General features: G+C 46.6%; 91 protein-coding genes, 5 tRNA genes, 3 rRNA genes and 2 pseudogenes (2 of these 101 only partly in view). 50 read left to right on the top strand and 51 right to left on the bottom strand.

Annotated features, from left to right (window positions below; all coding sequences use genetic code 11):
- The 4 genes from C6W44_RS04235 to rsmH form a co-directional block, all read right to left on the bottom strand.
- Nucleotides 1–121, bottom strand: the 5' portion of a protein-coding gene (locus C6W44_RS04235; protein ID WP_105244355.1) for a UDP-N-acetylmuramoyl-L-alanyl-D-glutamate--2,6-diaminopimelate ligase. 1,544 nt of this gene lie to the left of the window's left edge; the window shows 121 of its 1,665 coding nt (coding positions 1–121); its start codon is at nucleotides 119–121; its stop codon lies off the left edge, out of view.
- 86 nt (nucleotides 122–207) lie between these two features.
- On the bottom strand, nucleotides 208–2,325 hold the full coding sequence (locus C6W44_RS04240) for a peptidoglycan D,D-transpeptidase FtsI family protein (protein WP_105244356.1): 2,118 nt from the start codon (nucleotides 2,323–2,325) through the stop codon (nucleotides 208–210).
- Nucleotides 2,322–2,834 (bottom strand): cell division protein FtsL, encoded by a 513-nt coding sequence (locus tag C6W44_RS04245; protein WP_105244357.1) that lies wholly within the window; start codon nucleotides 2,832–2,834, stop codon nucleotides 2,322–2,324. The genes C6W44_RS04240 and C6W44_RS04245 overlap by 4 nt, the downstream gene beginning before the upstream one ends.
- A gap of 277 nt (nucleotides 2,835–3,111) precedes the next feature.
- A complete protein-coding gene (rsmH, locus tag C6W44_RS04255) occupies nucleotides 3,112–4,143 on the bottom strand; it encodes a 16S rRNA (cytosine(1402)-N(4))-methyltransferase RsmH (RefSeq protein WP_199774505.1) in 1,032 nt (343 codons plus the stop codon).
- A gap of 427 nt (nucleotides 4,144–4,570) precedes the next feature.
- Between rsmH and gltX the strand changes: the two genes are divergently transcribed.
- The 4 genes from gltX to C6W44_RS04280 all read left to right on the top strand — a co-directional run bounded on the left by gltX (nucleotide 4,571) and on the right by C6W44_RS04280 (nucleotide 7,494).
- Complete coding sequence (gene gltX, locus C6W44_RS04265; RefSeq protein ID WP_105244359.1) at nucleotides 4,571–6,109, top strand: glutamate--tRNA ligase; 1,539 nt, start codon at nucleotides 4,571–4,573, stop codon at nucleotides 6,107–6,109.
- Between the two features lie 227 nt (nucleotides 6,110–6,336).
- Nucleotides 6,337–6,412 (top strand) — tRNA-Ala (locus C6W44_RS04270).
- Nucleotides 6,413–6,541: 129 nt separating this feature from the next.
- Nucleotides 6,542–6,617, top strand: a tRNA-Glu gene (locus C6W44_RS04275).
- A 223-nt stretch (nucleotides 6,618–6,840) separates the two neighbouring features.
- Nucleotides 6,841–7,494: a LysE family translocator gene (locus tag C6W44_RS04280; protein ID WP_105244360.1), complete on the top strand. Its 654-nt coding sequence runs from the start codon at nucleotides 6,841–6,843 to the stop codon at nucleotides 7,492–7,494.
- A 117-nt stretch (nucleotides 7,495–7,611) separates the two neighbouring features.
- Here the strand turns inward: C6W44_RS04280 and acnA are convergent, their stop codons facing one another.
- Together acnA and C6W44_RS04290 are read right to left on the bottom strand one after the other, a co-directional pair.
- Nucleotides 7,612–10,452 (bottom strand): aconitate hydratase AcnA, encoded by a 2,841-nt coding sequence (gene acnA, locus C6W44_RS04285; protein WP_105244361.1) that lies wholly within the window; start codon nucleotides 10,450–10,452, stop codon nucleotides 7,612–7,614.
- Nucleotides 10,453–10,804: 352 nt separating this feature from the next.
- A complete protein-coding gene (locus C6W44_RS04290; protein ID WP_105244362.1) occupies nucleotides 10,805–11,878 on the bottom strand; it encodes a DUF3025 domain-containing protein in 1,074 nt (357 codons plus the stop codon).
- Nucleotides 11,879–11,992: 114 nt separating this feature from the next.
- Here C6W44_RS04290 and C6W44_RS04295 point away from each other — a divergent pair, with 114 nt between their 5' ends.
- Both C6W44_RS04295 and C6W44_RS04300 read left to right on the top strand, forming a co-directional pair.
- Nucleotides 11,993–12,709, top strand: coding sequence for a metal-dependent hydrolase (locus C6W44_RS04295; protein WP_105244363.1), 717 nt, complete (start codon nucleotides 11,993–11,995; stop codon nucleotides 12,707–12,709).
- Nucleotides 12,710–12,753: 44 nt separating this feature from the next.
- Nucleotides 12,754–13,311 carry a YchJ family protein gene (locus C6W44_RS04300; protein ID WP_105244364.1) on the top strand — a complete coding sequence of 186 codons (558 nt, stop codon included), beginning with the start codon at nucleotides 12,754–12,756 and terminating at the stop codon, nucleotides 13,309–13,311.
- 33 nt (nucleotides 13,312–13,344) lie between these two features.
- Here the strand turns inward: C6W44_RS04300 and C6W44_RS04305 are convergent, their stop codons facing one another.
- From C6W44_RS04305 to C6W44_RS04315, 3 genes are read right to left on the bottom strand one after another with little or no spacing between them, the layout of a single operon-like run.
- The gene (locus C6W44_RS04305; RefSeq protein WP_105244365.1) at nucleotides 13,345–14,253 is read right to left on the bottom strand and encodes a class II glutamine amidotransferase; all 909 of its coding nucleotides are present in this window, start codon (nucleotides 14,251–14,253) and stop codon (nucleotides 13,345–13,347) included.
- A complete protein-coding gene (locus tag C6W44_RS04310; RefSeq protein WP_227526354.1) occupies nucleotides 14,254–14,577 on the bottom strand; it encodes a hypothetical protein in 324 nt (107 codons plus the stop codon).
- Between the two features lie 50 nt (nucleotides 14,578–14,627).
- Nucleotides 14,628–15,797, bottom strand: coding sequence for a homoserine kinase (locus C6W44_RS04315; RefSeq protein WP_105244366.1), 1,170 nt, complete (start codon nucleotides 15,795–15,797; stop codon nucleotides 14,628–14,630).
- A gap of 188 nt (nucleotides 15,798–15,985) precedes the next feature.
- Here C6W44_RS04315 and hisF point away from each other — a divergent pair, with 188 nt between their 5' ends.
- The 7 genes from hisF to glmS all read left to right on the top strand — a co-directional run bounded on the left by hisF (nucleotide 15,986) and on the right by glmS (nucleotide 23,783).
- Entirely contained in the window at nucleotides 15,986–16,768 is a 783-nt protein-coding gene (gene hisF / locus C6W44_RS04320; protein ID WP_105244367.1) for an imidazole glycerol phosphate synthase subunit HisF, read from the top strand.
- A 116-nt stretch (nucleotides 16,769–16,884) separates the two neighbouring features.
- On the top strand, nucleotides 16,885–17,415 hold the full coding sequence (ribE, locus tag C6W44_RS04325; RefSeq protein ID WP_105244368.1) for a 6,7-dimethyl-8-ribityllumazine synthase: 531 nt from the start codon (nucleotides 16,885–16,887) through the stop codon (nucleotides 17,413–17,415).
- A gap of 295 nt (nucleotides 17,416–17,710) precedes the next feature.
- On the top strand, nucleotides 17,711–18,637 hold the full coding sequence (gene nusB / locus C6W44_RS04330; protein ID WP_105244369.1) for a transcription antitermination factor NusB: 927 nt from the start codon (nucleotides 17,711–17,713) through the stop codon (nucleotides 18,635–18,637).
- Nucleotides 18,638–18,639: 2 nt separating this feature from the next.
- A complete protein-coding gene (gene thiL / locus C6W44_RS04335) occupies nucleotides 18,640–19,668 on the top strand; it encodes a thiamine-phosphate kinase (RefSeq protein ID WP_105244370.1) in 1,029 nt (342 codons plus the stop codon).
- 3 nt (nucleotides 19,669–19,671) lie between these two features.
- A complete protein-coding gene (locus C6W44_RS04340; protein WP_105244371.1) occupies nucleotides 19,672–20,262 on the top strand; it encodes a phosphatidylglycerophosphatase A in 591 nt (196 codons plus the stop codon).
- A 134-nt stretch (nucleotides 20,263–20,396) separates the two neighbouring features.
- On the top strand, nucleotides 20,397–21,773 hold the full coding sequence (gene glmU, locus C6W44_RS04345; protein WP_105244372.1) for a bifunctional UDP-N-acetylglucosamine diphosphorylase/glucosamine-1-phosphate N-acetyltransferase GlmU: 1,377 nt from the start codon (nucleotides 20,397–20,399) through the stop codon (nucleotides 21,771–21,773).
- A gap of 165 nt (nucleotides 21,774–21,938) precedes the next feature.
- Complete coding sequence (gene glmS / locus C6W44_RS04350; protein WP_105244373.1) at nucleotides 21,939–23,783, top strand: glutamine--fructose-6-phosphate transaminase (isomerizing); 1,845 nt, start codon at nucleotides 21,939–21,941, stop codon at nucleotides 23,781–23,783.
- 178 nt (nucleotides 23,784–23,961) lie between these two features.
- Here glmS and C6W44_RS04355 read toward each other — a convergent pair whose 3' ends face one another.
- The 8 genes from C6W44_RS04355 to C6W44_RS04390 form a co-directional block, all read right to left on the bottom strand.
- The gene (locus C6W44_RS04355) at nucleotides 23,962–24,780 is read right to left on the bottom strand and encodes a sulfite exporter TauE/SafE family protein (RefSeq protein ID WP_105244374.1); all 819 of its coding nucleotides are present in this window, start codon (nucleotides 24,778–24,780) and stop codon (nucleotides 23,962–23,964) included.
- Between the two features lie 66 nt (nucleotides 24,781–24,846).
- A complete protein-coding gene (locus C6W44_RS04360; protein WP_192995414.1) occupies nucleotides 24,847–25,350 on the bottom strand; it encodes a flavin reductase in 504 nt (167 codons plus the stop codon).
- Between the two features lie 103 nt (nucleotides 25,351–25,453).
- Nucleotides 25,454–26,482, bottom strand: coding sequence for a methionine synthase (locus C6W44_RS04365; RefSeq protein WP_105244376.1), 1,029 nt, complete (start codon nucleotides 26,480–26,482; stop codon nucleotides 25,454–25,456).
- Nucleotides 26,483–26,527: 45 nt separating this feature from the next.
- Nucleotides 26,528–27,532 (bottom strand): DUF1852 domain-containing protein, encoded by a 1,005-nt coding sequence (locus C6W44_RS04370; RefSeq protein WP_105244377.1) that lies wholly within the window; start codon nucleotides 27,530–27,532, stop codon nucleotides 26,528–26,530.
- A gap of 369 nt (nucleotides 27,533–27,901) precedes the next feature.
- On the bottom strand, nucleotides 27,902–31,000 hold the full coding sequence (locus tag C6W44_RS04375) for an efflux RND transporter permease subunit (protein WP_105244378.1): 3,099 nt from the start codon (nucleotides 30,998–31,000) through the stop codon (nucleotides 27,902–27,904).
- Nucleotides 30,997–32,298 (bottom strand): efflux RND transporter periplasmic adaptor subunit, encoded by a 1,302-nt coding sequence (locus C6W44_RS04380; protein WP_105244379.1) that lies wholly within the window; start codon nucleotides 32,296–32,298, stop codon nucleotides 30,997–30,999. The genes C6W44_RS04375 and C6W44_RS04380 overlap by 4 nt, the downstream gene beginning before the upstream one ends.
- Nucleotides 32,299–32,508: 210 nt before the next feature.
- The gene (recG, locus tag C6W44_RS04385) at nucleotides 32,509–34,824 is read right to left on the bottom strand and encodes an ATP-dependent DNA helicase RecG (protein ID WP_413772314.1); all 2,316 of its coding nucleotides are present in this window, start codon (nucleotides 34,822–34,824) and stop codon (nucleotides 32,509–32,511) included.
- A 426-nt stretch (nucleotides 34,825–35,250) separates the two neighbouring features.
- Nucleotides 35,251–35,838 carry a hypothetical protein gene (locus C6W44_RS04390; RefSeq protein ID WP_105244380.1) on the bottom strand — a complete coding sequence of 196 codons (588 nt, stop codon included), beginning with the start codon at nucleotides 35,836–35,838 and terminating at the stop codon, nucleotides 35,251–35,253.
- A gap of 511 nt (nucleotides 35,839–36,349) precedes the next feature.
- On the opposite strand from C6W44_RS04390, the gene argA reads away from it, so the two are divergent.
- Complete coding sequence (gene argA, locus C6W44_RS04395; RefSeq protein WP_075102463.1) at nucleotides 36,350–37,672, top strand: amino-acid N-acetyltransferase; 1,323 nt, start codon at nucleotides 36,350–36,352, stop codon at nucleotides 37,670–37,672.
- A 254-nt stretch (nucleotides 37,673–37,926) separates the two neighbouring features.
- Here the strand turns inward: argA and C6W44_RS04400 are convergent, their stop codons facing one another.
- On the bottom strand, nucleotides 37,927–38,658 hold the full coding sequence (locus tag C6W44_RS04400) for an FKBP-type peptidyl-prolyl cis-trans isomerase (RefSeq protein WP_105244381.1): 732 nt from the start codon (nucleotides 38,656–38,658) through the stop codon (nucleotides 37,927–37,929).
- Nucleotides 38,659–39,118: 460 nt separating this feature from the next.
- On the opposite strand from C6W44_RS04400, the gene C6W44_RS04405 reads away from it, so the two are divergent.
- Nucleotides 39,119–40,837 carry a mechanosensitive ion channel gene (locus C6W44_RS04405; protein ID WP_105244382.1) on the top strand — a complete coding sequence of 573 codons (1,719 nt, stop codon included), beginning with the start codon at nucleotides 39,119–39,121 and terminating at the stop codon, nucleotides 40,835–40,837.
- A 135-nt stretch (nucleotides 40,838–40,972) separates the two neighbouring features.
- On the opposite strand, the gene C6W44_RS04410 is transcribed toward C6W44_RS04405, so the two are convergent.
- The gene (locus C6W44_RS04410) at nucleotides 40,973–42,472 is read right to left on the bottom strand and encodes a hypothetical protein (RefSeq protein ID WP_105244383.1); all 1,500 of its coding nucleotides are present in this window, start codon (nucleotides 42,470–42,472) and stop codon (nucleotides 40,973–40,975) included.
- 297 nt (nucleotides 42,473–42,769) lie between these two features.
- On the opposite strand from C6W44_RS04410, the gene C6W44_RS04415 reads away from it, so the two are divergent.
- On the top strand, nucleotides 42,770–43,552 hold the full coding sequence (locus tag C6W44_RS04415) for an SDR family NAD(P)-dependent oxidoreductase (protein WP_075102459.1): 783 nt from the start codon (nucleotides 42,770–42,772) through the stop codon (nucleotides 43,550–43,552).
- A 171-nt stretch (nucleotides 43,553–43,723) separates the two neighbouring features.
- Here C6W44_RS04415 and C6W44_RS04420 read toward each other — a convergent pair whose 3' ends face one another.
- The 3 genes from C6W44_RS04420 to C6W44_RS04430 form a co-directional block, all read right to left on the bottom strand.
- Nucleotides 43,724–44,419, bottom strand: a complete 696-nt coding sequence (locus C6W44_RS04420) for a lysophospholipid acyltransferase family protein (RefSeq protein WP_105244384.1) — start codon at nucleotides 44,417–44,419, stop codon at nucleotides 43,724–43,726.
- 129 nt (nucleotides 44,420–44,548) lie between these two features.
- Nucleotides 44,549–46,435 (bottom strand): DNA topoisomerase IV subunit B, encoded by a 1,887-nt coding sequence (parE, locus tag C6W44_RS04425; RefSeq protein WP_105244385.1) that lies wholly within the window; start codon nucleotides 46,433–46,435, stop codon nucleotides 44,549–44,551.
- Between the two features lie 110 nt (nucleotides 46,436–46,545).
- Nucleotides 46,546–47,211: a YqiA/YcfP family alpha/beta fold hydrolase gene (locus C6W44_RS04430; protein ID WP_105244386.1), complete on the bottom strand. Its 666-nt coding sequence runs from the start codon at nucleotides 47,209–47,211 to the stop codon at nucleotides 46,546–46,548.
- 190 nt (nucleotides 47,212–47,401) lie between these two features.
- Here C6W44_RS04430 and C6W44_RS04435 point away from each other — a divergent pair, with 190 nt between their 5' ends.
- A complete protein-coding gene (locus tag C6W44_RS04435; RefSeq protein WP_105244387.1) occupies nucleotides 47,402–47,662 on the top strand; it encodes a DUF1289 domain-containing protein in 261 nt (86 codons plus the stop codon).
- Nucleotides 47,663–47,794: 132 nt separating this feature from the next.
- A complete protein-coding gene (locus C6W44_RS04440) occupies nucleotides 47,795–48,688 on the top strand; it encodes a pirin family protein (RefSeq protein WP_105244388.1) in 894 nt (297 codons plus the stop codon).
- Between the two features lie 306 nt (nucleotides 48,689–48,994).
- Here the strand turns inward: C6W44_RS04440 and C6W44_RS04445 are convergent, their stop codons facing one another.
- The 6 genes from C6W44_RS04445 to C6W44_RS04470 form a co-directional block, all read right to left on the bottom strand.
- Entirely contained in the window at nucleotides 48,995–49,525 is a 531-nt protein-coding gene (locus C6W44_RS04445; RefSeq protein ID WP_105244389.1) for a shikimate kinase, read from the bottom strand.
- 118 nt (nucleotides 49,526–49,643) lie between these two features.
- A 5S ribosomal RNA gene (rrf, locus tag C6W44_RS04450) occupies nucleotides 49,644–49,758 on the bottom strand.
- Between the two features lie 123 nt (nucleotides 49,759–49,881).
- Nucleotides 49,882–52,738: ribosomal RNA gene (locus tag C6W44_RS04455) — 23S ribosomal RNA — on the bottom strand.
- Nucleotides 52,739–53,065: 327 nt separating this feature from the next.
- A tRNA-Ala gene (locus C6W44_RS04460) sits at nucleotides 53,066–53,141 on the bottom strand.
- Nucleotides 53,142–53,149: 8 nt separating this feature from the next.
- A tRNA-Ile gene (locus C6W44_RS04465) sits at nucleotides 53,150–53,226 on the bottom strand.
- Nucleotides 53,227–53,299: 73 nt separating this feature from the next.
- A 16S ribosomal RNA gene (locus C6W44_RS04470) occupies nucleotides 53,300–54,839 on the bottom strand.
- Together the 16S, 23S and 5S rRNA genes with 2 tRNA genes alongside form the textbook arrangement of a ribosomal RNA operon.
- A gap of 1,069 nt (nucleotides 54,840–55,908) precedes the next feature.
- Between C6W44_RS04470 and thrS the strand changes: the two genes are divergently transcribed.
- The 4 genes from thrS to rnr all read left to right on the top strand — a co-directional run bounded on the left by thrS (nucleotide 55,909) and on the right by rnr (nucleotide 62,669).
- Nucleotides 55,909–57,843, top strand: coding sequence for a threonine--tRNA ligase (gene thrS, locus C6W44_RS04475; RefSeq protein WP_105244390.1), 1,935 nt, complete (start codon nucleotides 55,909–55,911; stop codon nucleotides 57,841–57,843).
- Between the two features lie 23 nt (nucleotides 57,844–57,866).
- Nucleotides 57,867–58,370 (top strand): translation initiation factor IF-3, encoded by a 504-nt coding sequence (gene infC / locus C6W44_RS04480; protein WP_105244391.1) that lies wholly within the window; start codon nucleotides 57,867–57,869, stop codon nucleotides 58,368–58,370.
- A gap of 636 nt (nucleotides 58,371–59,006) precedes the next feature.
- Nucleotides 59,007–60,251, top strand: coding sequence for a toxic anion resistance protein (locus tag C6W44_RS04485; protein ID WP_105244392.1), 1,245 nt, complete (start codon nucleotides 59,007–59,009; stop codon nucleotides 60,249–60,251).
- A gap of 141 nt (nucleotides 60,252–60,392) precedes the next feature.
- Nucleotides 60,393–62,669, top strand: a complete 2,277-nt coding sequence (gene rnr, locus C6W44_RS04490; protein WP_105244393.1) for a ribonuclease R — start codon at nucleotides 60,393–60,395, stop codon at nucleotides 62,667–62,669.
- 90 nt (nucleotides 62,670–62,759) lie between these two features.
- On the opposite strand, the gene C6W44_RS04495 is transcribed toward rnr, so the two are convergent.
- The 3 genes from C6W44_RS04495 to hisA all read right to left on the bottom strand — a co-directional run bounded on the left by C6W44_RS04495 (nucleotide 62,760) and on the right by hisA (nucleotide 65,973).
- Complete coding sequence (locus tag C6W44_RS04495; protein WP_105244394.1) at nucleotides 62,760–63,047, bottom strand: hypothetical protein; 288 nt, start codon at nucleotides 63,045–63,047, stop codon at nucleotides 62,760–62,762.
- A gap of 258 nt (nucleotides 63,048–63,305) precedes the next feature.
- Nucleotides 63,306–64,961 (bottom strand): mechanosensitive ion channel family protein, encoded by a 1,656-nt coding sequence (locus C6W44_RS04500; protein WP_105244395.1) that lies wholly within the window; start codon nucleotides 64,959–64,961, stop codon nucleotides 63,306–63,308.
- 274 nt (nucleotides 64,962–65,235) lie between these two features.
- A complete protein-coding gene (gene hisA, locus C6W44_RS04505) occupies nucleotides 65,236–65,973 on the bottom strand; it encodes a 1-(5-phosphoribosyl)-5-[(5-phosphoribosylamino)methylideneamino]imidazole-4-carboxamide isomerase (protein ID WP_105244396.1) in 738 nt (245 codons plus the stop codon).
- Between the two features lie 1,076 nt (nucleotides 65,974–67,049).
- Between hisA and C6W44_RS04510 the strand changes: the two genes are divergently transcribed.
- From C6W44_RS04510 to C6W44_RS04585, 15 genes are all read left to right on the top strand, one after another.
- A complete protein-coding gene (locus C6W44_RS04510) occupies nucleotides 67,050–68,402 on the top strand; it encodes a Na(+)-translocating NADH-quinone reductase subunit A (RefSeq protein WP_105244397.1) in 1,353 nt (450 codons plus the stop codon).
- A gap of 5 nt (nucleotides 68,403–68,407) precedes the next feature.
- The gene (locus C6W44_RS04515) at nucleotides 68,408–69,643 is read left to right on the top strand and encodes an NADH:ubiquinone reductase (Na(+)-transporting) subunit B (RefSeq protein ID WP_105244398.1); all 1,236 of its coding nucleotides are present in this window, start codon (nucleotides 68,408–68,410) and stop codon (nucleotides 69,641–69,643) included.
- The gene (locus C6W44_RS04520; RefSeq protein ID WP_105244399.1) at nucleotides 69,624–70,520 is read left to right on the top strand and encodes a Na(+)-translocating NADH-quinone reductase subunit C; all 897 of its coding nucleotides are present in this window, start codon (nucleotides 69,624–69,626) and stop codon (nucleotides 70,518–70,520) included. Before C6W44_RS04515 ends, C6W44_RS04520 begins: the two co-directional genes overlap by 20 nt.
- 1 nt (nucleotide 70,521) lies before the next feature.
- A complete protein-coding gene (locus tag C6W44_RS04525; RefSeq protein ID WP_105244400.1) occupies nucleotides 70,522–71,193 on the top strand; it encodes an NADH:ubiquinone reductase (Na(+)-transporting) subunit D in 672 nt (223 codons plus the stop codon).
- Entirely contained in the window at nucleotides 71,193–71,801 is a 609-nt protein-coding gene (gene nqrE / locus C6W44_RS04530; RefSeq protein WP_075101261.1) for an NADH:ubiquinone reductase (Na(+)-transporting) subunit E, read from the top strand. The genes C6W44_RS04525 and nqrE overlap by 1 nt, the downstream gene beginning before the upstream one ends.
- Nucleotides 71,802–71,922: 121 nt before the next feature.
- Nucleotides 71,923–73,158 carry an NADH:ubiquinone reductase (Na(+)-transporting) subunit F gene (gene nqrF, locus C6W44_RS04535; protein ID WP_105244401.1) on the top strand — a complete coding sequence of 412 codons (1,236 nt, stop codon included), beginning with the start codon at nucleotides 71,923–71,925 and terminating at the stop codon, nucleotides 73,156–73,158.
- Between the two features lie 289 nt (nucleotides 73,159–73,447).
- Entirely contained in the window at nucleotides 73,448–74,533 is a 1,086-nt protein-coding gene (locus C6W44_RS04545; RefSeq protein ID WP_227526466.1) for an FAD:protein FMN transferase, read from the top strand.
- Nucleotides 74,534–74,654: 121 nt separating this feature from the next.
- Nucleotides 74,655–74,900, top strand: coding sequence for a (Na+)-NQR maturation NqrM (gene nqrM, locus C6W44_RS04550; RefSeq protein WP_075101264.1), 246 nt, complete (start codon nucleotides 74,655–74,657; stop codon nucleotides 74,898–74,900).
- 377 nt (nucleotides 74,901–75,277) lie between these two features.
- Nucleotides 75,278–76,528 (top strand): MFS transporter, encoded by a 1,251-nt coding sequence (locus C6W44_RS04555; RefSeq protein WP_105246453.1) that lies wholly within the window; start codon nucleotides 75,278–75,280, stop codon nucleotides 76,526–76,528.
- A 96-nt stretch (nucleotides 76,529–76,624) separates the two neighbouring features.
- Entirely contained in the window at nucleotides 76,625–77,413 is a 789-nt protein-coding gene (locus C6W44_RS04560) for an arylesterase (RefSeq protein WP_413772334.1), read from the top strand.
- Between the two features lie 67 nt (nucleotides 77,414–77,480).
- Nucleotides 77,481–78,182: an ABC transporter ATP-binding protein gene (locus C6W44_RS04565; RefSeq protein ID WP_105244405.1), complete on the top strand. Its 702-nt coding sequence runs from the start codon at nucleotides 77,481–77,483 to the stop codon at nucleotides 78,180–78,182.
- Nucleotides 78,172–80,793, top strand: a complete 2,622-nt coding sequence (locus C6W44_RS04570) for an ABC transporter permease (RefSeq protein WP_105246455.1) — start codon at nucleotides 78,172–78,174, stop codon at nucleotides 80,791–80,793. Before C6W44_RS04565 ends, C6W44_RS04570 begins: the two co-directional genes overlap by 11 nt.
- Before the next feature lie 248 nt (nucleotides 80,794–81,041).
- Nucleotides 81,042–82,367 carry a valine--pyruvate transaminase gene (locus C6W44_RS04575; RefSeq protein WP_105244406.1) on the top strand — a complete coding sequence of 442 codons (1,326 nt, stop codon included), beginning with the start codon at nucleotides 81,042–81,044 and terminating at the stop codon, nucleotides 82,365–82,367.
- Between the two features lie 100 nt (nucleotides 82,368–82,467).
- On the top strand, nucleotides 82,468–83,889 hold the full coding sequence (locus C6W44_RS04580) for an AAA family ATPase (protein ID WP_105244407.1): 1,422 nt from the start codon (nucleotides 82,468–82,470) through the stop codon (nucleotides 83,887–83,889).
- Nucleotides 83,886–84,455 carry a hypothetical protein gene (locus C6W44_RS04585; protein WP_105244408.1) on the top strand — a complete coding sequence of 190 codons (570 nt, stop codon included), beginning with the start codon at nucleotides 83,886–83,888 and terminating at the stop codon, nucleotides 84,453–84,455. Before C6W44_RS04580 ends, C6W44_RS04585 begins: the two co-directional genes overlap by 4 nt.
- A gap of 83 nt (nucleotides 84,456–84,538) precedes the next feature.
- On the opposite strand, the gene C6W44_RS04590 is transcribed toward C6W44_RS04585, so the two are convergent.
- From C6W44_RS04590 to hisB, 4 genes are all read right to left on the bottom strand, one after another.
- The gene (locus C6W44_RS04590; RefSeq protein WP_105244409.1) at nucleotides 84,539–85,468 is read right to left on the bottom strand and encodes a DJ-1/PfpI family protein; all 930 of its coding nucleotides are present in this window, start codon (nucleotides 85,466–85,468) and stop codon (nucleotides 84,539–84,541) included.
- A gap of 281 nt (nucleotides 85,469–85,749) precedes the next feature.
- The gene (locus C6W44_RS04595; protein ID WP_105244410.1) at nucleotides 85,750–86,139 is read right to left on the bottom strand and encodes a hypothetical protein; all 390 of its coding nucleotides are present in this window, start codon (nucleotides 86,137–86,139) and stop codon (nucleotides 85,750–85,752) included.
- A 127-nt stretch (nucleotides 86,140–86,266) separates the two neighbouring features.
- Entirely contained in the window at nucleotides 86,267–86,902 is a 636-nt protein-coding gene (gene hisH / locus C6W44_RS04600) for an imidazole glycerol phosphate synthase subunit HisH (RefSeq protein ID WP_105244411.1), read from the bottom strand.
- 145 nt (nucleotides 86,903–87,047) lie between these two features.
- Nucleotides 87,048–87,707, bottom strand: coding sequence for an imidazoleglycerol-phosphate dehydratase HisB (hisB, locus tag C6W44_RS04605; RefSeq protein WP_227526355.1), 660 nt, complete (start codon nucleotides 87,705–87,707; stop codon nucleotides 87,048–87,050).
- A 400-nt stretch (nucleotides 87,708–88,107) separates the two neighbouring features.
- On the opposite strand from hisB, the gene C6W44_RS04610 reads away from it, so the two are divergent.
- Together C6W44_RS04610 and C6W44_RS04615 are read left to right on the top strand one after the other, a co-directional pair.
- Complete coding sequence (locus C6W44_RS04610; RefSeq protein WP_105244412.1) at nucleotides 88,108–88,530, top strand: hypothetical protein; 423 nt, start codon at nucleotides 88,108–88,110, stop codon at nucleotides 88,528–88,530.
- A gap of 147 nt (nucleotides 88,531–88,677) precedes the next feature.
- A tRNA-Phe gene (locus C6W44_RS04615) sits at nucleotides 88,678–88,753 on the top strand.
- Between the two features lie 83 nt (nucleotides 88,754–88,836).
- Here C6W44_RS04615 and C6W44_RS04620 read toward each other — a convergent pair.
- Nucleotides 88,837–89,193, bottom strand: a complete 357-nt coding sequence (locus C6W44_RS04620; RefSeq protein WP_105244413.1) for a hypothetical protein — start codon at nucleotides 89,191–89,193, stop codon at nucleotides 88,837–88,839.
- 190 nt (nucleotides 89,194–89,383) lie between these two features.
- On the opposite strand from C6W44_RS04620, the gene C6W44_RS04625 reads away from it, so the two are divergent.
- Both C6W44_RS04625 and C6W44_RS04630 read left to right on the top strand, forming a co-directional pair.
- On the top strand, nucleotides 89,384–89,884 hold the full coding sequence (locus C6W44_RS04625) for a DUF4385 domain-containing protein (protein ID WP_105244414.1): 501 nt from the start codon (nucleotides 89,384–89,386) through the stop codon (nucleotides 89,882–89,884).
- Between the two features lie 230 nt (nucleotides 89,885–90,114).
- On the top strand, nucleotides 90,115–90,798 hold the full coding sequence (locus tag C6W44_RS04630; protein WP_105244415.1) for a phosphoglycolate phosphatase: 684 nt from the start codon (nucleotides 90,115–90,117) through the stop codon (nucleotides 90,796–90,798).
- A 51-nt stretch (nucleotides 90,799–90,849) separates the two neighbouring features.
- On the opposite strand, the pseudogene C6W44_RS04635 reads toward C6W44_RS04630, so the two are convergent.
- A pseudogene (locus C6W44_RS04635) lies at nucleotides 90,850–91,521 on the bottom strand (ATP-binding protein); the annotation flags it as partial.
- 112 nt (nucleotides 91,522–91,633) lie between these two features.
- Between C6W44_RS04635 and C6W44_RS04640 the strand changes: the two are divergent.
- From C6W44_RS04640 to C6W44_RS13370, 5 genes are read left to right on the top strand one after another with little or no spacing between them, the layout of a single operon-like run.
- Nucleotides 91,634–92,284 (top strand): TnsA endonuclease N-terminal domain-containing protein, encoded by a 651-nt coding sequence (locus C6W44_RS04640; protein ID WP_105244416.1) that lies wholly within the window; start codon nucleotides 91,634–91,636, stop codon nucleotides 92,282–92,284.
- 28 nt (nucleotides 92,285–92,312) lie between these two features.
- Nucleotides 92,313–94,292, top strand: a complete 1,980-nt coding sequence (locus tag C6W44_RS04645) for a Mu transposase C-terminal domain-containing protein (RefSeq protein WP_158676694.1) — start codon at nucleotides 92,313–92,315, stop codon at nucleotides 94,290–94,292.
- On the top strand, nucleotides 94,292–95,185 hold the full coding sequence (locus C6W44_RS04650) for a TniB family NTP-binding protein (protein WP_105244418.1): 894 nt from the start codon (nucleotides 94,292–94,294) through the stop codon (nucleotides 95,183–95,185). Before C6W44_RS04645 ends, C6W44_RS04650 begins: the two co-directional genes overlap by 1 nt.
- On the top strand, nucleotides 95,143–96,300 hold the full coding sequence (locus C6W44_RS04655) for a TniQ family protein (RefSeq protein ID WP_105244419.1): 1,158 nt from the start codon (nucleotides 95,143–95,145) through the stop codon (nucleotides 96,298–96,300). The genes C6W44_RS04650 and C6W44_RS04655 overlap by 43 nt, the downstream gene beginning before the upstream one ends.
- Nucleotides 96,278–97,702, top strand: a complete 1,425-nt coding sequence (locus tag C6W44_RS13370) for a hypothetical protein (protein WP_158676695.1) — start codon at nucleotides 96,278–96,280, stop codon at nucleotides 97,700–97,702. The genes C6W44_RS04655 and C6W44_RS13370 overlap by 23 nt, the downstream gene beginning before the upstream one ends.
- A gap of 214 nt (nucleotides 97,703–97,916) precedes the next feature.
- Here C6W44_RS13370 and C6W44_RS04670 read toward each other — a convergent pair whose 3' ends face one another.
- The 3 genes from C6W44_RS04670 to C6W44_RS04680 form a co-directional block, all read right to left on the bottom strand.
- Nucleotides 97,917–98,285, bottom strand: a complete 369-nt coding sequence (locus C6W44_RS04670) for a hypothetical protein (protein WP_105244422.1) — start codon at nucleotides 98,283–98,285, stop codon at nucleotides 97,917–97,919.
- A gap of 116 nt (nucleotides 98,286–98,401) precedes the next feature.
- Nucleotides 98,402–98,650, bottom strand: coding sequence for an antitoxin VbhA family protein (locus C6W44_RS04675; protein WP_105244423.1), 249 nt, complete (start codon nucleotides 98,648–98,650; stop codon nucleotides 98,402–98,404).
- 128 nt (nucleotides 98,651–98,778) lie between these two features.
- The gene (locus C6W44_RS04680) at nucleotides 98,779–100,071 is read right to left on the bottom strand and encodes a hypothetical protein (protein WP_105244424.1); all 1,293 of its coding nucleotides are present in this window, start codon (nucleotides 100,069–100,071) and stop codon (nucleotides 98,779–98,781) included.
- An 84-nt stretch (nucleotides 100,072–100,155) separates the two neighbouring features.
- On the opposite strand from C6W44_RS04680, the gene C6W44_RS04685 reads away from it, so the two are divergent.
- A complete protein-coding gene (locus C6W44_RS04685) occupies nucleotides 100,156–100,371 on the top strand; it encodes a helix-turn-helix domain-containing protein (protein WP_105244425.1) in 216 nt (71 codons plus the stop codon).
- A 474-nt stretch (nucleotides 100,372–100,845) separates the two neighbouring features.
- Here the strand turns inward: C6W44_RS04685 and C6W44_RS04690 are convergent, their stop codons facing one another.
- The 9 genes and pseudogenes from C6W44_RS04690 to C6W44_RS04730 all read right to left on the bottom strand — a co-directional run bounded on the left by C6W44_RS04690 (nucleotide 100,846) and on the right by C6W44_RS04730 (nucleotide 110,351).
- Nucleotides 100,846–101,040, bottom strand: coding sequence for a DUF3817 domain-containing protein (locus tag C6W44_RS04690; RefSeq protein WP_227526356.1), 195 nt, complete (start codon nucleotides 101,038–101,040; stop codon nucleotides 100,846–100,848).
- A 24-nt stretch (nucleotides 101,041–101,064) separates the two neighbouring features.
- Nucleotides 101,065–102,152 (bottom strand): IS3 family transposase gene (locus C6W44_RS04695; protein ID WP_199774457.1). Its coding sequence is split into 2 segments (ribosomal slippage): nucleotides 101,065–101,900 and nucleotides 101,900–102,152, totalling 1,089 coding nucleotides; the frame shifts between segments, so codons are not numbered across the junction.
- A 76-nt stretch (nucleotides 102,153–102,228) separates the two neighbouring features.
- A pseudogene (locus C6W44_RS04700) lies at nucleotides 102,229–102,382 on the bottom strand (DUF3817 domain-containing protein); the annotation flags it as partial.
- A gap of 275 nt (nucleotides 102,383–102,657) precedes the next feature.
- Nucleotides 102,658–103,365: a signal peptidase II gene (gene lspA / locus C6W44_RS04705; RefSeq protein ID WP_007394842.1), complete on the bottom strand. Its 708-nt coding sequence runs from the start codon at nucleotides 103,363–103,365 to the stop codon at nucleotides 102,658–102,660.
- A gap of 141 nt (nucleotides 103,366–103,506) precedes the next feature.
- Nucleotides 103,507–104,787, bottom strand: a complete 1,281-nt coding sequence (ccmI, locus tag C6W44_RS04710; RefSeq protein WP_105244427.1) for a c-type cytochrome biogenesis protein CcmI — start codon at nucleotides 104,785–104,787, stop codon at nucleotides 103,507–103,509.
- Nucleotides 104,784–105,335 carry a cytochrome c-type biogenesis protein gene (locus C6W44_RS04715; RefSeq protein ID WP_077448188.1) on the bottom strand — a complete coding sequence of 184 codons (552 nt, stop codon included), beginning with the start codon at nucleotides 105,333–105,335 and terminating at the stop codon, nucleotides 104,784–104,786. The genes ccmI and C6W44_RS04715 overlap by 4 nt, the downstream gene beginning before the upstream one ends.
- Nucleotides 105,332–105,982 carry a DsbE family thiol:disulfide interchange protein gene (locus C6W44_RS04720; RefSeq protein WP_105244428.1) on the bottom strand — a complete coding sequence of 217 codons (651 nt, stop codon included), beginning with the start codon at nucleotides 105,980–105,982 and terminating at the stop codon, nucleotides 105,332–105,334. The genes C6W44_RS04715 and C6W44_RS04720 overlap by 4 nt, the downstream gene beginning before the upstream one ends.
- The gene (locus C6W44_RS04725) at nucleotides 105,975–108,029 is read right to left on the bottom strand and encodes a heme lyase CcmF/NrfE family subunit (RefSeq protein WP_105244429.1); all 2,055 of its coding nucleotides are present in this window, start codon (nucleotides 108,027–108,029) and stop codon (nucleotides 105,975–105,977) included. The genes C6W44_RS04720 and C6W44_RS04725 overlap by 8 nt, the downstream gene beginning before the upstream one ends.
- Nucleotides 108,030–108,149: 120 nt before the next feature.
- Nucleotides 108,150–110,351, bottom strand: coding sequence for a heavy metal translocating P-type ATPase (locus C6W44_RS04730; protein ID WP_007394844.1), 2,202 nt, complete (start codon nucleotides 110,349–110,351; stop codon nucleotides 108,150–108,152).
- Between the two features lie 142 nt (nucleotides 110,352–110,493).
- On the opposite strand from C6W44_RS04730, the gene cadR reads away from it, so the two are divergent.
- The 3 genes from cadR to C6W44_RS04745 all read left to right on the top strand — a co-directional run bounded on the left by cadR (nucleotide 110,494) and on the right by C6W44_RS04745 (nucleotide 113,296).
- The gene (gene cadR / locus C6W44_RS04735) at nucleotides 110,494–110,904 is read left to right on the top strand and encodes a Cd(II)/Pb(II)-responsive transcriptional regulator (RefSeq protein ID WP_007394845.1); all 411 of its coding nucleotides are present in this window, start codon (nucleotides 110,494–110,496) and stop codon (nucleotides 110,902–110,904) included.
- A 192-nt stretch (nucleotides 110,905–111,096) separates the two neighbouring features.
- Nucleotides 111,097–111,849: an IS5 family transposase gene (locus C6W44_RS04740; RefSeq protein WP_105244430.1), complete on the top strand. Its 753-nt coding sequence runs from the start codon at nucleotides 111,097–111,099 to the stop codon at nucleotides 111,847–111,849.
- Nucleotides 111,850–112,114: 265 nt separating this feature from the next.
- Entirely contained in the window at nucleotides 112,115–113,296 is a 1,182-nt protein-coding gene (locus C6W44_RS04745) for a cation diffusion facilitator family transporter (RefSeq protein ID WP_105244431.1), read from the top strand.
- A gap of 116 nt (nucleotides 113,297–113,412) precedes the next feature.
- On the opposite strand, the gene C6W44_RS04750 is transcribed toward C6W44_RS04745, so the two are convergent.
- Nucleotides 113,413–114,135, bottom strand: a complete 723-nt coding sequence (locus C6W44_RS04750) for a CHAP domain-containing protein (RefSeq protein ID WP_068405068.1) — start codon at nucleotides 114,133–114,135, stop codon at nucleotides 113,413–113,415.
- A gap of 796 nt (nucleotides 114,136–114,931) precedes the next feature.
- Nucleotides 114,932–115,343, bottom strand: partial view of a DUF411 domain-containing protein gene (locus tag C6W44_RS04755; protein WP_007394850.1) — the 3' portion only. The gene runs 233 nt beyond the window's last position; 412 of the gene's 645 nt are visible here — the last part of the coding sequence; the start codon falls outside the window, past its right edge; it ends in the stop codon at nucleotides 114,932–114,934.

Here is a 115,343-nt window from a genome sequence, read left to right on the forward strand (position 1 = left end):
CCGCAGCAGCGAGCAGCGCGGTGAGCGATGACTGTAGCAAAGAATGCTGACGATCGCCGCTCTCTAAAAGCTGCTGCAAGGTAACCAAGTGGGTACTGGGCGATGAGGTAAGCGTGGTCATGGGCAAATCCTAAACGGTAAACACAAATCAGCGGCTGGCGCTGGATACTGACCGACATCTGTCGTCGTGTTTGTGTGGCAAGATACTTATGGCTCTTCGGTTTTCAGCGGTTTATCTAAAGGCACATTATACAAACGCAGCGCCTCTTTCATGACATTATGAAAGACAGGAGCGACAGTCAGACCCGCATAAATCTGCGCGCGCGGGTCTTCGATGAGCATCACGCCCACCAGCCTTGGGTTTGATGCTGGTGCCATACCCGCAAAGACGTTGCGATACTGGTCAGTATAGTAGCCACCTTTGGGGTTGATACGGCGCGACGTTCCTGTTTTACCCGCCACACGGTAGCCATCAATGGCCGCGCCTTGCGCGGTACCACCCGGCTCGGTGACGCTCTCCATCATCTGCACGATAGACATCGCCTGCTCGTGCGCCATAATGCGTTTGCTTGGCTGCGGTGTGTCGTCTTTGATCAATGTCAGCGGATGCATGACACCACCTGCGGCCAGCGCCGAATAGGCCTGTGCGACCTGCGCAAGTGTCACCTGCAGACCATAACCATAACTGACGGTGGCTCGGCGCGAGGTTTCTTTTTCTTTTGGCGTGACCACCAGGCCACTACCCTCACCAGGGAACTGTAATGGGGTTTTTTCACCAAAGCCAAACTGCTTTTGCATATTGGTAATGGCATCAGGCGGCAGGGATAAGGCAATCTTGGTCGAGGCAACGTTACTCGATTTTTGTAGTAGCGTGCCCATGTTGATCATGCCGAGATTACGGTGATCGCGAATGGTATAACCACGGACACGGATGGAGCCTGGATTGGTATCAATCAATGATGTCGCGGTATATTTACCCGAGTCTAACGCCGCAGCCACAGTAAATGGCTTCATCACTGAGCCTGGCTCAAAGACATCTAACAGCGCACGGTTTCGCTGGTTTTCACCGGTCATCTCATTGAGGTTATTGGAATTAAATGACGGCCAGGTCGAGAGGGCGAGCACCTCGCCTGTCTGTACATCGACGACCATACCTGTCGACCAGCGCGCCCGCTGTAGGCGTCCTGCTTTTTCTAACTCTTTATAAAGCAGATATTGCAGGCGCGAGTCAATCGTCAGTGCCAAATCTTTGCCCGGTATCTCAGGCTCGACTTGCTTGATTTCTTTTAGGCTGTTTTGTTTGGCATCTTTTAGCACCAGTACCTTGCCATCTTTGCCCGCCAGCTCCTTTTCGTACTGACGTTCTATACCCGCACGCCCTTCATAGCCGCCCTCAGGGTCATTGGCATTTTGTCCCATAAAGCCGAGCAATTGCGAGTTGGGCTGAGGCTGCGGGTAATAACGCTGAAAGAAGTTTTTTTCATATACCCCAGGGAAATCTAAAGAGCTGATACTTTGGGCAATCTCTGGCGTGACTTTATTAAGAAGCGGTAGGTAGTGCGAGCCTGCGCCTGATGGCAACGCTGCTTTTACTGCTTCCTCGTCGGTGACATCGATGCTGTCATCGATCGCGGTGACTCGTCTTAGCTCATTGACTGAGATATTGGCGGCAGCGGCCAAGGTCGTCAAGTCCATAGCATCCAAGCGTTTTTGCATGCGCGCTCGTAGCTGCGGACTGTCAGGATTGGTCAAAATGATGCGTTTTAGCTCATAGTATTCACGCGCATAATCATGCGGACTAAAGGACACTGTCGCCAGCGGCGCACTCACTGCCAGTGGTAGTTTGTTGCGATCGGTAATCATACCGCGATAAGATGTTTGCGTGCGTACGCTGGTGATCAGCTCATTGCCCTTATCTTGATAAAACTGGGCATTGGCGACTTGAATGTAGTAAGCACGGCCTATCAGCGCGACCAATATGGCAAGCGCCAACCCCCAAACCGTCCAAAATCGCGCTTTGTCTTGCTCAAAACCGCCCCGTGAGGACGCCCCTGATGCTTTATTTAAAAACGCGGTTTTACGGTTTTTGACACTGGTATAAGCGCCTTGATTGTCATTCTTTTTTAGTCGCCCAAACAGCTTGGCCTTACGGCTATCTGCCGCACTACTATCAGTTTTTTTATTATCAGTTTTTTTATTTTTTTGTCCTGATTTGGCCGCACTGACACGGCGCAGCGGCTTGGTGACTTTGCCGCTGGTGGGTTTTTTGCTGTTGTTTTCTGCTGTTGACTTACCGGTCTTGGCTTTGGATTTTTTTTCACTCATCGCCCAGCCTCCGCCGCATTGGTATTAATTGATGTAGCTCTAGGCGGTGCAGCGGGCGACAAATCGGTACTGGCAACCTCTTGCATGACATCACTATCATTGGCGGTGATATCTGTCTCGCTAGAGGCGGCTGGCGCCAGCGCCGTAGGAGCGCCTGGTTGAATAATCAACTTGTCTTTGAGGGTTGGAGAGTACATGCCAAGCTCGGCCACAGCGCGGCTGGCAATTTGCGGCGTGGCGCTAAAGGTTTGCTGCTCGATAAGCAATCGCTGATGCTCTACTTGTAGCTTGCGCTGTTGTTTTTTCATGTCTTGCAAGGTCTTATAGTCCTGATGGTATTGCTGGACGCCTTCAGCGGTCTTGATACCGCTCCAGATGATTGCCGCCGCCAGCAATAATAAAATCGCCACATAAATGCTGACCACATTAAACCGGCGCACAAACAGCTCGCCGATATCGACATTAGGAGGGGTGCCGGTGCGGCGAGTAGGTTTGTCAGATATTGCCATGACGCTCTCAAAAAGTGGACTTCAAATATAAAATCGGCGACGGTTTTAAATGGTTTTTATGCGCAAATGTCTTTACCAGATATTGAGGCCGCATCAGTGACATAAAGCCAAATATCACTGTCATGCGCGCTACAAACAAAAAGCCAACTGCTGAGCCTAGCAGGTAATATTTACAGCTTTTTAACACTAGCGTAGCCATTCGCACATTTTTATCTTATTTAGACAAACAACAGCAAAGCGATATGACTATTCTTAAACCGCTTCACTGACAATGCGATTACTCTTGGCTTGCCGCCTGTTGGTACTCAACATCGCTGCGCGTGGCCAGTCGTAACCATGCACTGCGCGCGCGCGGGTTGCCGCTGACCTCGCTCTTGCTAGGCCCCACCCGTTTTGGTTTACCAAAATAGCGCGGGCGTTTGGGCGGCATCGGCAGATTGTCATCCTCTGGATATTGTCCTTTGCTATGGCGCTGCAAAAACTGTTTGATTCGGCGGTCCTCTAAGGAGTGAAAGCTAATCACTGCCAGCTGACCACCTGCTTTTAAAATCGGAATACTTTGCGCTAAAAAGTCATCGACATCGCCAAGCTCGTTATTGATAAAAATACGCATGGCCTGAAAGCTTTGGGTCGCTGGATGCTTGCCGCGCTGCCAGTTGGGGTGCGCCGTTTTGATCACCTCTGCCAGCTCAAGCGTGGACTCATAGCTGTCCATCTGCTTGATGGCGCGCGCGATACGGCGACTGTGGCGCTCTTCGCCGAACTCGTAAAGCACATTGGCCAAGGTTTCGTCATCGACCTGATCGAGCCATTCGGCCACCGACTGGCCACGACTGGTATCCATACGCATATCGACCGCGCCATCACGCATAAAACTAAAACCGCGGCTACCATCATCAATCTGCGGCGATGAAATGCCCAAATCTGCCATCAAGCCATCCACCTGATCGATGCCCAGCGCCGCTAGGCTGTCCGTTAAGGTTGCAAAACTATCATGCACCACTTTGACACGGCTGTCACTAGCTGCCAGCTCTTGCGCCACAGCAATTGCTGTCGGGTCTTTATCAAACACCACCAGCGTCGCGTCGTCGCTCAGATGACTCAATAATAGACGGCTATGACCGCCACGGCCAAAGGTAGCATCGACGTAGATGCCGCTCATTTGCAAGCTGGGTTGTGGGGCGTCATCTGTGCATTTGGGAAGAGATTTTACGCCCAGTACCGCCGCCACCGTCTCTTGCAATAGCACGGCATCATGGACAAAGCGCTGCTCGCTGGACGCCGCGCACGCAGACGCTCCCTCACGGATGGGCTGCGCGGTATCAGAGGTTACAGCAGATAAATCAGCCGCCGACTTGGCAGGGTCAGTGGCCAAAGAAGGGCTTTGTTTGCAAGTGGACGTACTGTTTTGCTTATTATTTGGCTTATCATTCAATGTGGACACAAACGACTCAGTAGATGACGGCCATATCGGCCGGTAATAGTAAAAAATCAGATGAAAATAAACAAGTTATGTCTTGCTTGACATTATTATCGCAAGGATACACGGTGAGTCAAGCACTAGACAGGCTTTTCATTAAAAATATCGCAGCTGTCTGTTATACTAGCGCTATATTTTACGCTATTTTTTGCTATTGACGGCCACTCTTTCATTGCTATTTTAGTCATATTTTTTCTTCAGCTATTTTGTGGCTATTATTGCTATTTATCGCCCACGACATTTTGAGATTTTTATTATGCAAACATCGACCCACGCTCCCTCCGACACGAGCAACGCCCGCCCTATTCGCACGCGTATTGCACCCTCGCCGACTGGCTTTCCGCATGTTGGTACCGCTTATATTGCGCTTTTTAATTTGGCTTTTGCCAAAGCCCACGGCGGCGAGTTTATTTTGCGTATTGAGGACACCGATCAAACGCGTTCGACGGCCCAATCCGAGCATATGATTTTGGACGCGCTACGCTGGGTCGGACTTGACTGGAGCGAGGGGCCAGACGTTGGTGGCCCGCATGCGCCTTATCGTCAGAGCGAGCGTAGCGATATTTATAAAAAACACGCCGAGCAGCTGATAGCAAGCGACCATGCGTTTCGCTGTTTTTGTACTACAGAAGAGCTAGACGCCATGCGCGCTGAGCAAATGGCCAATGGCGAGACCCCACGCTATGACGGCCGCTGTGCCCACCTAGCTCCAGAAAAAACTGCTCAATTGGTAAGCGAGGGCACCCCGCATGTGATCCGTATGCGTGTACCCACCGACGGCGTTTGCCAAGTACATGACATGCTGCGCGGCACTGTCGAGATTCCTTGGGCGCAAGTCGATATGCAGGTGCTGCTAAAAACTGACGGCATGCCAACTTACCATCTTGCCAACGTCGTCGATGACCACTTGATGGAAATCACTCACGTCATGCGCGGCGAAGAGTGGCTAAACTCTGCCCCCAAGCATCAGCTGCTTTATGACTATTTTGGTTGGGAGATGCCAACACTCTGCCACATGCCGCTACTGCGTAACCCTGACAAATCAAAGCTGTCGAAGCGTAAAAACCCAACCTCAATCACCTACTACCGTGATGCCGGCGTACTGCCTGAGGCGCTACTCAACTACCTAGGCCGTATGGGCTACTCAATGCCTGACGATACCGAAAAATTCACCTTGGATGAAATGATTGCCAGCTTTGATATCCAGCGCGTGTCTCTTGGTGGCCCTATCTTCGATACCGAAAAACTCAATTGGCTAAACAGCGAATGGCTACGTGCACTTACACCTGAAGAGCTAAAAAACAAGATTCTCGATTGGGCCAGTGACAGCGATAAACTCACCGCTATCGCCGCTGCGATTCAGCCACGCATCGAGCTGTTGTCTGACGCGGTCAACTGGGGCGGCTTTTATTTCCAAAACCTGCCAGACATCACCGCTGAGAGCTTCACCCATAAATCGCTTGAGTCTGAGCAAATCATCGAGCTGCTACAACTGGCGCTTTGGCAGCTTGAGACCCTGCCGACGTGGTCGGAGGAAAACATCTATACCACGCTAAAAGGCCTCGCCGCTCACCTCGATATCAAGATGCGCGATTTTATGGCGCCGTTCTTTATCGCGATTGCTGGTAGCACCTCATCGACGCCCGTTATGAACTCGATGGCGATTATCGGTGCGGATATGACCTTGACGCGCTTGCGCCATGCGGTTGATGTCCTAGGCGGCCTCGGTAAAAAGAAACTGAAAAAGCTTGAGAAAAAAGCGGCGGATCTGCCTAATTTTTTGGCTGATGCATAGTTTGGCAGCAGGGTATCCTTGTACTTGCCAATAAAGAGTAGAATGGATAAATAATAAAAAAGAGTCAGCTCGATACTGGCTCTTTTTTATGTAACCTCCATACTCAAACGCCCATAATCAGCCATTTAAATACTTTTAATGACTTTTTTTGCATTATTTTGCATTTTTTTTAAAATAGCGGTTGACAATACTGCTGGTCTTACCTAAAATACGCACACTCTTAGCGAGGGGCTATAGCTCAGTTGGTAGAGCACTTGCATGGCATGCAAGGGGTCAACGGTTCGACTCCGTTTAGCTCCACCATACTATTTATCGCTCAACGGATAAATATTGCTTTGAGAACAATGTCAGCACCTAGGCAAGGCTTATTGATAAATAAGCGCTCTGATATTGTGAAGTACCGTTATAACCATAGGTTATGATACTCTATGCGTCCCCATCGTCTAGAGGCCTAGGACACCGCCCTTTCACGGCGGTAACGGGGGTTCGAATCCCCCTGGGGACGCCACTATTCGGCGTCACTTATTAGCACTTTTGCTTAGCATCAGGTTAGACTAATAAGCGAACACTAAAAAATCCCAATCATCATCCGGTGACTGGGATTTTTTTCGTTTGTCGTTTATAAAAACCATCGATATTAGCTGCTCATGACGACCGATACCAGGTAAACTACGAAATAAACGATAAATAAAACACTCCCCTATTATTGCTAACATAAGGAAGTATGAGCCATGTTCGGTATCGAAAACTATCTGGGCTTTGTCTTGGCGGCGATTTTGCTAAACCTCACTCCAGGTATCGATACGATGTATATCATCACCCGCAGCGTTTCGCATGGCAGCGCAGCAGGGTTTTATTCTGTCCTCGGTATCATCTCAGGCATCTTGGTACACACGGTATTCGCCGCATTGGGTCTATCGATCATTTTGATCAACTCGCCTCTGGCCTTTACGATTGTAAAATATATCGGTGCCAGCTACTTGTGCTATCTGGGTATAAAAATGCTGATGAGCAAGCAGCCTTCTTTACTGGCAAATCATTTACCAAAAAGCAGCCCATCGGCACCTGCCAACTCTATAGCACACTGGCAAATATACAAACAGGGCGTATTAACCAATGTCTTTAACCCAAAAGTCGCGCTATTCTTCCTCGCATTTTTTCCGCAGTTTATCGATCCTAGCTATGCTCATAGCGCCTTGTCATTTCTGATCTTAGGATTGAGTTTTGCGCTGACGGGATTTGTATGGTGTTCGTGCCTTGCCTTACTGGCCTCAAAATTTAGTGCCAACTTAAGAAAAAACCCAGCTATCGAAGTTCTTTTAAATAAAATAAGCGGCGTGGTGTTTATTGGTTTGGGGGTTAAGCTGCTGACTGAGAAGGGGTAAAAAAACTACAAATAACGATCAAATAAGCTGATTTGTATAAAATCTAACTACCCATAAAAAAGCCCAGTCCCCTACATTAAGGAGACTGGGCTTTTTCGTTGTAAGTCTAACGAACCACTAAGCAGCGTTTTTACTATCAGCCGCTAGCTGACGTAATACATAGTGCAGTACGCCGCCATGACGTACGTATTCGCGCTCTTTTGGTGTCTGTAGACCGACATTGACCTCAAAGGTTTCAGTCGAGCCATCGGCGCGGGTGGCAGTGACTTGAGCGGTTTTGCTCTCGCCATTGTTTAGGCCAGTGATGCTCAGCACTTCAGAGCCATCGAGCTTGTAGGTTTGAGCGTCTTCGCCATCTTTGAAAGTCAATGGCAGCACGCCCATACCGACGAGGTTTGAGCGGTGAATACGCTCGAATGAGGTAGTCAGTACCGCTTTGACACCAAGCAAAATCGTACCCTTGGCAGCCCAGTCACGGCTAGAGCCTGAGCCATACTCCGCCCCGCCGAGGACGACGAGTGGACGCTTATCTTCTTTATACTTCATCGCCGCATCATAGATGGCCATCTCTTCACCATCTTGTAGCGTCGACTTGTCATCTTTGAAGTAATAGGTATAACCGCCTTCTTTGCCGCCCATCATTTGGTTTTTGATACGGATATTGGCAAAGGTACCACGAGTCATGACTGCATCATTACCACGGCGTGAGCCATAACTGTTAAAGTCCGCTTCCATAACGCCGCGCTCTTGCAGATACTTACCTGCTGGCGAGTTTGGATCAATATTACCCGCAGGCGAGATATGGTCGGTGGTGATTGAGTCACCGAATAGACCTAAGATACGCGCGCCTTCGATATCAGGGATACCCTCTGGCTCCATGGTCATACCATCGAAGAACGGTGGGTTTTTGATGTACGTTGAGCCTTCATCCCATGGATATAGCTGACTATCGGCTGAGCTAATCGCGTTCCATTCTTTACTACCGTCGAACACTTCACCATAGTTTTTACGGAACATATCGGCATCGATGTTATCAGCAATCAGCTCGTTGATTTCATCTGACGTTGGCCAAATGTCTTTTAGATAGACATCATTGCCGTCTTGATCTTGACCGAGCGGATGGGTGGTTAAGTCAATATCGACTGTACCTGCTAAGGCATAAGCGACAACCAATGGCGGCGATGCTAGGTAGCTGGCCTTGACGTGTGAGTGAATACGACCTTCGAAGTTACGGTTACCCGAGAGTACTGCAGCTGCCACTAAATCATTCTCTTCGATGCCTTTTTCGATCACATCAGGAAGCGGACCTGAATTACCGATACAGGTGGTACAACCGTAACCGACCAAATAAAAACCTGTTTTTTCTAGCTCATCCATCAGCTTGGTTTTTTCTAAGTAATCCGTCACTACTTTTGAGCCGGGCGCCAATGAGGTCTTGACCCAAGGCTTGGCTTTGAGGCCTTTGGCAGCGGCCTTTTTAGCGACCAATCCAGCACCAATCATAACGGCTGGATTTGAGGTGTTGGTACAAGAGGTAATAGCGGCGATCACGACTGAACCATCGCGCAATTTGTGCTCTTTTTCGTCAATATTAACGCTTGAGAACACGTTATTGGCTGGCTGGTAGCCTTTGCTATCGTCAGTTTCGGTATCAACGTCGATGTTGGGTTCAGCTGCCAATTGTTCCGCTTGCTCTTGCTCGCCGCCTTCTTGGTCAAAGCGTACTTTGCCTTCGATTTCTGACTTGCGATCTTTGGTCATTTTTTCTAGCGTTTCGCCGAATTTTTCGTGCATATCAGATAAGTTAATACGCTGCTGCGGTAAGTTAGGGCCTGCCAGTGCTGGCTGGACAGAAGACAGATCAAGCTCTAGCTTACTTGAGTAAGTCGCCGCTGGCGTATCGGCATCATGCCATAATCCTTGCGCCTTGGCATATTTTTCGACCAACTCAATTTGACTCTCTTCGCGGCCTGATAGACGCAGATAATCAATCGCCATTTGGTCAATCGGGAAGATACCACAAGTCGCACCATACTCAGGCGACATATTGGCAATCGTTGCCCGATCCGCAAGCGGCATTTGATGTAAGCCTTCACCGTAGAATTCGACAAACTTACCGACCACGCCATGTGCTCGTAGCATCTCGACCACACGCAATACCAAATCCGTCGCGGTGACGCCTTCACTGAGTTTGCCTGTCAGCTCAAAGCCAACCACTTGCGGAATCAGCATCGAAGACGGCTGACCGAGCATCGCCGCTTCAGCTTCGATACCGCCAACACCCCAACCAAGCACACCGATACCATTAATCATCGTCGTGTGACTGTCGGTACCAAATACCGTATCTGGATACGCCATCAGCTCGCCATCAACATCCGCTGCCATCACGACGCGCGCTAAATACTCAAGGTTGACCTGATGCACAATACCGGTCGCGGGCGGGACAACGACAAAGTTCTCAAAGGCATTTCGGCCCCAATGGAGAAACTCATAACGCTCATTATTACGCTTAAATTCAATCTTTTCGTTGAGATCCAGCGCATCTTTGCGACCATAAGCATCCACTTGTACCGAGTGGTCAACGACCAGCTCACTGGGAATAAATGGGTTAATCTGCTCCGCTTTGCCGCCCAGCTCAACGACAGCATCACGCATCGCTGCTAAATCAACGACTGAGGGCACGCCGGTGAAATCTTGCAGCACCACGCGTGCTGGCATAAAGGCAATCTCTTTGGACGCCTCAGCGCCAGCGTCCCAGTTGGCCACTGCTTCGATGTGGTTTTTGCCGACAGACTGACCATCATCTTCGTTACGCAGTAGGTTCTCAAGCACAACTTTCATACAGTATGGTAGCGTATTGATATTGTCGTAAGTCTCGGCAAGTTTGGGCAAACTATAATAGGCATGCTCCTTGCCATCGACCGAGATGGTGTCTTTTACATTAAAGATATCACTCATAGTAGCTTCCTTATCGTTGTTATAAATCCTAAACATAAATGGCCAATTACAAGTTAGCATTTATGTGGATATTGGTGGCTCAATAAATGGTGGTTTATTAAAGAAATACTGTGTCAAAGTAGGCACTAAAAACATTCATTATTACAAAACCATGTAAGACAAAATCCTAAGATATATGTTTTCATCAACCCAAGCTGTATAAGTGCTTGTAAGACCTGACATCAGCTTGTTTTTACCATAACAAATATATAGTGCTTTGTTAACGTCTGGACGTAGTCAAATCGTGGCACAATCGTAACTGTAACAATGTGTTAGCGAGTTATTAATGAGAGGCTAGCCAAATCCATTTTTATTATTTTTTACGGCGACCACTACGAAACACAAATGCATCATCATAAAAATGAGAATCTTCATTCTCGGCCCAAAAATGCGGCACACCTAAAATGGGCAATGGCGATAAATGACGCGGTGTGACTGCGTCCTTTGATAGTAATCCATTCATATAATCAGCCAATTTATCATCCAAAAAGGCGATGCGCTGCTGCGTTGACAAGGCAAAGAAATCTTGGCCGACGCTGATGACCACACTATGCGCGCACAAGGGCTTACGCGGCGCTATCAATTGCTCAAGGAGGGCATGACCAAAAATATAAACCACCGCTTGCGCGTTTGGACTAGGACTTGTAGGGTCATCCCACTGCGTGCGCGGCTGTACCAAACTGCCCTGCCAGTCAAAGCCAATCAACGCCTCGCCAATACTAGGATTGGCGGTAACCAATACCGCGCCGTTTTCATCAAACACAGTGATGGTATCGCGCACCCGCCCTCGACTGGCACCGACCCCTTGCTGCTCAATCTCAAGCATATGATAGTGGTTTAGCAGGGCTTTGGTCTTAGGAAAAGTCAGCCAAATACTGCCGTTAAATAAGTCGTGTAAGTTATCACGCGTCGGGATATTGCCCGTACTGCCGATGAAGCTCTCGTAAGCCTCGCCCTCTGGCAGCGCGTCTTGCGAGACAAACTGTAAAGTCTGCGCCTTATGGTTATATGCAGGCTTGGTGTGCGGTAGTTGCTGCTGCAAGGCTGCTGCCTGCTGATGCAATGCGGTATTTAATACTTTCGCGATGATGTCTGGCGTGTCTTGGGTGCGGCTGATATCAAGGACTTGAGTCTCAGGAGCAGAGCTTTGAGTATCAGCGCGCTCCATGCTCCAGTTACTCGCCGCACTAAGCCGAGTGATGGCTTGACTAATGGCATCTAACTGCTGCACATGCCCAAGCCACGGCGCACGCCAGTCAATCTGGGCAAAGCTATCATCAAGTCTACTTGCCGCTACGGTTGACGCCTGTATAGACGAATCGTTTGGCAAAGGCTTGTCAAAACGCGCATCTAAACGATGCAAAGGAGGCAGGTTACTGGCAGTCATATCAAACTATCTCTCATGGGCGATGGGCGGCTTATGGTATCATGGTGCGCTTTTTTACGGCTAGACGGCCAGCTCGAAACGCTGTGTTCGCGCGCTATTTATTAATGAGTTTTTATGGCAAATTTTAATACCCACTTAAATGTCGCTTTTATGGTCAGCGGCACCCTGAGTTTGACGGTTTATAAAGCTGGATTGATTGATGATTCAGGGTTTTTAGTATGCGTGGCGCTTGGTACCATTGGTGGATTGCTACCAGATTTGGATTCAGATAATTCAACACCGATTAAGCTGGGTTTTAATATTACCTCGTTTGTCTTTGCCTTTGGCTTGGTCATGCATTGGCGTAGTGATTTGAGCTTGCTCGCATTGATCGCATTATGGCTGGCGGGTTATGGTTTTATGCGTTATGTGATCTTTCATATCTTTACCACCATGACCGTACATCGCGGCGTTATCCATTCTGTGCCTTATATGGCGATACTTGGACTGGGGTTAACCTGTCTAAGCTATTATGGTCTGCATCTACCGCTGACAACCAGTTGGTTTTATGGTCTGTTTTTATTTGGCGGTGCGATGGTGCATTTGGCTCTAGATGAGTTGTATAGCGTCAATTTGTCCAATATGAAAATGAAGCGCTCGTCGGGTACGGCGATGAAGTTTTATCAGCATAAAGACAAATGGTGGTATTTGCTGCTATACGTTATTTTGGCGTTATTGTTATATATAGCGCCGCCGTTTGACACCTTTTGGCAGCAGGTCAGTGATCCTGCAGCTTGGGCAAAGCTTAAGCTCGGTCTATGGCCAGAATTGATAAAAGGCTGGCTAAGTTAAGGCCGCCTCTACCAGCAAAAAATGATAAATAATGAGAGTACACTATGTCGACTTCTGCCGCCCTCCAAACCTGCCCTTGCCAAATCAACCCCGCGTCAGAAACCACCACCGCGCCCCTACTTTATAAAGACTGCTGTCAGCCTTATCATGACAGCGTTTTAAATAAAGAAGCGGATAAAACTGACGGCGTACAGGCAGAAACGGCGGAGCGTCTGATGCGCACGCGTTATAGTGCTTTTGTGCTTATCAAGCCAGAATACATCGTCAAAACCACACTACCCGCGCAGCAAAGCTTACTTGATGTGACAGCAATTGAGGAATGGGCCACTAAGACCGATTGGGCAGGATTAGAGGTTGTAGAACACAGAGCAAAGCTTGGCAAACGGCACGCGCAGGTTGAATTTAAAGCTTATTTTAGAACGCCTAATGGCTTGCAAGCGCATCACGAGTTGTCGGCCTTTATAAAGGTAGTAAATAAAGCCCATCATGATGCGCGTTGGTATTTTCTCGACCCGACCGTTCTTATGACTGTCACACAGAAACAGCCGTGTATTTGTGGCTCAGGTGAGAAGTTTAAGCGTTGTTGTGGATTATATAGTTAATTCACTGTAAAACCGATACAGTGCCTGCCAGCGCTATACACTGGCCCCAACCGCCCGTGCTACTGCAATCCCTTCGTCAATGGTCAAAAACTTACGCTGGCTTGGGCTGTCTTTATAAATAATCTCACCCTCAGAGAATATCAGACATTCATTGACCGCCAACTGTTGCCAGTTTTCATTTTCAGTCAATGGCACGGTCACCAAAATCGTCACCTTATCGGTATCGGTGGTGACATCGCTAAAGTTAATCGCCAAGTCATCGTCCGCCAGTTTCGCTTCGCCAAATGGCGCTTGACGGGTGAGATAAAACAATAAGCTACCGGCATACGCCAATTGCCAGCGGCCGTTGGAGATTAGACAATTAAACAAACCGTTGGCCGACAAATAACGGCACTGCGTGGTCAAAAAGTTAAACAGCGTCTGGTCATCAGGACGGGTTTTAAAAGTGCTTTTTAAGCGATTGACCAGATAACAAAACGCCATTTCAGAGTCGGTGCTGCCGACAGGTTGGCAGTGCGAGGCGTTGCCATTGTCTTGCAGACGCTGACAGCGCTTGATAAATTCACTATTCATCTGCCCGTTGTGGGCAAATACCCACTGCTCGCCCCAGACCTCACGCACGAAAGGATGGGTATTTGCCAGACAGTTTTGTCCCTGCGTGGCTTTACGAATGTGGGCGATGACATTCATGGCTTTGATCGGGTAATTGTTGACCAAATCTGCCACTGGCGACAGATGGCTTGGGCGATTGTCATGAAACAAGCGTAGTCCCGTTGAGTCGTTTGCCATCTCGCCATTATTGGTGCAGTCGCTACGTTCAAAAAAAGCAATACCAAAACCATCCTCATGGCTGTCCGTCATGCCGCCGCGACGACGAAACCCTGCAAAGCTAAACCCAATATCGGTTGGGGTATTACAGTTCATTCCTAAGAGCTGGCACATTTATAGATCACCATCATGATTGTCGTTATGGTCGTCGTTTTTTGTAGGATGTACAGTCGCGCTTGCGCCATTTTCTGCTCCTTCATCAAACATCTCATAGGGCGTCGCGCCTTCGGTATCGATACTGTCCAAGATACGTTTGGCATGCGCAAGCTCGGTATCTTGTATCCACAGTACGATACCTGAGTTCATCCCTGGCATCGCGCTTAGCGGCTGCAAGGACACCGTGATGCCATTATTACGCAGTAGATTGGCATGCAGCTCACCTTGCATATTGGTGTCATAGCGTGCCAGTTTATGCCAGTTATCAACTTGATCGGTCATAGGGTCGCCTCTGTGGTTTGGATGCAAAAAATGGTATTGAGCAAAAAAACTTACGCCAATTGATCGAGCGTATATTCTTTGATGCTCAACTCACGACTATTACTTAAAGTAGCACGCGCTTGCTCAGCGTGGGTAATATCACTAAATATACCTATGAGTTGATTGTCGCGCTTATCATTTGATAAGACAAATACCGTCTTTTGCGCTTTTTCGACATGCGCCCAGTGATAAGCGGCCAAACGCTTCATAAGGTCAGGATTTTTCACCATGATATTGTCACCCGTCCGACCTTCGGTACGGTTATAATGAATGACATTAAGACGTAAAAGCCAGAAAATCACCGCCGCTTTGGCAAGCATAACAGGTAACGCACGTTTTTCATCGCGGTTTAGCGCGCGTTTTGACTCATATCCTTCTAAAAACGCTGCCATCTTACGACGATCAAAATGTACCAGCTCGCCTTGCTCAGCATCGCCCCACGTGGTACAAAAATCATTGATGGTAATGGCGATATCCATCACATAGTGCTCGACACTGACCTCAGTAAAATCTAATAGACCTGTTAGCTTTTCCTGCCCTTTAGTCAAGTCCCATAGCGTATTGTCAGCGAACATATCAAGATGACACAAGCCTTTTGGTAAGTCGGTCAGAGGTAGATTTGAATAAGCTTGCCAAATATCGCGCATGAGCTTGGCTTCATCGCCGGGCATAAACTGCATTTCACGGTCGCGCACCTCGCTCCACGGATAGAGGGGCACGCCGTAGTCTTGTGCCGGTTGTAGCGCTTGCAGGGTTTCATGCAGCATCGCTAACGCCGCGCCAATCTCATGACACATCGCAGGCGTGGTCTCTTGCGGATGCGCGCCAGACAAGCACGGCACCAAGGTGATCGCCTTGTCTTCATAATGAATGACATAGCGTTTTTCCGTATCAGTATTATCATCAGCATCTAATTCTACCAATGCCAACGGGGCAGCGACCGGCAGCTTGCCATCTAGTTGATTTAATATCACTGCCATTTTTTCGATGTCTTCTGGCGGGCGCTCTTCAAACAAAGTAAACACATAAGCATGCGCGCCATCGACATCGTCCGTCGTTTGAATAAACCAGTTAGAGTTTTTGATGCCTTGGGTAATTGGAATGGCGCGGGCAAATGACACGCCAAAACGCTGGCAAAAGGCGGCAAATTGATCATCAGTTAACTGGGTATAGACGGACATGACATCTCACTTTGGCAATTGGATAAGAAGATAAATAGAATAAATCTGGACGCTAATGACAATAATCGTCCCGCGTATCAGCAAACCATCATAAATAGCATAATAATCTTGTGAAAACCTGCCTGATATGGCAGCGATTTTGCTAGACTAGCGCTTATGGTTGAATTGATTATAAGGTGAAAGACCCTATGTTAGCAAAGCGTATCATTCCTTGTTTGGACGTGGACAATGGCCGCGTGGTCAAAGGCGTACAGTTTGTCGATATCAAAGACGCGGGCGACCCTGTCGAAGTAGCACAGCGCTACAACGAACAAGGCGCTGATGAGATTACTTTTTTGGACATTACGGCGACCAGCGATGAGCGTGATACCACTTACCATACCGTCGAGCGTATGGCAGAGACGGTGTTTGTGCCGCTCACAGTTGGCGGCGGCGTGCGTAAAATTAGCGATATTCGTAACCTGCTCAATGCTGGCGCGGACAAGGTGGCGATTAATTCAGCCGCGGTTTTTACACCTGAATTCGTCGGTGAAGCTGCGCAGAAATTTGGTAATCAATGTATTGTCGTCGCCATCGATGCCAAGCGCGTTGCCGATATCGACATCAATGGCATAAAAGTGCCACGCTGGGAGATTTTCACTCATGGTGGCCGCAAGCCTACCGGGATCGATGCCGTCGCTTGGGCACGTAAAATGGCAGAGCTTGGCGCAGGCGAGCTATTGGTCACCTCGATGGATGGTGATGGTACCAAAAAAGGCTATGACTTAGCGCTAATGAAGCATATTACCGATCAGGTCAACATTCCGGTTATCGCTTCAGGCGGTGTCGGTAATCTACAGCACTTAGTCGATGGCGTACTTGAAGGCGGCGTCGATGCGGTACTCGCAGCCAGCATCTTTCACTTCGGTGAGTATAGCGTACAAGAGGCCAAGCAATACATGGCAGCGCGCGGGATTGAAATGCGTTTATAATAAGCGCTTAAGTCAACCATGAGCGCAAAAAAATGCTATCATAGTCAACAACTTATTTTAGCCTTTTTCATTGTTCAATCACTATTTAACAATTAATAAAATCAAAGGATATTTTTATGTCAAATTTACAGCAGCAGCGCAATGATATTACCCACATCGATGGTAACTTGCATCAAAACGAAGCGGCGCGTATCGGTATCGTCGTTGGCCGTTTTAATGGGTTTGTCGTTGAGTCATTAGTCGACGGTGCTATCGACGCCCTATTACGTCATGGCGTATTGGGCAGCAACATCACTGTGATTCGTGTGCCAGGTGCCTTTGAGCTACCACTCGTTGCCCAGCGTGCCGCTGAGTCAGATCGTTTTGATGCCATCATTGCGCTCGGCGCGATCATCCGTGGTAGCACGCCACATTTTGACTTTGTCGCTAGCGAGTCTGCCAAAGGTCTGAGCAGCGTTGCGATTGATTATAATATCCCTGTCGCCAACGGTGTCATCACCACCGACAGCATCGAGCAGGCGATTGAGCGCTCAGGCACCAAAGCGGGTAACAAAGGCTCGGAAGCGGCGATGGTCGTCCTTGAGATGCTAGCGGTACTCTCGCAGCTAGACGTTGATGATGACTATGATACTAGTGATGATGCTTAGGTTTAAAAGATAAAGCATTATCATACAGCTCTTTACGTAGAGCTTTTTATGATTAGGTTGACATGGCAAAGACTGCCTCGAATGCGGGTTTTAAACGCTCATGCTAAACCAAGAATAACGTTTCAAGTTTTCAATAAGTACTTTTACAAACACTTTTAATAGGCGCTATGGTCAAAAGTCATGGCGCTTAAGCGCCACAACGGACTGGCAAAGTTGCCAATCGACTACTATTTAACATTTTATTGGCTATTTATTCACTTAGTTAAACTTTTTGTTTAAACCTTAGGTATTTTTCATGACTGACCAACTCAAACGCGCTATCCATGAAGCAAAGACGGCAAAAACTACTAGCAATCCTACTGATAAAGCGGGTGCTAGCAGTGAGGAACAAAACTTCGATATGAGTGAGTCGACTTATAAGACGACCCATACTGCCGTACGTAAGGCGCGCCGCTTTGCGATGCAAGGCTTGTATGAGTGGCTAGTGACCGATCGCCGTTTTGAGACCACAGATAAGCTTGGCTGGAAAGACAACGCCCCTCACGATATCGCCGCGCGTACCCGTGCCACGAACGCTATGCATACCGTACACATTGGCTACTATCACGAAATGATGCGCGATATCCCAGAGCAAATCGAAACGCTGGACGCTTTAATTGAGCAACACCTTGACCGCAAAGTCGAACAGCTCGATACTGTTGAGCACGCGATTTTGTTGATTGGTGCTTATGAGCTGCAAAACCGTCTTGAGATTCCCTATAAAGTGGTGCTTGATGAAGCAATGAAGCTCAACAATCACTTTGGCGCCACTGACGCGCACAAGTTAATCAACGCGGTGCTCGATAAAATGGCCATAGATCTGCGTGACCTCGAAGTACAGGCCGATATCAAGGCCAACCGCCGCAGCTCACAAAAAGCCGCTGGACCCGCCGCACAGCCGCAGCCGCAAACTACTGATGAAACCAAGGCTGTCACTAACGCTGACGACACCAGCGAGACGCCGGCCACAACTGGCAAACCTCGTATCAGTGCCAATAAAGCCATTAAACGGCCACGTGCTAACAAGGCTCAAGCAAATATCAGTGATTATAGAGCCAGCAAAAAAGCCAGTGCGCAAGGACATAATGAGGCAGCCGCCACGCCTACCCCTGAGAGCACTGCCGCCGATGTTGGGCTACATGATTCAAACCTTGTCAATTCAGACGAAAAAAGTAAAGAATAACCATGAATGAATTTGAGCTGATCGAGCGCATCTTTGCACAGATGCAAATATCGCCAGCACGCACGGCAACGGACGTCGAAAAAGGCATCGGTGATGACGCGGCGGTGATGAACGTACCTACAGGCGCGCGCTTGGTCAGCTGCATTGATACTCTCGTTCAAGGGCGGCATTTTAGCGCCGATTGGGATGAAGTAAATCAATTAGCCTTTCAAATTGGCTATAAAGCAGTCGCGGTCAATGTCTCAGATATCGCTGCGATGGGCGCGGCGGCGCACAGTATTTTGCTGGCGCTGGCATTGCCTGAGCGCTTGGCGACTGAGGCTTGGCTCACTGAATTTGCCAAGGGTTTGTTTCATGCCTGCCAGCTCTTTGGCGTGACCCTGATAGGCGGTGATACCACGCGCAGCGATAACTTAGTGTTAAGCGTTAGCGCGCAAGGGTTTTTAGCCGCTGATACACCAGCCGTCTATCGCTCAGGCGCGCAAGTCGGTGATAAAGTCTATGTATCAGGCACGCTTGGGGATGCCGCATATGCGCTGCAGCATCCTGATAGCAGCCAAGGCATAGCGCTGGCGCATCGCTTGCACATGCCGACGCCGCGTATCACCTTAGGGGCCGCGCTGGCCAAAGTGGGCGCCACAGCGATGATCGATATCTCTGATGGTCTGTATCAAGACCTTGGGCATATCTGCGAGCAAAGTGGCGTTGGCATACGTCTTGATTTAGAGCAGCTACCAACCAGCCAAGCGTTAGCGAGCGTGGATATATCTGAGCGCTTACTATGCCAGCTGGCAGGTGGCGACGACTATGAGCTGGCTTTTACTTTACCTGCTGATATCGAGCCACCCGTCAACGATATCAGTGACACGCCAGTGACTTGTATTGGCGAGGTGATAGCATTGGCCAAGGCAGATACGGCAACCAACGTGCATGCTGAGCTGTATTATCAAGGACAGCGGGTAACACCGACGCACCCTGCCCCTTTTGCCACATGGCCCACGCTGACGGGTTACCAACACTTTGCAGGTTAATCCATGACCGATCATGATCTATCTAAGCCTGATATCCGGCAAGTCAATGACTGCCCACCTCTACCTGCCACGGCCAGCACGCTCGATCGTGCGGTTTATTGGCTCGGTATTGGTCTCGGTAGTGGCCTGCCGCGCCGTGCCCCTGGCACATGGGGGACAGTGGGCGGGCTACTCGTCGCGATACCGCTTATGAGTTTCGGCTTTTTGCCGTTTTTGATAATCACTATATTGTCTTGTGTCGTTGGTAACTCAATATGCGGCAGAACCTCCACTCTGATGGGCGGTCACGACAACCCGCATATCGTCTGGGATGAATGGGCGGGTATGTGGCTCACCTTGCTACCGATGTCTTATATGGGCGTTGCCGATAGCAGTTTTTGGCAAAATATCAGCCAAACTTCTTCTCTCATCGCGCTTCTTATCGCCTTTATCCTGTTTCGTTTTTTTGACATCATCAAGCCACCACCGATCGGCTGGGCAGATAAAAAAGTCGCCGGTGGCTTAGGTATCATGCTCGATGACATTATCGCAGGCATCATGGCGGCAATTGTTTGGATTGTTCTTTATAGTAGCGTATTATCACTTGCTAACTGATGCTGCTATGAGTCGTTAGCACATTTCGTGACGCTGCAAATAAGACGTTACAAAGATGTCACGACTTAGCAGTTTGGTTGGTTACGCATTTACGTTATAATTCAAATCACATCTTGTTACATTTGTAGGCCATTATGACTTCTCCTCTTTCGGTAATTATCCTAGCAGCGGGTAAAGGCACACGTATGCAGTCGGCCAAACCCAAAGTCCTGCAGACACTGGCTGGCAAGTCTTTACTCGCTCACGTTTTAGACACCTGTCACCAGCTGACGGCCGATGAGACCATCATCGTGCATGGTTTTGGCGGCGAGCAAGTCAAAGCTGAAATCACCACCCAGTATGCCCAGTCAGCCTTTACTTGGGTGGCGCAAACTGAGCAGCTAGGGACCGGGCATGCGGTCAAGGTCACGCTGTCTGATTTGCCAAAAGACGGTCAAAGTCTGATTCTTTATGGTGATGTACCATTGGTCAGTTGCCAGACGTTAACCGCATTAAAGTCGGCCAACACCGATGGCATGTCGATGCTGACGCTAACGGTAGATAACCCGTTTGGGCTAGGTCGCATCAAACGTGACAACAACGGTAATATCGAAGCCATCGTTGAGCAAAAAGATGCCAGCGCTGATGAGCAAGCCATCAAAGAGATCAATAGCGGCATTTACTGCGTCGATAATGCCCTGCTTCATAAATACTTGCCGAAACTATCAAACGACAATGCCCAACAAGAATACTATCTGACAGATATCGTCAAGATGGCCGTGGCCGATGGTATCGCCATCGCTGCGATCGAGCCTGAGCATACCTTTGAGATTGAAGGCGTCAATAACCGTCAGCAGCTCGCCAGCTTAGAGCGGACGTGGCAAGGAAAGTTAGTCGCCGACTTACAAGAAGCCGGCGTGCAGTTTGCCGATCCTAGTCGTGTCGATATTCGAGGAACCCTAAGCGCCGGTCAAGATGTGTTTGTCGATGTTGGCGTGGTGTTTGAGGGTGATTGTACCTTAGGCGACAATGTCTATATCGAGGCAGGATGCGTCATCAAAAACGCTCATATCGGCAATGCTTGTCATATCAAACCCTACTGCGTCATTGATCATGCCAAGATTGGCGCTGGTGTCGATGTCGGGCCTTTTGCGCATTTGCGTCCTGAAAGCGTACTAGCAGACCAGAGCAAGGTCGGTAATTTTGTCGAAATCAAAAAATCCACCATCGGTCAGGGCAGCAAAGTCAATCACTTAAGCTACGTGGGCGACTCGACTGTCGGAACAGGCGTCAATATCGGTGCAGGTGTCATTACCTGTAATTATGATGGTGCCAATAAGTCACAAACCATCATCGAGGACAACGCCTTTATCGGCTCCAATGCCAGCTTGGTGGCGCCGGTTACCATCGGTGATACAGCGACTGTAGCGGCAGGCTCGGTGATTACCAAGGATGTCGATGCTAGTGCCTTAGCGTTTGGCCGCGCTCGGCAAACGCAAAAAGAGAACTTTCAGCGTCCAACTAAAAAATAAAGACGGCGGTGATCGTCAACTCGATAAAAACGATAGTAAGACCACTAAGGCAGTACGACAATAATTTGTGGTGCTGCTTATTTATATTGACAGATTAATGATTATCCATGTATTGGCATCTTTTCAAATCACATGGTATGAGAACATAAAATTTAAGGAATAATTATGTGCGGAATCGTTGGAGCAGTGGCTGAGCGTAATATCGCCAATATCTTACTTGAAGGACTAAAACGTTTAGAATACCGCGGCTACGACTCCGCTGGCCTAACGGTCATTCGTGATGGCGAGCTGCATCGCGAACGCCAAGTGGGCAAGGTACAAGCCTTAGTCGATGCCGTCGCCGTCAATCCTGAATTTTTTGATGGTCATATCGGTATTGCCCACACCCGCTGGGCGACACATGGCGAGCCTGCCCAGCGCAACGCCCATCCGCATATCTCTGGTAAGATCGCGGTGGTGCATAATGGTATTGTGGAAAACTATGCCGAGCTTAAAGAAACGCTGGTAGCAAAAGGCTACGAGTTTACCTCACAGACCGATACCGAGGTCGTTGCGCACTTAATCAATGATATCTATAAAACCACATCTGACTTATTAGACGCGGTGCGTGCGGTCATTCCTATGTTGCACGGCGCTTTTGCTCTTGGCATTGTGCATATCGATTGCCCAGACGAGCTGATTACCGTGCGTCTAGGCTCGCCATTGGTCATCGGTGTGGGGATCGGCGAGAATTTTATCGCGTCCGATCAGCTAGCACTTCTGCCCGTGACCAACCGCTTTATGTATCTAGAAGAAGGCGATATCGCCAAGCTGACACGCGACAGTATTGACGTATATGCAGATGGTGTAAAAGTAAAACGTCAAATACATGAGATTGACGCCGCCCAGCATAATGCCGATAAAGGCGAGTTCAGACATTATATGCTCAAAGAAATCTACGAGCAGCCAGATGCAGTTGCTCGTACCATTGAGATGGCAGTAGATAGCGATGCACCATCTAAGCTGCGTGATGATTTTTTACAGCGCCATGAAGCACTGTTAAAAGGCATTAAACAGGTCCAAGTCATCGCTTGTGGTACCAGTTATCACGCAGGTTTGGTGGCAAAGTACTGGTTTGAAAGTCTAACTCGTGTGCCGTGCTCAGTCGAAGTGGCTAGTGAGTTCCGCTACCGCAATCCGGTCGTCGTCGATAACACACTGGTCATTTGCATCTCGCAGTCTGGTGAGACAGCCGATACCTTATCGGCGCTACGCGATATTCAAAAACACACCCCAGCCGGTCTTGTGAGCTTGGCACTGTGCAACGTACCGACGTCGTCTTTGGTGCGCGAGACCGATATCTTTTTGCCGACGCTGGCGGGCCCTGAGATTGGTGTCGCTTCCACCAAAGCTTTTACCACTCAGCTGGCCGCCTTGATGCTGCTGGTGTTAAAGGTAGGCGCCGTCCAAGCGCGCATGACAGACGAGAAACTGAGCACGCTGCTAGAGAAATTACAAGCGCTGCGTGGCCAACTGCATGCCAGCTTACACCTCGATGCGCCGATCAAAGTCATGAGCGAGCATTTTGAATATAAGAAAAGCTGCTTGTTTTTAGGTCGCGGTTTACAATTTCCTATTGCACTAGAAGGCGCATTGAAGCTAAAAGAGATCTCTTATATCCACGCTGAAGGCTATGCCGCCGGCGAGCTAAAACACGGCCCATTAGCCTTGGTGGATAAAGACATGCCAATCGTGGTGCTCGCGCCAAAAGACAGTATGTTTGATAAACTCAAAGCCAACATGCAAGAGGTGCATGCGCGCCATGGCGAGCTGTTTGTCTTCGCCAGTGAAGAGAGCAAGATGGTTGCAGAAGATAGAATGCACGTGGTCTATGTGCCTGAGGTTTGCGAGACACTGGCCCCCATTGTCTATAGCATACCTGTGCAGCTGCTGTCCTACCATGTGGCCGTGATGCGCGGCACAGATGTCGACCAGCCTCGTAACCTCGCAAAATCAGTGACGGTTGAATGATACAACTTATTGATTTTAAATGTTTTTTATGAATTAAACCATTATATAACACTAAATACTTTGCTGTCTAGCATTACTAGGTCGCAAAGGGTTTAGCGAACGTTGTTAGCCAAAATAATATGAATAGGGCGTGTTCTCATTCTAAAGAGAACACGCCCTATTATACAAATATCATTCTCTAAACCAACCCTTTATAAAGAAAATAAAGTCCCACTACGAATAACAATACCGAAAAGCACTTCTTTAACAGTGGCGGTGAGAGCATATGAGCGACTTTTGCCCCAACTTTAGCGGTAAAAAAGCTCATACTCGCAATGCCCAAAAAGGCATAAATATGCACAAAGCCAATGGTATTGGGTACATCAACTTGCTGCTGCATACCAAAGAACATAAAGCCGAGCGCACCAGCAATGGCAATAGGCAAACCACACGCCGCCGACGTGCCTACCGCCTTTTGCATGACCACATTATAACGGGTGAGATACGGCACCGTTAAGCTGCCACCGCCAATACCAAAAATGGCCGAAGCCACACCAATAACACCACCTGCCGCAAGTTGCTTGGGTTTAGACGGTAATGCCACAGGCGTATGACTCGCATCACTCATATGTGTACGTCTTTTACCAGCGGTAAACATTCTATAAGCGACCCACAGTAAAAACACCCCGACAATCAGCTGCAGATATAACCCTGATATTTGCCCTGCTATCCCTGCTCCCAAAAAACACCCTAGCGCCAAACCAGGTGCTAGATTTTTAAAGACTGGCCACATGACGCCGCCCTTTTTATTATGCGCCATCAGCGAGCTGATCGAAGTGACGATAATGGTCGCAAGCGACGTCCCCAAAGCCAGATGCATAATGGTATCGGCATCGTAGCCCATTTGGGTAAAGACGATAAATAACAGCGGTACGATAATGGTGCCACCGCCCACGCCGAAAAGCCCGGCCGCAAAACCTGCTAGTGCACCTATGATTAAAAAAATGATTAGTTCCACGGGATAGTGTCTTCTTATATAGATTTATTTTCTGAGCAAGTGCTCTATATTAATGCCAGTTATGACTTATACAAGCTCAACTTGACCGACGTAATGATAAGCACGGTTAAAATACACTAAACTCTCATCTTGCCCGCTTGGGGATTCTGGAGGTTTGATAGCGACCACTCGGCACATCAGCACACTATGCGTACCCACTTCTTGAATGTGCTCAATCTCACAATCAAAGCTCACTAGCGCATCTTTCAGGATAGGCGCGCCTGTCACAAGCTCAGTCCAAACTCCTTGCTCGAAGCGCTCATCTGAGCTTAGTTTAGAAGCAAAAGCATTGGATAAGTGTTCATGCTGGGCACCAAGCACATTGACGCTCAAAACTTTATTATCTACAAAATGCCCATGCGAGCGCGCCGCTTGATTCATACACACCAGCAGTGTCGGCGGTGTATCAGTGACGCTACATACCGCCGAGGCAGTAAACCCATGAGTGCCTGACGAACCATTGGTGGTGATCACATTGACCGCCGTGGGCAATAGCGCCATGGCATCTCTAAAATCAGTGGCTTCAATCATATCTTTTATCATTACTACAATCCTGAGAAACGTTAAATCTATAAGTACCTTGTTAACTGAGGCCACTCATAAGCTTAAACAAGCCAAAACTTGTTAAGTTTTGCTAAACGCTCAGCTCTTGCCGCACGATTGCCGCACCAGCGCTCAGCGCATGTAGCTTGCCGCGTGCGACCTCACGAGACAACGGCGCCATACCGCAGTTGGTCGAGGGATACAGCTTGTCCGCATCGACAAACTGTAAGGCCTTGCGTAGCGTATCGGCTACCTCCTCAGGAGTTTCAATATCATTAGTGGCGACATCGATTGCACCAACCATCACTTTTTTACCGCGGATGAGCTCTATCAAATCCATGGGCACATGCGAGTTTTGACATTCTAATGAGACGATATCGATATTAGATTGCTGCAATTTAGGAAACGCTTGCTCATACTGACGCCACTCTGAGCCCAGCGTTTTTTTCCAGTCGTTATTGGCTTTGATGCCGTAACCGTAGCAGATATGTACTGCTGTCTCACATTGAAGTCCCTCTATAGCACGCTCTAGTGTCGCAATGCCCCAATCATTGACGTCATCGAAAAAGACGTTAAACGCCGGCTCATCGAATTGGATAATATCCACGCCTGCTGCTTCTAACTCGCGGGCCTCTTGATTGAGAATTTTAGCAAACTCCCATGCCAGTTTTTCACGGCTCTTGTAGTGACCATCATACAGCGTATCGATCATGGTCATCGGGCCGGGCAGCGCCCATTTGATCGGCTGATCGGTTTGCGCGCGTAGGAACCTTGCATCGTCCACAAATACTGGCTTTTGACGGCTCACCGCACCCACGACTGATGGCACGCTTGCTTCATAGCGATCACGAATTTTAACGGTTTTACGGTTTTCAAAATCGACGCCGTCTAAGTGTTCGATAAATGTAGTCACAAAATGCTGGCGGGTTTGCTCGCCATCACTGACGATATCTATCCTTGCATGTTGCTGTTCTTGTAAGGTCAGACGTAAGGCGTCTTGTTTTGCCTCTATCAGCTCATCACCTTCTAATGCCCAAGGTGACCAGATTTTCTCAGGTTCGGCCAGCCATGAGGGTTTGGGCAAGCTGCCAGCGGTTGAGGTCGGTAATAATATATGCATGTTATCTCATCTTTTGTATCGTAATATTTAATATCTAAAGCTCTATTAAGCCACTTGTTCATCAGCGCTTTTGTCTACCGCAAAGCCTGCTGCCCACTCATCTAGGATATCTTGATAAGGCGTAATAAATGTCTCTTCGGTGAACTTGCCTTGCTTCACTGCCAGCTGGCTGCGCTCCTCACGGTCATACACCACTTGCGTCTTTGAGTAGGCTTGGTAATTGAGACTGGGCTGATAGACCGCGCCTGCTCTGGAGTTGGCATTATAAATCTCAGGGCGATAAATCTTCTGGAACGTCTCCATCGTCGCAATCGCGCTAATCAGCTCAAGATCACTGTAGTCGCTGAGCAAATCACCGGCGAAATAAAATGCGAATGGCGCTACGCTTCCTGTCGGCATAAAGTAGCGCACCGTAAGACCCATTTTATGGAAATAATCATCGGTTAACGAATACTCATCCTGCTGGTACTCCGCGCCCAATACCGGATGCTGGTTGCCCGTACGCACATAGGTTCTCTTACTGGACACACTCAAGCAAATCACCGGCTGCTTATCAAACTGAGATTGGTAAGCCTCTGAACGCAATAAATGCTGAAACAGCTTACCATGCAGCACACCAAAGCTGTCTGCGGGCGGTGTGCCTGGGTTTTGTTCGAAATGCTCTGGTAGCACAATACTAAAGTCATAATCGCGCACGTAGGATGAGAAGCTATTGCCGACCATACCGCTGATACGGGAGTTATCCTTGTGATCGACAATCGTGGTTTGTAGCATCTCGATACTGGGGAAAGTATGACCGTCGCCTGCCACGTCTAAGTCAGCTGAGATGATATCCACTTCTACCGAATAACGATCGGCGTTGGGATTATCCCAATGCGCCAAGGCATTAAAACGATTGTTTATCATTGTCAGTGTCTTACAAAGGTTGTCTTGACGGTTTACGCCGCGCGCTAGATTGGCAAAGTTGGTCGTTAGGCGTGTGCTATCGGCAGGCTGATAGTGTTCATCAAAACGTATGCTAGATATGGTATAGGTAAATGGCTGAGTCATGATAGTCCCCTTTACTACTCTGATAGCTCTCGTCTCGAGGCCTCAGATAAAAGCTAATTTGTGTATGGGATGAATCATACCTTGAACCTAACATGAATAAAAACGATGTTATTTAAAGATAAGATGAATTTAATTCATCTATGCAGGTTAAGTGAGCGGCTATAAGAGGTCAATCACTGGCACCCTCAGCTCAATTGTCTTGCTCACCTCTAGGGCGTGTCAAACCTTCACAAAAGACACTGCTTTGTCCGTTCGCAATGCGAGAGCGATGCTCGAGTGGAGGGCAGAACTCTTTTTTGCCGCTTTATTGGTAACAATAGGCACTTAGAACGACTAAACTTAGCCAAGTAAGCCCGAAAAAATCCTTATTTAAGTGTGCTTATCAGTGCTCGACTGCGGCTTGCCACTCGGCGTCAACCATTTGGCAAACCATCCCGATAGATCATCCATCAATGTATATACCACCGGAATCACTACCAAGCTTAGTAGTGTCGAGGTGACAAGGCCGCCCAACACAGCTGCGGCCATCGGGCGACGGAACGTCGGATCGGCATCGCCCCACCCAAATACCAAAGGCAGCATCCCTGCGCCCATGGCGATGGTCGTCATGATAATTGGGCGCGCACGCTTGCGACAAGCATCAATGATGGCATCAAAACGAGCCAAGCCGCGGCGCTGAGCGATCAAGGCATAATCCACCAATAAGATAGAGTTTTTGGTGGCGATACCCATGAGCATAATAAAGCCAATCATCGATGGCATCGACAGGCTACTATTGGTAATGACCAAGCCGACAAACGCACCGCCAATCGAAAGCGGCAACGCCATCAGGATGGTAAAGGGCTGCAATATACGGCCAAATAATAAGATCAGCACGCCCAAAATACAGACCACACCGACCGACATGGCAATGACAAAACCACTAAACAGCTCTGCCATGTTTTCTGCCTGACCTTGGTCAATGATGGTAATCGATGGCGGCAGCGTCTGCATCGCTGGTACCGACTTGACCGCCTGCACCAAGTCGCCAAGCTCACCATCAGAAGGCTGCACAGTAATACTAATGGCGCGCTCACGATCGAGCCGGTTGATCTGGGCCGGGCCTGTCCCAAAGTTTAGATCGGCCACCTCGCCCACGCGTACCCCTTGTCCTGCAGGCAGCGCGCTTGGCACGTATAGGCCTTCTAATTGGCTGACGTTTTGTTTGGCGACATCAGGCAGTCGCACCACAATAGGAATCTGCCGAGTATCGAGATTAAGCTTAGATAAGCGCTGCTCATAGTCGCCGACCGTCGCCACTCGTAGCGTGGTGGCGATATCTTGCGTGGTGACGCCTTTATCTGCCATTGCCAGTCTGTCAGGCATGACCGTAAGCTCTTGCCTCGGCAGGCTACGGTCACTGGTCACTGCGCCGGCGCTGGGCAGCGCTCGGATTTCAGTCATAATCTGCTGGGCGGTCTGCTCTAGCACCTCTGGATTGGTACTGGTCAAAGAAAAGTTATAGCCCGTCTCGCCGCCGCTCGATAGACCAACGGTAAAGCGTGCGCCAGGTACCTCCGCGAGCAGATGACTAATTTTGCGCTCAATCTCTTGCTTAGAGATACGCTCTGCTCGCGGCGCAAGGACGATATCTAGCCCTGCGATATTTTCGGCTTTGCCGCCAGAGCTAGGCTCCATAGCAGCTTGCGCCTCCCCTACCGAGGTAAAGATATTGGTCACTTCGGGCATGGCCAAGATACGCTCACTGGCCATCGCTGCCACGCGCTCGGTATCTTCGAGCGCCACATCTGGCGTCAGCTCAATCTCAACACGCGTCTGATCGATATCATTGTCAGGAATAAAGGAGGTCGGTAGCAACTTCACCAGCATCAATGAAGCGACAAACAGCACCAAAGTTGCGCCGATGGTGATCCAGCGTTGTCGTAAGGTCCATGAAACAATCTTAAGATACCAATCCATCAGCGCGCTTTGTTTTTCCACGCGATTTTTTTCTGGCCGCAGTACGTAAGCTGCCATCATCGGCGTGATCAGTCGCGCTACCATCAAGGACGCAAATATCGACAAAGCCGCTGTCCAGCCAAACTGACGGAAGAACTGCCCAACAATACCGCCCATAAAGGCCGTCGGCAAAAATACAGCAATCAAGGTAAAGGTAGTAGCAACGACTGCCAGACCAATCTCATCAGCCGCTTCCATCGCCGCCTCATAAGGCGTCTTGCCCATACGCAGATGACGAATGATGTTTTCGACCTCTACGATGGCATCATCGACCAACACCCCAATCACCAATGACAATGCCAATAAGGAAATAATATTGAGACTAAAGCCAAACAGATACATGCCCAAAAAGGTAGGAATAACGGACAATGGCAACGCCACAGCTGCGACAATGGTCGCACGGATATTGCGCAAAAATAAAAACACCACCACGACGGCCAATAGTCCACCTTCTATCAGCATACGCAGTGATGCTTGATAATCCTCGGCGATAGGGGTGGCTCGATCATAGACTTTTTCGATACTGATATTGCCCGTATCGGCCGCCAGTTTGGCAAGCTCGGCATCGACGCGCTCCATGACCTCGACCTCACTGGCACCGCGCGAGCGGGTGATGTTAAACGCCACCACCGTCTGCCCATCAAGCTTAGCAATCGAACTTGGGTCAGCAGCACCATCGGTGATTTGCGCCATACGTCCAAGCGCTTGCGTGCCACCTGTCGGCACGGCCACTTGTAGGTCGTTTAAGTCGCTTGCGCGCTCGACCGCCCCAAGCACGCGAATGGTTTGCGTGGTTTTACCGACCTCGGCTTCACCACCTGAGCTGTCCTGCTGAATCCCAGCGATTTGCTGCGATAGCTGAGAGATAGGAAACTTTAAACCACTGAGCGCAATCGGGTCCGCTGCTACGGTGATCTCACGCTGCAGGCCACCGATACGGCTAACGGTACTGACACCAGGGATATCAGATAAACGCTTGGTGACCGTATCATCAACGAACCAAGACAGATCTGCCACATTCATATTTTCTGCAGCGACAGAATAAGTCACCACCGGAAACCCTGCGGTTGAGACCTTAGTAATAATCGGATCATTGGCCGCGGCTGGCAGATCCCCTCGCACCTCACCGACGGCTGAGCGTACATCATCGACCGCTTCTTGGATGTCTTTTTCTAAGACAAACTCAGTGACCATGGTGGCAGCGCCGGTTTGCAAGGTGGTGCGAATATGCTTGACACCTTCGATACTGGTCAGCTTATTTTCGACTTTTTTGGCAATGTCGTTTTCGAGCTGGGTAGGTGCCGCGCCAGGCAGGGTGACGGTCACCACCACGGCAGGCAAATCAATGTCAGGGAACTGCTGCACCTTCATTTGCATAAAGCCATAAATACCGCCCAACGTCAGCAGTACAAACAGCAAAATAGCGACCAACGGATTTTTAATCGAATAAGCAGATACATTTAGGCTCATGAGCGCGCCTGCGAAGCTGTATCAGCGTTATTATTGGATTGATTCAAACCATCGACGATGCGCACCAAGTCGCCATCGTTTAAAAAACTACCGCCTTGCTTGACGATTTGACTGTCGCTCGGCAATGGCTCTGTGACCGCCACACTATCGCCGAGACGCTCACCCAAACTCACACGCTGCTGCTTGATACGGCCTGTTTTTTGCGCTGCGTGGTCGGTGCGGATTTGTGTGACCATCATCACATAGTCATAGCCATCATTGCTGACCACCGCACTGTTAGGAATGGTTTGGGTGTTGCTGCTACCCAATAAAAACTCGCCTGTTTGATACATGCCAGCGCGTACTTTTGCGTTGGCCGCTAGGCTAGCATAGATGGTGATTTGGCGATTGTTGTCCGCTGTCGGCGCGATGCGACTGACTTGCCCCATCACAGAGTCGCCTCCTGGCAGGCTGACACGCACAGGCGTGCCAACAGTGACTTCCCCAACAAGCTTTGGATCGATATCTGCGCGCCACTCTAATACCCCGCCTTTTATAATGGTAAATAGCGGTTCACCGCCTGCGACCATGCCGACCTCCACCATTTTGTCACTGATGACGCCGCTGACTGGCGCGACGACCTTAGCGTTATCCAAGGTCAAACGCTGACTGTTGAGCCGCGCTTTTGCCGCCTGCAAAGACGCTCTAGCACGCACCTCAGAGGTGCGATAGCGATCGGCTTCTTGCCTACTAATGGCATCGATGTCTATCAAAGGTAAGACCCGTGCGGCATCGGCACTGGCATTGGCAAGGGTGGCTTCGGCTTCGGCCACGTCGGCTTCGGCTTGCAACACCTGCTGCTCCATCGCATCGGTATCAAACACCGCCAGCATTTGGCCTGCTTTGACGCGGTCGCCCTCCTCCACCAAGACGCGCTCGACAGCCACGCCATTGACTTTGGCACTGACATTGGCCGTATCTTTGGCACTAATCGTACCGTCGGCGCTCAAGGTATTGCCAATCGTATCTTGGCTAGGCATTACTATCTCAACTGATAGCACCGCCTGCGCGTCACTGGCCGCCTTATCCCCTACCTTATTGCTTGACGCGTTAGGCGTAGTGGGAGTATCCGTCGCCGTCGTCTTATCAGCACCCCAATATCTTCCCAATAAGACACCTAATACCAGTACCACCACCAATACCGGCCACAGCCATAAAGGCGGTTTTGCTGAAACGGTTGCGGGCGTACTGGGTTGACGGTACGGCGGTAGCTCTGTCTCGTTTACGGGTTTTGGGTGCGTCTTGTCAGAATCATTCATGGGTAGTCTCTATCAATACAAGCCATCATAAGATAAAACAGGGCGAGCAATGATAATTGCGCTATTTACTCATAACCTACTGTTTTTTAGTATAGTAATTTATAAAACCATTAAGAATAATATAATTTTGTTATTCTCTTATTACCCGCTGTCTTAAAGCCTTCAGCTGTAAAGTCCTCAGCTTAAAACGCTTCAGGCAACTCAAGCAGCTCAAGCATTGGTATAACGGCTGGCCTCAGGCATCCAGCGGTGTATTAATTGGCTGACGTCAGCTTTACGCGCGGGATCTGCAATCAGATGCTTGGCCAAGCGCTGCGCAATAGCAAATAACTGCTCATCGCGAATCAAATCAGCCAAATAATAGCCGACATTGCCTGTTTGTCGTTTGCCCAGCAGCTCGCCTGGTCCGCGCAGCTCCAAGTCTTTTTGGGCAATGACAAAACCATCAGTGCTATCTCGCAGCACATTTAGCCGCTCAGTGCCCGTCTCTGATAAAGGCTTTTGATAAAGTAGAACGCAGAAACTCTTGGTTGAGCCACGTCCAACGCGGCCGCGCAACTGATGCAGCTGCGATAGTCCCAGACGTTCGGCGTTTTCGATGACCATCAGCGAGGCATTGGGCACATCGACGCCGACTTCGATGACAGTGGTGGCAATCAATAAATCAAGATTGCCTGCTTTAAACTCCTGCATGATGGCTTGCTTATCAGCAGCTTTCATTTTGCCATGCACCAGCCCGATACGAATATCTAAGCGTGCACTTAAATCCTCAAACGTCGCTTCTGCCGCTTGCGCATCAAGCACGCTCGACTCCTCTACCAACGAGCATACCCAATACGCCTGCCTCCCTGCAGCACAGTTCACCGCAATACGCTCAATCACTTCATCACGGCGATTACGGTCAATCGTCACGGTGGTGATGGGCGTGCGTCCCGGTGGTAGCTCATCAATAATAGAGGTATCCATATCACCATAGACACTCATCGCCAGCGTACGCGGAATAGGAGTCGCGGTCATGATCAGCTGATGCGGCGTACTGCCTGCCACGCCTTTATTAGTGAGCGCCATGCGCTGCTCGACGCCGAAACGATGCTGCTCATCGATAATGACCAAGCCCAATTTGGCAAATTGCACTTGCTCCTGAAACAGCGCATGAGTACCGACCACCACTTGCACGGTGTTTTCACTTACTGCCTCTAGCGCTTCGCGGCGCTGCTTGGCGGTTTGCTTGCCCGCCAGCCAGCCCACACCGATGCCTAATGGCTCAAACCACTGTTTAAAATTTAACAGATGCTGCTCTGCTAAAATCTCGGTCGGTGCCATGACGGCCACCTGCCAGCCACTATCGAGCGCATAGCCCGCCGCGCCTGCAGCAACCAATGTCTTGCCAGCGCCCACATCGCCCTGCACCAGTCTGAGCATGGGGATCGACGTTACCATATCTGTGGTAATGTCTGTGAGCACGCGCCGCTGCGCACCGGTCAAATCAAACGGCAACGCGGCAAACAGCTTGTTAGCCAAAGGGCTATGAGTGGCACATTTGGGCGCTTTGTACTGATGCAACTGCTGGCGACGATATAGCAAGCTTAACTGATGGGCGGTCAACTCCTCAATGATAAGGCGCTGACACGCCGCGTGGCTACGAGCGCTGAGCTGAGTCAGCAGCTGATATTGCTGTCTGGCATCGGTATAAGTGGGCGGGGTATGCAGCAGGACCAATGCTTCAAATATCGTCAAGTTATAGACATTATTATTGGCCGTACTAGCAGCGCTGCTGGACTCATCGGCACCATGAGCTAGAGTATGATCTGGCACACGCCGCGCAAGCGTTGAAAATATATCATCTGGATAGTCCAGCTCTGCGGTCACTGCTGGTTTTGGCACAAAAGGCACCAATGGCAAATCTGCCACCACCGCAAAATCCGCTGGCGTAAATAGCGTCATCGGCAGACCTTGGCTGCGCACCGTCTGGAGTGCCAGCTTGATCAAGGTGCGCAATTTGTTTTGATGCAGGCCTTTGACAGTAGGATAAATGGGTTGCAGGCCGGTATTGGTGATGGCAGTACTATCAGTTAGTACCTGATATTCAGGATGGTGCATCTGCTTGCCATAGCGGCTGACTTTGACTTCACCAAACAGTTGCAGCCGCGTACCTACATTCATGGTCTGAACAAGACCACGATAGATCTTAAAAAATCGCAGAGAAATCGTGCCCGTATCGTCATCGACAATGACGGTCATGCCATTTCGTTTGGTATCGACATGTACCACACGTCCCGTAATCAACGCTGCTTGCCCGTGCTCCACATCAGCGATGGCCACCAAGCGGCTACGATCTTCATAATCACGCGGCAGGTGGAGCAGCAGATCAAATATCCGCTTGATATTCAACTGCGCCAACTGCGCAGCGACCTTTGTCCCAACACCCGCCAGCGCTGTCACTGGCATATCTAATGGCGAGACTGCGCCTGCTGGCCGTGTAGGTGCGGTAAAATGACTGAGGGACTGATTGGTGGATGTGGTCATCGAAGATCCTAACAATTTTTTATTTCCATCGACAAAAGCAAGTATTATCATCACACTATAAATCACTGGCTGATTTTATTATAACTGACAACACCATCGATTATGCCAAGCGATTTGATAACACGGTATCTAGCAGTCGACCCCCTCTAACAATGACATAGCGTTCCTGATATAAACTTTACTTGCGTACTGCGTACCTTCGATTCAGTCGCGTGCTTAAACAGATAACCACTTTATTTTGAACGGAATAGGGCGTGTCGTGCGCACGTGCTGCAAAGATGCCTAATACGATAAAAGCACCACAATTGATACATTGCAGTGCTTTTTATTCATTTATCTATAGTTAATACACTATAAAAATGACTATATAAATAATGTGATGCCATGACTTAACGAGCAGTCATATCATCATCGCTGGCTACGAGGCTACTTGACGCGTGCGCGGTATTTTACTGCCACGGTGTCATTGAGACCGACGCCCTGCAAATCCCAGCGTACGGCTTTGTAATGCTTGAGATCGACATCGACCAGCTGATTGTCTACGCGAGTACGCAGCGGCATGCGAGCAAAGGTGTTACCATCGACGCTGCCGTATGGAAAATCAGGTGCTACGGTACGCAACAGCTCGACCTGCTCAGGTATGGTCATGGTCACGGTCATCTTACGCACGCGGTCAGCGTTGGTATTGGTAAAGTACCCTTGATACTCCAGCACGTTTCCTGACTGCAGACGGGTGTTGGCATTGACTGGTACCAGCACTTCTTCGCCATTGGCATCGACACTGACCAAAGAGGCGGTGATTTTACTAGTGACTGCTTGAGCGCTTGAGTTACCGGCGTTGCTAGTACTCGTTTGTACCGCAGCTGAAGCGTCTACCGTCTGCTCTGGCGTTGGCAACATGGCAGAGGCTTGCGTGACGACCATTGCGCCGATAAGCGTACCAGCAACAACGTGAAATAAGCGATGTCCGCTCCATGCGCTAAATGGATTGGCAAAGTGGTTGGTTTTTTTCATGGTATTTATTATCCCTCGTTGATATATCGATAAAACGCCGCGCTACCGCTTCACTATCGGCATGACGCTCGCTCATCTATTGATGCGCGCGTGGCTCTCCGGCATTGGGCAGTATATAGTCAGTTCAAAACAAAGCTGTCATAAGTTCCAAAGCGCTACTAGGATGAATTTTTCGCAGCCTCTGTGTATACAGCACGCAAGGACAATTTATACCAGTAGCGCTATAACATTTTTAAATTGAATCTACTATAGTTGCATGCCAAAGGCGGCATTTATTTTTCTTGATTATCTTCGTTCGCGGTCTGTAAAGCAATAGCGTTTAGCATAGCAAAAACCCTATGGGTGTACATAAGCCCCGTGTTGCGGTTGTGTATATAGTGCATCAGCTCTGAAAATGATAAACACCACTGAAATAAAAGATGGCTCATAACGGCGTTTTTTGCTATGGTAATTCTTTAGCAATCGGCTTATTTGCCGCGCCTTTTTTATTCTAACCACTACTGCCCCTATTATGACTACTAGCGCCATGCCACAGATCAATCCTGAATACGTTCATTGGTTTCGCAACTCAGCCCCTTACATCAATACGCATCGCGGCAAAACGTTCGTGATTATGTTTGGTGGTGAAGCGGTCAACCATCCAAATTTTAGCACTCTAATCCATGACTTTGCCTTACTTCATAGCTTAGGTATCAAGCTGGTGCTGGTGCATGGCTCTAGGCCACAAATCGAAAAAAACTTAAAAGACGCTGCCATCACCTCGCCCCTGCATCAAGATATTCGTGTCACGCCGCGAGAAGCGATGCCTGCCATCTTACAGGCGGTCGGTGCCATCCGCCTACAGATCGAAGCGCAGCTATCGATGGGCTTGGCCAACTCGCCCATGTACGGCTCTCGTATCGATGCGATTTCTGGCAACTTCGTCACAGCGCGGCCTTATGGCGTCCGTGATGGCGTCGACTACCAAATGACAGGCGAAGTACGCTCGATCGACGTCGAAGCCATCAAAAACAATCTGCTCCACGACCATATCGTGATATTGGGCTCGATGGGCTACTCAGCAACAGGCGAAGTGTTTAATTTGCTCGCCGAAGACGTGGCGCTTAGCACCGCAGTGAGCTTGGGTGCCGATAAGCTTATTTTCTTAGGAGAAGAAGCCGGCATCAATGACAATGATCGCTTGCTACGCGAGATGATTCCAAACGAAGTCGATCGCTTCTTACGCGACCGTGACCTAAACTGTGAGATCAATTATTTCTTACACTGTGCCAGTGTGGCTTGCCGTCAAGGTGTCCATCGCACGCACATCATCTCATACGCCAAAAACGGCGCACTCCTCGAAGAGCTGTTCACCCGTGATGGCTCTGGCACCCTAATCAGCCACGACCCTTATGAAGAAATCCGCCACGCCAACATCGATGACGTGGTCGGCCTGCTCGAGCTTTTGACGCCACTTGAGGAGCAAGGTATCTTGGTGGCTCGCTCGCGTGAGCGCCTCGAGCAAGAAATCGACAACTACAGCGTCATCGAGCGTGATGGCATGATTCTAGGCTGCGCCGCTTTATACCCACTCGATGACGACTCAGCAGAGGTCGCTTGCGTCGCCGTCCATGCCGAATACCGTAACGGCAGCCGCGGCAATGATTTGCTGGCGTTTATCGAGCAGCAAGCACGTAGCCATGGCCTACACAAGCTCTTTGTCTTAACGACTCGCACCGCCCATTGGTTTGTCGAGCACGGTTTTGCCGAAGTCGATGCCAGCGCTCTGCCTGCTGCGCGCCGCGAAAAGTACAACAACGGTCGTAACTCTAAAGTCTTTCAAAAAACCTTATAATCTAGGCAGGCTTTAGTCAACCGCTACGCCAAACCAAAAAAGCCCTCATTTATAAACGAGGGCTTTTTTATCAATACTAAAAAGCGATAGGACAATTTTTTATAGCGAACTGACTATACTTTATCAATGTCGCTTTACAAATGGCACTTTATAAGTAATGCCTTATAAATGACACCTACTAGAGACAATCTCACACAGGTATCAGCCTATCAATGTCAAACATAACACTAAAAGCAATGAATGCCCCTAATGCGTTATTTTACGTTTAATAGCTCAACCGTAAAGATAAGCGTGCTGTTTGGCTCGATACCCGCGTTGCCCGCTTCACCATACGCGATGTCTGATGGGATATAAAACTCGTATTTTCCGCCCTCTTTCATCAGCTGCAGACCTTCTGTCCAGCCTGCGATGACTTGATTGAGTGGGAATTCAATTGGCTCGCCGCGCTCGTATGAGCTATCAAATACTGTACCGTCGATCAGCTTACCTTCGTAATTGACTTCGACCACATCGGTGGCTTTTGGTGATTTGCCTGTACCTGCTTTGATGACCTTGTACTGCAGACCAGAAGAGGTTTCTTTTACGCCTTCTTTCTTAGCGTTTTCTGCTAAAAAGGCTTCGCCTGCCGCTTTGTTTTCTGTGGCTTTGGCTTCCATGTCTTTAACAAACTTTTCTTCTTGCTCTTTTTGATAATCCATCAAGACTTGTTGCATCTGCTCTTGGGTCAGTGCTGAGTCGTTGCCTTCATAGCCATCGCGAAAGCCTTGCTCAAAAGTATCAAGATTTAGATCACCGACCGCTTCTTTGTTACCTTCGGCCATCATATAACCCAAGCTATAGCCTACTTTTTCGTTCACCGAGCTTTGCTCAGTGATTGAGATGCTTTGCGCCGCGGTTTCTTGATTGCCGTTATTGGTGCTACAGCCTGTAACTAACAACATAGCGCTAGCAAGTGCACCAACGCTTAAGGTAGTGATTTTTTTCATAAAGTACTCTCAAATTGTAAGAATAGTGGCAAGATGTCACATGTTCCTATGATAGCAAATCTTGGTTTTAGGAGCCATGTTTGGCAAAAAATTATCGGGCGAATGTACAGTCTGTGTTAATATTTCCTGTCACGATAACAAGTTATCACACAAATACAGTAACACGTTAAGCTTTCTATCTTTAAATCCCCTAATACATCAGCTAAGCTGAATGAGTTGAGGTGATAAGTAACCGAGTGTAACTCTTTATCATGGATGATGCGACATTGGTAGTACAGCAGTTGGTACAAGGTAAGCCGATGTTTTTTCGATGAATTTTTACACTTAAAAATTATAATATCGCCGTATAACTGACTTAAAAAAACTATTTATCATAACCATCTATGTTGGTTTCGCTCGCTGATAGCAGTACCTAGCCTATCGTTTGGCGGCTTTTATATGATGATTAAAGGAGGATAAGATGAATCCAATGTATGCGTCTTTTAACGGTTATCTGGGTGGGCCTATTGGTTCCATCATTGGGGCTATTTTGATATTTATTATTGGTTGGCTTGTCGCACTGGGTATCGCGGCTTTGGTTCGCAATGTATTGTCTAAGGTGAATCTCAACCAACGCATGAATTCTTCAACTGGCAAAACCTACGATTTAGAAGGCATCATCTCTAAAATCGTATTTTGGTTTATCTTTATCATCGCCATTTCTGGAGCGTTGAACCAATTGAATCTGAACTCCATTTCGACGCCGTTTGCCAATATGGTCAATCAAGTGCTGGCCTTTATCCCTAATCTGATTGGCGCTATCGCTGTTGGGGTGATCGGTTGGGTCATCGCCACTGTGGCACGTACCGCTATCAATGCCGCCCTTGCTAAAACCTCGATGGATGAGCGCCTAAGCGCACAAGCAGGCGTAAAACCCATGAGCAGTACGATAGCCGATATGGTTTATTGGTTCATCTTATTGGTGGTATTGACCATGGTACTCGGTCAATTAGAGCTTGATGGTTTGTTTGCGCCATTGACCAACATGGTTGATAAAATCTTTAGCTTTATCCCTAACATCGTCATTGCTGGCGTGGTGTTTGTCGTCGGCTACATCATTGCAAAAGTGGTGCGCGGTATCGTCACCAATCTTGTATCTACCTTTAATATACAAGAGCTGGCCTCAAAAGCTGGCTTAAGCGAAAAAAACAGCCTGCCGAATATTGCAGGGTCTTTGGCGTTTTTAGTGGTGATTATCCCGACGATTATCGCGGCCTTAAACGCTTTAAAAATCGAAGTAATTGCGCGCCCAGCGACCAATATGCTAAACAAAATCATGGAAGCGTTGCCAAACATCTTTATGGCAGCAGCTATCTTAGTGGTGACGTTTTATGTGGTGCGTATGGTTGCCAATATCATCAAAGGTTTGATTGAAAACACAGAGATCAATCAGATACCTGCCAAGGTTGGCCTACAAGAAACCATGGGTGATAAGAAAGTCTCTGATCTTGTCGGCTATGCCATTGTCTTTTTTGCCATGCTGTTTGCCGCTATCGCTGCCGCGGATTTATTAGGCTTTGAGCCAATCTCAGCCATCATTGCGATGTTTATCGCCTTTGGTGCCAATATTATCTTGGGCGCGATTATTCTGTTCATCGGCTTTTGGCTTGCCAACATCATCGCTGGTGTGGTGGAGCGCTCTGAGCAAGGCTCACAGTTCTTAGCAAACATCGTGCGCGTCTTAATCATGGGTCTCGTACTTGCTATGGGTCTAAAAGCGATGGGCATTGCTGATTCTATCGTCAACCTAGCCTTTGGTCTGACACTAGGCGCAGTTGCCGTGGCCTTTGCTCTCTCGTTCGGTCTTGGTGGTCAAGAAGCAGCTGCTCGCTTCTTACGTAAGATGCAGGACAAAATGGACAAGGAGCAAGAGGAAGCCAAAGCCAAGTCTACGCTACAGCCGAGCGCATCAACTCGTGAGAAGTTTGCTGACTCTGTCCGCGAAAACACCCCATCAGCGGCAACGAAGAGCACTGAAACTCACACTGATGTCGTCGATACCACTCGCGTCGATACCGACGCTATCGACACCGCTGATATCGATAACGATGTTACCGATGGTAGTATCACTGATGCAGATATCGACAATAACAACTTGCTACCAGGTAGCGGTCTAAACGACGATATCAATAATAAATAATTTGCTCTCGAAGTATGTGTTCTTGAGATAAATTCATCAGTTTTATGCTCGCTCAAACCAAAAAAGACAGCTTAGGCTGTCTTTTTTTGTGGGCATAAATGTGTGTTTTATACCTATCAGTCGCTATCAATAGTGCTATTTATTACTTTTACGAGCAGGAATGGTGAGGTTCAAGCGAACTTGCGGCAGGGCTTCTGCTGGACGGTCGTTATCCGCAGAAGTGCCTGCCATTGGCATTTTTTGTTGTGACAGTTTTGGTTTTGGCACTTTTTGCTGTTGCAGCTGTTGTATCTGTTTGGTGAGTTGGCGCTCACGCTGGGTCATGGTCGCAACGGGTTGGATCCACAAATCGATATCGATAAAGGTTTCTTGCCCTTCATTGATAAATTCCACCCCCAAGATAATGACATGATGCAGCGCTGCTATCGGTAAGCGCGTGGCCACATCTTGAGCAATTTTTGCCAAGTTTGGCTGAATGGCTTGTTTGCTATGCTGCCCTTCCTGATTTTGGCCATAAAATATCAGCACATAATGCCGACCCAGACTCTCATACGAGTGCTGATGTACCACGTAACCGGCGCTTTTTAGGCTGTCTGGTTGCTTTAGATGTCGGTATAAAGTGCGTACCAGCTCATGACGAGAAAACAATGACTCGTCGAGTAGCTGCTGCTGCCAATATAAAAAATCAACCTCTGAGGACATTTGGGCACTATTTTTCAGTCGCTCATCACGGCACATCGCTATCATCTGGCCGCTTAGCTGTGACCATAGTGTGGCAGCTTGTGCCATGTGCTGCTGATACATCTGCGCTGTCGCACTTTGATTTTTGTGCGCCAGTGTCATGGCAATCAACGCCGCATTGGGCGCATCTTGCACGCCCGCCTTTATAAGGGCATTATCAATGGTGATGGCATGAGTAAATACAGACGGGCTGTACAAAAACTGAGTGACCAAATCTGCCACCTTCTCAAAATGTGCGCGCTGATCGCTAAGTGACTGCTGGAGCTGCTGTAAATGATGGCACACAAACCGCCATAGCTCACAAGGCGTCTGTAGCGTTGATGACAGCTCCTGCCAGTCAGCGCGACTAAAGATTTGTAGCGGCCGCGGCTCACCACTCATATCGATGACCAAATCTTCCATAAAATAAGCAGTATCAAAATGATGCGTCAGGCGATTTGCTAAGCGCTGTTTCGGTGAGAGTGTCGGTATATCAGCGCTCATCTCTGTCTCATCAAAAAAGACGATATCAAAGACCAATACATCGCGGCGGCTTTTCTTGTCATGATTTTGATTATTGCTTTGATCATCGCTTTGACCGTTATCGTTTCGATCATGCTTATGTTGATTGTCATTGCTATCCGCGACGCAAGAAGTCTTATGCCATGCCAGCACCGCCTTTAGCGTCGCCGTTCGCGCCGACTTAATAGTCTTCGCGCTACTATGCCTTGGTAGATACAGTGTCAGATCCAGCCGTTGCAACCGCCCAAGCGACAGCTGATAACAGGATTGCCGCGCGTCATAGTAGGCGTTATATTGACGCGTCACTGCTTGCATATCGCCAACGCTTACGCCTGCCGCTGCGCCCTGCAGGTAGCAAGCCAGATCCTCATTTAGGTCAGTCAAATCAGCCACCGTTTCAACCTTTTATGATTATGGCGTGCTCAACACGCCCTAAATATTATGAAAAATTAAACGACATAAACGTCATGAGACACAGTCGCTTTCACCGCAATGAGTTGTTATGATGATATCAGCACAGCAGCGCTTATGCGCATTTTTCTATAGTTTAGGGATTTGACGAGATGAGCCAGACGCGACTCAATACAGCTGATGGTCTTTTACCATCTCAGCATCTGTCACATCTGACACCTCAAGGGTACTCGGCTCATATCGCCCATGATTGTCATATAATAACAAGGATTGAATACCATGAAACGCTTTAAAGAAAAAACCGTCATCGTCACAGGCGCAGGCTCAGGTATTGGCCGGGCGACTGCTATTCGTTTTGCCCAAGAAGGTGCCAATGTCGTCTTGGTCGGTCGTACCGCTGAAACCTTAGAAGAGACTGCAAAAGAGTTTCCACAAGACCGTACGTGGATTCATACCGATAACTATCTGACCATCACTTGTGATATCAGCATACAAAGCCAAGTACAAGAGATGATCAAACGCGCCGTCGATAAGTTTGAACAGATTGATATCTTGGTCAATAACGCTGGCAAAGCCATGCAAGGGAAAATCACTGACTTGTCAGCCGAAGACTGGCGAGCTGCCATCGATGTCAATCTAAATGGTACGTTTTATGTCTCGCAAGCCGCCATGCCGCATCTGATTGCGACCAAGGGCAACATCGTCAATGTCTCCTCGCTCTCAGGGGTCGGCGGCGACTGGAACATGGCCGCTTATAACGCTGCCAAAGCCGGAGTGACCAACCTCACCCGCACGCTAGCCTTAGACCATGGGCCAGATGGCGTGCGGGTCAATGCGGTCAATCCCAGCGTTACCAAAACTGACATGAGCAGCGCCATTCAAAACAACGACAATAAAACCGATAAATTTTTGGCGCGCTGTCCACTCGGCCGCTTAGCGACACCAAACGATATTGCCGCCGCCATTACTTTTTTGGCCAGTCACGACGCGGCGATGATCACGGGGGTCAACTTACCCGTCGATGGCGGCGTCAGTGCCTCAAACGGCCAGCCGCAGTTTTGATCCAGCCATCAATCAAACACCATCAAACCTCATAATTACTGTTACCTCGCTCGCTAATAGCCAGCGCTTCTTGTCTTTCTCATAAAAAACAGCCCCTGATATCATCAGATATCAGGGGCTGGTTATATATAAAACCTCAAAGCCTGTGCGGCGTATCAGAACCTATAGCGCTTAATCTGTCGCGCGATTGATGTCTTGCAGAGGCTGCGACAAGCGCTCAGGATGTCTGGGCACCACCCCTTTATACTGCGCATAAATTTTTGGCAAATCAGCGTCGATATCGCCACTCGGATAAATGGGCGACATAAAACGTATCTCTTTGGTTTTATAATCCATCGCCACTGGCAATATAGGCACGCCCGCACCCATTGCCAAGTAATAAAATCCCGACTTCCAGCCTTTGGTGTACTGGCGCGTGCCCTCTGGTGCCAAACCCAAAAACAGCGGCTGACCGGTTTTAAACTTATCGATACTCGCTTGTAGTACCGAGCCTTTGTTGCCTCGATCAATCGGAATCACGCCTATCCAATTTAACAACTGGGCAAAGACAGGTGCTTTAAACAAAGTATGTTTGCCCAAAATACTGATCTTAAGATCCAGCGCAAATAGGCTTGGAACGGCATAAATACCATCGACATTTGAAGTATGAGGCAGTGCCAATACCACTGCTTGTGGGATATTGGGCACCTCGCCGACTGTACGCCAGCCAGCTGCTTTGAGTAAGGCAGAAGCAAGGACAGGCGCAAACTTATTGCCCCGTCTTGGTACCAAATCACCCAGATGTTTTTTGCTAAGTTTTGGTAATGCTTTGACTCGTGCAGACTCAGAGCGGCCCGATTTAGCACGATTAAATAACGTTGATGTCATGACGGCACCATATAATTAAAGATAGCCATATCATAACATTAAGCTTATCGGGCGAGATTATCTTTTATACTTTTATTGCATAGGCGCTCGGCAGACACTGGCGCATGGGCGAGCGATCGATGACATACATCACGGTATGTCTGCTAAATTACCTTTATTCTCTAACCACGACTTGCGATCGGCTGCGCGTTTTTTGGCCAGTAGCATATCCATCACGCCATTGGTCAGTATCATGTCATCCATATCTAGCTGCACCAGACGCCGCGTATCGCGGTTCATGGTGGTCTCACGCAGTTGCTCTGCGCTCATCTCACCGAGTCCCTTAAAGCGAGTGATTTGCGCTTTTTTATTCCCCGGTACGCCCGCTAAAATATGCTCAAGCTCGCCCTCATCTAGCGCGTAATGCACCTCTTTACCAATGTCAACTCGATACAGCGGCGGCATCGCGACAAATAAATGCCCGGCATCCACCAGTGCTGGGAAGTGTTTGACAAACAACGCACAGATAAGCGTGGCAATATGTAGGCCATCAGAGTCGGCATCGGCGAGGATACATATCTTGTCATAACGCAGCTCAGAGAGATCATCTGAAGCAGGGTCAACACCGATAGCGATGGCGATATCATGAATCTCTTGGCTCGACAGCACGGTATCGGATGACACTTCCCATGTATTTAGAATTTTACCACGCAGCGGCAATATCGCTTGATAATGTCGATCGCGTGCTTGCTTGGCACTGCCGCCCGCAGAGTCGCCTTCAACCAAAAACAGCTCTGCCCCATCACGCAGATCGCCGCGACAATCGGCAAGCTTACCTGGTAGCGCAGGCCCTTGGGAGATTTTTTTACGGGCGACCTTTTTGGCAGACTTGAGCCGTCGACCAGCTTTATTAATAGCCAGCTCGGCGATTTGAGTGCCTATATCAGCATGCTGATTGAGCCATAGGCTAAAGGCATCTTTTGCGAGGGTCTGCACCGCACCGGCAGCTTCACGGCTCGAGAGACGCTCTTTGGTTTGACCAGAAAACTGCGGCTCAGAAAACTTGAGCGATAGGATATAGTTGACCCCATCCCACACATCTTCTGCCGTCAGCTTCACATTGCGAGGCAGTAGATTATGAATATCGCAAAACTCGCGCAGCGCCTCTAAGATACCAGTACGTAGGCCATTGACATGCGTGCCACCTTGCGCGGTTGGAATCAAATTGACATAGCTTTCTTGAATCGGCGTACCACCCTCAGGCAGCCACGATAAAGCAAAGGTAATACCCGCGCGCTCGCCGTCTTTTGCCTCATGATTATAATAAAATGGCTCAGGTGGCAGGGTCTCAAGTCCATCTAGCTGCTCACTGAGGTACTCAACCACCCCGTCGGTAAACTGCCAAACGACTTTTTCGTCATTGATATCATCGACAAATTCAATCGTCAGACCAGCGGCCAATACCGCCTTGGCTTTTAGGTTATGTTTGAGCTGTTTGACATTAAATTTCGGCGTATCAAAAAAACTGCCATCGGCCCAAAACTGCACCCGAGTACCGCGTTTGCGTTTATTGGAGCTGACAGACTTAGTCAACGGCGTCACCGCTGCGCCATTTTCAAACGCCATCGCAAACTGCGTACTATCGCGCCATACCGTTACCTCAACGCGTGTTGATAGCGCATTGACCACAGAGATACCGACACCGTGCAACCCGCCCGACACCTCATAATTGGAGGTCGAAAATTTACCGCCTGCATGTAGACGCGTCAAAATTAGCTCAATACCTGACTGACCAAACTCAGGATGGATATCGGTTGGCATACCGCGGCCATCATCTTCGACCGATAGCGAGCCGTCGCTATGCAGCTGTACTTTGATGGTCTTGGCATACCCTGCCAGCGCTTCATCGACGGAGTTATCGATGACTTCTTGGGCCAAATGGTTGGGACGGGTGGTATCGGTGTACATCCCGGGACGACGGCGTACCGGCTCCAGCCCTTCTAAAACTTCTAACGATTGCGCATTATATTGACTCACAAATGCATCCTTAACTGTTTATATACGATAAATTCTATACAGCCATTATAACGAAAAATAACGGCATTAAGGTCAATACTCAGTCGCTCACGTCAGATAATGTCGTCTCTTTAAACCAAGCGACCTTTGACCAGTTGCTGTATGACCTCGATTACTTTGGGCAATTGTATTTTAAAATCACTAAAGCGATGATCACCGCCTTTTTGCATATTGACCGTCGCTCCTTGCTCCCTATAGAAGTTGGCAGAACGACTGCTATTAAGTAATTCATCACCCTCTTTGATTAGCGCAACTACTTTTTTAGGATAGTTAAGACTCGATAGCTGATGGCACGCAAACCACCTTAAATCAGCATTTGTGATGCGCCAACCACCCAAAGTGGTGTATAGCACCTCAGACGCCTCGTCGTTCGCACTCTCGTCCTTCGCACCGTCATCCTCAGTCTCAGTGCTATGCTTAAATCGCTGCAGTGTCTGATGCGGCTGTATACTAGGGTTTAATAAAAGCGCCGGACAGCCGGTATGGTTACTGAGCAACGTAGCAAAATACCCGCCTAATGAGCTACCGACCAAGACCGTGTTTTGATCATGAGAGTTTTTGCTCGCCACACTATCGATTAACGACAGCATCTGGTCAAACACTTGATCTGGCGTCTTATTTAGATCGGGGCGTAACACCTTGATATCGGGATCATACTGGCGGCAATACTCCTCTAATAGCGAGCCTTTTATAGAATTGGCATCACTGTCTAAGCCATGGATATAAATAATATTCACGTATCATCTCACTTATTGGTTTTGTTAAGATGGTTTTATCTCGATAATAAAAATCCAGCATAGCACTGCCGCAAGCAAAACAATAACACTAAAACGGCACACTATTATTCAGTATTTGCGCCATAATAACAGTATCTGACTATACGACGATATAAGTAAAAGGACTAACGACAATAGCAATGGAGCTGCCATGAGTCAGCAGTTTGAACTGTTCGAGATTGCCAATCCCTGTATTGGTGTCTGTCAAAGCAATAAAAAAGGCTATTGCTTTGGCTGTCTGCGTAGTCGTACAGAGCGTCAGCTATGGCATGATATGACAACAGAACAGCGCCGTGAAGTACTACGACTGGTCAATGGGCGCAGACAGCGTATCGAGCAGATGCGCCAGCGCAAAAACGAGCAGCTAGGCTTTGATTTTAATGAAGCGGCTGAGACAGGAGAGTTGTTTTAATTAGCTCAAAACAATTAAGTAATATTTTACAATTATTTTTATAATTATAGAAAAACTACATAGTAGCTATTGAAATATATATCTATATCCTCAAATATATACGAGTAGCCGTTAAAAATGTAGGAGAGCACAATGGATAATAGCCTAATAAATAGCAAAAAAGATACTGTGACCCAATCGCGTCAAATCGAGCAGCTTTTTGCTGGGGTCGATACCCAAGACGGCGCTGGTGTTAAATTAACTCGCGTACTGACGCAGCAGTTGCAACAGCGCCTCGATCCGTACTTGATGCTAGATAACTTCAAAAGTGACAATCCAGATGATTATGTCGCAGGGTTCCCCAATCACCCGCATCGCGGCTTTGAAACCATTACTTATATGATTACAGGCCGTATGCGTCATCGTGATAGCGCAGGCAACGAAGGGCTATTACAGAACGGCGGCGTGCAGTGGATGACGGCAGCGAGTGGTGTTATTCATTCAGAGCTACCGGAACAAGAAGACGGCGCGATGGAAGGCTTCCAGCTGTGGCTTAATCTACCTGCCAAAGATAAAATGAATGACCCTTGGTATAAAGATTTCCAAAGTGATGACTTGCCTAAATACACAACTGAAGATGGCGTAAACGTTACGGTAATCGCAGGTACATCACACGGCATAGAAGGTGCAGTCACCCGCGAGACCACTCAGCCGATGTATTTAGATATCCATATGCCAGCAGGCACGAGCTTCAGCCAAGCCATTCCAGCCGATCACAATGCCTTTGCCTTTGTCTATCGCGGTACGGTAGATATCGAAGGTCGAGAAGTACCGACTAAGAACATGGCTATCTTAAGAAATGATAAAGATGCCGATGGCGTGACTATTACAGCAGATAGTGAAGAAGACACCAAAGTGATCTTAATCACGGGTCGCCCACTACGCGAGCCGATTGTGCAATACGGTCCGTTTGTCATGAACAGTCAGCAAGAAATCATGCAAGCCGTCACTGATTTTCAAAGTGGTAAGTTTGGTGAAGGGGCTTAGTGGTTAGCCTAGTTTGTTAAGTACTCTATCAGATGTTAAAGCCTGTATTAGTTCGCTAATACGGGCTTTTTTTGTAATAACGAAAGACTCCATGATTCACTTAATGATATGACACCTGCTGAGTACAGGCAGGTGGCTTAATTATTCTACGATGATGTTTTGTTAAGAATGGGGTGTTTACATTCACCTTACATCATTTAATCCTTTAAAATGAGAGGTCATTTAGCATCTTTTCGAGTGAGTAAACTGACATAAAAATTGGTAATCGTAGAATGAAACATGAGATGAGTTCGAGTGAACTTACTGCTATCGGTTTAACTCTTCTATAAATTTCTTTGCCATTTTCGGACTTGTGAGTCTGATAAATTTTATATGACGATATCTAGGATCATGAAGCATCTTCGAGTAGCGAACACACTTGCGTTTATACGTTTTTAATGTCCATAAGATAATTGAATCACGACTAAAAAATGACTTAGCAAACGTCTCAGTATTGCCTGTACCCCATAGCTCAGTTTTGGTAGCCGAGCGTATAAAAGCACGTCTTATGGCTTGATACATCGTACGAGAGAACGGATAATCTATCCAAATCACATGGTCAACGTTTGACCATTTTATTTCAGTCATCCTGCTATAATTACCATCAAGTACCCAAGTTTCTTGCGCTAGAGAACGTTTCAGCTTTAAGAAAAACTCGTCCTCAGTAGATTCTTGCCAATTCGGTTTCCAAAATATAGCATCCATTTCCAAATAAGGATAGCCTAATTTATTTGCCAAAAGACGGCTAAAAGTGGACTTACCACTACCACTAGTGCCAATTACATTTATTTTTTTCATGTGCTCGCTACCGTAAAACTTCGAATAAAGTAAAAATATAGAAGGAGGGGAATTTTACAGAAAATTATAGGCAAAAAAAGCCCCCTAACAATTAAGTTAGGGGGCTTTAGGAATAGGGAGCTGACGATGACCTACTCTCACATGGCCGAAGCCACACTACCATTGGCGCAACGATGTTTCACTTCTGAGTTCGGGAAGGGATCAGGTGGTGCCATCGTGCTATTGTCGTCAGCAAAGGGGGTTAGATATGAGTCTATGTTTGTTTTACTTATTTGACTAAGTATCACTTATCCTAACTGAATCAAGGATAACGGTGATATCGATATAATGCTTGATACAAACCACTTGGGTGTTGTATGGTCAAGCCAAACGAGCAATTAGTACAGGTTAGCTACACGCATCACTGCGCTTCCACACCCTGCCTATCAACGTCCTAGTCTTGAACGGCTCTTTAGGGAAATCTAATCTTGAGGTGGGCTTCCCGCTTAGATGCTTTCAGCGGTTATCCCATCCGAACGTAGCTACCGGGCAATGCCATTGGCATGACAACCCGAACACCAGCGGTTCGTCCACTCTGGTCCTCTCGTACTAGGAGCAGATCCTCTCAAATTTCCAACGCCCACGGTAGATAGGGACCGAACTGTCTCACGACGTTCTAAACCCAGCTCGCGTACCTCTTTAAATGGCGAACAGCCATACCCTTAGGACCTGCTTCAGCCCTAGGATGAGATGAGCCGACATCGAGGTGCCAAACACCGCCGTCGATATGAACTCTTGGGCGGTATCAGCCTGTTATCCCCAGAGTACCTTTTATCCGTTGAGCGATGGCCCTTCCATACAGAACCACCGGATCACTAAGACCTACTTTCGTACCTGCTCGACTTGTGGGTCTCGCAGTTAAGCGCGCTTTTGCCTTTATACTCTATGAACGATTTCCGACCGTTCTGAGCGCACCTTCGTACTCCTCCGTTACTCTTTAGGAGGAGACCGCCCCAGTCAAACTACCCACCATACATTGTCCTCGGTATTGTTATACCTGAGTTAGAACCCCAACATGACCAGGGTGGTATTTCAAGGATGGCTCCACCAAGACTAGCGTCTCGGTTTCAAAGCCTCCCACCTATCCTGCACAAGTCAGGTCAAAGTTCAATGTAAAGCTGTAGTAAAGGTTCACGGGGTCTTTCCGTCTAGCCGCGGGTACACAGCATCTTCACTGCGATTTCGATTTCACTGAGTCTCTGCTGGAGACAGCGCTGCCATCATTATGTCATTCGTGCAGGTCGGAACTTACCCGACAAGGAATTTCGCTACCTTAGGACCGTTATAGTTACGGCCGCCGTTTACTGGGGCTTCGATCAAGACCTTCGCATACGCTAAGCCCATCAATTAACCTTCCAGCACCGGGCAGACATCACACCCTATACGTCCACTTTCGTGTTTGCAGAGTGCTGTGTTTTTAATAAACAGTTGCAGCAGCCTGGTATCTGCGACTGCCAATAGCTTACGGAGCAAGTCCTTCACCATCAGCAGCGTACCTTCTCCCGAAGTTACGGTACCATTTTGCCTAGTTCCTTCAGCAGAGTTCTCTCAAGCGCCTTGGTATTCTCTACCTGATCACCTGTGTCGGTTTAGGGTACGATTCGTTTATGACTATCGCTTAGAAGCTTTTCCTGGAAGCATGGTATTTGCCACTTCGTCCTACAAGTAGGACTTGCTATCAGATCTCGGTATGAAATAGCCCGGATTTACCTAAGCTATAAACCTACATCCTTCCACTCAGACAACCATCGCTGAGCTGGCATAACCTTCTCCGTCCCTCCATCGCATCATAAACAAGTATCGGAATATTAACCGATTTCCCATCGACTACGCCTTTCGGCCTCGCCTTAGGGGTCGACTCACCCAGCCCCGATTAACGTTGGACTGGAACCCTTGATCTTCCGGCGTGCGAGCTTTTCACTCGCATTATCGTTACTCACGTCAGCATTCGCTCTTGTGATACCTCCAGCATGCTTTACAACACACCTTCACAGGCTTACACAACGCTCCCCTACCACTTGAAAACAAATTCAAATCCGCAGCTTCGGCTCCTAGTTTGAGCCCCGTTACATCTTCCGCGCGGGCCGACTCGACTAGTGAGCTATTACGCTTTCTTTAAAGGATGGCTGCTTCTAAGCCAACCTCCTAGCTGTCTATGCCTTCCCACCTCGTTTCCCACTTAACTAGGAATTTGGGGCCTTAGCTGGCGGTCTGGGTTGTTTCCCTCTCCACGATGGACGTTAGCACCCACCGTGTGTCTCCCGGATATCACTCATCGGTATTCGGAGTTTGCATCGGTTTGGTAAGTCGGTATGACCCCCTAGCCGAAACAGTGCTCTACCCCCAATGGTGTTCGTCCGAGGCGCTACCTAAATAGCTTTCGGGGAGAACCAGCTATCACCGAGTTTGATTAGCCTTTCACCCCTATCCACAAGTCATCCCCTGGCTTTTCAACGACAGTGGGTTCGGTCCTCCGGTGCCTGTTACGGCACTTTCAACCTGCTCATGGATAGATCACTCGGTTTCGGGTCTATACCCTGCAACTAGACGCCCTATTAAGACTCGGTTTCCCTACGGCTCCCCTAAACGGTTAACCTTGCTACAGAATATAAGTCGCTGACCCATTATACAAAAGGTACGCGGTCACCCAACAAGTGGGCTCCCACTGCTTGTACGCACACGGTTTCAGGTTCTATTTCACTCCCCTCACAGGGGTTCTTTTCGCCTTTCCCTCACGGTACTGGTTCACTATCGGTCAGTCAGGAGTATTTAGCCTTGGAGGATGGTCCCCCCATCTTCAAACAGGATTTCTCGTGCCCCGCTCTACTTAATATGTTAACGCTAATGTTTCGAATACAGGACTATCACCTACTATGGTCAGCTTTCCCACGCTGTTCTTCTACATTAGCATTAATCGGCTTCTCCCCGTTCGCTCGCCGCTACTAGGGGAATCTCAATTGATGTCTATTCCTAAGGGTACTGAGATGTTTCACTTCCCCTCGTTCGCTTCTTGTACAAGTACAAGATACTTACCTTATGGTAAGTGGGTTTCCCCATTCAGAAATCTCCGGATCACAGGATATTGCCGCCTCCCCGAAGCTTATCGCAGGCTGTCACGTCTTTCATCGCCTCTGACTGCCAAGGCATCCACCATGTGCGCTTAATTACTTGACCATACAACCCCAAAGGGTCTTTGTCAGCAATTATAACGATATCACCTATGTTTACGCTTGATTCAGTTCTCTTTACTTTGAAGACTAGCCCTTGGGATAACAAACAATGTCGTTAAAAGGCTAGTCTTCAGGTTAGCAATAACATGTGAAATGTTATTGCTAACCCAGACTCATATCTATGTTTTTAAATAGTCTCTATGCTCTCGTCAAGTCATAGATTTCCGTATAAAACAGAAAGAAGTAATCGTGTCTTTGTTCAAAGATAAATCACTTGTTTCTATTTAATACCTATTGTATTTATTTGCACTCTAAGCTACCGAGGTTGTAGTGGTGGAGCCAAACGGAGTCGAACCGTTGACCTCCTGCGTGCAAGGCAGGCGCTCTACCAACTGAGCTATGGCCCCATGTATAATGGTGGGTCTAGGTGGACTTGAACCACCGACCCCCGCGTTATCAACACGGTGCTCTAACCAGCTGAGCTACAGACCCTAGTACGTCCTAAAACGTAAGCTTAAACTAAAGAACAACTTGTTGTGAATTCTTGCTGACCGAATGCTGTCTATAAGGAGGTGATCCAGCCGCAGGTTCCCCTACGGCTACCTTGTTACGACTTCACCCCAGTCATCAACCACACCGTGGTGATCGCCGTCCTAAAAGGTTCGGCTAACCACTTCTGGTGCAATCAACTCCCATGGTGTGACGGGCGGTGTGTACAAGGCCCGGGAACGTATTCACCGCGGCATTCTGATCCGCGATTACTAGCGATTCCTACTTCATGGAGTCGAGTTGCAGACTCCAATCTGGACTACGATAGGCTTTTTGAGATTCGCATCACATCGCTGTGTAGCTGCCCTCTGTACCTACCATTGTAGCACGTGTGTAGCCCTGGTCGTAAGGGCCATGATGACTTGACGTCGTCCCCGCCTTCCTCCAGTTTGTCACTGGCAGTATCCTTAGAGTTCCCGGCTTAACCCGCTGGTAACTAAGGACAAGGGTTGCGCTCGTTGCGGGACTTAACCCAACATCTCACGACACGAGCTGACGACAGCCATGCAGCACCTGTATTCTAATTCCCGAAGGCACTCCCGCATCTCTGCAGGATTCTAGATATGTCAAGACCAGGTAAGGTTCTTCGCGTTGCATCGAATTAAACCACATGCTCCACCGCTTGTGCGGGCCCCCGTCAATTCATTTGAGTTTTAACCTTGCGGCCGTACTCCCCAGGCGGTCTACTTATTGCGTTAGCTGCGTCACTAAGTCCTCAAGGGACCCAACGACTAGTAGACATCGTTTACGGCGTGGACTACCAGGGTATCTAATCCTGTTTGCTACCCACGCTTTCGAGCCTCAGTGTCAGTATGATGCCAGGAAGCTGCCTTCGCCATCGGTATTCCTCCAGATCTCTACGCATTTCACCGCTACACCTGGAATTCTACTTCCCTCTCACCTACTCTAGCTTAACAGTATCAGATGCAGTTCCCAGGTTAAGCCCGGGGATTTCACATCTGACTTATTAAGCCACCTACGCTCGCTTTACGCCCAGTAATTCCGATTAACGCTTGCACCCTCTGTATTACCGCGGCTGCTGGCACAGAGTTAGCCGGTGCTTATTCTGCAGCTAATGTCATCGCATATGGGTATTAACCATATGGTCTTCTTCACTGCTTAAAGTGCTTTACAACCAAAAGGCCTTCTTCACACACGCGGCATGGCTGGATCAGGGTTCCCCCCATTGTCCAATATTCCCCACTGCTGCCTCCCGTAGGAGTCCGGGCCGTGTCTCAGTCCCGGTGTGGCTGATCATCCTCTCAGACCAGCTACAGATCGTCGCCATGGTAGGCCTTTACCCCACCATCTAGCTAATCCGACTTAGGCTCATCTAATAGCGAGAGCAGTAAACTGCCCCCTTTCTCCCGTAGGTCGTATGCGGTATTAATTCGAGTTTCCCCGAGCTATCCCCCACTACTAGGTAGATTCCTAAGTGTTACTCACCCGTCCGCCGCTCGACGCCTGGGAGCAAGCTCCCATCGTTTCCGCTCGACTTGCATGTGTTAAGCCTGCCGCCAGCGTTCAATCTGAGCCATGATCAAACTCTTCAGTTTAATCTATCTGAAGCCTTTACCTATAAATAGGAAGATGACTTCTAATCTTGGCTCATTTATCTAGCAAATCGCTTAAAATTATGTTCGTAATGAATTAACTTTGAGTTTTTCTGCTGAGTAAATGATAATTTTTATAGTTAGAATTAACTCCAAAAAGAAGTCAAAACCAACTTTATTTTTTAGCATTCTGTATCAGCAAAAATCCACACAAGTTGTTCTTTAGTTGTGCTTTTAAATAGTGTCTCTTCACTGTCGTCCAGTTAAAGAGTTATATATCTAATAACTAAGCAATGTGCTTATCGTTATTAGCGAGCCGACTATCATATCATAACGATTTGGTTTGTCAAGCTTTTTTATAATTTGTTTCTCAAGGTTCGCTGCGTTGTTACTATGTAATTTACCCTAGTAATGCTTAGCTCATCCTGATGAGGTGCGTATTATAGAGAATTTCTGACAGGTGTCAACTGCTTTTTGACAAGTTTTTTAATTAATTTTGATAAATATAAAATAGGCTAGTGTTTTCAATGTGTTAGCGAAAAAAATTTTTAGGACGGCGCTGCGACTTAAACCATCATCACTTCATTAGTTATATAGTGGTAGCAAAATTGGCGTTATCTATTACCTATTGAAATCTGCTTAATAAATACTTATATAGTCAATCCGATATAGACACGATACAGCGAGACAAAACGTTATTTTTCATAGCATCGGTAACTAGGGTGATTAGCTAACCTTGAAGCATCAAGTGCTGCATCGATACTTAAACAGTCACCGTGCTGACATCGCTTGTTATAATACTTTTGTCACTTTGTATCTATAGTCTCCAACCTAGTGTTGCTAGGCAGTGTTTGCTATAATAGTGGCTTTTATGACACTACTTTGTAATGCTAAAGTGAGCCTTTAGATAAAGTGGCCAAAAGCCTGCTACTAATATCGTCTCAACTTAGTATTTTGGGTGGTACTTTTCTTAACATATCACAGCAGTTAGATATAATTGATGCGGTCTTACGGTTATATGATTGATGGTTGCAATCATCACTGCCAACGGATCCAAAAAGGTGAATAGATTATGGTAGCGATTACTTTACCAGATGGTAGCGTAAAAAACTTTGAAGGCAATACCACCGTCATGGAAGTGGCGCAGAGTATTGGTGCAGGACTTGCCAAAGCGACGGTCGCTGGGCGCGTTGATGGTCAATTAGTCGATGCACACGATCCGATCACACATGATGCCAAAGTTGAAATCGTGACGCCAAAAGACGCTGACGGTGTCGATATCATTCGCCACTCCTGCGCCCACTTGTTAGGTCATGCAGTAAAACAGCTCTATCCAGAGGTAAAAATGGTCATCGGACCGGTCATCGAAGATGGTTTTTATTACGACATCTATAGCGAGACGCCGTTTACCCCTGAGCATATGGAAGCCATCGAAAAACGCATGATGCAACTGATCAAACAAGATTATGATGTCATCAAAAAAATGACACCGCGCGATGAAGTCATCAAGATATTTGAAGAGCGCGGCGAAGATTATAAGCTGAAACTGATCAATGATATGCCGGGTGAAGAAGCCTTTGGTCTGTATCACCATCAAGAATACGTCGATATGTGCCGTGGCCCGCACGTACCAAACACGCGCTTCTTAAAAGTATTTAAACTGACCAAAATGTCGGGTGCATACTGGCGCGGTGATGCCAAAAACGAGCAGCTGCAACGTATCTATGGTACAGCGTGGGCTGATAAAAAAGACCTAAAGGCCTATATCCAGCGTATTGAAGAAGCGGAAAAACGCGACCACCGTAAAATTGGTAAAGCGCTCAATCTGTTTCATATGCAAGAGCAAGCGCCTGGCATGGTGTTTTGGCACCCTAATGGTTGGACGATTTATCAAGTGCTTGAGCAGTATATGCGCAAAGTCCAACACGATCACGGCTATGAAGAAATTAAAACACCGCAAATCGTCGATCGTAGCCTGTGGGAGCGCTCAGGCCACTGGGGCAACTATGCCACCAATATGTTTACCACTGCCAGCGAAAACCGTGATTATGCGATAAAGCCAATGAACTGCCCGTGTCACGTGCAAGTATTTAACCAAGGCCTAAAATCATATCGTGACCTGCCACTGCGTATGGCAGAGTTTGGCTCGTGTCACCGTAATGAGCCTTCAGGTTCGCTACATGGTTTGATGCGCGTACGTGGCTTTACGCAAGATGATGCGCATATCTTCTGTACCGCAGCACAAATTCAGCAAGAGGTCGCTGACTTTATTAAACTGACCCTAAAGGTCTACGAAGACTTCGGCTTTGATAACATCATTATGAAGCTCTCCACCCGCCCTGAAAAGCGTGTCGGCTCTGATGAGTCTTGGGATTTTTCCGAAAAAGCTTTGGCCGATGCTCTCGACAGCTCAGGTCTCGATTGGGAATACTTACCGGGTGAAGGCGCGTTTTATGGCCCCAAAATTGAATTTAGTCTAAAAGACTCTCTAGGCCGTGTCTGGCAGTGCGGTACCATTCAAGTTGACCCCAATATGCCTGAGCGTCTTGATGCCGAATTCGTCAACGAACAAAACGAGCGTGAAACCCCAATCATGCTACACCGTGCTATCTTAGGATCGTTCGAGCGTTTCATCGGTATTTTGATCGAACACTATGCCGGTTGGATGCCAGTATGGCTTGCACCCAAGCAAGTGGTTGTGATGAATATCACTGACAAGCAAGCAGAGGCTTGTGAAAATGTGGTTAATGAGCTGAAAAACGTCGGTATTCGAGCCGTTAGCGACTTGCGTAACGAAAAGATTGGATTTAAGATACGAGAGAAAACATTAGAACGTATCCCCTATATGCTAGTATTAGGGGATAAAGAGATTGAAACGGGCAGCGTCAATGTCCGGACGCGTGAAGGCGAAAACCTTGGCGTGATGAGTATCTCTGACTTTATGGCATTAGTACAGACCGCTGTCGGTAAAAAAGGCCGACAGACCCCAAAAACAGATGAGGAGTAATACCTATTAAACAGTCCAACCGTTTGAACATCAACGAAGATATCAAAGTCAAAGAAGTCCGACTCGTTAAAGAAGACGGCGAACAAATGGGCGTGGTCGATATCGAAACCGCGATGAAAGCGGCGCGTGATGAAAACTTAGATTTGGTCGAATTGGTTCCTGAAGCAAAACCGCCTGTATGTAAGATCATGGATTATAAGCACTTCTTATATGATCAAAAACAAAAGGCCAAAGAAGCTAAGAAAAACCAAAAGCAGACTCAGCTTAAAGAGATGAAACTACGCCCTAGTACTGAAGAGGCGGATTATCAAGTTAAGCTGCGTAAAATCATTAGTTTCTTAGAAAATCAAGATAAGGTTAAGATTAGTATTCGTTTCCGTGGACGCGAAATGGCGCACCAAGATATTGGTCGCAAGCAACTTGACCGCATCATTGAAGATACCGCTGATATCTCAAACGTCGAACAATATCCTAAGATGGAAGGTCGTCAGATGGGTATGCTGCTCGGCCCAACTAAGAAAAAGTGATCGACTAACCAGATTGCTATTAGTTAGTGGCAGCTATTAATCGGCATGCTAATCCGTCGATGTTAGATAATGTCGATATTGATTAATATGGATACTTATACTGTTGACCATCAATATGCTACGGGATATTGATGGTTTTTTTGTACATAGGCTTCTCTGCCTATTTATCATAAGCAGCGATACTACCTTTATTAGCCATTGCTTTTATCACCTATAGTGTTTATCAGTTATAGCGTTTTAAACGCTGTTTTTGGTATCACAAGCTGACGCTATTTTACAAAACCTCTCTTCTCAAGCCTTTCATTACCAGTTAGTCTAAAGCTCAATGGCTCTGTATTTATTCGCCTTTGTATTTATTCGGCTTTATATAAACCACAGGCTGTGACATACAGGCCGCGACTTGTCTTTTAAATAAAACAATACCCGATATAGTCGACACTACATAAACCGCACGGATGATGTATAGTCGATACACTCTAAAAATGTCATAGCGCTACTGGGATGAATTTTGCGCAGCCTCTGGGAACGCAGCACGCAAGTAAAATTTATACCAGTAGCGCGTTTAAATCCATAATAGTTTTACATTCAGCTAACTATATTACTGATTTTTTCCCTTTAGAGATTATAGGAAACTTTATGCAAGAATTGACGCCACCAGAAAACGCCGCTGCGCCAAGTATTTCACTGACGCCGCCTGAGCCCGTCAAAGAAATACAAAAAAGTGAAGCCGACCAGATGGTGACTCTCGATAAAAGCCAAATACCAGAGCTCGATGCTAAAGTTGATGCTTTTGTTGATCATGTCATCACCAACTCTGTACATAGCCCTGAGTTTCAGCAAAACGTCCAGTCCATACACAACTTAGGCAGTAAAGAGATTCGTGAGTCCGCGCAAGTCTCTAATCGTATGCTCGAGCTGCCAGCAAAAAGCATCAACGACAATTTGTTTGATAACTCCCCCATCGCCAAATCTCTGACAGAGCTGCGCGGTATCGTCGAAGATTTGGACCCCAGCAAAAAAGATTTGACCAGCTCACGCAAGCTGTTTGGCCTTATTCCTTTTGGCAACAAGGTTCAAGATTACTTTCGTCAGTACGAGTCAGCGCAGTCACATATCAATGCCGTCGTGACCAGTCTCTATAACGGCAAAGACGAGCTGCTCAAAGACAATGCCATGATTGAGCAAGAAAAAGTCAATATGTGGGAGCTGATGCAATCGATTCGTCAGTACATTTATGTGGGCAAAAAAATCGATGAGCAGTTGGAGCAAAAAGTCTATGCCATCGAGGCGACTGACCCAGAAAAAGCGCGCATCATCAAAGAAGAGATGCTGTTTTATGTGCGCCAAAAAAACACCGACTTTTTGACGCAGTTGGCCGTCAACGTCCAAGGTTATTTGGCGCTTGATACCATTCGCAAAAACAATCTGGAGCTGATCAAAGGTGTCGATCGCGCGACCACGACGACCATCTCAGCGCTCCGCACGGCGGTGGTGGTCGCACAAGCGATGACCAATCAAAAACTGGTACTTGATCAAATCACTGCGCTGAATAAAACTACGAGCAGTTTGATCGAATCGACCTCTGCGATGCTCAAACGTCAATCGGGCGAGATCCATGAGCAGGCGACCAGCAGCAGTATCGAGCTTGATAAACTGCAAAACGCCTTCAATAATGTCTATGATACGATGGATATGATCAGCAATTATAAAATTGAAGCGCTAGAGAACATGAAACAAACGGTCAACACCTTGACCACTGAGGTTGATAAAGCACAAAAGTATCTCGACAAATCCAATCAGACCACGGTGCTAGAGGTCTCAAAGGAATTAGACAGCAAAAAAATCACCGATAAGTCTAGTGCGGTGGATATCGATATTTGATGGGCTTTTTCAGCTGTCTTCTGTAAAAGCAGACAGCTTGTTGCGACTTAATACAGATTAGACGATTGACGCAAGATATTGCCTGGTCGTTCGTGTTAAGATAGCCATTATTAATAATTTTAAAAATAGATACGGTAATTTATGAGTTGGAACGATCCAAACGCCTCAAGTGAGGCAAAAAGATATGACAATCCTATCCCTAGTCGCGAGCTAATACTGAGCACGATTAATGAGCATGGCGAAGTCACTCACAAGCAGCTGGCGCAGATCTTTGAGATTGAAGATCCAGATCAGTTTGATGCACTGGGCAATCGCTTAAAAGCCATGGCACGCGACGGTCAAGTAAACCGTGAAGGTCGTCCTTATCGTTATCGGACAGTGACCAAGCAAGATGTGGTCACCGGTACTGTGTCTGCGCACCCCAAAGGGTTTGGCTTTGTACTATTAGAAGACATGCCCGATTTGTTTTTGCACGAAAAACAAATGCGTTGGGTATTTAACGGCGATACAGTAGCTGCAATCGGCACCTCAACAGACAACCGCGGTCGCACCGAAGGCCGCATCGTCGATATCATAGAGCGTCGTCAAAACAACTTCATCGGTACGCTAGCACGTGATGACGAAGGTTACTGTGTCGAGCTTGGTAGTCCAAACCATCACCAACCCATTACTGTCACTGATGACAACGTACAGGCTCTAAACGCCAAGCAAGGCGCACCCGTTAAAATCGACATCATCGATTGGCCAAACCAGCACGAGTTTGCTACTGGCAAAATCACTGAAGTTCTCTCCGATGACAACGACCGCGAGCTGATCATCGAAACGACGTTACTGAATTATGATATTCCATCAGAATTTAGTGAAGCGGCTCTCAAGCAAGCCAATGATTACGAGGAGCCTACTGACAAAGACCTAAAGGGCCGTACTGACTTACGTCATTTACCCCTAGTCACCATCGATGGTGAAGATGCACGCGACTTCGATGATGCGGTATATGCCGAAAAACGCTCAGGCGGTAACTACCGCGTCTTAGTGGCTATCGCGGATGTCAGCCATTACGTTACGCCAAACTCGCCGTTAGATAAAGACGCGTATGAGCGCGGTACGTCAGTATACTTCCCGCATCGTGTGATTCCGATGCTCCCTGAAGTATTGTCGAATGGTCTTTGTTCGCTAAACCCTGATCGTGATCGCCTATGTATGGTGGCTGATATCAAGATATCGCGCGCTGGTAAAATCACAGGCTATGAGTTTTATCCAGGTGTGATGCACTCACAAGCACGCTTGACGTACAACCAAGTCAACGCGTATTTTGACAATCCAAAAGACAAAAGCGTGCCTGATTCTTTGACAGGCAATAAAGACGTCAAAAAATCAATTGATACACTGCATCAACTCTATAAGCTGCTTTTGAAAAAACGCGAAGAGCGTCATGCGATGGAGTTTGAGACAGTAGAGACCTACATTAAGTTTGATGAAAAAGGTGGCATCGAAGCAATATTGCCACGTACGCGCGGCGATGCGCAAAAGCTGATCGAAGAATGTATGCTACTGGCCAATACTTGTGCGGCAAACTTTGCTCTTAAGCATGAGCTGCCTGTCTTGTATCGTAACCACGATCGGCCAGATAGCGAAAAATCCATGCGTATCCATGAGTACGCCAAAAACTTTGGTTTGAGCTTCCCAGAAGAGAGCCCAACGCAGGCCGATTATCAGCGTATCATCGAAGCCACCAAAGACAGACCCGATGCCATTAGCATCCACAGCATGCTGCTGCGCTCGATGATGCAGGCTAACTACGCGCCGGACAACATCGGTCACTTTGGCTTGGCGTATGACGAGTACAGTCACTTTACCTCGCCTATCCGCCGTTATCCTGATTTGATGCTACATCGTGCAATCAAGGCAAAAGTCACGGGTAGCAAGCAGCCAGTGATGGATTTTTCACTCGAAGACGCAGGCACGCAAACCTCAGATACCGAGCGCCGCGCCGAAAAAGCCTCGCGTTTTGTGGAGTCATGGCTCAAATGTCACTATATGAAAGATCATGTCGGTGAAGAGTTCAATGGCGTGGTGACCACCGTGACGAGCTTTGGCTTATTTGTCACCTTGACTGACTTGTATATCGACGGTCTGGTGCATATCTCAAACGTCGGTGATGACTTCTTTGTCTATGATGAGACGCAGCAGCAGCTTATCGGTAAAGACAAAGGTACGCTGTTTGGTCTGGGCGATTTGGTCAAAGTCAAAGTCGCAGGCGTTAATATGGACTTGCTACAAATTGACTTTGATTTACAAGCCAAGCTACAAGCCAGTGAGATGAACCAAACCAAAAAAGACCAAGCTAAAAAACCACCAGCCAAAAAATCACCAGCTAAAAAGAGCAGCAATCGCAAAGGCTCAAGCAAAAAAAGCTAAGCTACATAAGATGTGGTAGATAAGTGGTAGATAAAAAGGTATTGATAAAAAAGGCTAACCCAGTGTTAGCCTTTTTTTGTGCCCGCTACGCTACTGGGCATTAGCCACTTGCGCAACTCGCTGCTGCTCGGCTCGCTGTGCTTGTTCTATCTGTGTGGTGGCATCATCCAAGATGGCCTTGGGCTGCTGACCTAACGGCTGACTGGCAATATTTTCGCCAGTGTTTGCACCTGCATTTGTCGCAGTCGCCGACTCAGCGCTATTATTGTTTACTAGTATCTCTCTGTGCTTATTACGCTGATGCCCGCTTATCAGATTAAAACCCAATAATACCACCATGCCCACAAGTGCAAAGATAATCAAATGTTTCATTTGCATAAAAGTGTCTCGTCTCTAGATAGTCATCAAATATCTATTTTATTGCACTTTTTATGCCGTTTTTTAGGGCCTGTTCGCATTTTAAAAATGGTGATAAAAATGAGATAAACTGCCGCTAAACATTTGCCACTAAACAAGGAAGATAGTGCAGATAATCTCGAGATATTAGTCAGCTATTTGACCCTGTTTGGCCAGATTTAGCCATTTTTCGCTCGTTTAGATGGCTATCGATTGAGTTGCGGACAGGCGCTAAGCTGATTATTCTTGCGGGCTATTGTTATTTAGCAAATCAGTCTCATCTGAGTTTTCAGCGATTTCTTGCTCGACCTTTTCCATCAGCTTATCATCGGGGCGGGCATCGAGGACATCGCTGGCACTGCGGCCTTGCAGAATAGTTTTGGCACGGGCTTTTGCTTGCTCTTTATCTTTATCATCGGTGGAGCTTGGCGCTTGATTGCTTGAGGTAGCGCTGGGCACGGTGGTCGTAAGGGTAGCACCCGAGGTGGCGTTGTTTTGTGGCATCTTCTCAAAAGCTTGCTCTAATTTATGGTTAAAACGCAGTCGATAAATAGGCTCAGGTAAGCTAAAGCCTTCATCTTCTAGCGCGTGCTTGGTCTCGCGAATGGCGATACTACGCGCTTTAGAAAAATCGGTCTCGGATTGATCCACCCATACCTGAAACTCTAAAATGATATTTGAGTCGCCGACATTGGTAATGACGGCAATCGCTTTTGGCTCATCTAAGACAAACGCCAACTGGTGTATCGCATCTAGTCCAACCTTGATGGCTGCCAGTGGGTCATCGTTGGCGTCCACACCCAGCTCAAAAGTAAAGCGGCGCTCAGGGTTTTTGGTGTAATTTAGAATAGTACCTTTAAAGACCTCGGCATTCGGAATGCGCAGCTGGTTGCCATCTAAAGTCATCAAAATAGTCGCCCGCGATGTCAGGCGCACGACGATACCCTCTTGCCCATTGATGACAATGTGGTCACGCGCGCGAAACGGTTGCCGGATGCTAAGCATGAGTGAGGCAATATAGTTTTCAATCGTGTCTTTGACCGCAAAACCAACCGCGATACCGATCACGCCTGCCCCGCCAAGTAGCGTACCCAAGACAGTTTCTGCGCCGATCAGGCTCAGAGCCAAGATCAGACCAAAGATGATAAAAATAACTTTGATGGTTTGGGCCAGTAGCTCTGCCACAAATGGATTTGGCGTCAGACGTTGCCACATGTTTTTGCGATTGGAGAGCCAGCTGCCAAACCAAGTCACCAAGCCAAACAGCACTATACCGACCAATAGTAGCGGCAATGCTTTCACTAGATTGGTCACCTGTGCTTTTAGGCCTTGATAGACAGTGGTAACGTTGTCTTGTACATCTAGGGTGCGATTGATTCGGTCTTCGACCGTGACCACATCTGTCAAGCGATTGGTCAAGTTGATGGCTTGCTGCGCCTTTTTTTCATTGGGCGTCTCTCCCGTCAGGGTAACCACCCCTTGCGTCACGCTGACATTGACCGCTTGCAACCCGTCTATTTCTGAAAATATGCCAGCTATACGTTGGCGGATATCATTGTCTTTTTGCGGAGTCGGCGTGGTCTCGATTTGCGCGTTATTGGTGCTCTCACCACTGATGATAGGCGGCGGGTCAGGGTCAGGTGATGGCTCTATAATCTCTGGCGTCTCAGCTATGCTGTCAGAGATAGCAGGTGCTGGCTCGGCATTGTCTTCATTAAGCGCTTCTGCATTGTCAACATTGTCACCGCTGAGCGCAGCGCTAATGGAGGCGGCGTCTTCAATAGCTGCATGAGCTGGCAGCTGACAAAGCAGCGCCAATAGCAACAGCAGCTGACCGCATATACCGGCCAGACGGCGGATGATGTTGGGCGTTTTTTGCGTGAGATAAATCGACATAAGCATCCTTTGCTTGTTGCATCATTGCCAAAACCTAAAGGTCTTATGCAAGCGTGGTTCCTGCTCTTTGTCTTACCTTATCAGCTAGGCGTAAGTCTATCTACGATAAAGCAAACATACGGCTATTTGCTTGACGCCGCCGCTATGACGCAGCAAACAGATAACAGATAGCCGTAGCGCGTTGCCTATCCTCGCCATTGAGTCCTCGCCATTGAGCGCTGAGCCCAGCAAGTAAGAACCTAGCGAGTAATTTTTTAGCAAATCTTAGGTGAGCTTAGCTGTCTAGATATGCTTGAGCAGCACGCAAATCGAGTGTGCCTTCGTAGATGGCACGGCCGGTGATGATACCCTCGATACAGTCGCCATAGGGTTTTAGTAGCTCGATGTCTTTTATGTCGGTCACGCCGCCTGAGGCAATCACAGGCAGGCCACCTTCGCGAGCTAGATTGACTGTCTGTTCGACGTTGACGCCTTGCATCATGCCGTCACGGGCGATGTCGGTATAGACGATTGACGATACGCCTACATCGGCAAAGCGCTTGGCCAGCTCGGTGGCGCGAGTATCAGTGACATTTGCCCAGCCATGGGTCGCCACCATACCGTCTTTGGCATCGATACCCACGATGATATGTCCTGCAAACTCACGGCAAGCTTCAGTGACGAAGTCGGGATCTTCGGCTGCTTTGGTGCCGATAATAATATACGTCAAACCTGCAGTGATGTACTGCTCGATGGTGTTCATATTGCGCACACCGCCGCCCAACTGGATAGGCAGAGTTGGATAAGCCTTGGCGATGTCATTGACCACTTGTCTGTGTACTGGTACTCCATCAAACGCGCCATTTAAGTCCACCAAATGTAAGCGGCGCGCACCTTCTTCTACCCAGCGCGCCGCCATGGCCACAGGATCGTCAGAAAACACCGTATCATCCTCCATACGGCCTTGCTTTAAGCGCACACATTTACCATCTTTTAAATCAATCGCCGGAATAATGACAGGCACAGCACACATAGGACATTCCTTATAACGCACAAATAAAATAAGTAATCTAACATATCACTGATACTAAAATACTACCGCAGACCATTTCGAAATCAGTAGCTAACAAAATCAGTCAGAATATAGTATCAGTAAATTCTCTTCGTGTTGGCTCAAATCTGAATAATTCAAACAACGAATAATGCCAAAAACTTAACAATCATAACCATAAGTTTTAGCAGACGGAATCACTGGCAACATTAGGTAAATTCACTTGCCGGCTGGCAATTTTAGGTCAATTTAGCGTATAATCCTAGGTAAATTTGTATTTGTTTCTATATGATAGCAACCATGCGCCACACTTTTTTTCAGTTAACCATCACTGAAGTGCTCATGGCGGTCAGGATGAATCGAGCAACAGCTAAATGAACCAGTACAATATTGGCTGACAGTTGGCTAAAAGGGTTAACGTAACAATCTTCAATGCCAGTCTGAGAGCAGACTGCGCTGCGCCATTACCCTTGAGACGTCTTTTTATATATCTCCCTTACATCCCTATCATGAGATAACGCCTTAGACAGTCACTCCTAGATTACCAGCGGCAGATGGTCATATACCGTATGTCTACCAGCGGCAGGGCTAGTGTGACTTCGACCAGTTTATCTATCTTTATAGATTACTTGGCTGCGTTTTTATGTCATTGGCTCTGCAACAAAAAGCCAGTTCATAAAGCGACAATCGTGCTGGTTTACAGGTTTTAATTTTCAATGAAACGTATGATGGAGCTGTTTACGATCAATGCAGTCGCTTTTGGCCAACGCCCAAAGTGAGTGTGTTTGGTTTGATGGCTTTAGCATACACCTTGGTAGCCAGTCGCCAACTTTGGTAATTCGAATAAGACATTAACGTGTTGTTAAGGAGTCTAAGGTCAGCGTTAATACTCTTACTAGCAGTGATATTCTTGCGTTGTTTTCAAAGCCTCATGTATCTCTATCCTACTATAGGAATAGCGAGTTGAGGGCTTTATTAAATGACGCAGATGTTCATGCTGCCGATATACCAAACAGGACGTCTGGTATCGTTTTAGACTATGGACTAAGTTTTCGCTTATGATTACCATCAAAAAAGGTTTGGATTTGCCCATCACCGGTGAACCCTCCCGCGAGATATCTGAGCACCAACCAACACATGTAGCAGTCATTGGCTATGATTATGTGGGTATGAAACCCACAATGAATGTCAAAGAAGGTGATGTCGTAGCTAAAGGCCAGCCCGTTTTTGAAGACAAAAAACGTGTTGGTGTTATCTACACTGCCCCTGCTGCTGGTAAAGTCGTCGCGATCAATCGCGGCGAGCGCCGAGTGTTTGAAAGCCTTGTGATTGCGGTCGACCCAAACGGTGAAGAAGTAGACTTCGAGCGCTATGACTCCCAGCAACTTGCTGACCTAGACTCGAAGGTCGTTGAAACCCAACTGCTGGCCTCTGGCGAATGGACTGCGTTTCGTACGCGCCCCTATAGCCGCGCACCAGAAATCGGTGCCCGTCCGCATGCCATCTTTGTCACCGCGATGGATACCAATCCACTTGCGTTTGACCCGATGATGCTGATCAATGAGGAGCTGCAAGCGTTCAATGACGGCCTCGCAGTATTATCTACCCTCAGCCCTAAGACTTTTGTCTGTCATCATGGTGATGCTAGCCTGACGCCCGTTGCAAAAACTGCGGCAAACAACGTCACTGAGTATCATAGTTTTGCAGGTAAGCACCCAGCAGGACTCGCCGGCACGCACATTCACTTTTTGCATCCAGTCATGCGCGGTGTCACCGTCTGGACGATTGGCTATCAAGATGTGATTGCTATCGGTAAGCTATTTACCACTGGCCGCTTGTACACGCGCCGTATGATTAGCTTGGCAGGCCCTGCAGTCAATACTCCACATCTGATCGCAACCGAGCGCGGTGCTGACATCACAGCATTGACCAAAGGCCAACTGGCCGCTGGTGAAAACCGTGTCATCTCAGGCTCAGTGCTGTCAGGACGCAAGGTGTTTAACAGCATCGCTTATCTTGGCCGCTTTCACAACCAAGTCAGCGTCCTACCTGAAGGCCGTGAGCGTCCAGCATTTCACTTCTTTACCGCTGGTAAAAACCGCTTCTCTAAACTGCCTATCTATATCTCGCAGTTTTTTGGTGGCAAAAAATACAACTTCACCACCACCAGCAACGGCTCACCGCGTGCGATGGTACCCATCGGTATCTATGAAGAAGTCATGCCGCAAGATTATCTGCCAACACAGCTACTACGTGCCTTGATTGTTGAGGATATCGTTAGCGCCGTTGATTTGGGCGCACTCGAATTGGACGAAGAAGATTTGGCATTATGCACCTTCGTCTCTCCTGGCAAATATGAATTCGGTGATATCTTGCGTGATAACTTAACGCGCATTGAGCTGGAGGGCTAACCACGATGAAATTTTTACACAATATGTTCGATCGTATGGAGCCGTCTTTTACCAAGGGTGGCAAACACGAAAAGTACTATGCCATCTTTGAGATGTTCGATACGTTTTTGCGTCAGCCAGGTACCACTACCTACGCCTCGTCACACGTGCGCGATGGTATCGATCTAAAACGCATCATGATTACCGTCTGGCTCTGTACCTTCCCTGCGATGTTTTGGGGTATGTACAATATCGGCCACCAAGCATTAACCGCCATCGCTCAGCTAGGCTTGCAGCCTGAAGGCTGGCGCACGGTCATCACCAACATGGCAGGCTATAACCCAGATAGTATTTGGGCCAGCTTTGTCTATGGGGCCATGCAGTTCTTACCCATTTATATCGTCACCTTCGCAGTTGGTATTCTCTGTGAGATTATCTTCGCCGTGGTGCGCGGCCATGAAGTCAACGAAGGTTTCTTTGTGACCTCAGTGCTCTTTGCGCTTTGTCTACCGCCAGATATCCCATTATGGCAAGTCGCCTTGGGTATCATCTTTGGTGTGGTCGTGGCAAAAGAGGTCTTCGGTGGTACGGGTAAAAACTTCCTAAACCCTGCCCTATCAGGTCGTGCCTTCCTCTACTTTGCCTATCCAGCGTATATGTCAGGTGACTCAATCTGGACGGCGGTGGACGGCTTCTCTGGCGCGACCCCGCTTGGTCTTGCAGCGCTTGGCGTCTCTCCACAAGATTTCGTTGATGTCTATGGTAATGCCATCACTTGGAGTGATGCGTTCTTGGGCAACATGCAAGGCAGTATCGGTGAAGTCTCTACGCTCGCTATCCTCATGGGTGCGGCCGTACTACTGTGGACGCGTATCGCCTCATGGCGCATCATGGCAGGCTGTGTGGTCGGCCTCATCGCCACCTCGCTGGTCTTTAACATGATTGGCTCAGAAGACAATCTGATGATGAGTCTGCCGTTTTATTGGCACTTGGTCATCGGTGGCTTCGCTTTCGGTGCGGTATTTATGGCAACCGATCCTGTCTCTGCTGCGCATACCAATAAAGGCCGCTGGGCGTATGGCATCTTGATTGGCTTTATGACCGTATTGATTCGCGTCGTCAACCCAGCCTTCCCAGAAGGCATCATGCTGGCCATTTTATTCGCCAACTTATTTGCTCCATTGTTTGATTACTTTGTTACCCAAGCAAACATCAAACGCCAAACTGCTCGGAGGGTTCGTTATGTCCAAGCCCAAAAGTAATAACGCAAAAACCATCAGCGTTGCACTGACGCTATGTTTGGTGTGCTCTGTATTGGTCTCGGCAGTTGCTGTTGGTCTAAAACCAGCACAAATCGAAAACGCTCGCTTAGACCGTAACAAAAACATCCTCGTTGCCGCCGGCATGTACAATGCTGAGTCAGATACTGCAAGCGATGTGGCTGAACGTTTTAAAGATTTTGATGTCGAGATCATCGACCTAAATAAAGGTGACTATCTCGATGATGACGCGCTAAAAGCCGCTGGCATCCCTGATCGCAATGCCTATGACGCCAGTCAAGCAACCAAAAACCAAGCCTTGAGTGAAGACTTGGGCGACAACGATCCTGCTGGTATTGGCCGTAAACCCAAATATGCCAAAGTCTACGTAAAAAGCGACGACGCTGGCAATCCTGAAATGGTGGTGCTACCGATTCAAGGCTATGGCCTATGGGGCACGATCTATGGTTTCTTAACGCTTGAGAGCGACATGAATACCATCAAAGGTATCAGTTTTTATGAGCACAAAGAAACCCCAGGGCTCGGTGCTCGTATCGAAGAGCCAGAGTGGCGCGCCCAATGGAGTGGCATCCAGTCGTATGACGAAGATGGCAATGTGGCCACTGGCGTGACCAAAGCTGGCACACCAAAAGATAACTGGGTCGATGGCATCAGCGGTGCAACCTTAACAGGTCGCGGTGTCAGCAATATGATTCAGTTTTGGCTGGGTGAGCAAGGCTACAAGCCTTATCTAGATAAGCTGCGCCAAGACAGTGGTCAAACGATTGACAATGCAGACACGCAAGCCAGTCAAGCGACGCTGACAGCTGAACCGAACACCGAACTGGCAGCGCCAGTAGTAAACGGCAAGGAGGCATAACATGGCTGACACCAAAAGTATTTTAACCACGCCTATCTTTGACAATAACCCCATTGCCCTACAGATCCTAGGTATCTGCTCGGCATTGGCAGTCACCACTAGCATGGCCAACGCCATGGTGATGTGTGTGGCCTTGACACTGGTAACAGCGTTTTCGAGCTTTTTTATCTCTATCATCCGTAAGCAAATTCCATCGAGCATCCGTATCATCGTCCAGATGACGATTATTGCCTCGTTGGTTATTTTGGTCGATCAGGTACTAAAAGCGGTGGCTTATGATGTGAGTAAAGGTCTATCGGTCTTCGTTGGTTTGATCATTACCAACTGTATCGTGATGGGCCGTGCCGAAGCCTTTGCCATGAGCAATCCGCCTGTCCCTAGCTTTTTGGATGGGATCGGTAACGGTCTTGGGTATTCAGCGGTATTGTTATTTGTCGCAACCATCCGTGAGCTACTCGGTGCCGGTACCTGGTTTGGTATCACCATCTTGCAGCCTGTCACTGATGGCGGCTGGTATATTCCAAACGGTTTGTTATTACTACCACCGTCAGCATTCTTTATCATCGGTTTGTTTATCGCCATTGTGCGTATCTGGAAACCAGAACAAGTTGAAGACGCTGAGTTTGTCATGAAGCCGCAATCTAAAGGCATGGTATATGGAGGCGGTCACTAATGGGACACTATGTTAGTTTATTTATAACCTCAGTCTTTATCGAGAATATGGCGCTGGCCTATTTCTTAGGTATGTGTACCTTTTTGGCGGTGTCCAAAAAAGTCTCAACGGCCATAGGCCTTGGGGTCGCGGTCATTGTCGTGATGGCCATCACCGTACCGTTAAACAATCTGTTGTTTCAGTTTATCCTAAAAAGTGGGGCGCTGGCATGGGCAGGTTTTCCTGATATTGACCTAAGCTTCTTAGGCCTACTCAGTTATATCGGTCTGATTGCTGCGACCGTACAGATTCTAGAGATGTTCTTAGATAAGTTCGTTCCAAGCTTGTACAACGCGCTTGGGGTGTTCTTACCGCTGATTACTGTCAACTGTGCCATCTTGGGTGGTGTTCTGTTTATGGTGGAGCGTGACTACAACTTTAGCGAATCGGTCGTATATGGCGTGGGCGCAGGTTTTGGTTGGGCATTGGCGATTACCGCATTGGCTGGCATCCGTGAAAAGCTCAAATACTCAGACATCCCAGCACCGCTGCGTGGTCTTGGTATTACCTTTATCACGGTTGGTCTGATGTCACTTGGCTTTATGTCTTTTGGCGGTATGTCAATCTAAACCGCTACGCTGAAAAGCCTAGTTAGCGATTTGACCTATTTAATTCATTTATTCGGTAGGGGTAGCAGTAGACGCTAGGCGTCCTGTTACTCCCCTACTCCATAGATTAAGGATACATATCATGGATTATGCTACGGCGATTGGTGGCGTTGCTATGTTTACCTTGATCATCATGAGCCTTGTCGCCATTATTTTGGCGGCGCGCTCAAGACTGGTCAGTTCAGGTGATGTTACCATCCATATCAATGATAATCCCGATAATGACGTTGTGACACCAGCGGGCGGCAAGCTACTGCAAACGCTAGCAAGCGAAGGTATTTTCTTATCTTCAGCTTGTGGTGGCGGTGGTACGTGCGCGCAGTGTCGTTGCCGCGTTATTGAAGGTGGCGGTTCTATCCTGCCCACCGAAGAAGGCTATTTTACGCAAGGCGAGATTCGCAATCACATGCGCTTAGCCTGTCAGGTAGCTGTCAAGCAAGACATGAAAATCGAGATCGACCCTGAGTTTTTTGATGTACAAAAATGGGAATGTGAAGTTATCTCTAACGATAACGTGGCAACCTTTATCAAAGAGCTGGTACTTAAGATTCCAGAAGGCGAGGAAGTCAACTTCCGCGCTGGTGGCTATGTACAGCTAGAAGCGCCGCCGCATGAAGTACATTACAAAGACTTTGATATCGGTGAAGAGTACCGTGAAGACTGGGAAAAGTTCGGCGTCTTCAAATACGTCTCAAAAGTTGATGAGCCTGTTATTCGTGCGTACTCGATGGCCAACTACCCAGAAGAAAAAGGTATCATTAAGTTTAACATCCGTATCGCCAGTCCACCGCCGCGTGGTCCTGAAGGTATCCCGCCGGGCAAGATGTCGTCTTGGGTATTTAGCCTAAAACCTGGCGATAAGGTGACGGTATCAGGCCCGTATGGTGAGTTCTTTGCCAAAGATACCGATGCTGAGATGATCTTCGTCGGGGGCGGTGCTGGTATGGCACCGATGCGCTCGCACATCTTCGATCAGCTAAAACGTCTAAATTCTAAGCGTAAGATTAGCTTTTGGTACGGTGCGCGCTCGATTCGTGAAATGTTCTATGTCGAAGACTACGATCAGCTCGAAGAAGAGTTCGATAACTTTGAGTGGCATGTGGCGCTATCTGATCCATTACCAGAAGATAACTGGGATGGTCCGACCGGCTTTATCCATAATGTGCTACTTGAAAATTACCTAAAAGACCATCCAAACCCAGAAGACTGTGAATACTACATGTGTGGGCCACCGATGATGAACGCGGCGGTAATTGACATGCTCCATAGTTTGGGCGTGGAGGATGAAAACATCCTACTTGATGACTTCGGTGGTTAAGTAAAAAAGCAACACTAAAAGCGATAGTAAAAAAAGAGTCTCAAGTGAGGCTCTTTTTTTGTCAAAAGATTTACCGCTAAGAAAAGCACTGACTCAAAACTTGAACTAAAATCTGCGGCAACGCTATTGGCCTTATAAGTGATAAGGGGCGTAAAATAGGAGAGGTTTAGCGCCGTTATTCGTTGACGCTCCATTCACCCCTTTACCTTATCAAGCTGTGATGACTCCTATGACAAATGTAACCTCGTTTTTTGCCGCGCCTCAATCCATACGCCCAACCTTACTGACGATGACCACTGTAGGCGCTATACTGAGCCTCAATGCCTGCCAGCAGCTCCCTGACTATGATTACCTAAGCGGAGAAACGATGGGCACCAGCTATCATATTAGCTATCAGTTACCAGCAGGGGCGGATGAAGCGGCCATACAAGCAGCCATCGACCAGCGGCTGCAACAAATCAATGATAGCATGTCGACCTATCAATCTGACTCTACTATCTCTAAGTTCAACCAACTAGGAAAAGACACACCCATAGCGATCGATGCCGACTTTGCGCATGTGCTTGAGGTGTCGCGCACCGTTTATCAGCAGTCCGGCGGTGCCTTTGATCCAACAGTGATGCCCCTAGTAGAGACGTGGGGTTTTGGTAGTACCATGACCGTCGAGCGCTTACAAAATCCGCCCACTGTGCTCGAGATCGCTCAAGCAAAAGCCTTGGTCGATTTTGACAGTATCGTACAAGATCAGCAAAGCATCTACAAAACCAAAGAAGGCGTGGGGCTGGATTTTTCTGCAGTGGCAAAAGGCTATGGCGTCGATGTCATCGCTGATGTGCTCAAAAAAGACTATCAAATCAAAAATTATATGGTGGAGATAGGCGGCGAGATTGCGACCTCTGGTGTCAACAAACAAAAACAACCTTGGCAAATCGCTATCGACGCCCCTATCGAAGACAGCACTGTCAGTGAGCGCGAGACCATATCAGCGATTCGCCAACCTATCAGCACGGCCAATCAAATGCATCTGGCGACCTCTGGCAACTACCGCAACTCTGTGGTGTTCGATGGCGAGCGCTATAGCCATACCATCGACCCCACCACGGGCACTCCCATCGCGGGCGGCGCGCCTTCTGTCACTGTCGCCGCAGAGTCAGTGGCGCTGGCCGATGCGTGGGCGACGGCGCTGACTGCCATGCCGTATCAGCAGGCGCTAGAGGTCGCTCAAAAGCAAAACCTAGCGGCGATGTTTGTGGTATTAGCCGATACCGATAATGATAGTGATAAAAAAACCATCAAAGACGCTGACAATATTGGGAAATGGCAAGTGGTACAGACACCAGCGATGCAAGCATTACGCGCCGATAAACCCTTGTAAACTGCCAGCTGCATGCGCCAAACATCTTGATACACTCAAGCGGCATCTGCAAAAATCTGCTATACTATAAAGGTGTTGTCTTTATAGATGACAGCCCTATTTTTAATACGAGGTTTCCTCTATGTTTACTCAATTGCTCCCCATGCTTGCGATTACCTTTACTGTATTTGTGCTGTTTTTTGTCTTTATGGGTATTGGATATATGGTGAAAAAAAAGCCCCTAAAAGGCTCTTGCGGCGGGGTGGCCAAGCTGATGGGCGACGAGCATTGCTCATTTTGTGGCAATGACCCAAACAAATGCGACTCACTCATCGCCGAGCAGCAAGAAACCGCGCTTAAAGCCGCTCAGTTAGGCAAATCTGTCTAGAGTAGATATAAATACCGCGTCTGTTACCATACGCTGGTAGTATTTAGTCATCAATTGTTCTTATAATAGCGTCAAACTCTAAAAAATAGAGTTGGCGCTATTTTTCTTGTGCCATATTCGTTTTGATAGCTTTTATAAGCCGCTGATGTTTTATAAATCTAGAATCAAACCTTCATCGTTATCATCCATATACTAAGTTTGCCCTGCTTAAGAGGGCAGCAAGTTCATATGACAGGCTTTCTGCCCGTGTTGTAAAGCCCTAACGGCTTTTCTAACTCATCGTTTTAATGAGACTTTTCTGGTGTTATTTGATAAGCGGCGCTGCGGCGACGCTATCTAATGACGTGTTTTTTATTTTATATAATAGTCGTGCTGCCATGTCTACCTCCGCAAATATGTCTGCTTCTCAAACAAAAGCGTCAAAATCCTCCATCCCGCCATCATCACGCTTTACTTTTTGGCTGGTGTTATGTGCGATCGTATTACTTGCGACCAACATGCGCGCACCTATCGTGGCGCTTGGCTCTATCGCACCTGTGGTGCAAGAAGCGCTCGGTATCTCTGAGACTGAGCTTGGCTGGCTGGGCGCAGTGCCGATGCTGACTTTTGCCTTGGGCGCGCTTATCTCGCCTGCCATCAGTAAGCGCTTTGGGCTTGAGAATACCTTGATTGCGATGATTGCCCTGCTGACAATTGGCATGGTCATCCGCTCGGTGATTCCCACTTGGATTGGCTTTTTGAGCGGGACGGTATTACTAACGCTGGCCATCGGTTTTGCCAACACCTTGGCCGCGCCTGTCATCAAGCAACGTACTCCGCAACATATTCCGCTGATTACGGGTTTGTTTAGTTTAACAATGACGGTGACCGCTGGGATAGTCTCAGGTATTGTCCTCCCTTTGTCTGAGCAAGTAGGCTGGCAGTGGGCGCTTGGCGGTTGGGCGCTTTTGGGCTTTTTTGCCTTGGTTTCGTGGGTGTTTTTGCGGGTGCGGCTAGGCTCATCGACACGGGTGGTGGCGCCGCTCGCTACCGGCTCATCAGACATTTCGGTATGGCGCTCAGCATTTGCTTGGCAGATTGCGGTGTTTATGGGTCTGCAGTCTTTGTTGTTTTATACCGTTGCCAGTTTTTTACCGTCAATTTGGCTCAGTAAGGGGCTGTCTGCGGTGAGTGCTGGACAAATGGGCTCGGTGTTTCAGTTTATGGCACCGGTGGCGATTTTGAGCCTGACGTGGCTGGTCAATCGCGGTCGACCGATTCAGGCACTGGCCGTCTTTGCCGCCGCCTTAAACGTGTTTGGTGTATTGGGCATCATGTACCTATCGACCGACCTTGCTTGGCTGTGGTCTGGGCTCATGGGCATGGGCTGTTCGGCGATTTTTACCTTAAGTATGATGCTGTTTTCGATGCGCACTTATACCGCCAACCAATCCAGCGAGTTGTCTGGTATGGCGCAGGCAGTGGGGTATCTACTGGCGTTTTTTGGTCCGCTTGGTACTGGCTGGATCCATGATGCCACAGGCAGTTGGGACTTGGCGCTGTTTATGCTGCTGATCTTGATGATCATCAACGTCGTGATGGCATGGCTGGTCAGTCGCCCAATCATGGTCGATGGTAAGCACGCTTAACATCGGCTTAACCCTAAATCACGGTAACCTTATCATAATATTGGTCGCGATCTTATTTTGCTACACTGGTTTGATTGCTTATAGGACAGACTACGTATTATGAAACCATCTTCTCGTTTGACTTCGCACCTACCGGTGGCGGCCTTCTTAGCCATGGTGATGGCCACCACTGGTTGTCAAAAATCGCCTGATAATGCTGATACCACGCTAGCCGACAGCACACAACCAACCCCGCCTATCAGCCAAACTACTCAAACCAGTCAGACTGCCGACACATCATCCCCCTCACGGTTGAATGAGCAGCAAGCAGCGCTGACAATCTTGGCGCTGGGCGACTCCTTGACCGAAGGCTTGGGCGTGTCGCCTGAAGATAACTACCCTGCCCAACTAGAAGCTCAGTTAAAAAAAATGGGCTATCCCAATATCACTGTCGTCAATTCCGGCTTGAGCGGCGAGACCAGCACAGGGCTGGTCAATCGCTTGGATTGGGTGCTACAGACCAAACCTGATATCACCATACTGACCATCGGTGCCAACGATGCCATGCGCGGTATAGAAGTCGCCACTATCGAAAATAACATCCGTACCGCCATCAAACGCTTGCAAGCAGGTGGCAGCGAAGTCATTTTGGGCGGCATGCAGATTTATGACAATCTTGGCTCAGACTACGTAGAATCGTTTGCCGCGATTTATCCGCGCATCGCCGAAGACACGGGGGTTACGCTGATTCCGTTCTTTTTGGACGGGGTGGGCGGTGATGCCGCTCTCAACCAAGCGGATGCCATTCACCCGACTAAAGAGGGCTATCGCATGATCGTTAATGAAAATGTTTTGCCAGTGCTTACGCCCAAGCTAGAAAAAATAGTCGAAAGTGAGCGTAATTAAAGGCGCTTATCTATAGCTGCTTCACTTCGATGCCTTATGGCCTTAAACCAACCAACCGGAACTGCCCATGACCGCCACACTTACCAGTAACGCCATACTCAGTGCCGAGCATTTACATAAAACCGTGCAAGTCGGTGAGCAATCGCTGGCCATCATCAAAGACGTCAGTATCCATGTCGATGCCGGCGAATTTGTGGTGATTATGGGCAAATCAGGCTCAGGTAAATCCACCTTACTGGGTCTACTGGCCGCGCTTGATTATCCCGATAGTGGCTCGGTTACGCTGGCTGGACAAACGCTAAGCGCTCTTGATGAAGAGGCGCTAGCGGTGATTCGTCAGCGCGAGATGGGTTTTGTCTTTCAGTCGTTTCATCTACTGCCGACCTTGAGCGTGCGCGAAAATATCGCTTTTCCGCTAGATATCGCGCGGCGTCCTGATCCTGCGCGGGTCGATGCCTTAATCGAAGCAGTCGGGCTCGGCCATCGACGTGATAGCTTGCCCAGTCAACTATCCGGCGGTGAGCAGCAGCGCACAGCGGTGGCGCGCGCACTGGTCGCCCAGCCAAAGATTGTCTTTGCCGATGAGCCGACAGGCAACTTGGATGAGCAAAACGCCGAGCAGGTCATGCAGCTATTGCTAGACTTGCGTGCGCAGACTGGCTCGGCGCTGGTCGTCGTGACGCATGATCCAGCGCTCGCTGACATGGCCGATCGAGTCATCACCATGCATGACGGTACGATAGATGGGTCAAACGCTGATGAAAAATAAACCAAGCGCTGCTACAACTCAGTCTGCTACAGCCCAGTCTCATGGCCTGATAGGTCTGCTGTTTACTCGCACGTTAGGCGCGCAAGCCCTCACCCGTAGCTGGTGGCGACACTGGGTGTATCCGGTACTGTTTTTATTGACGCTGACGCTATCACTGGCCACTTATCTGACTTTGGACTCTATCCAGCAGTCCGTCGATCACTACATCACTGACAATCAGCGAGCGCTGGTCGGCGGCGATCTGATACTCAACAGCAAACAAGACTGGCCAAGCGAGGTCATGGCACAAGTCAACACCCTGCCTGCCAGCCAAGTCGTCTACGATCATCAGTTTAGTGCGATGGTGGTGAGCGCAGAGCAGACATTGCTGACGCAGCTCAAAGCCGTCTCTCCCGCTTATCCATTATATGGCGACGTCGAGCTGGCCTCCGGACAGCCGCTGTGGCAACAGCTGACAGCCGATAGCATCATCGTCGCGCCAGAGGTGCTAAATGGTCTTGGCGCTACCGTCGGCGATGTCGTCACCATCGGTGATGGACGCTTTACCATCCGTGATGTACTGACCAAAGAGCCAGATCGTCCTTTAAGTGCCTTTGGCTTTGGCGGGCGGGTCCTGATGCAGCAACAAGCGCTGGCAGCCACTAACCTATTGGGGCAGCGCAGCCGTGTCAACTACCGTATCGAGATGGCAGGAGATGCCGAGACAATAGCGGCGCAGCATGCAACGCTTAAGCAGCTACTCGTAAGCCACCCTGATATCGAGCTGTCTGACGCTCAGTCAGCGGATACGTCTGTCTCGCGTATCTCTGATAATGTCTTGATGTTTTTAAAGCTATTGGTCATCGCCGTCCTCCTGCTCTCGGCGGTGGCGATGTATGGGGTGATTAGTGCCTTTGTCAGCAAAGAGCAGCCGAACAATGCCATTCGCCTCGCCTTGGGTGAGCCGCTTGCATCGCTCAAACGCAGCTACTACCAGTTACTACTTACGACCACCGTCATCGCTTGTATCGCAGCGAGTATCCTTGGTGCCGGCTTACTACAGCTCAGTCAGCCCTACCTTGGCGCTATCTTACCTGCCGATGTGGCGCTAGCGATCAACCCCATTAGCATCCTAAAAACCATCATCATTGCGCTGCTCTTGAGCTTTGTCATCGCCCAGCGCGGTTTACGCCCGCTGAACCACACCAAGCCTGCAACCTTGCTCAATCAAGGCGCAAGTCAGTCCAATCAAAACCTGCCATGGTATCGACGCCTGCCTATACTATGGTACGGGCTGATGCTAACAAGTCTGTATGTGTTTTTTGCTTATGAAGTGGGCTCGTGGCTACTGGGCGCGCAGCTGCTGATCGGCCTGATTGGCTTTGTCGCGATATTTTGGCTGCTTGCTCGTGGCTGGCTATGGCTCTTGGCACAACTGGCCTCGCGCCGCCGTATCAGCTGGATGCAGCGTATCGCCATTCATAATTTGGCGCGTAAAGGCAACCAATCGGCGCTGTTTTTTGTCACCTTATCGCTGTCGGTCTCCGTCCTAACACTTATCACCACGCTTAATCACAGTATCAACGAGCAGTTTATCAACACCTACCCTGCAGACGCGCCCAATATATTTTTGCTCGATGTGCAAAGCGAACAACACGACGCGATTAATAACATCATTGGCGCACCGGTCAGCTATTATCCCGTTATTCGCGCGCGTATCGTCACCGCTGGCGGCGTGCCTGTACAAGATATCGAGCCTACAGAAGGCTTTGATGATCCGTCGCGAGTGTTTAACTTAAGCTACGCCGACACGGTGATGGATACTGAGTTCATCACTGATTCTCTAGAAAAAAACGCGCTCTATGCGCCTATCACCACCGATCATACCGATAATAACAACAACGCCGCACAGACCATAGCACCCCTATCTATCTTGGATACGGCCGCCAGTTTGCTCAATGTCGGCATGGGCGACGAGATTATTTTTAATATCCAAGGGATCAAAATCATCGGGCAAATTACCAGTATCCGCTCGCGCTTCGAGCGTGGCCCGAGTCCGTATTTTTATTTTTTGTTTGAACCATCGGTGCTGTCCAGCGCGCCGCAAATCCAGTTTGCCACCGCGCATATCCCTGAGGACCGTATCGCCGAGGTGCAAGGTCAGCTGGTACGCAAGTTCCCTGCTGTCACCACCATTGACGGTACCGCTATCGCTGAGCAAGTCCAAGATTTGGTCGTGCAAATGAGCCGCTTGGTCTATGTCTTCACCCTATTGGCATTGCTAACAGGCGTCATGGTATTGATCAGCTCGCTACTATCCACCTCACAGGACCGTATGACCGAGAGCGCCTCATTTCGCCTGCTAGGGATGCAAAAGCGCGACTTGTATATGCTTAATATCTTAGAGATTGGCGTACTTGGTGTTAGCGCGGCGGTGTTTGCGATGACGATTGCCAGCGCTGGCTCGTGGTTTGCGATTACCCAGTGGTTTGATTTGCGCTATAGTGTGCCATGGATGAGCTTGGCTATTGGCGGCGGGCTGCTGCTCGCCCTGCTGCTGGGTATTGCGATCATTTATGTACGCTTGGTGATTGGACGCGGGATTATGGCTCGGGTAAGGGCGATGGTTTGAGAAGCGTTAAAAAACTGTATTCAATTTTAGCTTTGCAAGAATTCCGCCCCAAATCCCTGATTTCCTAAACCCCCAAACCAAAACGCACACTATGAATATAGTGGGCGTTTTTTTACTTAAGACACAACTATATAAACCAATATCAGCCGCGCATATTGCTTATTTTATAGAAACCTTTTGCTATACTAGCCCCACTTTATCGGTTAAATACCCACTTATAACACCCTCTCAAACAGCATGGTAGCCTTATGAAATTCTCAAAGTTCGGTCAAAAATTTACCCAGCCCACTGGCATCTCACAATTGATGGATGATCTGGGCGATGCGCTAAAAAGCGATCAGCCAGTCAATATGCTGGGCGGTGGTAACCCTGCCAAAATTGAGGCCGTCAATGAGCTGTTTTTGCAGACCTATCAAGCGCTGGGCAATGATGGTAGCTTTAATAATAGCGATGAGACCAATAGTACAGCAACAACTAGCATGGCAAACTACTCAAACCCGCAAGGCGATGCCGCCTTTATCGAGGCGTTGGTGGGGTTTTTTAACCGTCATTATGACTGGAATTTGACTTCAGAAAACATTGCCCTGACCAATGGCTCGCAAAATGCATTTTTCTATCTATTTAATCTATTTGGCGGTGCGTTCACTGATGAGCAGAACGAATCTGTCGATAAGTCCATTCTACTGCCATTGACCCCTGAGTATATCGGCTATAGCGATGTGCATGTGGAAGGTCAGCATTTCACCGCCGTGTTGCCGCATATCGATGAAGTTACCCATAATGGCGAAGAAGGCTTCTTTAAATATCGTGTAGATTTTGACGCGTTAGAGAACTTGCCAGCGTTAAAGGAAGGTCGTATTGGGGCGATTTGCTGCTCACGTCCGACCAACCCGACGGGCAACGTGCTCACCGATGACGAAATGGCGCATTTGGCCGAGATTGCGCGTCGCTATGAGGTACCACTGATCATCGATAACGCTTATGGTATGCCCTTCCCCAATATTATTTATTCAGACGTCACGCTCAACTGGGATGACAATACCATTTTGTGTTTTAGCCTGTCCAAGATCGGCTTGCCGGGGGTGCGTACGGGAGTTATCGTGGCCGCGCCTGAGGTCATCGCCGCAGTCAGCGCGATGAATGCGGTGGTCAATCTCTCGCCCACGCGCTTTGGTGCGTCTATCGCCACGCCTCTGGTCGAAAACGATGCCATTAAAGACGTGTCGGATAACGAGATTAAGCCGTTTTATCAGCAGCAAGCAAAAAAGGCCATTGCGCTGCTCAAACAAGAGCTGGGTGATTATCCATTGATGATTCATAAGCCTGAGGGGGCGATATTCTTTTGGTTGTGGTTTAAAGACTTGCCGATTACCACGCTTGAGCTGTACGATATTCTCAAAGAAAAAGGCACGCTTATCGTCCCAAGTCAGTATTTCTTCCCTGGTGTCGATGTCAGTGACTATCAACACGCGCATGAGTGTATTCGCATGAGTATCGCAGCGGATGAGGACACGTTGGCCAAAGGCATTGCGGTGATTGGTGAGGTGGTGCGAAAGCTGTATGATGATGAGTAGGTTCTACTGATTTTAATGCTGACGTAAGGTAGAATAAGGTAACAGATATTAAACTTTAAAACTTCGCTAAATAATACGCTTTACCACATTTAGGAAAGCTATGATGAATTATGACATACATATTGAAAACTTAGGGGCTATCGAAGAGGCTGATATTACTATCACGCCTTTGACTATTCTTGCGGGTGAAAATGGGACGGGTAAGAGCTTTGTAACTAAGTTTTTGTATTCAATATTGAATGTAACTATTTTAGATGTTTTTTCAAATGAGTTGAACCTATTACATTTAGATATCAATAATAACATTTCTCGAATTAGCGACTTTATAGGCTCTAGAGGTTTTAATATAAGTAGGTTAGAAGTAATAAATAACTTAAAGGAGAATATAGAACAGTTATTCAATGAATTAAAGCATAATGCTAAATATCCGTTAATACACGTAGATTCGAAAAAATTTGAGAGTGTAAGAAGCTCTATAAACCTATTTAAAGACACTTTTTCTGATGTTATAAAATCTTTAGAAGAGTTAGGTAAAGACGAAAGTAATAAAGATTTTGATAATTTAATACTGAAATATACTACTAAAATCTTATCTAATAGTCTTGATATGTTACTATTCGCTATTGAAGAACCTAAACAATACTTCATAAAAATAATAGAAGATAATATTGAAAATGAGTTAAAAAGCAACTTTCAAGTATCAGAAATAAGTATGTTAGTGAAAAAGGATTCAAAAGAAGCTGTTTTTAATATAAAAAACATAATTGAGATTAATATTTTAAAAGATAACTCTGTAAAAGCTTTTTTTCACGAAGAAAACCTGTTAAGTAATAATAAAATCAATCGTGTTATGTTTTTTGAATCTCCTGTTTATTGGAAATTATTACCGATTATCGATAACAAGGACAATGTTCAAAAATATATTTCTAATTTAATTAGTAATGAACGCTTAACAGGCGTTCCTAAACACTTCCTTGACCTAAAAGAACTCCTATTTACTGATTTTAAAGACGGAGAGCGCCCTGAATTTATAATCAAATGTGCTGATGAGTTAGAAAGCAAGTTACAAGGTAAGTTTAAAGCCGCGAATAGCGACTTAACCTTTGAGAATAGCAAAGGTCAAAGCATCTCAAAAAGCCTAGTTTCCTTTGGTATGACTAATCTTGGTATCTTTCAGGCAGTGCTAAGCAAGAACATTATTAATAAAGGCTCATTTGTATTTATTGATGAGCCTGAATCTAACTTACATCCTGAATGGCAGGCTATTTTAGCGAATGTCTTAGTAGAGCTTGCCAAAAACGGTGTCTACGTTATTGTCACAACTCACAGCAGCGATATGCTAAAAGCGTTTGAAATTAGTACCCAAGAGCAAAAGGTAGGTGATGAGCTATCAACTTATTATTTTCAGACCGATGGCACATTATTAGCAATGGATGATAAAGATTTTTCCCCTATTGAGCAGGCTCGAAAAAAACTGCTAGAGACTTATGAGAACTTGATGATTCGAGGTTACTTACTGTGAGTAGCAGCATCGACTTAGAACCATTTAAACAGCTGATGCAGCATAGTGATGGTGAATGTTGTGACTTTTATGGTTATAAGATAGATGAGAGCAATGGTTTAAGAGCATATCTTGGTTTTAAAGAAGGTCAGATGAACCAAGCAGATTACTTCTTAATTAGTAAAGAGACTAGTGAAGTACAAATTATAGAGTTGACGGATTTAACTGAAGATATTAGAGACTGTATTATTGCTGAATCAATACTATCAGAAGAAAATGCAAGTTTTGCGCAGATACTAAGTAAAAGCCCAAAAAAAGCCAGTAAAATTGTACAGCGTAGAATTTGGGCAGAGGTGATTGCTGAATTCAAAAACAAATGGATGGGTTCCATCGCTATTTTAGAACGTTACTGTCGTAAAGATGGTCACAATGGTGACTTAGACTATCAAATGTTGATTGTCTTGAAGTCGAATACTGACCCAAAAGAAATAGAAATCTTAAGAAATAAATTGGTGGGTATGATTGGTAGAGTGCCTGTTTGCAATACTGACAGTATTGAACAGCTATTGCTTGTTAAACTACCTTGATATGAGTAAGAATCTTTATATCAAAAACAAAAAACGGACTAATAAATAGTCGTTTTTTTATATGATGAGTTTATGAAAATGATCTAACCAAACTCTTTTAGTAAAGCTTTAGCACTCATTTTACCAAAGTCATTTGCCGCGAGTGGCCCGTCACCTGAGATCAGCTTTCTATCTTGATGCGTTTGTCCTGAGGCCAGTTTATTATCAATAGTAACGCCCAAATCTTCTAACTTTTCAGCAAAGTACCATAGCATAGGTCCTGGCAGATAACCGATTTTTGGCATTTGCTTATCCATCGCAGTGGGGAATGCCACCATTTTATAACCTTTAAAAATAAAATCGCGCTTGGAATTGTCTTCATCAGAACTGTCAGGACTATTAAGGTCAGCCGCCAATAACGCTGCAGGCCCGTGACAAATCGCTAAGGTAAACAAATCGTTTTTATACGCCCAGCGTAGCACTGCACCAAGGTTTTTATCCTCCGGCAAGCCGAGCATAGCGCCGTGACCACCGGGAATAAAGATCGCCGCGTATTCAGTGCTTTCTGCCATATCGTTTTTGACGAAGTCAGCGATGCTGTTTGGACTCTTAAACTTGGACTCGTACTCACTATAAATTTGTTTAACGTCGTCATCGTCTTCTGGCATCGCCCACTGCTCGACCTTGACCGCCTCGCCTGTTGGCGTAAACACATCGACATCAAAGCCTGCTTTTTTAAAATGTAATAACGGCACCATCATCTCCACCGGATGATTACCGGTATCAAATTTATTGCCGTTCTCCATAGTCATATACTGCTCTTCGGTACAGACCATCATAATTTTCTTATCGCCCATATAGGGATTATCGTAATTAGTATGATCGTAGTTGGTTTTATTCGGCGCAGCTATCTTTAGCGATGATGTTGAGGGAATATAAATGCCTGCTTCAGTTTCTTGCGGCCCTAAGCCTAGAGTATTTTTGGCGTTGTCTAAGGTGTCTTTGGCTTTATCTAATAGATCTTGCATATTCATAGTGGCTTCCTTTTTTATTGCTTATAGTTTTATGACTTGTATTGGCTCATCAAGAAAGATGACACCTATAAAGTAGCAAAATAAGGAAACGTGAAATAGACGAGACTTTTTATGTTTCGTAAGCTTTGTAAAGATAAGGCCGCTTATGAGCCTGCAACTGGCACAATTTTTCTTGCGTGCTGTGCCTACGCCGCTCAAGGCTACGAAAAACCACGTGTCTTCTCACTGTATCGTTTTTATATCGGATTGACTATAGTGACAGGCGACAGCAGAAGCTAGCTTTAGCCGTCCATTTTTTTATGGCGCTTAAGCAAGACTTTGGCATGGGGGGTGGGCTGAAATATTTTTAGCCATTTATTGGCCGCATACAGCACCAAGGGCAGCAGGCAGGTGTTTATCAGGTCGTGTAGGCTGGCTTTGATATCCAAGACTCCCAGCGCAAACACCCCTTTTGGAAGGATGATATGGCGATTATCCAGATACTCCCCGAGCAGCGCCACGCTCACCACCACCAGCAGGGCCATAAAAGCTCTGAGATTTTGGTTTTTGATAAGAGGGCGCAGTATCAGCAGGCACAGCAGATAGACCCCGACACCGACATAGATGTGCAGCGCATCTTTGGCTAGGCTTGTGACATCGATGATATTGATTTTAAAGGCGGTAAAATCCACTGGTGTTTTCCATATATAACAGCAAGCAATAGCTGCGGCCTATAAGAAGTGAGCAACGCCGTCGACTCGCCTTTCAGGCTGATATCTGTTCAGCGTGACTACTGATGAAAAAGACAGCGTTGTCTGGCTATATATCCCATTCGACAAAGTTTTTTAATAACTGCAAGCCTGCGGTGTGGCTTTTTTCGGGGTGAAACTGGGTGGCAAACAAGTTGTCTTGGATCACGCTGGCACAAAATGGCTGGCCATAGTCGCAGACAGCAGCCACTTGTGCGCTATCGGCAGGCGCGCAGTAATAACTGTGCACAAAATAAAAATACGCATGGTCATCGATACCGCGCCACAATGGATGGTGAAAGTCCATACCGCTAATGGTATTCCAGCCCATGTGCGGCACTTTAATCGTCGCGCCTTGCTTGTCTGTCCACGCCGGATCAAAGGCTTCTACGCTACCGTTTAGGATGCCTAGGCAATTTGTGCCGCCATTCTCGCTTGATTGCTCAAACAGCGCTTGCATACCGACACAGATGGCCATCACGGGTTTGTTAAAGATCGCGTCGCGTACGACATCATCGATACCCGCAGCGGCCATACCAGCCATACAGTCGCGCATGGCACCGACACCGGGGAAGACGATTTTGTCGGCAGCAGCGACGACTTTTGGGTCATTGGTGATAGAGACGTCTGCCCCTACCGCTGACAATGCTTTGCCAGCTGAGTGCAAATTACCCATGCCATAATCTAATAAGGCGATTTTGGTCATTGATTGGTTCTCGTTTTTGAATCGTTTTTATTATATTTGATAACAGCGGATGAGGTACAGATAAAATCCTGCTACGAGCAAAAGCACTAACTGTACAAGCCGTGCAATAAGCGCGGCTGTGACCGTAGCAGCACCGCACCTATCCTTAAAACGCCTCTTTGGTCGACGGCAAGGTATTTAGCGCGCGCTCATCATATTCACAGGCCATACGCAGGGCGCGAGCAAAAGCTTTAAAGGTCGACTCGATTTGGTGATGGCTGTTTTTGCCTTTAAGATTGTCCAAATGTACGGTCATCCATGAGTGGTTGACAAAGCCGTAGAAGAATTCGCTAAACAGATCGACATCGAACTTGCCGACATGTGAGCGGGTAAATGGAATATCCATATGCAGACCTGGACGCCCTGAGAGATCGACGACCGCGCGCGTCAACGACTCATCAAGCGGCGCATAAAAATGCCCATAACGGCGGATGCCTTTTTTATCGCCCAAAGCTTTGTTAAACGCTTGGCCCAAAGTAATACCGGTATCCTCGACACTATGGTGATCATCGATATAAGTATCGCCTGTGCATTTTATATCTAAATCAAAGAGACCATGACGCTTGATCTGATCGATCATATGATCCAAAAACGGCACCCCTGTATCGACGACGCCTTGACCGGTGCCATCGAGATTGACCGTACATTTGACTTGGGTCTCAGCGGTATTGCGCTCGACGGTAGCGGTGCGCGCTGGACGGCCATGTAGGTTTGGGGTTTGAGGCAAGGACTGTTCAGGGGTATGGGTGGTCGAATTGGCTGTCATGGCTACTCTCTATCAATAAAAGCGGTCAATAAAATGTGCTCAATAAAATAGGACGACAAACGTCCAATAAACACTCGTACGTTGCGAGCGGTGTCAACAAAGTCTGTCAATGACAAAAGATTAAAAAAGACTAAAATATGGCTGGCGCGCACGGGCTAAATGCAGTTTGTCTGCCAGAGACAATACGCGGCCTACCTGCATCATAGCAAACCCTAACCACGACCGCCACGGCCAAGCGCCAAACCACGCACAAAATCTGCGTATTCTGCTAAAATAGTGCATTGAGTTTTATCAATCATCAATGCTGTGACGCTGTGATGCCACGTGCTATCTTGTTTATACCGACCTGACCTTATCACTGTCTATTTATAACATTCCATTTTTGATAGGAACAACTGCCATGCCTTTAGAAGCCATTGCCATCAACCGCTTAGACGCCCCGCTGATCAAAAAACCTGCACGCGACAATGAGCTGGCCGAGCGCTTGGCGGCACTATATGACAGCGATGAGACCCAGCCTAGTGGGGCAGAGGTGCTTCGGCTCGTTGAGCAAGGATTTAGACGCGGGCAATATCTATACGTCGGCATGTTTAATGATAAGCCCATCGCCGCAGTGGCTTGCTTCGATGACGGGCAAACCAATGCCAAACGCCTACAGTACCTCACCGTACATCTAGAAAACCGCAAACGCGCGATTGATGCCAAGTTTATCAAACTGGTCTATGATGCCGAGGTCAAAAAAGGCGTGCGAGAGTTCGTCCCTGCCGATGATGCTATTCATCGTATCATGAGCGAGTATGAGCTGCTGCGCGTCAAAGACTAGCGCGTGTCCTCAATTCAATCATTCAAAGTAAGACGAAACCCGATTATTTCGCTTATATTGACGGATATAGAGACTTTTATCACATAAAATGCAAAAACCCCTTGACAGCAGCGGCGATATTTAGTTTAATAGCGCCTCAACGAAGACGGCTCGATAGCTCAGTCGGTAGAGCAACGGATTGAAAATCCGTGTGTCGGCAGTTCGATCCTGCCTCGAGCCACCATTCGTTTACTAGATTCTAAAACCCCAAACATTGAGAAATGTTTGGGGTTTTTTTATGGCTGATTTTTATGGATTAATACTCACTTAACGCTGGTATAGCCGACCGCGCAATAACACCTCACAGCGCTCGCGCGAATCCAAATCATACACCGTCGCGCGGTAATCAATACCATGACGCCCCTCAAAAAACACCACCCGATCCCCCACCGCCAAAAAACACGACGTGCGCGCATCATAGATAAAACCATCAATCACAAAGGCCAAGTCACGGTCTATCTCTCGTACGGTATAGGTCTCACCCTGCGGGATAAAACGCTCAAACCACGCGCCATATGCCGCCGTGGTACTGAGTACACTGATGAGTAGCGCCGCGACACCCAACCTATATTTTGAAAATAAAATCGAGGTGATGCCACATGGTTTTATACGTTTTATTGTCATGGTTTTGACCTACTCAGTAATCATCAAACGCTATCTAATGCTGGCCTTAGCGATAAAGCCAGCAGCGGTGATTCATATAGTAATCGCTCACTGTCACGGTTGTATAACACTTTTGCGCTGTTTTTTAGACAGCTGCGCTCAGTATACTCGATAGTAGCCGTAAACATCATACAAAGGATAAGGGCACACGATGCGAGAGTTTGATTATGACTTAGATTATAAAAACCTAGACCTGCGCGCGCAGCCTGAGCTATACCGAGTCGGGCGCGGCGAGCAAGGAGTGCTGTTGGTCGAGCCCTATAAGTCTGAGATTTTGCCATACTGGCGCTTTGCCACTCCTGAGGTTGCCAAGCAAAGCAGCGAAACGATTTATCAGATGTTTTTGGATTACTTGGCAAAGGATGATTTTGTCGGTGCTGACATGGCGCGCAAGTTTATCCAAATGGGCTACACACGCGCGCGGCGCTATGCCAATCACAAGGGCGGTAAAAAATACAAAGGGGCGGTACCTGACGATAAAAAAGGCCAAAGCGGCGCGCATGGCCGCGAAGAGTTACCGCGTCAGCAAGAGGACCCTATCAAAGCAGAGTCCGCTCGTATTTTTAAGCAAAAATGGGACGCGTGCCGTAAAAATGACACCTATCTACAAATGAAAAAAGCACACCGCGAGCGCTATAAAGATGTCGACTAGCGATATTTAAGCCTGCATAAAAGTGGGTGCAAAAGCTTAGCTGTGCTATGGTAGCACAGACGATCAAGATAGCTATCCTTGTATAAAATAGATACAGCGCTTGGCTCGCTTGCAGCGCCCCCCACTCATTGCACACTGTCGCTTGCCTGCCTTGCCTTATATTGCTTGGTATTGTTTGGGCATCGAAGCTATCTTAAATCCGCTATAGCAACACAAAACCGAGAGGAATAATGGATAAGCAACTGTTGATTTTTGATTTTGATGGTACGCTCATCGATAGCGTACCAGACTTGGCCGATGCCGTAAACGCCATGCTGAGCACACTTGGCAAAGACACCTACCCTATTGATACCATACGTAACTGGGTCGGCAACGGCTCACGCATGCTGGTGGCACGTGCTTTGGTCGGCAAAATAGAGGTGCTAGAAGACGAGCTAAATACAGACACTCTGGATCACGCCGAAGCGGTGTTTTTTGCAGCTTATAAAGATATCAGCGGTAGCAAAACGGTCGCCTATCCAGACGTCGATGATGGTCTCAAACAACTAAAAGCAGCGGGCTACACACTGGCTTTGGTCACCAACAAACCCATTGGTTTTGTCCCAAAAATCTTACAGTCCTTTGGCTGGCAAGAGCTGTTTAGTGCTGTGCTCGGCGGCGATAGCTTAGCGCAAAAAAAACCAGATGCCGCGCCGCTGCTACATGTCTGCCAAACGCTGGGCGTCACGCCAGCACAAGCCATCATGATAGGCGACTCTAGAAATGATATCTTGGCCGGCCAAAACGCTGGCATGGACACGCTGGGGCTGTCTTATGGCTACAACTATGGACAAGATATTCGTAAGCTAAATCCCACCCATGCGTTTGATGACTTTGCCGCCTTAGTGCAATGGGTCCTGCAAAACGATGCATAAGCGATAAAATACAGTCTATAGACCTTTAACTTAGGCGAGCCTGATTTGCTGTTATGCTTTGCCCCGATAGCTGAGCGCCTCTGACAAATGAGCGCTGGTGACATCATGACTATCGGCAAGATCGGCAATGGTACGAGCAACGCGTAAGACTCTATGATAGCCACGCGCCGATAAATTAAGTCGCTGCTGCGCCAACTGCAACAGTTGCTGCTCGCCCTCGCCCAGTGGCACATACTTATCGATCTCGCTTGGGCTCAGTGCATTATTGACCTTGTGTTGCCGCGTTATTTGGCGTTGATGCGCGGCGGCAACACGCTCGCGGACTTGGGCTGAGGTTTCGCCTGCCTGCGCGCTCTGCAAGTCTGCGATGGGTAGTGCAGGTACAGTGATGTGCAAATCAATACGATCAAGTAGCGGCCCTGAGAGTTTGTCTTGATAGCGCTTGATCTGCTCAGGTCGACAGCGGCAGCGTCCCGAGCCATCACCGTCATAGCCACATGGGCAAGGGTTCATCGCCGCTACTAGCTGAAAGCTGGCCGGAAAGGTCATTTGTGAGTTGGCACGGCTGATGGTGATTTGCTTGGCCTCCAACGGCTGACGCAAGACCTCGAGCACAGTACGATCAAACTCTGGTAGCTCATCGAGAAATAAAACCCCCTTATCAGCAAGTGTTATTTCACCAGGTTTCGGACGTGAGCCACTGTCAGTTCCAACAATAAGTGTCATAATTAGACATCATTTCTTTATCTACATCCAATTATTACCTAGATTAAATGTCAAATATTACCAATAATAAGTGTCAGATTCTTACAAATTACCAGAAATAGGTGTCATAATGTTCAAACATCAAGCTCGTAAAATAAAACCGACAAGACGGAGTGTTTCAGGTGTCATTTCTTACAAGAAAAAGCCGCTTGCTTACGAATCGACCTTAGAAAGAGATTTTATTATTTATCATGCTTTTCGGGAAGATGTTAAAAACATCACACCTCAGCCTGTGAAGATACCTTTTAATAAAAATGGCAGAACCTATCGTTATACGCCTGATTATTATGTGGAGTTAGATGCTAAATCGGGTAAGTCGTTTATTGCAGAGGTTAAACCAAAACAAGAGTGGCAACTAAACTGGCGTGATTGGTCTGACAAGTGGAAGGCAGCTAAACGGTATTGTAAGGAAAAAGGTATCAGATTCATCATATTCGATGAAGACAGGGTTAGACATGAGGCGCTTGATAACATTAACTTTCTGAGAACTTATGAAACCATAAGAGTTAATAACGAAGAGGTTGAGGTAATACTCACTGATATTAAGCAACGTGGCATAACTAGTGTTGACTATATCTTAGAGAGATACTTTAAATCTAAGCTTTACCGACCTGATGGACAGGCTCTGGTTTGGCACTTAATGGCAAGTAAGCAAATCGGGTTTGATATTTGGGATGACGTTAAAGACCCGCAAATGGAGGTCTGGCATGTTGGACACTGAAATCGTAACCAAACCAATAGGACTAAGGATGAGTTCTCATTTCGACACTAGCAGTAAATATAGGCGTGACCATATTCAAATGGTGCTTGGCGGTATTTATCGTAATAAAACCGATGATGAGTACCAACTTATTGAGTACCTTGATGACTTAAATCAAGCGGTATTTAAAAACTTAAAAACATTGAGTAATCATGTCTTATCAATCCATGACTTCGATAACGTGATAGACGGTGCAAATACTTCTGTTGTCATCGATCTTAATGATATTGGCGATGATGAATGGCAAGAAGCTCAAAAGAAGTACTTAGCTATCACCCCACTCATTATGGAGGAAGACTGGTATGGCGAAGACAACTATCGGGGTGAACAGGGCTATGAAAGAAGAGCTAAAGAAGTTGGGGTTTCTAGTCGTACTCTTAGACGATGGGTTGACGCTTATCAATCGACAGGCTCAATTGGATCCTTAATTGATCAAAAAAGAGGCTGGAAAAAAGGGACTAAACGTCTAAATGAGGAGACAGAAAACCTTATTAACGAAGTCATCAATAATTTTTACCTTACTGTTCAAAGACCTAATGTGCAAGCCACTATCAGAGAGATTCATAGGCGTTGTTATGTAGAGGATATTGAGAAACCTAGCAAGAACACCATCCGTAACCGTATCAAAGAAATCAAAGAGAAAGACCTATTGCGCGGTCGTGGTCAGAGAAAACGTGCAAAACAAAAATTCACCGCTAAAGCAGGTCATTTTCCTGACGCAAAATACCCTCTCAGTGTTATTCAGATAGACCACACACCAGTAGATTTGATACTGGTTGATGATAAGCATAGAAGACCTATTGGTCGACCATTCATTACAGTGGCTATTGATGTCTATAGCCGCATGGTTACAGGCTATTATATTTCACTAGATGCGCCCTCTGTTACTTCGGTTAGTATGTGCATCTCACGAAGTATTTTACCAAAAGATGAGTTGTTGCTTGAGTTTGGATTATCCGATGTGAAATGGAATGTCTTCGGTATACCTAAAAAAATCCACGTCGATAATGGTTCTGATTTTAGAGCTGAAAGTTTGCAGAAGTCTTGCGCTTTTCATGGTATCAATCTTGAATTTAGGCCACTAGCAAGACCTGAGTATGGTGGTCATATTGAACGATTTATTGGCACTATAATGAAGCGTGTACATGAATTGCCGGGCACTACTTTCTCTAACATTAAAGAAAAAGACGAATATAACTCTGAGAAACATGCCAGTTTAACCTTGCATGAGTTTGAAAAATGGTTCTTGACCTACATCACGATGGATTATCACGAAAGTATACATTCAGGTATTAAACGTAGCCCTAAAGAGCAGTGGCGCATAGGTATATTTGGTGAGGGCTTTGAAAGCGGTATTGGATTACCACCAATCCCATCAGACCGTCATACGCTGGTACTAGATTTTATGCCGAGTGCCCTGCGTACTATTCAAAGGAATGGAACAACAATAGGTGGCTTGCAATATTACGATGCTTGCTTAAACAACTTCATTAATCATACTGATGATAATGGTAATAAGACTAAGTTTATCTTTAGGCAAGATCCAAGGGATATTACTAGAATATGGTTTTATGATCCTGAGTTACTACAATACTTTCCTGTACCACTAGCAAATCAAGTTCTGCCGCCAATTAGCCTTTGGGAGTATAGGAAAGTTTATAAGCAAGTCAAACAGGACTCAGGAATCGTTAACGAGGCGCTGATATATCAAGCATTACAAGATATACATACCCTAGTTGAAGAATCTCAAAATACGACTAAAAAGGTACTTAGAAGTGAGCAGCGTAAAAAATCTCATACTAAATCGCAAACAATGTACGGCAAGTTGAAATCAGATGAAAGTGAAGAGGTAGATATACTAGACACGTTGCCAGAATCGACTAGGGTTTTAAACAAAAAGGCGGTAGAGACAAGCCTTGATGGGTCTAATGACAATGATGACGACCTATACTTTGAGGATATTGACTGATGAACGAATCTTCATACACCCACATTCATGAAAAGTTCAGACATATCGCTCATCTACCCGATAAAGAAAGGATTGAATTTATCCACTCTCCAAGGTGGGTAGGCTACAACACAGCCAATCAGGTTATTGATGTTATGCAGGGATTGATGAACCATGTAAAGCAACATCGTATGCCAAACTTGCTGCTTATTGGAGATTCCAACAATGGCAAAACCACAATCATAAACCGTTTTTATGATAAGTTTGGAGAAAATTATACGGTTGATGAGACATTAGTTATACCTATAGTCAAAATCCAAGCGCCCCCAACTGCCAGTGAAAAGGATTTGTATATCTCTATTATTGAAGCGTTTAAGCTGCCATACAGACCAACCGATGCTGCCAATAAATTGAGATACCAAGTCGTTAACGCCTTTAGACACACCAACGTCAAGATATTAATTATTGACGAAGTTCATTCAATGCTTACGGGTACAGCCAGACAGCAACGAGCCATTATGAATGTTATAAAATTCTTATGTAACGAATTGCTTATGCCTATCGTGCTTTGTGGCACTAAAGACGCTGTTCGTATTCTACACACTGACCCACAACACGCTAGTCGCTTTGATGTAGCTGAGCTCTCTTTATGGTCAAATGATAAAGAGTTTAAGCGTCTAGTTGGTAGTTTTGAGAAGATTTTACCACTTAAAAAGCCGTCTAAACTCATTGAGACTGAAAAGGTCAATTTAATCTATAGCATTAGTACAGGCAACCTTGGCGATGTTAAGCGTTTAATTAACGATTGTGCTATTAGCGCCATTGAGTCAGGTGAAGAAGAAATCACTGTTGAGAGTATCAGGGGCAAGTCATGTCTAAAACCGACCAAAGGGCTACGCAGAATTATTGGGTAAAACCACTGACTTTTGCCACACCTTTTCTATACGGTGAGAGCTTAACATCTTGGCTAGTACGCGCCGCGCTTAGGCACGGATGTAGTCCTTTGACCTTTACCTATTACTACTGGCCTAAGTATCGTATTTGGACGTATGACGTTGATAAAGGTTTTGATCATATCGATGGACAAATCAGATCTGATATTGCAACTCTAGCAGGTCACAATATCGATACTTTCGATGATCAAATATTGATCGATTTCTTAGATGATACGCCAGTTAAATCAGACAACAAAAAACCTCTACTTTGGACAGCACCCTTATCAAAACGCAACCGCTATTCAAGGGTAGGTTATCCCTTTTGCCCTGACTGCATGAGCGATGATAAAGAGGCTTACCTTAAGTTGCAATGGCGCTTTACATGGTCTGTCTGCTGCACTAAGCATAAGACATTCTTACAGGTAGATTGTGGGTACTGCAATCAGCCTTATCAGCCCCAGCTTTTAAGTCCAGAGCAGCAGTTCATCAATCGCTGTCACTCCTGTCTTTATAAGATAGATAAAGCTATATCAGATATAACGCCAAGCGCTGCACTCATTGATTTTCAACTGCTTGCTGATCAGGCTTTTTTCAGCAAACAAGGCATTGTTTTGGGGCAAGTAGTCAGTATGGCTCAGTGGTTTGAGTACCTGCTATTTTTAATAAATTTAGTCAGGCGAGGTCTGCACAATCCCAACTATATGTTCGGCAAGCTACTGACTGTACTAGAGATTGATACTAGCGTTTTATCACTACCCAAAACGGCACTCAGATTTGATTATTTGCCGATAGAAGAACGAGTGTTACTGCTTGAGTGCGCTTACCACCTATTGCAAGTTGACAGTGATGAATGGATCAAGGCCTGCTTAGCTCTTAATATTACCCAAAATAGCTTCCAGTGGTCAAAGTACACGGTTATACCTAAAGCCTTTAGCGAGGTATGCGATCAGCTCCATAGAGTACCTACGCGGCAACACAAAGCACAATCAGAGGATATACAACCCGCCTCACCCAAGGCAGTAATGACGGCATGGAATAGACTTAAGCGCAAGATGCAGATGAGAGAAAGTTATGACAAGCATAGAGAAGACTAAACATCGATGCAACTCCTGCGGTAATAAAAACGTTAAGATAAAAAGACGCTATAAAGATGATACCTATTGCGCCAATTGTTATCGGATATGGTTTGTTAAAAAGCCTTGTAGTCAGTGCGGTGAGATAAATCGCCTGCATAAAAAAGAGGACTTTGCCGTCTGTAGATCTTGTCGTATGAGTCAGCCCTGTATTCGTTGTGGCGGCGCGGCGGTAAAAGATGGGGCTAACACTGAATACGGACGAGTCTGTCAGACATGCTATCAAAACTATTTCAAGGTCAAAAAAGAGTGTTTTGAGTGTGGTGAGTTTAAAAGGAATATCAGTCGATATTCAAAGCTATCTCATGATTATGCAGTATGCACAAGCTGCTATCAAAGTCATTTTATGCAAAGCTGTTCTTTATGCGGAAGGTATAGGGAGCTTGTCGATACTAAGCAAGGTAAGATATGTCAGAAGTGCCATGAGTTCGGTGAGATACCTTGCGAGAGTTGCCATAAGCTTATGCCTGCTGGTATGGGTAAGCGGTGCAATGACTGCTATTGGTCACAAAGACTTAAACATGAGGCAAAGATAAATACTTACCTGCTTTCTTCCACTCTAATGAAACAGGCCTATACTGACTTCTCCGAATGGTTTATGGTCAATAAGGGTAGTATGACCGCTGCCTTAAAACATAATAACTTTATCGATTTTTTTGTTCGCTGTGATGAGTTATGGGGCAATATACCTAATTATGAATCTTTAGTGCAAGAGTTTAAACCTAATGGATTACGCGAGTATTTAACAGTGCTTCGCTGGCTGATTAAGACCAAGCAAGTTGTGGTAGATCTCAAGATTAAAGATCAGATTGCAGAGGATGAGCGCATTGCTAACTTGCTGGCTAAATTTGATGATAATGCACCTGATTGTATTAGTACATACCACCAATATTTAGATCAAAAACTACTCAATGGCAAAACCTCTCTTAAATCAGTCAGGTTAGCCTTGCAGCCTGCAATAGACCTATGTACTAAATACGACATTAAAGGCTCGCATACGCCAAGTCAGGAACAACTAGATGGGTATTTGCTAGTTAAGCACGGTCAGTACAACGCATTATATGGTTTCATCGCTTTTTTGAACAAAAGTTACGGTTTGAACTTGGCTTGCAACAAGCCTAGTAAGGATGATGTTCAAAAGCTCAAGAAGAAAGAGATTGAAAAGAAAATGATGGTACTTTATGACCAACCTAAACCGTTATCGGACAAGGATGAACTGATGTGGATACAGATGAGTATGAGTTATTTTCATCAGGTGGATATTCAAGTGAAGACGCTTAGGACATTACCTACCGAACCATGCGATGAAGATGTATTTAAAATAGTATTTAATCAAAAAGAGTATTGGCTACCAAAAATATAATAAACACCGCACCACTTAGCATATAGCTGACTAACTTTTAGAAGATTGTAATTAAACAGAGGTATTCTGGTTAAATTGGGTTATAAAGACACAGAGGACAATATGAATCTTATTTGAACTACCCCGCGATCGTTGGAGGCTCAGCATCCTGAGAGAGTACAGGGACAGTTCAGTTTTCATTGGGTAATTACCAGTCATACTGAAAAAAACCTATCTATACTATTTTCAAGTCACCAATAGCCACTGAACAACTGGTGCTTTGCACACTTCCCAAAGTTGAATAACTTGTTTTCTCAATAGCTTGCTGCATCTTATATGGATTGAATAGCTCATCCAAGGTATTGTGAAAACTACAATCATCTAAGCCAAAAACGTAATCAAAAAATATTTTGGCCATCGCAGACTGAGGGTGACTGGCATCGCGATAAGATTTGTTAGGATAGTACCAACTGCCACTAGATATCTTACCGAAAACTCGTTCGATGTTACCAGAAATAGCGTTTGATGCATGTTTTCTAGTGATATCTGGTTTTTGTGCGAAGGCTGCTGCACTCTCAACTGCTTTCCATACTATGTAATACATGACTGATACAGAGCACTCAGTCAAACATTTTCTAAGTAAGCCTATTGTCAGCGAGTAATAAAGTATCATACTGAGAAAGTACTAATATATACTATATTCAAAAGAAGAGAGGTTGTTTAATTATCTCCAAGCGCTACCTTGGTATAGTGAGCGTGTAGTAGCGCTTTTACTTCCTCGCTAGTTGCAATTTTACCTTCCTCAAAGTCTTGAAAGATATGCTGAGTATCTGGGTTAACAGGAATATTATCGACTGCAAAGCTGCCCAAAGTATCAAAGTTAATGCGGCGGCGCTTTTCTATCTCTTGTCGACTAACAAGAATAGGTCGATCGTCAACAATCGGTGTTTTAGATTTAGAATCTTCCATACTAGCTCCTATCAGTAGTAATAAAATTGTTCAGCAAGTCAGATAGTCTTCTATCTAGACAATCTTTCTCTCATTGCTATGTCTTATTCGGCTGATTTAATTGTATTAGTGATTTAGACATCGGTAAATCATGATTGTTTAATATCAAGAGCTATTGTGACTGAATAATTCGTACCTCTAGCATCTCCTAGAGTTGCGTAACTTACTTGCTCTAAAGTTTTTTGGGACCTATATGGGCTGAATAGCTCATCAAGAGTATGGTGAAAACCACCATCATCTACTCCAAATACATAATCAAAAAATATTTTGGCCATTGCAGACTGAGGGTGGCTAGCATCGCGAAAAGATTTATTGTGACTCCAACTACCACTGTATATTTTATTGAATACTCTCTCTATATTACCAGAAACAGAATTTGAAGCATGTCTTCGAGTAATACCTGGTTTTTGCACGTATGCAGCAGCATTTTCAACAGACTTCCAAATGATATAATGCATGGTCGATACAGAGCATTCAGCTAAACATGATCTGAGAATACTAACTAGCTTTTCGCCAATAGGCGGTGCTAGATAGTTCAGTCTTGACCTAGTAATCAGGTAGCTTAAACACTCTCCTAGCTGTAACTTTTCACACCAGCTCTTAAATTGACTATCCGCTACTAGAGCACTGGTATTTTTTCTAGATTTAGCGTTTATCAAGATTTTAGTAAGATTCTCAATACTATAAGCAAACTCAAAGATCGCTTGATAGAAATCTATCTCTAGCTCTTTTTCTTCGTTGATAGTTACGTATTCGTAGCTATTTTCAGGAGCGAGTATGAGCAGATTTCGGTTAAAAAGATGCTGTAGTATTTCTTCATCTAATTTAGAGAACGGTGATAAAGGTAATGATAAATTGTCACGTAGAGAGACTGTATTCCTTATATTATCTGCCCCTAGGCTCTCTACAGTCGCTGCGAGTAGAAGTTTATCCACATCGTTAAGCTCAGTGACTGAAGGAATACTGCTTAATTGAATGCTTCGGCATTGATTGATGTACTCTAGAGCGGTCTGTCTCTTTTCTTCTGCTAAACGGTCTTGTTTAAGACGATACTCTAAGTACTCTTGATCCATTCTTTTTTCAAGCGCCGCCCTGCAATCATCACACCGCCATCTAATAAGATCCAATCGAGTTAGCTGTGAGCGAGTATAGCAAACCTTAGTTGTACCGCAGTCTATGCATTGGCAGTCTAGTACGACAAGATGAGAATTTATTTTAACGATACTAGGTATATCCTGATGCTTAACATCAAACTCTTGACCTATCTCTTTACAGGTATATATAAAACCACTTCGTTTATCGCCTTCTCTTAACCAGTACCTCTCACAGATCAGCTTATTAGTTTCTGTTATATCTGACTGATACTCTAGTTTAGTTTCCACGCTCACCTCTTAATACCGACTATATCCCGTGGATATTGTAGCTTACCACTGTGAGTATTGCTATCTTTAGCAGTGGTTAATGAAATGACAACAGATGAGCGTATGATTGCTTTTGGAAAGCGTGTCCGTGAGATGCGAAAAAGCAAAGGAATATCCCAAGAAAGATTGGCGGAGATGGCAGGTATTGATCGTAGCTATATGGGAAATATTGAGCGTGGAGAGAAAAATATTACGCTCAAGAAGGCATATGAGATATGTGATGCGTTAGATGTTGAGATACGGGATCTAGTTTCAGACTAGATTTCTTGAAACTATGTACTTTTGAGAATTGATTGGATTATACCTAGGGTTAGGTGTATAGCTGCTTAGTCGTCTGTTTCAAATATGTTTCAATCAACATAGGCACTTTTATAGTCTGTTTTAAGTGGTTCCATTATACCAGTCTATTTTAAGTGGTATATTAATTGGTTTTTGAAGCCTTTTTGATGGTTCCTCTAGGGTATACCCTACGATAACAGGAAAGCCATCGCGGATGACAAAACCTGTTTAGCTTTTAAACAAAACGGGTTTGTCGATAGTATGTAAGATAAGTTCGAAAAGTAACTGGAGTGTGAGACTATTCATACTGGGTCTGAATTAAAGTTTTATTGTGATTAATTTCTGCTCAATGCTATTCATTTGTCGCCACGATGAGTGATGGCGGCTTGTGATTTAGTTAGGAAAAATAATCTTGAGTAATAAGATACGTTTGTGGCATTTATAGCAGAGCTTGTTCTAGGCTTCTTTACTTACATTTTCCTGCAAGTTCTTTTTTAGTAAATGATCGAATATAAATGGGCCAAAAGGTAAGAGTGAGCCGAGTACGCCCGCAGGTATTGCCCAAAGAGGCATTTTCATTTTGATAGCTGAGCCTATAAGTATTATGATATAGGTAATAAACAACATACCGTGTGCCGGAAATACCCCCAAATTTAAAACACCAAATAAGTAGAACTAAGCTGCCATATTAAGTTTCTGAATTGGCGTAAAGCCACCATTACCCATATTGGGTCTCTCGTTATTATAGTGATCAAGCCAAACTTCAGCTTGCTGTCTTACTTGATCTAAATTATCAAACAGTTCCTGATTCAGCCAATCATAACGTACTGTCTTATTAAATCGTTCAACATAAGCGTTTTGCTGAGGATTGCCAGGCTCAATGTATTCGATAACGATATCTTGCTTAGTTGCCCAGTCTTTTAAATCATTGCTGATATATTCAGGGCCATTATCACACCTGATTTGATCAGGCTTACCTCGGTACTCTATAAGCTGGTTTAAACTGCGTATCACTCTTTGAGCCGGTAGAGAGAAATCAACCTCTATGGTTAATGCTTCACGGTTATGATCATCAATGACATTAAACAGTCTAATAGCACGACCATCAGTTAAGGCATCGTGCATAAAGTCCATACTCCAGCTTTGATTGATGCAAGTGGGCACAGCAAGCTTTTGCGGTTTGTCTCGCTTAATACGGCGTTTAGGCTTTATTCTAAGGTTTAATTCAAGCTCACGGTAGATGCGATAAACACGTTTATGGTTGTAAGGCAGTCCCAGTACATTTCTTAGATATAAGAAGCACAGCTTAAAACCCCAATTTTTATGACTGCTTGTTAAGTCAGTCAATAGCTTAGCTATCTGATCAGTCTCATCCGCTGTCTTTGGCTGATAGTAATAGCAGGTTATGCTGATATTAAAGATCAGACAGGCTAAACGGATGCTAATACCTCTGGCTTTGATGTAATGCTGAGCTAGCTCTTTGCGCCTAGAGGGCGCTACCACTTTTTTGACATGGCATCCTGTAGGATATCTGATTTTAACCGTTCTTCAGCGTACATTTTCTTTAAGCGAGCGTTCTCAGCTTCTAATTCTTTAAGACGGGTAATCAGTGAGGCATCCATGCCGCCGTATTTACTCCGCCATTTGTAGAAGGTGCTCTGACTTATATTGTGCTCACGCAGTATGTCACTGACAGGCACGCCTTGTTCTGCTTGTTTGAGTATATTAACTATCTGGGTGTCGGTAAATCTTGATTTTTTCATGTCGAAATCTCCTGCTGGTATTTTAGCAGTTAGTTTCTACTTTTAAGTGTTATTATTTTTTGGGGTGATTACCTGCCATACCGATGTATTTCACACCTTCTGGAATGTCCATCATATATTTTAGTGGCATGGCGATGAAGAGCAATAATAAGAAAGAGGTGCCTTCTAGATAGCCTATAAGGGTAAGACTTTTTAACGCTGTCTCTTGTTTTTTTTCTAAGGCTGTGAATTTTTTCAATAGTTGGCTGAGTCTGTGACACTGTATTTTCCTTTTGTTATTATCAATAAAGAATTTATGGATTATTCAATGTCTCTATAATAATGGCTCTACGCAGAGCTTTTAAGTATTGAGTTTTAAGACCTAAAATGAGTGAGTACCTATACCAGTCATACATTACCTTCCAGTTCACATTTTATAAACATACTCAAGTATAAAAAGTATTTTTCCGTATAGAGTGAATACGACGCTAGTTCATTTTGTTTGTGATAATCGGTATCAATGTGCTTATTTATTACGCTTACTTTCTAAAAATATCATGTCAATTATAATCAATGCGACACCGACACAGACACCTATATCTGCAACATTGAAAATAGGATAATTCCAGACATCAGCATAATGCACATGGATAAAGTCAACCACTTTACCAATTCTTAAACGATCGATTAAGTTGCCAATCGCACCACCAAGCATTAAGGCCAACCCCATAGATAATAGCTTGGCTGCACGTGGCGCTTTGATTAAATAAACCGTTAAAAAGATAGCCATTACAAAAGCTAAGCCTGAGAAAAACCATTTCTGCCAACCGCCAGCGTTGGCTAAAAAGCTAAATGCTGCCCCATAGTTATAAGCGAGTGTCCAGTTGAGAAATGGTTCAATGACCGGTACGGGGTCATTGAACGCTAATGTGGTTTGGGCCAACCACTTAGTCCATTGATCAAGTATTAATACCATTATCGCCAACAAATACCAGATAAAAGCGCGACTGCCATTGGCAACCATTTTTGGCATTTTGTCCAACTTATCTTTAGGTGTTATTGAGTTGCCTGAAGTCACGTACATAGCTTTAGGCGTATGATTTATGGTTTTAGAGTCAATCGATTGATGAGTACTACTCACAGCTATAGGTACCTTCTTGTCAGCAATATTAGTACTAGCCGATTCAACGCTATTCAATTTAGTACTATCTAATCTGTCGGTAGATTCAGTCATAGTTGTTTCCTTTATCTATGTTTATACAATGAACAATGTTAAACGTATATGTTTTTGGTATACGATTATTAATCGCGCCACTTTCATAAACGGCTCCACTTACCGCTCTGGTATTATGAAACTTACGGTAATAATTTTTTATTAGGGAATCTGTTGATTGATTTCAACATTAACCTGAGTCTGTTCAACGCTAATCATTATAGGATTACCCGATAAGTCGCCTGATTCTGCTATGGCATTACCGCTATGACTAATACGAGCAACGACTGCTAACTGAGTTTTGTCACTACGAGCTGAATTTAACGTGCGATCTGGCATCATCGCATCAAGATTGCTTAAGCGGATACTAGCCTCACCTTGCTTGATAATACTAATGGGTAAACGTTTGGCGGCAAACGGAGGGCCCCCTTTCACATCACGTATCGCTACAAACAACACATCATCAGCTTTCACTAACGGTAATAAATTAGCGTTAATTTTCACTGTCACGTCAATACCTTCTAGCGCTTGCTTTTCTTGCGTGCTAACGTAGTTGCTTAACTCATCTAAGCTTGCTAAAGCTTTAGTATGATCACCTGGTTTGGCCACAATGCTGCCTTGTAAGCGTTTAATCCAACCTTGCGCTTGGGCAAAGTTACTACCACGTGCCTCACCCATTGCCATTAGCATCTGCGCACCTTCATGCTGTGGATTTTTGGCAAGGACATCTTGTAATACACGGCGGCTACTGGCATCAAGCTGACCTTTATTGGCAAAAAAGCTAATCTGCGCATAAGTGGTCGCAATCTCTTCATTGTCTGGTGACAGACGGTAAGCGCGTGACAAAGCTTCAATCGCTGAGTCGGTAGCTTCAAGCGATAAAAACAGCTCTGACAAACGCATCCAGCGATCAGGATCATCGGCATGACGATAAACGTTGGTCTGCATCGCGCTGATAAGCTGCTGGCCGTTTTCGATTGCCCATACAGGTGGCTTATCAATCTTAGCCGTCAATAGGTCATCAGCCACTTGTCCTACTTTGTCCTCGCTTGTCCACAGATCAAACACAGGCGTTCGGTCACCCACCATCAGATACGCCAGCGCAGCCAATACAGGCACCCAAACCATGAGGATCAAGCGGCTTTTGATACCAGGGGTGACCATCGGCGTGACTTCACGCTGGGCATCCAATAGCTGACGCTCCAGTTCCAGCTTTTGATTTTGATAATGGCTATTATTAATAGTACCGCTGTCTTTATCTGTTTGTAGCTCAGCTAAACGTTCGCGAAATACTGCAACATTAATATCTAGCAGTTGATTGTCTATTGGTTTGGACTGCAAACGCGGTGCTCGTAGCCATGGCATAATAGCAATTAGCGCAAATATAAGAGCAATCAGCAAGCTTAGAGCTACAAATAAGCCAAAAGTAGAAAATAGAGTCATTTTTTGTCCTCTATGCTAGTAATATCGTGGTCGACATTCTCAGCTTGCGATAATAGACGATCAAGCTCAGCCTTTTCCGCAGAGGTCAAGGCAGCAGTACTGTTCACTGTAACGCCGTTTTGGCCACGGGCGACAACTTGGCGGCGTTTACTTTGCCAAAACCAACCAACAATTAAGACGAGCAATAATAATGGTGGAAAAAACCATAGGATCCATGTCGATGGTCGCATAGGCGGCTTGTAGCTGATAAAGTCGCCATAACGATCCTGCATATAATCCCGGATTTCCGCATCACTACGTCTGTCTTTAATCAAATCATAGACTTTTTGCTTTAAGTCTTGGGCAATCGGCGCATCAGAACCTGCCAAGTTTTGGTTTTGGCATTTCGGGCAACGAAACTCTTCGATCAATCCTCGGTATTGTGCTTCTTGTTGGACAGAATCAAAATCATAGACGTCAATCGCCGCATAGCTGGTCACACTTAGGAGACAGGCAAGTATTAAGCTCGCTACTTTTATCGTAACGGCCTTTATTGAAAGGGCTATCATTTGCACACCTCTTCAACCTGAATCGCATCTGGACTGACGTTATTATCATTGGCATCATTGAGTACCGTTAAGCAAGGCTCAATACGATCTTGCCAGTTACTCTCGTTAATCTCACCAACAATGTGCTGGCGAATAACGCCTTCACCATCGACAGTGAAAGTCTCAGGCGCACCCGTCAACCCTAAGTCCAAGGCAAACTGGCCGGACAAATCCTGAATAGACATCGAAAAGGGATCACCGCCTCGGTTGAGATAGCTGAGCGCATCACCGATATCGTCTTTATAATTCACGCCAACCAGATTGACACCACGCTCTTCTAGTTGCATCAAAAAAGGATGCTCAATAACGCAAGTTGGGCACCAAGAGCCCCAAATATTCATCAAAAAGGGCTCATCAGGTAAGTTGTCATTGGTCATGATCCGACTGGTATCGGACAACAATGGCAGCTCAAACGCTGGTACTGGGCGTTCAAGCGCGGTATTGGTTACGATTTCAGTCGGCTGCCCCAAACGAAAATAAAGCATAACCATAACAGCAGCAAAGATGATCAGCGGGATCAAAAACCATATTCTAAATTGGCTTTTTTTCATTGTTCGATTACCTTTTGTTTCAGGGGGTTGCTCGGAAAAATGATTAGACTTAGTCATTTTGCTTCTCCCCTATTAGTGTCGTGTTATTAGTAGTGCTTTTAACATCTAAATCAGTAACCGTCGTAAAGCCTGACTTACTCGCTGCAATTTGTGCAGGGGTCTTGGATGTTTTGAGACGATAGCGCCTATCAAGCATACTCAGCAGACCACCCAATGCCATAATAATAGCGCCGAGCCATATCCAACGAATTAATGGTTTTACATAAATCCTTAATGCCCATTGGTTACTACCATCGGCAATAGGTTCGCCCAGTGCGACATAAACATCGCGCATAAGACTGGGGTCAATAGCAGCTTCAGTTGTTGGCATCGTGCTGATAATATAAGTACGCTTTTCTGGAGTCAGTTTCGCCACTTCACGACCGTCTTTGGATACCACCACTTGCGCTTGCGTTGCATCAAAGTTACTACCCTTTATTTCAAAAAATTCAGTTACTTCAAAATCGTAACCTTGAACATTGACTGTATCGCCAATACCCATTGCTACGTCACGCTCAATACTCAGGCTACTAGTAAAGGCTATGCCAATGACAGCAACCAATACGCCAATATGAGCAGTCTGTTGACCCCAATAGCTCAGACGCAACTGCCGCAAACCGTTAAAAAGATTAGGCGCATTCTTAGTTTTATCTTTAAAATCAACTGCCATCCATAGCAGTGCCCAAAAGCTAACGGCTAAAGTCACACCAATATTAAGCATAGACGATGGATTAACAAAGTAAGTAATAATGGCGGCTAATACTAAGCTACTAACGGCGATGACCATGCCTATACCCAGTAGTGGACGGGTGTCTTTTTTCCAGCGAATATTTGAGCCCATACCCATAGCTATTAATAACAGCCACGTTAAAGGTACAAATAATGCATTAAAATAAGGAGGGCCAACGGACACTTGTCCTAAACCAAAAGCATCAGCGATAATAGGGTAAAGGGTGCCGAGCAGCACCACTAAGGTTGCAATCAAAATGATGGCGTTGTTGATCACTAAAAAGGACTCACGTGAAATCAGCTGATATTGACTTTCAACGGTTAAACGCCAACCTCGAACGGCAAACATTAATAGACCACTACCGATGATAATGCCAAGAATAGCTAAGATAACCAAACCACGCGTCGGATCAGCGGCAAACGAATGCACTGAGGTAAGGACTCCAGAGCGTACCAGGAACGTGCCAAGCAAGCTTAAGGCAAAGGCGAAAATAGCCAGCATGATGGTCCATGCTTTAAACACCCCGCGCTTTTCAGTGACTGCTAATGAATGCAGCAATGCTAAGCCGACAAGCCAAGGCATAAACGAGGCATTCTCTACCGGATCCCAAAACCACCAACCGCCCCAGCCAAGCTCGTAGTAGGCCCACCACGAGCCCAGTGCAATACCAATGGTCAAAAATCCCCAAGCCGCGAGCGCCCATGGACGTGACCAGCGTGTCCAAGCAGCATCTAAACGCCCTTCCCACAATGCCGCCATACAAAATGCAAAAGGTACTACCATACCCACATAGCCCATATATAACATGGGCGGATGAATAATCAGACCGAAATCTTGTAGGACAGGATTTAAATCAGCGCCATCGACCGCTAGATTGGGTAAGGTACGCTCAAACGGTGACGAGGTAAATATCAGCATCGTTAGCATCATTAACTGTACACCGGCCAAAATAACTAATACCCGCGCACGCATTGATAACGGCAAGCCGCGACTAAAGTATGATACCAGTGCACACCATGTGGCCATGATGGTCATCCATAGCAGCAAAGAGCCCTCGTGTCCGCCCCATGTCGCCGATAACTTATAGTACCAAGGCAACAGCGTATTAGAATGCTGCGCGACGTAACTGAGGCTAAAATCATTATAATAAAAACCTGCTATCAAAGCGCCAAATGACGTTATCATGGCGGCAAACTGTGCCCAAGCTAGGCTAGGGGCTAGTCGTTGCCAAGCAACTTGGTTACGAATAACACCAATAGTTGGCAGAATTACCTGCAATAACGCCAGTACAAAAGCGGTAAGCAAGGCAAAATAGCCCAATTCTGTAATCAACATACGGTCTAACCTTATTTACTCTAATGCGGTTGCAGTTTACTGTGGCGGTGGAATTTTTATTATTAGAACCCACCCCGAAATCTGCTGCTATCTCTAGTTTTTAATTGATTTCGAAGGGTTTTATTTAACTACTTTAGGCGGATTTACCAGTGGAGGCGCGCCTTTAAAGCGCAGTAAACGTAACGCATTAAGAGTAACGATCACTGTTGCTCCAGCATCAGCTAGAACCGCAATCCATAGTCCAGTAATGCCGAATATGGTCGTGATCAGAAAGACGCCTTTGAGACCTAAAGCGAAAATGACGTTCTGATGAATGTTGCGCATGGTGGCACGTGAAAGTGCGATGAGATGAGCCATGTCCGTAACACGACTTTTTAATAATGCGATATCGGCCGTCTCAATGGCCACATCGGTACCACCACCCATCGCGATGCCAACATCGGCAGTTGCTAGCGCTGGCGCATCGTTAATACCATCACCAACCATCGCTATTTTGCGGTTGTTCTTCATCTCGTTAAGCAGGCGCAGTTTGTCCTCAGGCAACAGCTCAGCTTCCCATTCCACGTCTAAATTACTGGCAAGTGCTTGAGCGGTTAAGCGGTTGTCGCCTGTTAGCATGACGGAGCGCACACCCATCGCTTTGAGCTGAGCCACACCTTCATGAGCGTCGTCTCGTAATTCGTCTCTTAGCGCGATTAATCCAAGCACTTCACGGTTTTGCTCATCGAAAAGAACAGAGACGGTCTTACCCTCATTTTGCAGCGCCTCAATTTGCGCCTGTTGTGTGGATGAAATCAATGCCTCATCGGCTGCGTAAACAGGCGAACCGATAGCTAGCGCGCGCTCCGCGACAGTTGCGTGTACCGCTTTACCGGCAGTTGCAGAAGCATTGAAGGCCACAGGTATGAACACTTTAGCAGCTTCAGCATGACTAACAATGGCTTCAGCAAGCGGGTGACTAGAACCAGTCTCCACACTGGCAAAAAGTGCCAATATCTCATCTTGACCTTGAGAATTCTGACCTTGAATACTTGAGTCCTCTTGTGTAAAGGCAACAACATCGGTCACGCGTGGTTTGCCTTCAGTTAAAGTGCCTGTCTTGTCAAAAGCGACCGTCTTCACTTGGCCGATAGTTTCTAAAGCACTACCGCCTTTGATCAGCAAGCCACGGCGCGCACCAACAGCAAGACCAGAGGCGATGGCAGCGGGTGTTGATAGTACAAGAGCACAGGGACAGGCAATCAGCAACAGTGCTAGACCGCGATACAACCAAGTCGACCAATCTCCACCCATGGCTAACGGTGGAATGATAATAATTAGTGCGGCAATAGCCATCACTGCCGGTGTGTAATAGCGACTGAATTTCTCAATAAAACGGGCAGTGGGTGCTTTGGAGGCTTGGGCTTGCTCTACCAGCTCAATAATGCGCGAAATGGTGTTATCGGCGGCTGTCTTTTCTACGCGCACTTGGAGCACACCATCGATGTTAATTGACCCTGCAAATACATTGTCACCCATCGTCTTGGCAACAGGAACAGACTCTCCCGTCACGGGCGAATCATCAAGGCTGGACGCACCTTGAACAATGGAACCATCAGCAGATACCCTATCTCCAGGACGCACCAGCACAAGGTCATTCACTTGTAATGAAGTCGCTGGAACGTTACGCTGCCCACCTTGAGCATCAAGTAAAATTGCACTTTTCGGAACCAGCGATGATAAGGCTCTGATGCCAGCGCGAGCGCGATCAGCAGCGATACTCTCAAACAGTTCACCGATTGAGAACAAAAAGACAACCGCTGCGGCCTCTTCAGCTTCACCAATGATAAGTGCGCCAAGCACGGCGACGGACATCAGCGTTTCAATTGAAAAGAATGAACCTGTTTTAGCCAGTGCTAAGGCTTTGCGCGCAAATGGAAAAACGCCTACAATCACAGCGATGGCAAACACCCATATCCCATAAGCGGGCAACAGTAGTGACAGTGCATAACCGCTGCCCATCAAAATACCGAGGCCAACAACCTGTTTGCCTTTTTGAGTTTGCCACCATTGCTTATCCTGCGGAGCCATCTGATTGTCGCTGTCAATATCAATAGCCGATACAGTTTGTTGACCAGTATTGGCAGAGATGCCGAACCCTAGGCTTTTGATTGTTTTTTCGATATCACTAGCCTGAGTCGGCGCACCAGGGGCTAAATTTAGCTCTAGCGTTTCTGTAGCGAAATTCAGCTGAACATCAGAAACCCCAGGCATACGTTTCAAAGCTGTTTCAATCTTGCCGATGCAACTGGCACAGTCCATACCTTCAATATGATATTTCATAATAATCTACCCTTTGAATAATGATATTATGAACCCTATAGTGGCTTTAGAGTCAAGGTTATTTATCTACAGTTTCGTAATTTTAATTTCTCTAGCGCTAGTCTTTACAGCCACTTTAATTATTTAAATCATAGAGGTTGTTATGACAATCAAAATTGGTGAGCTCGCTAAACGCACAGGTGCCACAGTAGAAACCATTCGCTATTATGAAAAAGAGCGTTTATTACCCGAGCCTTTTCGTAGCGAAGGGAATTATCGTTTATATAATGAAGAGCACATTGAGCGTCTACAATTTATCCTACATTGCCGTACGCTCGATATGGCTTTAGATGATGTGCGAATCTTACTTGAATACTGGGAGTCGCCTGACAAGGACTGCGGCGATGTGAATAACTTGCTAGATGAGCACATTCATGCTGTGGAAATACGAATGGAAGAACTGATGCACTTAAAGCATCACTTGACCGTTTTGCGCCAGAAATGTGCAAGTAGTGCACCAGCGTCATCATGTGGCATTTTAAACGCGCTTGTCGATAACTCCTGTCATGAGTAATGATATCAGTAGTGTTCATTTCTGACGGATCAAATCATGAAAGGTTAAATACGCCCTGATGTTAAGCACAAAAAAACCCAGCAATGATATTAAGATCACTAGGGCGTGTTGAACATTGGGTATAAATTAATGGCAAAAAAAATAGCGAACGGTTAATCTTTAAGTTCTCACACAAAAAAGATATCGTTCGCTATGCCTCGCACTATGCTCAAAGATGAACACTGGACAAGACTGAAACCTATATTACTAGAACTTAATATCTATGACAAAGGAAATCTTAGACAAACGGTTGAAGGCGTGCTTTATCGCATGCGTGTTGGCTGTCCTTGGCGCGACTTACCCGAGTATTTTGGCAAGCCCAATACCATCTATAAAGCTTACCAGCGCTGGTCTCGCAGTAATAAGCTGATTGCATTATTTACGTTACTGATCAAAGACGCAGACCTTGAGTGGGTCTTCATTGATGGTACTCATATTAAAGCGCATCAGCACAGCAGTGGTGGCAATGAGAACCTACAATCCATTAGTAAAAGTGTGGCAGGACGCGCGACCAAGATTCACTTGGCAGTAGATGCGCATGGCAATCCGATTACCTTTATCTTGTCAGATGGCACGACCCACGACGTTAAAGTCGTACCTGACTTAGTAGACAAAGTTAATTTGAGCAACACAGAGGTTTTATGTGCCGATAAAGGCTATGATTCTGATGCACTACGAGCGCATATTGAACAAGCAGGGACACGGGATAACATCCCTCGAAAACGAAATACTCAGTCTTCTAACGACCATATGGACTGGGACTTATATAAAGCGAGGCATCTAGTAGAAAATGCTTTCGCCAAACTAAAACAGTATAGGGCGGTTGCCACCAGGTTTGATAAGCTCAAGCAAAGTTATGAAAATACGGTCGCTCTTGCTTGTGCTTATATCTGGCTCAAATTATGAATGTTCAACACGCCCTAGTCAGTTCAAAATAACATGGTGATAAATTGAAGAGTGCTACTGGAATGAATGTTGCGCAGCCTCTGTAATAACAGCATGCAAGGAAAATTTATACCAGTAGCACGATGTCATTTTTGCAGTGAATCGACTATAGCTTACTGGCTGCATTTTTACCTCGTCGTTACAGCTTCTAATACTCGACTATGTTAGATTTATCATTAATCCTTGAAGTTATTTACCATAAGTCTTAATAAATTTGAGTAACGTTATGAGTCAAGAAGATGCCAGTCATAAGCAAAATAAGCATTTGCCTCCAAGTGAGCCTATTGATGTCTATAAAAACAACGATAGTAACTATACTGCTGGCAATCAAGACGCTCATGATCATGACACTCACCTAGAGCAAAACACCGCACCAAGAGATACCAAAGGCTATCAGCGTACGTTACTGATTAGCTTTGTGATCATCACAGGCTATATGTTTATCGAGGCGATTGGTGGCTTACTGACAGGCAGCTTGGCGTTACTCTCTGATGCAGGACACATGCTCAGCGACGCCATCGCCCTTGGTGCGACGTTGATGGCATTTAAAATCGGCGAAAAAGCCGCCACCCATCAAAAGACCTTTGGCTATAAACGCTTTGAGATTATCGTGGCCACCGTCAATGGTGCAACGCTAGTAATTATCGCCTTGATGATTTTTTATGAAGCGATCAAACGTTTTAACTCACCGCCAGAGATTGCGACGCAAGGCATGCTGATTGTGGCAACGGTCGGTATGTTGGTCAATATCTTGGTCGCTTGGCTGATGCATCGTGGTAGTAGCGGCAGCGATGGGCACACCCATAGCCATGGAGCAAATGCAGACAAAGTAAATAAAGAAAAAGCAAATAAAAGCGATGACTCCAAAGAGCCTGTCAACCTCAATATGCAAAGCGCTTACTTGCATGTATTAAGTGATTTGATGGGCTCAGTGGCCGCTATTGTCGCCGCTTTACTGATGATGGGGTTTGGCTGGGTTTGGGCCGATGCCGCAGCGTCGGTGATCGTCGCCATACTTATCTTAGTGAGTGGTTACCGCGTTGTACGTGATTCGGTACATATCTTGATGGAGGGCACGCCAGAAGGCATATCGCTGGTGGATGTCGAGGACAAACTGCTTGCCCATCCACAAGTAAAACAAGTCCACGACCTGCATATTTGGAGCATCACCAGCGGGCTAAATGCGCTATCTTGCCATGTGATGGTCGATGGGGATATGAGAATCTCGGATGCCAGCGTATTGATTGCCAATCTTGAGCAAGGGTTGCTTGCGCTTGGTATTCATCACGCCACCATTCAGGTTGAAAGCTTGTCACACCCGCAGACCAGCGCCCATAGCGATGCATTGGTCTGCGACATATCAGAGCAGCAAAGCTCTGCGAATAACCATATCGGGCACAGTCACTAGTCACTAGGGCGTGTTGAACCTTCAACCATGGCACTGACAGAGACTATTTGTGAATGTTCAACACGCCCTACTGGGTTGGAGGAAATAACAACTATGTTGTGCTGACTTAGAAAGTCTTATTTATCATTCATAGCAAGGTAGATATTACGATCTGATGCGGATGCGTCATCCACGTATTTTGAATCGCGCCATGTCGTATAAGCATAGACACCACTGTATGGGCTGATGCTGTTCTGACGGAAGTCAGAAATCCAATTTGTACCATCGAAAATTTGAATATGGCCATGTGGACGCTTTGATGAGCGATCATAGACAATAACATCACCTACTTGGGTTGGCATATCATTGCTGATTTTGCTGAAACCTGCTTTCTCAAGTGTGCCACGAGTAGCGTACTGATAGGCTGAAGGATTTGGAGTGAACTCATAACCAGCTGATTGTAGTGCTTTACGTACGTAACGGGCACAATATCCAGAGCTGCCAGATAAAGCCACTTTTGAGGCGCGAGCAGCAGCGATAGCGGGGGCTGAATTGCTGTCAGGAACCTTATTGACTTGCTGCTGTTGTTTTTCAGCGTATAAGCGGCTGTTTAATGATGAAAGCTGATTCTCTTTTTGCTTGGCCTGCGCACTTAGGTTGCTAATTGCTTGACTAATTTCATCATTATTAGAAACATAAGCACCACTTTTGGTGCTATAGATGTTTTTTGATGAACCGTAGTTTGATGCCACAGAAGTATTGGTGATGGTATTATTTGTTTGAGAGATTGTGATAGCAGCACCACTCGTTTGTGCTATGCCCATACCCAGTACTGACAAAATCAATAAAGCCTGTTTCATAAATCTAATACCTACGGTTAATTCAAAATCGTCTGTTATCAACAACAGCGCAGTCAATTAAATCTCAATAACTCAAGTATATATATGTCATAGTGACTGATACTTCTGCTGCATATTATTCATATAAAAAATGATTATTGGCGATCACAGCTCATTGAAGTCTTACGAAGCTGTTACAAATCAAGCTGCTGACCAAAACACAAAGCCGACTTTAGCATAGGTTGTTTAGCCTGTCATTCCCCTTAAAAACCCCAAAAATACTTTTTTGATGTCGAAAAAATTGCTAATATCCCACATTTTACAATGTAAGTTTGTGTAACATGTACAGAATATAGCTGACTAGATTGACCACAATTTCTACTGTTTTATAAGCAAAAAAACGTCTGAGGGTTAAATCTATAATTTAGATTTAACCCTCAGACGTTTTTCTATTGGATGAAGTAATTACCCTATATAGGGTCTAACTAATTATTAAGATAATATAATAATTTATAATATTAATATAGATGCTAATTCCCTACTAGCTTATGTAATATTACGTAATTGTTTCGATACATCCTGTATATTCTTGTATTAACCCTTAGTCATTTATCTATTTTAAGGGTTAATAACCGATAAATTCGCTTACATTGTCATCAAAAGTTACAAATTCAAAGTTATTTTTAATTTTAAAGTCGCAATAGCTAATGAATTTTTTGATGAAGAATCATTTTATAAGCAATAGAACAGTCTTATACCTACCTCATTTACTTTTAACGCTAACACTATAATCAAAGTATTCTTAACTGCTAACACACTATAATTGCTGCTCTACCGATTCAATATCAGCATAAACTTGGGTTGTCCCGTCTTTATTGAGCTGCATAACCTGATAGGGCATGAATTTATTTTGATACTCCATACCTGGGCTACCAATAGGCATGCCAGGTACGGCAAGACCCATAGCTTGTACTGGCGGATTTTCTAAAAACTGCGCCATATATTTAGCGGGTACATGACCTTCAAAGACGTAACCATCCGTAGTGACTACAGTATGGCAAGAACGCATTTCATTTGGAACGCTGTAGCGCTCTTTAAATACGGCTAAGTCCGCAACATCTTGCGCGGTTGCACTTAGACCATTATCTTCTGCATGACTTATCCATTCTTTACAGCAGCCGCAATTGGCATCTTTATAGACAGTGGCTGATACGTTTTTTAGTAAGTCT

The organism is Psychrobacter sp. Marseille-P5312, assembly GCF_900291405.1.
GTDB classification, from domain to species: domain Bacteria; phylum Pseudomonadota; class Gammaproteobacteria; order Pseudomonadales; family Moraxellaceae; genus Psychrobacter; species Psychrobacter celer.

Excerpts from the sequence above, each read along its gene's own strand:
- hisB (WP_227526355.1), bottom strand. The coding sequence starts at position 87,707 with ATGACAGCCAATTCGACCACCCATACCCCTGAACAGTCCTTGCCTCAA.
- C6W44_RS04570 (WP_105246455.1), top strand. The coding sequence starts at position 78,172 with ATGAAAAATAAACCAAGCGCTGCTACAACTCAGTCTGCTACAGCCCAG.
- C6W44_RS04495 (WP_105244394.1), bottom strand. The coding sequence starts at position 63,047 with ATGCAAATGAAACATTTGATTATCTTTGCACTTGTGGGCATGGTGGTA.
- ribE (WP_105244368.1), top strand. The coding sequence starts at position 16,885 with ATGTCAAATTTACAGCAGCAGCGCAATGATATTACCCACATCGATGGT.
- ccmI (WP_105244427.1), bottom strand. The coding sequence starts at position 104,787 with ATGACTCTATTTTCTACTTTTGGCTTATTTGTAGCTCTAAGCTTGCTG.
- C6W44_RS04245 (WP_105244357.1), bottom strand. The coding sequence starts at position 2,834 with ATGGCAATATCTGACAAACCTACTCGCCGCACCGGCACCCCTCCTAAT.
- C6W44_RS04650 (WP_105244418.1), top strand. The coding sequence starts at position 94,292 with ATGAACGAATCTTCATACACCCACATTCATGAAAAGTTCAGACATATC.
- C6W44_RS04310 (WP_227526354.1), bottom strand. The coding sequence starts at position 14,577 with ATGACCGATCAAGTTGATAACTGGCATAAACTGGCACGCTATGACACC.
- C6W44_RS04580 (WP_105244407.1), top strand. The coding sequence starts at position 82,468 with ATGATGAATTATGACATACATATTGAAAACTTAGGGGCTATCGAAGAG.
- C6W44_RS04520 (WP_105244399.1), top strand. The coding sequence starts at position 69,624 with ATGTCCAAGCCCAAAAGTAATAACGCAAAAACCATCAGCGTTGCACTG.
- C6W44_RS04750 (WP_068405068.1), bottom strand. The coding sequence starts at position 114,135 with ATGAAACAGGCTTTATTGATTTTGTCAGTACTGGGTATGGGCATAGCA.
- C6W44_RS04380 (WP_105244379.1), bottom strand. The coding sequence starts at position 32,298 with ATGAATGATTCTGACAAGACGCACCCAAAACCCGTAAACGAGACAGAG.
- C6W44_RS04670 (WP_105244422.1), bottom strand. The coding sequence starts at position 98,285 with ATGTATTACATAGTATGGAAAGCAGTTGAGAGTGCAGCAGCCTTCGCA.
- C6W44_RS04515 (WP_105244398.1), top strand. The coding sequence starts at position 68,408 with ATGAAATTTTTACACAATATGTTCGATCGTATGGAGCCGTCTTTTACC.
- C6W44_RS04445 (WP_105244389.1), bottom strand. The coding sequence starts at position 49,525 with ATGAAAAAAATAAATGTAATTGGCACTAGTGGTAGTGGTAAGTCCACT.
- C6W44_RS04280 (WP_105244360.1), top strand. The coding sequence starts at position 6,841 with ATGTTCGGTATCGAAAACTATCTGGGCTTTGTCTTGGCGGCGATTTTG.
- C6W44_RS04640 (WP_105244416.1), top strand. The coding sequence starts at position 91,634 with ATGTTCAAACATCAAGCTCGTAAAATAAAACCGACAAGACGGAGTGTT.
- hisF (WP_105244367.1), top strand. The coding sequence starts at position 15,986 with ATGTTAGCAAAGCGTATCATTCCTTGTTTGGACGTGGACAATGGCCGC.
- nqrF (WP_105244401.1), top strand. The coding sequence starts at position 71,923 with ATGGATTATGCTACGGCGATTGGTGGCGTTGCTATGTTTACCTTGATC.
- C6W44_RS04575 (WP_105244406.1), top strand. The coding sequence starts at position 81,042 with ATGAAATTCTCAAAGTTCGGTCAAAAATTTACCCAGCCCACTGGCATC.
- C6W44_RS04630 (WP_105244415.1), top strand. The coding sequence starts at position 90,115 with ATGGATAAGCAACTGTTGATTTTTGATTTTGATGGTACGCTCATCGAT.
- acnA (WP_105244361.1), bottom strand. The coding sequence starts at position 10,452 with ATGAGTGATATCTTTAATGTAAAAGACACCATCTCGGTCGATGGCAAG.
- C6W44_RS04655 (WP_105244419.1), top strand. The coding sequence starts at position 95,143 with ATGTCTAAAACCGACCAAAGGGCTACGCAGAATTATTGGGTAAAACCA.
- C6W44_RS04485 (WP_105244392.1), top strand. The coding sequence starts at position 59,007 with ATGCAAGAATTGACGCCACCAGAAAACGCCGCTGCGCCAAGTATTTCA.
- C6W44_RS13370 (WP_158676695.1), top strand. The coding sequence starts at position 96,278 with ATGACAAGCATAGAGAAGACTAAACATCGATGCAACTCCTGCGGTAAT.
- C6W44_RS04375 (WP_105244378.1), bottom strand. The coding sequence starts at position 31,000 with ATGAGCCTAAATGTATCTGCTTATTCGATTAAAAATCCGTTGGTCGCT.
- lspA (WP_007394842.1), bottom strand. The coding sequence starts at position 103,365 with ATGACTGAATCTACCGACAGATTAGATAGTACTAAATTGAATAGCGTT.
- C6W44_RS04360 (WP_192995414.1), bottom strand. The coding sequence starts at position 25,350 with ATGATTGAAGCCACTGATTTTAGAGATGCCATGGCGCTATTGCCCACG.
- glmU (WP_105244372.1), top strand. The coding sequence starts at position 20,397 with ATGACTTCTCCTCTTTCGGTAATTATCCTAGCAGCGGGTAAAGGCACA.
- C6W44_RS04625 (WP_105244414.1), top strand. The coding sequence starts at position 89,384 with ATGCGAGAGTTTGATTATGACTTAGATTATAAAAACCTAGACCTGCGC.
- C6W44_RS04435 (WP_105244387.1), top strand. The coding sequence starts at position 47,402 with ATGAGTCAGCAGTTTGAACTGTTCGAGATTGCCAATCCCTGTATTGGT.
- argA (WP_075102463.1), top strand. The coding sequence starts at position 36,350 with ATGACTACTAGCGCCATGCCACAGATCAATCCTGAATACGTTCATTGG.
- C6W44_RS04500 (WP_105244395.1), bottom strand. The coding sequence starts at position 64,961 with ATGTCGATTTATCTCACGCAAAAAACGCCCAACATCATCCGCCGTCTG.
- C6W44_RS04555 (WP_105246453.1), top strand. The coding sequence starts at position 75,278 with ATGTCTACCTCCGCAAATATGTCTGCTTCTCAAACAAAAGCGTCAAAA.
- gltX (WP_105244359.1), top strand. The coding sequence starts at position 4,571 with ATGCAAACATCGACCCACGCTCCCTCCGACACGAGCAACGCCCGCCCT.
- C6W44_RS04720 (WP_105244428.1), bottom strand. The coding sequence starts at position 105,982 with ATGACTAAGTCTAATCATTTTTCCGAGCAACCCCCTGAAACAAAAGGT.
- C6W44_RS04610 (WP_105244412.1), top strand. The coding sequence starts at position 88,108 with ATGCCTTTAGAAGCCATTGCCATCAACCGCTTAGACGCCCCGCTGATC.
- C6W44_RS04525 (WP_105244400.1), top strand. The coding sequence starts at position 70,522 with ATGGCTGACACCAAAAGTATTTTAACCACGCCTATCTTTGACAATAAC.
- C6W44_RS04405 (WP_105244382.1), top strand. The coding sequence starts at position 39,119 with ATGAATCCAATGTATGCGTCTTTTAACGGTTATCTGGGTGGGCCTATT.
- C6W44_RS04390 (WP_105244380.1), bottom strand. The coding sequence starts at position 35,838 with ATGAAAAAAACCAACCACTTTGCCAATCCATTTAGCGCATGGAGCGGA.
- nusB (WP_105244369.1), top strand. The coding sequence starts at position 17,711 with ATGACTGACCAACTCAAACGCGCTATCCATGAAGCAAAGACGGCAAAA.
- C6W44_RS04730 (WP_007394844.1), bottom strand. The coding sequence starts at position 110,351 with ATGAAATATCATATTGAAGGTATGGACTGTGCCAGTTGCATCGGCAAG.
- C6W44_RS04365 (WP_105244376.1), bottom strand. The coding sequence starts at position 26,482 with ATGCATATATTATTACCGACCTCAACCGCTGGCAGCTTGCCCAAACCC.
- C6W44_RS04400 (WP_105244381.1), bottom strand. The coding sequence starts at position 38,658 with ATGAAAAAAATCACTACCTTAAGCGTTGGTGCACTTGCTAGCGCTATG.
- C6W44_RS04590 (WP_105244409.1), bottom strand. The coding sequence starts at position 85,468 with ATGAATATGCAAGATCTATTAGATAAAGCCAAAGACACCTTAGACAAC.
- recG (WP_413772314.1), bottom strand. The coding sequence starts at position 34,824 with ATGACCACATCCACCAATCAGTCCCTCAGTCATTTTACCGCACCTACA.
- C6W44_RS04370 (WP_105244377.1), bottom strand. The coding sequence starts at position 27,532 with ATGACTCAGCCATTTACCTATACCATATCTAGCATACGTTTTGATGAA.
- C6W44_RS04740 (WP_105244430.1), top strand. The coding sequence starts at position 111,097 with ATGCCTCGCACTATGCTCAAAGATGAACACTGGACAAGACTGAAACCT.
- rnr (WP_105244393.1), top strand. The coding sequence starts at position 60,393 with ATGAGTTGGAACGATCCAAACGCCTCAAGTGAGGCAAAAAGATATGAC.
- nqrM (WP_075101264.1), top strand. The coding sequence starts at position 74,655 with ATGTTTACTCAATTGCTCCCCATGCTTGCGATTACCTTTACTGTATTT.
- hisH (WP_105244411.1), bottom strand. The coding sequence starts at position 86,902 with ATGACCAAAATCGCCTTATTAGATTATGGCATGGGTAATTTGCACTCA.
- C6W44_RS04725 (WP_105244429.1), bottom strand. The coding sequence starts at position 108,029 with ATGTTGATTACAGAATTGGGCTATTTTGCCTTGCTTACCGCTTTTGTA.
- C6W44_RS04305 (WP_105244365.1), bottom strand. The coding sequence starts at position 14,253 with ATGTGCCAGCTCTTAGGAATGAACTGTAATACCCCAACCGATATTGGG.
- C6W44_RS04620 (WP_105244413.1), bottom strand. The coding sequence starts at position 89,193 with ATGACAATAAAACGTATAAAACCATGTGGCATCACCTCGATTTTATTT.
- C6W44_RS04300 (WP_105244364.1), top strand. The coding sequence starts at position 12,754 with ATGTCGACTTCTGCCGCCCTCCAAACCTGCCCTTGCCAAATCAACCCC.
- C6W44_RS04510 (WP_105244397.1), top strand. The coding sequence starts at position 67,050 with ATGATTACCATCAAAAAAGGTTTGGATTTGCCCATCACCGGTGAACCC.
- C6W44_RS04290 (WP_105244362.1), bottom strand. The coding sequence starts at position 11,878 with ATGACTGCCAGTAACCTGCCTCCTTTGCATCGTTTAGATGCGCGTTTT.
- C6W44_RS04440 (WP_105244388.1), top strand. The coding sequence starts at position 47,795 with ATGGATAATAGCCTAATAAATAGCAAAAAAGATACTGTGACCCAATCG.
- C6W44_RS04315 (WP_105244366.1), bottom strand. The coding sequence starts at position 15,797 with ATGTCCGTCTATACCCAGTTAACTGATGATCAATTTGCCGCCTTTTGC.
- C6W44_RS04675 (WP_105244423.1), bottom strand. The coding sequence starts at position 98,650 with ATGGAAGATTCTAAATCTAAAACACCGATTGTTGACGATCGACCTATT.
- C6W44_RS04340 (WP_105244371.1), top strand. The coding sequence starts at position 19,672 with ATGACCGATCATGATCTATCTAAGCCTGATATCCGGCAAGTCAATGAC.
- C6W44_RS04545 (WP_227526466.1), top strand. The coding sequence starts at position 73,448 with ATGACCACTGTAGGCGCTATACTGAGCCTCAATGCCTGCCAGCAGCTC.
- C6W44_RS04645 (WP_158676694.1), top strand. The coding sequence starts at position 92,313 with ATGAGTTCTCATTTCGACACTAGCAGTAAATATAGGCGTGACCATATT.
- C6W44_RS04685 (WP_105244425.1), top strand. The coding sequence starts at position 100,156 with ATGACAACAGATGAGCGTATGATTGCTTTTGGAAAGCGTGTCCGTGAG.
- C6W44_RS04240 (WP_105244356.1), bottom strand. The coding sequence starts at position 2,325 with ATGAGTGAAAAAAAATCCAAAGCCAAGACCGGTAAGTCAACAGCAGAA.
- C6W44_RS04420 (WP_105244384.1), bottom strand. The coding sequence starts at position 44,419 with ATGACATCAACGTTATTTAATCGTGCTAAATCGGGCCGCTCTGAGTCT.
- hisA (WP_105244396.1), bottom strand. The coding sequence starts at position 65,973 with ATGTGTGCTGTGCCTGTCATTATTCCGGCGATTGATTTAAAAGATGGT.
- thrS (WP_105244390.1), top strand. The coding sequence starts at position 55,909 with ATGGTAGCGATTACTTTACCAGATGGTAGCGTAAAAAACTTTGAAGGC.
- thiL (WP_105244370.1), top strand. The coding sequence starts at position 18,640 with ATGAATGAATTTGAGCTGATCGAGCGCATCTTTGCACAGATGCAAATA.
- C6W44_RS04565 (WP_105244405.1), top strand. The coding sequence starts at position 77,481 with ATGACCGCCACACTTACCAGTAACGCCATACTCAGTGCCGAGCATTTA.
- nqrE (WP_075101261.1), top strand. The coding sequence starts at position 71,193 with ATGGGACACTATGTTAGTTTATTTATAACCTCAGTCTTTATCGAGAAT.
- C6W44_RS04745 (WP_105244431.1), top strand. The coding sequence starts at position 112,115 with ATGAGTCAAGAAGATGCCAGTCATAAGCAAAATAAGCATTTGCCTCCA.
- C6W44_RS04295 (WP_105244363.1), top strand. The coding sequence starts at position 11,993 with ATGGCAAATTTTAATACCCACTTAAATGTCGCTTTTATGGTCAGCGGC.
- glmS (WP_105244373.1), top strand. The coding sequence starts at position 21,939 with ATGTGCGGAATCGTTGGAGCAGTGGCTGAGCGTAATATCGCCAATATC.
- C6W44_RS04415 (WP_075102459.1), top strand. The coding sequence starts at position 42,770 with ATGAAACGCTTTAAAGAAAAAACCGTCATCGTCACAGGCGCAGGCTCA.
- cadR (WP_007394845.1), top strand. The coding sequence starts at position 110,494 with ATGACAATCAAAATTGGTGAGCTCGCTAAACGCACAGGTGCCACAGTA.
- C6W44_RS04715 (WP_077448188.1), bottom strand. The coding sequence starts at position 105,335 with ATGATAGCCCTTTCAATAAAGGCCGTTACGATAAAAGTAGCGAGCTTA.